Genomic DNA, 91,489 nt, shown 5'->3' with positions numbered 1-91,489 from the left:
ACCGCACAGCGCCTTGAACTACAGACCACCAGCGCCCGAGGCCTTCATGCCTGCCAACGCAAGTGCACATCCACGTTTAGCCGCTTAAACTAACTTTACTTCTGGACCAGTTAACGCAGGCCAGTCACGATGAGCTGCTTAACGGTGAGATCTTCTACACCCTACGCGAGGCCCAGGTCGTGATCGAACAATGGCGACGCCACTACAACACGGTGCGACCGCACAGCGCCTTGAACTACAGACCACCAGCGCCCGAGGCCTTCATGCCTGCCAACGCAAGTGCACATCCACGTTTAGCCGCTTAAACTAACTTTACTTCTGGACCAGTTAACGCAGGCCAGTCAGTATTCATGTAACCACCGCCATACGCCATTACGCCGCATTGATCGTAGTACGCCATCTCTACCTTGCAGTTCGCGCCGCCTTTGGACTGGCATTGGGCTATAGCCGCCCTTTCCGCTTTTCGTTTGCTTGGCATCCCGCCGGCAAGTCCTATCTTGCCTGAAGCGCTGTCTCCGGCGAATGCCCCCCAACGTCTCGCGTATTTAGGTCCACCAGACGAGCCGCTTCCGCCCCAATTTTGGTGATTCGCTCCGGGAACACACTGCGGCTGGCCGCCCGCACCGATAGGGTTGGTAATCGTGCCGTCAGGGCAGCCATCAGCATAGGCGGCGCCAACGACGAGCAGGCCAAGTAGTGGGAGCCATCTAAGCATTTTCATTCCATATCTCCTGACCCCTAACGGCACAATTCAGAATCAACTCACTCCGCTATATTTTTTACTATCAGAATCTTGTCTTGTCTGATTCGCAACCGGCGGCGGCGTATACCCCGCCGAACCCGGACGGTAGGTATTGGCCGGCGCATTACCACCGCCACCACCGCCACCACCCGCAGACTGACCCGGGAAGTTATTGGTGCCGTAGTACGAACCCATCACGCCGCTGAAGAACATGCCTGCCATCGGCGGCGCGGTGATGATCAATGCCGACAGGATCATACCCAGACCGCCCTGCTGCAGGGCCATGCTCATCAAGCTTTCTGCCCCAAGTCCAAACCTGTTCGTGACCCAGAACGCACCGCCCACCGCCAAGGTCATGTCGATCGCGATGGTCGTCATGGTTATCAGCACCGCCATCGTCATCATGGTCGCGATACCGAAGAACAACCATTTTTGGAACAAGGCCTTGGTCTGATCGAACAGCAGACACAGGATGAAGAATGGCCCGGTGCCTATGAACAGAGCCATAGCGATCTTATTCAGCATCATCGCGATCATGGCCATGATGACCGGAGCCCCCAGGCCTACGCCGATCATGTCCATGGACTTCTGTTTGGTTTCGTTGGTCATCAGGCTGTCGCCGACGTCCACGGAGTCCACCGTCTCCAGGCCGACCTGCAGCACGCCCAGGATCTTGTCCATGTCCTTGTACGGGCCACCGTCATCGCGCCCGGTCATGACCTGACGCACCACGCTGGGTCAGCGCGCTGTAGCTCCTGTTGGCGGTCACCGCGGCCGACAGAGCGATACCGACGATCAGCTAAGCAAGGGCATTACTTCTTTGATAATAGGTCGACGTATACCACGGCACCAAAACTATAAGAACGTAACTAGCGTGCCATCGCCCACTAAAATCGCACACAATTCCGCTCAAAAAAAAACGCCCCGACGGGGCGTTTTTTACTGACCCATTATCTATTGGACGCGCTCTGGATAGCTACAGCCAGAATAGAAAATCTTACAGCTAGTCGTCCCAGCCTTCTTACAATCTTCCATCGCATAGGTTGACGCCTGACCCTCCTCAGCCGCGCTGGCAGATGTAAAGACAAATCCACCACTTGTCCCAGGCCCCGTAGCAGAAGCAACGCATTGATCGAAATACTCAATATTCTTTGCGCATGCAGCTCCACCCTTGGATTTGCAGTGCGCTAAAGCAGCATTGAGGGCCTTTCGCTTGCTCTTCTCTTCACTTGAGACACCTACTGCGCCAGTTACTGGGTCATAAGCTACCGCGCCAAACCGTCTGGCCCATTTAGCATTAGGGGCAGAGTTTGAAGACCCTCCTCCCCAGTTTTGATGGTTAGCTCCGGGAACACACTGTGGCTGACCACCAGCACCAACGGGATTGGTTATGGTGCCCTGAGGACATGCGTCAGCTTTAGCGCTCGGAGTAAAAAGCACGAGGACCATCAAAGAAAGGGCAGTACAAAAGAAAAATAAAGTCTTCATATCAGCGCCCTCAAATTAGGCATCGTTAAAAGCCAATCCAAACTGCCACTACCACCGCGCAACTCCGCCCTACTCTGGCCATGCCACTAAAACCTCAATTTGGCGCAGGAGCAACACATGAGACTCAATCGTTACTAGCGCGATTGCGTGCCTAATTCGGGTTGTCAACTAATGCGCCCCGCCTTGGCCACGGCTTGTTTGTTCTCTGGTTACCTGCTCCCTCACCGGTGCCACCGGCGGTGGCTGATATCCCGGCGATCCCGGACGATAGCTATTGGCCGGCGCATTACCGCCACCACCACCGCCACCACCCGCGGACTGACCCGGGAAGTTATTGGTGCCGTAGTACGAACCCATCACACCGTTGAAGAACATGCCTGCCATCGGCGGCGCGGTGATGATCAATGCCGACAGGATCATACCCAGACCGCCCTGCTGCAGGGCCATGCTCATCAAGCTTTCTGACCCAAGTCCAAACCTGTTCGTGACCCAGAACGCACCGCCCACCGCCAAGGTCATGTCGATCGCGATGGTCGTCATGGTTATCAGCACCGCCATCGTCATCATGGTCGCGATACCGAAGAACAACCATTTTTGGAACAAGGCCTTGGTCTGATCGAACAGCAGACACAGGATGAAGAATGGCCCGGTGCCTATGAACAGAGCCATAGCGATCTTATTCAGCATCATCGCGATCATGGCCATGATGACCGGAGCCCCCAGGCCTACGCCGATCATGTCCATGGACTTCTGTTTGGTTTCGTTGGTCATCAGGCTGTCGCCGACGTCCACGGAGTCCACCGTCTCCAGGCCGACCTGCAGCACGCCCAGGATCTTGTCCATGTCCTCGTACGGGCCTTCGTCGTCGCGTCCGGTCATGACCTGACGCACCACGCTGGACAGACCGTCGGTCAGCGCGCTGTAGCTCCTGTCGGCGGTCACCGCGGCAGACAGCGCGATCCCCACGATCAGCACCGACTTCAGCGAGTTCACCACCAGGCCCATCATCGGCTCGCGCGACTGGCCCGTGGCGATGCGGAAGCCTTGCACGACGATCCACAGGGTCACCGCCGTCGCCGCGAATGCGCCGATGATCTTGCCCACGCGATCGAGCAAGCGATCCTGGTAAGCCGCGATTACCGTGTCCAGATGATTCTTGATCAGGGCGAAGAACGCCATGGCCGGCAGATCTCCTGCCTGCATATGCATCCAGTCCAACAAGGAACCGGCCCCCAACGACACCATGTGACTGTCCATACGCCTTCCGTCTCCGTCGATCCGGGCCTACCCGGCCGCTCTGCTTCTATTTGCCGTTGCACTACTGGCCGCCGCGCGTCTCACGCGGCGGTGCGTATCAAAGATCGCGCTGCCTAGCCAACAGGAGACCCGCCTCCAAAGCCGCGCCTTGAACCACGGTCGAAGCGATGTTGCCCAGGATGTCGCCCTTGTCCTTCTTGTTCTTCAGCGCCTTCTCGGCCTGCGCGATCATGTCGTCGTTCAGCGCCTCCAGCACTGCCGTGTATGCATCGAGCATGTACTTGCCGTTCTGGAAGTCGGCAGACATCTGCGCCGACAGCTGGCCGGCCTGATTGGTATTGGTGAGCACCTTGCCGTTATCTTGCGAACCAGTGATGCCGTCGCGATTGCTGACCAGATCCTGGACCTGCTTATCGCGCTTTTCGACGTCCTTGAGCATCTTGACCATCACGTTGAAACGCAGGTTGCGCACCTGGACGATGCGCTGGCAGATCTTGTACTGCTCTGTGGCGACGCCGGTCTTGCCCATCTGGCAAAGCACATCCATGTCCTGATTGACGCCGCGCTCCTGCAGCTCTTCGATCTTCTGCTCGCGGAAACCCGCGGCGGCTTTGAGATTGAAGTTGCCGATATTCAACGAATTGTAGGTATCGGTCAGCGTCTGCACCTGCTGCTTCAGCTCGGTGAGCTGCTGGACCAGCTTGGCTTTCTGGATACCGAGCTGGATCTTGTTGGCGATCTGAGTGATTTCCGATGCCAGGTAGGCATGCGCCGGCGCCGGCGTCAGCGCGGCGACACCGAGAGCCACGGACAGCGCCAGGCTCAGGCCGGTAGCGGAGAAGCGGGACGAAGATTCATGGTTCATGGTCGTTGGTCCTTGAAAGTTTGAAGACGATCGGGAGGGTCTGTGAGGCTTAAAGGTCGCGCGACTTCGCTGCTTGCAAACCCGCAGCCAATGCCACACCTTGCACGGCCGACCCGATCGCGTCCTTGCCGGTCTTCTTGTTGATCAATGCCTTGCTGGCAAGCAAGGACATTTCGCCGTCCACAGCCTCCAACATCGATTCGTAGGCTTTCATCAATGCGACGTTGTTCTGCATGTCGACTTCCAACTGCGCTTTCAATCCCGCAACAGCCGCGTCGTTCTTCATCAGCTTGCCGATATCGCTGGCGGGAATGCTCTTTCGATTCTCCTGAAGCTTGCGAATATCGGCATCGCGCGCATCGATGTCCTTGAACATCTGCACCATCGCGTTAAAACGGCGATTGGTGATTTCCACGCCCTTCCTGCACCACTTGAGCTGGTCCTCGGCGACGCTGCTCTTGCCCTTCTGGCAAGTCTCGATGCCGTAGCTGAGATCGCGCTGCTTGAGTTCGCTGATCTTGATGCGCTCGCCGGCGTTGAGGTCGAGGCCGAAGCTGCCAATACTCATTGCAGCGAGCTTGTCTTTCTCCGCCTGCAGCTGCTTCTGCATCTGAGTGTACTTGCCGAACTCCTGCTCCACGTTCTTGAGCAGGACACCCTGATTGGCCCACTGGGTGGGCTCGCTGGCGCACAAGCCGACCGGGTAGCCATACACGAGGTAGCACAGCTGCGCCTGCGCGGGGCGAGGCAGCAACAGTGCGCCCACGCCGATCAGCAGCGCGGGCAGCATTGACCAAACGGAAGATTTGACGTGCATCGGTCGATTCTCCTTAGGTATCCGCCCCATCCTGCGGCGGACGACGTTACTGCGTTTGCTTACCGGTAAAACGGGCATCTGCCCCGACAGGGGTCAGGCCCGCGCCGTCCGCCCTTCGGCAGCCGGCTTGCCCTTGCCCGAACCCTTGCGGTTGGCATAGAAATCGGCCAGCCACTGCTCCGGGGTCAGGTCGTCCTGGCTTATGCCGGCCTTGGCGGCGGCTTTTTCCAGAACGTCGTGCATGATTTCGATGTTGTCGGTCGACGCCGAGATCACCGCCAGGGCGTCGTCCATGCCGCGCAGGTTGAGCTGGCAGACCGTCGCCGCGTGGCCCTGCTTGACCAGAAAGCAGCGCGAACGCTCGTCCAGGCTGCGCACCACTTCGTACTCGGCATCGGTGAGCTTGAGGCCCTCGATGTAGTCCTCACGGTTGGCGTTCGGATTGGGCAACAGGATCAGCGTGGCGGTCTGTTCGATCAGCGAGGCGGAGATGTCGCTGGCCAGCGCATCTTCCGGGCTCTGCGTGGCGAAAATGCCCAGGCCGTTCTGCTTACGGATGGTCTTCTGCTTGTTCTTGGCGAAATCCTTGAGGGCGCCGCCGCCGTCGAGAATCTTCCAGAACTCGTCCATGACGTAGATTAGCGGGCGTCCGTCGATCAATTGCTCCAGACGGTGCAGCAAATAGTTGATGACCGGGACCCGGACCTCGGCGTTTTCGAGCACCTCGGTGTAGTCGAAGCCGATGATGTTGGCCTTCTCGAGGTTGATCGTGTCGACCGGGTTGTCGAACACCCAGCCCAGCGAATTGCCCGCGGTCCACTTGCGCAGGCGCGCATACAGGCCGTCGTCGCCCATGTTGGGCAGGCTCTTCTGCAGGTTGGTCATGCTGCGCAGGTGCATCGGCGTGTCGAGGATGTTCTCGACCGCGCGGTAGATATCCTCGTCCTCGCGCGCCGAGTACTGGCTCTTGTTGGCCAGCACCTTGATCAGGTCCGAGAGGAACTGGGTGTTCTCCTCGTTGTTCTCGCACTGGAACGGGTTGAAGCCGGTCGGCTGGCCGTTGTCGAGCGCGAGGTAGTTGCCGCCGCAGGCGCGCACGAAGATCTCCGCGCCGCGATCCTTATCGAAGAAGAAGATGGTCGGCGTCGGCTTGAGCTTCTGCACCTGGCTGAGCAGGAAGTTGATCAGCGCGGTCTTACCGGTACCGGACTTTCCGATCACCATGGTGTTGGCGATCGCCTTCTCGCCGAGCGAATTCTCGGCAGGATGGGTGGCGTGGAAATTGAAGTAATACGGCTGACCGTTGGTGGTCTGCAGCGTGGTAACCGAATCGCCCCAGGGATTGTTGTGCTGTTTGCCGGTGGCGAAGTTATGCAGCGGCGACAGGCCGAGGAAGTTCAGCGAGCTGACGTTGGCCAGGCGCGTGCGGTACTTCCAGTTGCCCGGGAACTGCGAATAGAAGGACGAGGTGACCGCCAAGTCTTCCTTGGCCGAAACGAAACCGGCGTTGGACAGTTCGGCGCGCGCGGCGGCGACCTGCGCGGCCAGCTTTTCCTGGCTGTCGGCGTAGACGGCGAAGGTGAAGTGATACTCGCCGAGCACGAAGTTGCCCGAAGCGAGCTGGTCCATCGCGTAGTCGAGCTCGATGATCTGACTGACCGCCTTGTCGCCGGAGGACACCATCATGCCCTTGGTGCGGTCGAGCGCCTTGAGCGCGTCCTGACGGCCCATGGGGCTGAAGGAATGGGTGATGACGTATTCGAAATCGAGATACTTCAACCCGTTGAGAATGCCGGGATAGGTGCCCTCGGCATACTCCTTGATATTCAAGATAGCGCCGAAATGGTTGGCGCCGGTCGGCGTGGTGACGACGAAATCGCCGGACTTGGCCGAGAAGGTCAGACGGCTCACCGGCAGGTAGTTATAGACCGGCGCGTTGAGCACCGGCACCGGCTCATCCAGGCGGTTGAGCAGGTAACCGAAGAATTCCAGCGCCTCGGAGAACACGACGCCGTTCTTGGCCTCGTACATGCTCAGGCGGATGGGTGCGTAGTCCTTGATCACCGCTTCGACGTTGCCGGCCAGTTCAAGGGTCTTGTTGATGGCTTCGTCCTGCAGATCCTGCAGACGCTGCGTGTCGGTCGCCTTTTCGGAGAATCGCTTGCTGCCGACGATGGGGCGATAAATCATCGTCAGGTACAACTCGTTCTGCATCAGCTTCTGCGCGGACAACGAGGCGAAGTAGCCGTCGGACAGGTCCTGATTGAAGATCTGGCCGAACTTGTTGTCGGTGCTGATGCGGCGGCGGCGGCGCATATCGTGCACCCAGAACGCCACGTTGGTGAAATCCGGCGCGCGCAGGGTCTGCAGCAGGCGGTTGAAGGTGTTATGACGATGTTCGAGCTCCCACTCCTCGCGGCCGACGAACGGCAAGCCGCCCAGGCGCCACACCAACAGGAAATCGCCACCGGTGGTCTTGAGCACGGTGGGCGCCACATGCGTGGACAGCGGTATGAACTCGCTGACGGGGGTATCGGGCGTGAACATGAAGTCGGTGGCGTATCCGTAGGGATGGGAACGAATCGGGTATCGCTACCGGCGATGAGGCGTCAACGCGACGCCCCAAGCCGGTTGCAGCCACCATGCGCGGGGCGCATGGCGGCTGCGGTCAGCATCAGCCTTTCTTGTCGCCCGGATTGCGATAGTAGTTGGGCGTAAACACCCACATACCCTGGTGTTGCTGCAGGTTCCGCATCTTCATGCGGAACTGCAGGCGCAAGCCGAGCAGGCGGAAGATCATTTCATCGCGACGTGCCATCTGACGCATGATGAAGATCACGACCGGCAACAAAAGAATGCAGAACATGTCGATGTAGAACGTCAGCAGCAGGCAGGCGCCCGCTCCGAACGTGAACGGGACGTACGGCACGCCCAAAAACATGGGCGGGCGCGTACAGCCCCGGAACAGCACGTTCTTATGCATAGTTCTGCAGCAGCGACATCGCCATCATCGCGCCGGACTTGACTTCCGAGCCGACGTTGTCCGGAATGACCATCTTGGCCAGCTGCGCGGCCGCGCCGATCAGGAAGCCGCCGATCAGAACCGGAGCGACGTCGGCGATGCGCTTGTGAGCGAAGGCGATCTGGTAACCGGCGAAGATCACCGCGATGGTGACGATCGCGACCGAGGCAATGTTCAGCAGGCCGTTCAATTTGGTCAGGAAGCCGCCGACGCGCGTCTCAGCCGTCTGCGCGAAGCTGACTTCCGGCAGCATCAACATGACGACGAAAACGGTGGCCATGGCGAAAGCCGACAGGAAGTTCTTGAAGTAAACGTTGGAGTTCATGAGATATCCCTTCTGTTCGTTGTGGGCGAAGTCGAGCTAGGTACGTGGGTGACGCGTCGGTGGAGGGGAAACGCTTGGATCGATACGGGTACAAATGAGGACACGGATGCAACTGAAGCGGCCGACTAGAAAACGAAGGCCTGGTCGCCTTGCGAAGGCGGTTGCGCGGGTGGGCGCGCGGGCGCATTGGCCGCCGGCCCGCGCATCAGCGAGACGCTGACCGGTTGCTGCAACTGCGGTACGGCCGCGGCCATGCTGGGCGCCATCGGCGCCGGCTGAGCGGCGGCGGCCATCGGCAGGTTCGCGATAAGGTTGGCTGAGGGCTGAGCGACCGCGGCGAGCATCGCCGCCGAGGCGGCGGCCTGGGTCGCGGCGGTATCGGGCTCGCGCACGCGCGAGGCGATCAGGGCCTCGGTGCGGGAGGACGCGCTGCGGCGAGCAGGCGCATAGACCGCCGGAGCCATCGCCGCGATCTTGGGAGCGCCGGTGGACGGCTGCTTGGGATCGCCGATCACCGCGATGGCCTCGACGCCGGAAGCGCCGGCCTGGCTGCCGCGCATCGACGCATAGATCTTCTGCACGTAACCGTGGCGGAAACCGGTGGTGAAGTTACCGGAGTAATAGCAACTGAAAGATTTGCCCCAGTCCTGCGAGCGCGTGTAGCACTCGGCCAGGATGCGCGAGCCGGCCTGCAGGTTCGGACAGACGTCGAAGGCCTTCTCGTAGGAGTCCAGGCCGTACTTGCCGAGGTTGTAGCGATTGACCTGGGCGACGCCGAGGGAAAAGTTGTAACCGCGGCGCTCAAGCATGCGCACGGTGGCGACGGCTTCGGGAAGGTTCTTGGGCTGGCGCACCAGACGGCCACCCACTACGCCGATGGCATAGGGATTGAAAGACGATTCCACGCGCACGACGTGATGCATCACTTCGTGCGGAACCGCCAAGCCCGTGCAATTTGTCAGTTCAATACCGGGCAACATTCCCTAGTCCCCCCCTGCGCCAGCCTTGGCGTTGTGTCCTTCCCATTATAAAACGGATAGCGACAAGGCTGCGAACCCAAATCGCCGACATAATCATTCACGTTCCAGCCAGCTTTGTCAACGACACCCCGCCCGCCGCCGTCAGTTCGCGGCCAGCTGGCGCTCCGGACTGAAGTCGATGCCGGTGATGTAGCGCTGCCCCGCATGGGCCTTGATGTGGACGACGATATCGATCGTCAGCTGCAACAAGCGCTTGATCACCGCGAACTCCAGGCCGGACCCCTCGGCCGAGGCCTTCACCATCAGCGAAAGCTGGTCCCAGGTCTGGGCCGTGCTGCCAGCGTGGCAGCTGGTGATGGACCCCGGATGACCGGACGCGCAATTGCGAATGAAGTAGAAGGATTCGTCGCCGCGCAACTCGGCCAGGATGATCCGGTCCGGCTTCATGCGCAGGCAGGCTTCCATACAACTCTTGGCCGTCACGTTGCTCGTGCTTTGTCCACCTTTCGAGTAGAGCAAGTGCACGACATTGGGCTGGGTGATGAAGAGCTCACGGGCGTCTTCGATGGTCACCAGGCGCTCGTAGTCGGGAATGTGACCGACCAGCGATTTCATGAAGGTGGTCTTGCCGCTGCCGGTGGCGCCGGCGACGACGATGTTCTTCTTGTATTGCACCGCTTTCTTGAAGAACTCGGCGTAGTTGCGCTGGGCACGGATCTCCAGCAGCTCGCGGTCGTGCTCGCTGACCGACGCGGTCGTCTCCAGGATCTGCTCGAAGAATCCGTCTTCCTGATACTGCTGCAGGGTCTTGTTGTGCTTGGACGGCAGACGGATGGTGATCGAGACCTTGCCCGCGTCGCAGGCCGGCGGAATCACGAACTGCGCGCGCTGCCCGGTCGGAAAGGTCAACGAGACCACCGGATCGGCATCGGTGATGCGCTGCCCGGTGTTGCTCTCGTTGACCACCGCGGTGCAGAACTGCCGGGCCCGCTCGAAATTCAGGCTCGGCACTTCCAGGCGCTGCCAACCGGCACGGGTTTCCAGGTACAGCTCACCCGGCCGGTTGATGCAGATTTCCGTGACATCCGGGGAGCTCATGTACTCCAGGATGCCGAGTACCTGGTACTGATACTCCAGGAAGTCGTTGGAAACCTGTGCTATCGGTGAATTGTCTGAATCCATTGCCAGTGCTTGCCTTGTTCCGCTCAGCGCAGGACCGAGGAGAAGTCCACGTCCTTGGCGACGTAGATGTTCACGATCGAACCCTGATTGACGGTGATCGTCGCCGGACGGTTCACGCTCTTGTCGACCGCCTGGTTGGCCAGACGCTCCATCGCACGCGCGGTGTTGCTTTCATACGGCTGGGTGATCACGGTGCCACCGTTGGTCACCGTGGTGCTTTCCGGGCCGTTGTCGGCCGCGGCGTACTTGAAGGCGTCGCTGATCAGGCTGATCAACAGCGCCGAGGCGATGCGGCTGCCCCAATGCGCGTCGTATTGGCCCGGAACACCCGCGCCGCCGAGGTTGTCGACACCCGGGCTTGCCATGTTCACGTCCAGACCGGTCGGCGTGGTGATGCGATCCCACAACACGGCGACACGCTTGAGGTCGCCAGCATTGCCCTGGTAACGGCCGGAGACCTTCGAGCCCTTCGGCAACAGCAGGCGGCGGCCGTTGACCGAGTAAATCGGCTCGGTGACCACGCAGGACGAGAAGCCCGGGATGTCGGTGACGATTCGGGTTTCCATCACGCAGCGGATGTAGGTACCGCGCAGCAACAGCGTATCGGGGTTGTACAGCGGCTGCGCCGAAGCGATCTCTCGGTCGGGCTTGGCCGCCGCTGCCTGTCCTCCGCCCTGCTGCTGGGCGATCAGCGACGCCATGTACTGCTGATCGGCCGACACACCTGCGTCCTCGGGGTTGCCCTGGTTCGAGCCACCCTCGCCCAGCATGCGGCGTTCCAGCAGAGACGGGCCGCGGTCGCGCTGCTCGCCTTGAGCCGCGGCGATATCCTGCGACGAAGCCGGCGGGGGTGCGGACGGCGACTGCACCACATCGATCGGGTCCGGCGGAGTCGGCGGCAACGGCGGCAACGGCGGCGGCTGGGTGCCTACCGGCGCCTCGGGCACATTGACGACTTCTTCGTCGACCTTCTTCGGCTCATCGTCACCGGAAGTGGCGCTCTTGAGCAGGAAGAATGCGCCGACCAGCAACAGCAGCACGATTCCGCCGAGGAACAACAACGCCTTTCGATTCAGGCGCTGCACGTCGGTGCTTTTGAGCATCGGCGCGTTGGCGTCCAGATCCGGCGAACCGGCCGCGCCACCACCGCCTTGCTGGCCGTAATAGGGATTGGAGCCGGCGTAGCCGTAGCTGCCGCCTTCCTGCGGAGTGCCGTTGTCGGGCTGACCCGGCTGATTGGGAGGCATGTTCTGGCTCATTTCTGCTTCTTCCTGCGCAGACCGACGACGTTATTGCCGTGACGGATGATCAAGTAGGGGTATGTGCCGTGAATCACGATCGTGTTGCCCTCGACCGTGGTGTTGACGACGAAATCTTCGCTGCCTTCGCGCTCGCGTCCGAACACCGCCGGGAAATTGCCGGTCGGCAAGTTCTTGAGGCCGCTGATCTTGACGTAGGTAAACTGGCCGTCGTCGTACACGTTGCTGGGCACCAGCCAGGATTGCTTCTTGCGGCTGGAAAATTGGTAATCGAAGTTGTAGACGCGGTTCTTGTCCAGCGTCGTGTTCAACTCCGTGCTCACCTGTGCGGTGCTTTCCTGCGCCTTGGAGAACTCGGTGCCGTTGGGATACACGAACTTGATCTTGTACTGCACGCCGGCCTGCTTGGCCTGCTCGAGCACGCGCCAGTCGGTCGCCACCACCTTCAGTTCCAGGATGTACGAGTGCGTCGTAGTCCGGATCATCATGTTGGTGTCGACGTCGGTGTTCTTCGGCTTCAGATAGAAGATGTTGTCGCGACGGCTCAGATCCCAGCCGCTGCTGAAACCGGTGCTGTAGTCGAGGATGTTTTCGCTGGGGCTCAATTCGATCTGAGTGGTGATACCCAAGCCGGTACGCACCTGATAGATGCGGTTGGCCTCGTACTCATACTCCTGTACCACCTGCGCCGAGGCAGGCAAGGCCAGACCGGAGACCGCCAACAAAAATAGGGCGATCAGACTGTGTTTACGCAAGCAGTTCATCGGGTGCTGACTCCATTCGCAGTACCGGTCGGTGCGGGTGCAGGTGCCGCCGGCGTGCCAGCCGGCTGGGCGGGATTCGGGACCGGCGCGACGCCGGGTTGCGGGGCGACGCCGGGTTGCGGCGGCACGGTGCCCGGCGGATACGCGGCCGGAGCCGGAGCCGCGCCGGGAATCGGCTGGCCGGTGGCCGGGTCGATCGCGGGCGCCGTGGGCGCGGGGGGCGTCGCGCTTGGAACCGGCAGGCCGGTCGCCGGATCGATTGACGGTACCGGAGGCGTGGCGCCCGCGGTGGCCGGCGCCGAACCCACCGGGTACTCCGGCGCAATCGGCGGCGACGGCGCGTAATCGTTGTCGACGCGGTAGCTGGTGACCTGGAAGCCCATCGGATTGAGGACGCGGTTGGCGTCGTCCATCTTCAGATTCGACTTGTAGGTGTACTCGATCGCGGCGATCTTGCTGTCGATCGGTGTCTGTCCGCCGGTTTCCTTGCTGAACAGGCTACGCTGGAAACGCACCGAGGCGGTCTTGGTAGCGCCGTCGCCGGCGTGCAGTTGGATGCTCAGGATGCGTACGCGAACCGTCTTGTTCTTGCCGAACAGGGTGATCGGGTTGTTCGGATTGAGTTTCGAAAAGACGTTTTCGTAGGACCTGCTCACTGACGGCGTAGCCATCGCGAACACCGTCGCCCAATCGCGGTCGCCGATCTGCGAGTAATCGAAGGATTCGCGAGCCATCACGAAGTGCGAGATGTTGCTCTTATTGATCGCCTCGCTGGAGGTGATGCTGTTCTGGCTGAAGTCGTCGCGCAGCCGCGCGACCGTGGCCGTGCCGGTGTAGGCGTCGGCCATGACCAGGTACGGCACCTTCTCCTTCAGCGGCAGGAAGTAGAAATAACCGCCGGCAAGGATCAGCGACATGATGATGGACGCGAAGGCCACCATCCACGCGCGCTTCTCGCTGCGCCGCGCCAGATCGGCGACGGTGACCTCGAAATTCACCGCCTTGGCGACGGCGTTTTCCACCTGCGGAGTTACGTTCTTTTTTCCGAACATCTATGTTGCATCCATAACGATGGAAGTTCGCGGCGCGCCGATCGGATCCGGACCCGATCAGCGCGATGTCTCCGCCGGCGCGGACGATCGGACGATCAGGGAGAAGGCGCCGCCGCGGCCGGTGCCGAAACCGCCGAACGCACCACGATCTGGTCGCCCTCGCGCGCGATGACCACACCGTGGCCGCCGTACGCGGTGTTCAGCTGCGCGACCGCGTCGGGCAGGCTGGTGGTGTTGATCTGGGATACGCCCTGGTGCAGGGTGAAATCCGAATAGTGCTGGTAATCCAGCTTCATGTTCGAATCCTTGGCCCAGCGCGTGAGCATGTTCTTGAGCGTGCCGTCCATCGGCGACGGGTAGAACACGTACGACTTGTGCAGCGGAATCTCGTCGGGAATTTCGGCGTAACGGTTCACCGGCTTCCAACGGCCGCCGAAGTCCGCCGCGGGGCGAGTACCGCAGCCCGTCAGCGCCACCGCCAGCAGAATCGCGGTCAACAGACGCGGGCTGATTGCAATTGAATTTCTCACGCTTTCCCCTGCCATAGGTTGATCTTGTACCCGCAGTCGTCCGGACGGTGCCTGGGCGCGGGCGTATTCGGCCACGTGCGCATGGCACCGTGTTTGCGGTGTTATCGGAATTGAGGCGGCCAAGCAAAGGCCGACCAAACTGAGACAAAGGACACGCTTTGCGCGCGCGGGTGCGTAACGTCAGCCCGCTTTGTGCCGGGTCGCGACGACATGGCCACGCCGGATGCACGGCTCACGATGTTCGTTCTGTCCATGAACTCCCCCTACTATCGACTAACTCTTCCGAGCGCTAGTGACACTCGTACCCAAAGAGTAGTCCGAACCTGAAGCTTACGACAAGTGGGTATGAGATATCCATCGCAAGAATGCAATTAAAGTGAGACCAACCTCTTGATAGCGGCATCTAACGTGGCCCGATTCTTGGCGAAGCACAGTCTCGCCAGGCGCTGCCCTTCCGGTGGCGACTCGTAGAACGGCGACAGCGGGATCGCCGCGACGCCCTTTTCCACGGTGAGCCAACGGCAGAAGTCGGCGTCGTTCATATCGCTGACTTGCGAGTAGTCGACCAGTTGGAAATAGCCCCCCGGGACCGGCAAGGGCTTGAGCCGCGTGGTCAATAGTTGCTCGCGGAAACTATCTCGCTTGTCCTGATAGAAGTATCCCAGCTGTTGATAGTGCTCAGGCTCAGCTTCGATCATCTCCGCGAACGCCCACTGTGCTGGAGCGAAGCTGCAAAAACTATTGTACTGATGGACTTTACGCAGTTCGGCGGACAAACCGGCCGGCGCGATGCAATAGCCGATCTTCCAGCCGGTGCAATGGTAGGTCTTGCCGAAGCTGGACACCACGAAGGCGCGCTCGCGCAGCTGCGGGTAGCGCAGCACCGATTCGTGGCGGCGGCCGTCGAAGACGATGTGTTCGTAGACCTCGTCCGACAGCAGCCACAGGCCGGTGTCGTCGAGCAGTTCGCCCAGGCGGGCGATGTCGTCGGCATCGAACATGGCGCCGGACGGGTTGTGCGGCGAATTGATCATCAGCAGACGGGTCTTCGGCGTGACCGCCGCGCGCACCCGGTCCCAGTCCACGGCGAAGGTCCGAGGGTCCAGCGGCACATGCACGGCGCGGCCGCCGGCCAGGTCGATCGCCGGCTCGTAGCTGTCGTAGCACGGGTCGAGCACGATCACTTCCTCGCCCGGCCGGACCACCGCCTGGACCGCGTCGAAGATCGCTTCGCTGGCGCCGGAGACCACGGTGACTTCGCTGTCGGCGTCGGGGAGATAGCCGTAGCACAGCTCGGTCTTGGCGGCGATGGCCCGGCGCAGGGCCGGGATGCCGGTCATCGGCGCGTACTGATTCTTGCCTTCGCGCATGGCGCGGCCGAGGGCTTCGACCAGGCGCTGCGGCACGTCGAAATCCGGGAAGCCCTGCCCCAGGTTGACCGCTTGGTGCTCCAGCGCCAGTTGCGACATCACGGTGAAAATGGTGGTGCCGACTTTCGGCAGCTTGGTGGCTAGCGTCATGGCTTGGAAACGGAAGGCCTGCGGGGATGCAGAGTGTACGGAATGTCAGTTGCGCCCAGTGAGACCGCACGCGGCCGTGGCCGGATGATGCGAAGACATATGAATATGACGGCGCCGCGCTGGACAGCGCGACATCGGGCCGGTCCACTGCGGTGGCCGGCCCCGCCCGTCGGCGCGATTTGCACCGCCGCGACCGCCCCAGGACACTGCCCTCATGCGCGAACTGCAGGTCGTCAATGCCGCCGAGCTGGCCCTGGCCTACGCCGCCGCGGAGTATGCGGTGGCCCTGGACGGCGATGCGCTGCCATTGCGGGTCGGCCGTCCCGCGCGCGACCTGGAAGCCTACTGGCCGGCCGCCCGCTATCTGTTCGTGAGCGCCTGGAACCCGGCTTCGCAACCGCATTCGGACAGCGCCAATCAGGCCGCCGACGAGCGCCTGGTCGCGCGCCTGGACGCAGCCAGAGTGCAACGCCACGCCGCCTGGGCCCAGGACGAAGCCGGCCAGTGGCGCGAGCCGGGCTGGCTGCTGGCCGATCTGGACGACGCGATCGCCAACGCCTTGGCCCGCGATTTCGGCCAGGCCGGCGTGCTGGCGTGGCGCCGCGGCGAGCCGGTGCGGCTGCGGATGCTGATCGCGCGGCCGGCGGATGCCGAACCGGGCGAACACACCGACTGGGTGGCGGATTCGGGCTGACCGAAGGCGGCCGGGGCGGCTTTCGGCTTGATCCGGGCTGCCGTTGCCGCACACCACCGCCGATACCGATGCCGGTACGAGACCTTTTGTGGGAGGGGCTTCAGCCCCGACGCTTTTCGATCGGTGACCGCAACCGCAACGAAAGGCGTCGGGGCTGAAGCCCCTCCCACAAGAGATCTCCCCACCGCGCTGCAGGCTCGAGCCGATCGGGCTCGCTACGACTGAGGAGAAGCATCGGCCCTCCTTCACCGAGCCCAGCACCGAGCCCAACGCTCACGACCCCGGCGACTCGCATAAAATGCCGGTCCCGCGGCCCCGTCGGTCGTCCGTCCAAGCCTGATGCCGCCTTCCGAACCCTCCGCTCCCCCGCTGCTCCTGGCGCGCGGTCTGCGCTTTACCCGCAACGACGAGCCGGTGTTCGGTCCGCTGGACTTCGCCGTCGACGCAGGCGAAGCCTTGCTGGTACAGGGCGATAACGGCGCCGGCAAGACCACGTTGCTGCGGGTGCTGGCCGGGCTGCTGAGCGCCGAGGACGGCGAGGTCGAACTCGACGGCCACCGCTCCGATCCGGCCCGGCGCGCCCGCGCGATCGCCTACCTGGGCCATTTGCCTGGGCTCAAGGCCGACTTGAGCGCGTTGGAGAACCTGGATTTCCTGTGCGGCCTGCAAGGCCGGCGGCGCAGCCAGTTGCCGTCCGATGCGCTGGCCATCGTCGGCCTGGCCGGTTACGAAGACGCCTTGGCCCGGCAATTGTCGGCCGGCCAGAAGAAGCGGCTGTCGCTGGCCCGCCTGTGGATGTCGCCGGCACCGCTGTGGCTGCTCGACGAACCCTACGCCAACCTGGATCTGGAAGGCATCGAGCTGGTCAACCGGATGGTCCAGGCGCATCTGCGCGAGGGCGGCGCGGCGTTGGTGACCACCCATGGCGCATATGCGGCACCGCCGGTACGTACGCGGCTGCTGGTGATGGAGAAGGTGGTATGAACGCGTCGGCGGGATCGCACCCAAAGTCGCCCGGCGACGGCGCGGCCATGCCTGGGCTGATCGGCTCGGCGCGTGCATTGCTCGCGCGCGACCTGCGCCTGCTCTGGCGCCGCCGCGGCGATGCGCTGCAGCCGGCCCTGTTCGCGCTGCTGGTGGTGATGCTGTTCGCGCTGGCCCTGGGCGGCGACCGGACCGCGCTGGCCAAAGTCGCCGCCGGCGTGCTGTGGCTGGCTTCGCTGCTGGCCGGGCTGCTGGCGCTGGACACCTTGTTCCGCGGCGATGCCGAGGACGGTTCGCTGGAGCAATGGATGCTCGCGCCGGTGCCGCTGGGCTGGCTGGTGGCGGTCCGCACGTTCATGCATTGGGCCACGACTTCATTGCCGCTGTTGATCGCCACCCCGTTCCTGGGCGAGCTGTTGTACCTGCCGCGCGAACAGTTGCCGGTGCTGCTGATGTCGCTCGCGTTGGGCACGCCGTTGCTGAGCCTGCTCGGCGCGGTGGTCGCCGCGCTGACGGTCGGGATGCGGCGCTCTGGTATCCTGGTGGCCTTGTTGGCGCTTCCGTTGTACGTTCCAGTGCTGGTATTCGGCGCGGGCAGCGTGGCCCGCTCGGCCCAGGGATTGGACCCGGTAGGCGCTTTGCTGTTGCTGGCCGCCGGTCTGGTGGTGGCGCTGCTGCTGGCGCCGTTGGCGGCGGCCGCGGCGATCCGCATCGCGCTGAACTGACGGCGCGGCCGCATAGTCGGAACTCAAGGTACTGACCCATGCGGCAGCCCGGCTGCCGCGCCCCTACCGTCCAGGCCGCTCGCGACCCAGACGCCAAGACCTTCGAACGAACCACTGAATGAATCCACTCGTCCGCTGGTTTCACAAACTCGGTTCGCCGCCCTACTTCGACCGCTTCGCCGCGCGCTGGGCGGTCTGGGGCTACGGGCTGGGTTTGCTGGTGATGGCCTGGGGCCTGTACGGGGCCTTGTTCCAGGTGCCGGCCGACTATCAACAAAAAGACAGCTTCCGCATTCTTTACATCCACGTGCCCAGCGCATGGATGAGCATGGCGGTGTACGGCCTGATGGGCTTGTACGCGGCGATCGCGCTGATCTGGCGGATCAAGCTGTGCGAGATCCTGGCCATGGCCTGCGCGCCGATCGGCGCAGGCTTCACCCTGATCACCCTGGCCACCGGTTCGATCTGGGGCAAGCCGATGTGGGGCACCTGGTGGGATTGGGATCCGCGCCTGACCACCGAGTTGATTCTGTTGTTCCTGTACCTGGGCGTGATCGGCCTGTACCACGCGATCGACGACCGCCGCGCCGCCGCGCGCGCGGCCGGCCTGCTGGCCATCGTCGGCGTCGCCTTGCTGCCGGTGATCCGTTATTCGGTGGTGTGGTGGAACTCGCTGCACCAGGGCCAGACCATCAGCCTGCTGGGCAAATCGGCCATGGACCCAAGCATGCTGGCGCCGCTGATCTGGATGGTGATCGGCACCAAGCTGTGGTTCGTCGGCGCGCTGCTGACGCGTGCGCGCGCCGACAATCTGCGCCGCGAACAGGGCAAGGCCTGGGTCGCCGATCTGGCCGGCACCGCGACCGGATCCGGCAAAGCCGCGGAGGATGCGCGCTGATGGAATACCGCAACTATGTCATTGCCGCCTACGCGGTCTTCGTCCTCGTGCTGGGCTGGGATTTCATCGCCAGCCGGCTGCAGATCCGCCGCGAGCTGCGCAATGCGCGCATGCGCGCGACGCGCGGTGCGGCGCGCCGTCCCAACAGTGAATTGAGCCGATGAACCCTACCCGCCGCCGCCGTCTGCTCTGGGTGCTCGGCCTGGTCGCCGCCGCGGGCGTGGCCACCGCGCTGGTCGCCACCGCCCTGCAGCGCAACGTCGCCTACCTCTACACCCCCAGCGAAATATTGCGCGGCGAAGCCGGCGAACACGCGCGCTTCCGCCTCGGCGGCATGGTCGCGGCCGGCTCGTTCCAACGCGCGCCCGGTTCGATGGATGCCAGCTTCCGGGTCACCGACGGCGACGCGGAGATGCCGGTGAAGTACAGCGGCATCCTGCCCGATCTGTTCCGCGAGAAGCAGGCGGTGGTGGCGACCGGCCGCATGCAGGGCGATGTCTTCCTCGCCGAGGAAATCCTCGCCAAGCACGACGAGACCTACATGCCCAAGGAAGTCGCCGACAAGATGGGGCAGGCGCATAAGAAGCACGATGTCGCCGCGCCGGGCGGGGCGGAGGCTCCGCGTTGATCTATTTCGCTGTTGGAGCAAAAGCGAATCCCCCCTGCCTCCCTTTTTCAAAGGGACGGGACGAGGTGACACACGAAGGTCTGTGTCGCCATGCCGAAGGCGGAAACTTGCGCGCTGCCAATACTCACGCCGTGACTGCCGCACGAATGATCTCTACGCATCAGGAGGGTCCAGGCCGACTCCCTCTTTCGTCGGTTATCGGAACCGCCGCCAACCACCGCAAGCCCCGCAACAAGGCGACACCCCATGCTGCCTGAACTCGGCCAGATCGCCCTGATCCTCGCCTTGCTGATCTCGATCGTGCAGACGGCATTGCCGCTGCTCGGCGCGCACCGCGGCATCGACTCGTGGATGGCGATCGCGCGTCCGGCCGCGTATTCGCAATTGCTGTTGATCGGCTTCGCGTTCGTGATCCTGACCCAGGCCTTCGTCGCGCAGGATTTCTCGCTGCGCTACGTCGCCGAAAACAGCAACTCGCTGTTGCCGATGGCGTATCGCTATTCGGCCGTGTGGGGCGCGCACGAAGGCTCGCTGCTGCTGTGGGCCCTGGTGCTGGCGCTGTGGACCGGCGCGGTCGCGAAGTTTTCCAAGGCCCTGCCCGCGCCGGTGATCGCGCGGGTGCTCGGGGTGATGGGCGTGATCAGCATCGGTTTCCTCGCGTTCCTGATCTTCACCAGCAATCCGTTCGCGCGGCTGCTGCCGGCGGTGAACGAGGGCCGCGATCTGAATCCGTTGCTGCAGGACCCGGGCCTGATCATCCATCCGCCGATGCTGTACGTCGGCTACGTCGGCTTCAGCGTGCCGTTCGCCTTCGCCATCGCCGCGCTGCTCGACGGCAAGGTCGATGCGCGCTGGCTGCGCTGGACGCGGCCGTGGACGAATGTCGCCTGGGCGTTTCTGACCCTGGGCATCGCGTTGGGTTCGTGGTGGGCGTATTACGAACTCGGCTGGGGCGGCTGGTGGTTCTGGGATCCGGTGGAAAACGCCAGCTTCATGCCGTGGCTGGCCGGCGCGGCACTGCTGCATTCGCAAGCGGTCACGGAAAAACGCGGCAGTTTCCGCGGCTGGACTTTGTTGCTGGCCATCGCCGCGTTCTCGCTGTCGCTGCTGGGCACCTTCCTGGTCCGCTCGGGCGTGCTGACCAGCGTGCACGCCTTCGCCGCCGATCCCTCGCGCGGTTTGTTCGTGCTGATCTTCCTGGGCATCGTCATCGGCGGCTCCTTGCTGCTGTATGCGCTGCGCGTGCCGTCGAGCGAAGCCGACCCGGGCAAGCCGTTCGAACTGTCTTCGCGCGAGACCCTGCTGCTGGCCAACAACCTGCTGCTGACCACGGCCTGCGCGATGGTGCTGCTGGGCACTTTGTATCCCCTGCTCGCCGATGCGCTGAACCTGGGCAAGATTTCGGTCGGCCCGCCGTACTTCGCGCTGATGTTCGTGTTGCTGATGACGCCGCTGGTGTTGCTGCTGCCGTTCGGGCCGTTGTTCCGCTGGCAGCGCGAGCAAGCGTCCAAGCCGCTGGCGATGTTGATTCCGTGGGCCGGGCTTGCGCTGGGCTCGGCGATCGCCGCGTATTTCCTGGCCCCGCAGGGCCCGTGGAAGGTCGCCGCCGGCGTCGGCGGCGCGGTCTGGGTCGCGGCCGGAACCTTGCGCTTCGTGTGGACGCGACTGCGCGGCAACGGCAGCCGCTTCACCGCCGAGATGCTCGGCATGACGCTCGCGCACCTGGGCGTGGCGGTGTTCCTGATCGGCGCGTTGTTGGTCGAGGGCCTGAGCGTGCAGCGCGAAGTGGCGCTCGCGCCGGGCAAGAGCCTGGACCTGGGTCGCTATTCGTTCCGCTTCGATCACGTCAAGCACAGCGTCGGGCCCAATTACGAAGCCGACTACGGCACGGTCACGGTGTTCGACGGCGACGAGGTGCTGACCGTGCTGCATCCGGAGAAACGCGCCTACGTCAGCGGCGGCCAGGTGTTGACCGAAGCGGCGATCGCGCGCGGCATTACCCGCGACTTGTACGTCGCCCTCGGCGAACCGCTCGGCGACGGCGCCTGGGCGGTTCGCGTGCATATCAAGCCGTTCGTGCGCTGGATATGGCTCGGCGCGCTGTTGATGATGCTGGGCGGGTTCGTCGCGGCGACGGATCGGCGGTTCCGGCCGAAACTCGCGCACGATGCGCACGCACCCAAGCCCGATCCGTTCGCAGCGACGATGGCCGATGGCCCGACGGCGTTCTGGGAAGAAAAGCGTTACCGCGACAACGACAGTTCATCGCCTGGCGATGGGCTCGTCGATGCGCTCGATGGAGACCGCACATGAACAACAGTCGCTGGCTGCCGTTGGCCGTTTTCGCCGTACTCGCGGTGCTGCTGGGCGCCGGCGTCTGGCTCAGCCGCAATCCCGATCGCGAGAAACTGCCTTCGCCGCTGATCGGCAAGCCGGCGCCGCAGTTCTCGCTGCCGGTGCTGCACGAAGCCGGCCGCCTGATGTCGACCCAGGATCTGCGCGGTGCGCCGTACTTGCTCAACGTCTGGGGCAGCTGGTGCCCGGCCTGCCGCGACGAACATCCGGTACTGACCCGTTTCGCCGAAACCAAGCGCCTGCGCGTGATCGGTTTCAACTGGAAGGACGAACACGCCGACGCGATGCGCTGGCTGGAGCAGTACGGCAATCCTTATTTCGTCGTGGTCGCCGATTACGAAGGCAAGGCGGCGATCGATTGGGGCATCTACGGCGCGCCGGAAACCTTCCTGGTCGACGGCCGCGGCATCGTACGCTGGAAGTTCGTCGGGCCGCTGACGGATAAGGTCATCGCCAACGAACTGCTGCCGATCTTGTCCGATATCGAGAAATCGCGATGAAGCTGGGCGGGAAAAACAAATCCCCCCTGTCGCCCCTTTTGCAAAGGGGGGAACCCGTTGTGCGAGTACGCATCACCCCGGACGCTCTTGCTGTTCCCTCCTTTAAAAAAGGGAGGCAGGGAGGATTTGCTTTTTCGCAGTTCGCCCGGCGCCTGATCGCTGGCGCCGCCTTGACCATCGCATTGAGCCTGAGCGTCAGCGCCCCGCTGACCGCGCAACCCGCCAACGACCCCGCTCCGCTGAGCTTCACCAGCGACGCGGAAGAACGCCGCTTCCACGCGATGGTCGCCGAACTGCGTTGCGTGATGTGCCAGAACCAGTCGCTGGCCGATTCCAACGCCCAGATCGCCCACGATCTGCGCCGCGAAGTGCTCGATCTGATGCGCCAGGGCAAGACCGACGCGCAGATCAAGGACTTCCTGGTCGCACGTTATGGCGAGTTCGTGCTGTACCGTCCGCAGGTCGAATCCAAGACTTGGCTGTTGTGGTTCGGTCCCGCGCTGGTGCTGTTGGCCGGCGGTTTCGTGCTGGCGCGGGTGATCCGCGCGCGCGGCACGCCCGCGCAGGCCCAGGCCGCGCCCAACGACGAGGATCAAGAGTGGTGATGGCGGTAACGATGACTCAAACCCCCACGGTGGTATTTGTGGCGGTCGGCGCGGCGCTGGTGGTGTTCGTGCTCGGCTACGCGCTGGCGCCGTTGTGGCGCTCGCGACCCGCGCTGGGCGTGGGTCTGGGCTTGGCGTTGACCATCGCCACGGTCGGGCTGTACCTGATCGTCGGCACGCCCAACGCACTCAAGCCCGAGCAACTCCGCGCGCCGCAGACGCTGGCCGAAGCGGTGAGCCAGCTGGAAGCCGAACTCGAACGCGACCCCAATCAGATCGAAGGCTGGCGCCTGCTCGCCAGCGCCTATACCGCCGAGGGCCTGGGCGCCAAGGCGCGCGACGCCTATGCGCGCGCGGTCAAGCTCGCGCCCGACAATCCCGATCTGTTGGCCGAGGCCGCCGAAGCGCGCGCGCTGGCCACCCGCGAGCGTCGCTTCGACGCGCAGGCAGTGAGCATGCTCGAGCACGCGCTGCAGCAGCAGCCGATGCATCAGCGCGCACGTTGGTTCCTCGGCATCGCCCAGCGTCAGGCCGAACAGCCGGCCGAGGCCGCCAAGACCTGGGAACCGTTGCTCAACGTGGTCGACGCAGACACCGCGACCAGTCTGCTCGAACAGATCAACGGCGCGCGCCAGGAAGCCGGATTGGAAGCGCTGTCCGCGCCGGCCGCAGGCGTCGCCGCGACCGCTTCGGCCGCTGGCGGCGGCCTCAAGATCAAGGTCGAGTTGGCGCCCGCGCTGAAGGCGCGCTTGCCGGCCAACGCCAGCGTATTCGTGCTGGCGCGCCAGGTGGCCGGCCCGCCGATGCCGGTCGCGGTCGAAAAACATCCCGCCGCGGCGTTGCCGCTGCAGGTGACCCTCGACGACGGCGACAGCCCGATGCCGACGATGAAGCTTTCGCAGCTCCAGCAAGTGCAAGTGCTGGCGCGCGTGTCCGCGTCGGGCAACGCGATACCGCAAAGCGGCGATCTGACTTCGCAGCCGGTCACGGTACGCACCGACGGCAAGGATGTGGTGACCGTAGTGATCGATCGCGTGGTCGAGTAAGCCAGCGTTCCTGCGCGTGCGGCGGATGCCACACCACTTTTGTGGGAGGGCTTCAGCCCCGACGGCCTCCGATCGCCGCGCGCTACCTGAAAGTTGCACCGCTCCGATCGTCGGGGCTGAAGCCCCTCCCACAAGAGACTTCGCGACAACACTGCGGTCGGCAGCCCGATCTGCCGCATGCAAACGCAAGTCCGATCCCGATCACGGTGCGCAACGATGGTTTAGGCTGGATCGCCGCACCATCACTTCAACCCGAGGACGCCGGCAACGCCGGCCACACGAGCAAGGCATGACCGAATTCATTCCGCCCGGCACCCGTCACATCGACCTGCCCTCGCCGTTTGCGATGAAGCGAGGCGGCGCGCTGCACGGCGCGCGCATCGCCTTCGAGACCTGGGGCGAACTCAACGCGCAACGCGACAACGCCATCCTCATCGTCACCGGCCTGTCGCCGGACGCGCATGCCGCGGCCAACGCCGGCAACCCCGAGCCGGGCTGGTGGGAGGCCATGCTCGGCCCGGGCAAGCCGATCGACAGCGACCACTGGTTCGTGATCTGCGTCAATTCGCTGGGCAGTTGCAAGGGGTCGACCGGCCCAGCCTCGATCGATGCGGCCAGCGGCGAGTTGTACCGGTTGGAATTTCCGGAACTGTCGATCGAAGACGGCGCCGATGCCGCCGCGCACGTGGTGCGCGCCCTCGGCATCGAACGCCTGGCCTGCGTGATCGGCAACTCGATGGGCGGCATGACCGCGCTGGCGCTGCTGGTGCGCCATCCCGGCCTGGCGCGCACGCACATCAACATTTCCGGCGCGGCGCGCGCGTTGCCGTTCTCGATCGCGATCCGCTCGCTGCAGCGCGAAGCCATCCGCCTGGACCCGCAATGGAACCAGGGCCATTACGACGACGCCCACTACCCCGAGTCGGGCATGCGCATGGCGCGCAAGCTCGGCGTGATCACCTACCGTTCGGCGCTGGAATGGGATGGGCGTTTCGGCCGGGTGCGGCTGGATTCGGACCGCGCCGACGAGGAGCCCTTCGGCCTGGAGTTCGAGGTCGAAAGCTACCTGGAGGGCCATGCCCGCCGTTTCGTGCGCCGTTTCGACCCTAACTGTTATCTGTATCTCAGTCGTTCTATGGACTGGTTCGACCTGGGCGACTACTGCGGCGACGCCGACGGCCTCGACAATGATGAACAGGTGCGGCGCGGGCTGGCCTCGATCCGGCTCGAAAAGGCCATGGCGATCGGCGTCCACACCGACATCCTGTTCCCGCTGCAACAGCAGCAGGAAATCGCCGAGGGCCTGCGCGCCGGCGGCGTGGACGCAAGCTTCGTGCCGCTGGAATCGCCGCAGGGGCACGATGCGTTCCTGGTCGATATCGCCCGCTTCGGCCCCGCGGTCGGCGGATTTCTCGCGCAGCTGCGGACAGGCGTAGAATCTGTGGCATGAACGCCACCGACGCCCTGCCCGACCTGGACTTCCCCGGCCACGACAAACTGGTCGCCGCGATCGATGCCGCCGTCGTCGCCGGCGACGAACACGTGGTCACCGCGGCCTTGCGCAACACCTTGTGCAAGATGATCCGCGACCGCGACGTCAACCTGCCCGACTGCGTGTTCGATCCGATCCAGGATCACTACGCGCGCCGCGAGCTCTACCGCAGCCCGCGATTGGGCTACAGCGTGGTGGCGATGACCTGGGGCCCGGGCCAAGGCACGCCGATGCACGATCACAGCGGTTTGTGGTGCGTGGAAGGCGTGTGGGACGGCGAGTTGGAAATCACCCAGTACGAGTTGCTCGAGCGCAACGGCGAGAACTTCCGCTTCCGCGCCGCTGGCGGCATGCACGCCGGACCCGGCAGCGCCGGCAGCCTGATTCCGCCGCACGAGTACCACACCATCCGCAATGCCAGTAACGACTCCGTCGCGGTGTCGCTGCACATCTACAAGGCGCCGATGGAGTGCTGCTCGATGTTCGTCCCGCGCGAAGGCGAATGGTTCCGCCGGGTCGACAAGGCCCTGGAAACCGACGAAGCGGCCTGACCGCATCGCGCCGGGCCTTCGCCCGGTGCGTCAAGCCGTCGGCACTGACATCGGTCAGTACGCAACTACGCACGAATCCGGATAATCCCGATCGCAGTTAGCTCGTTCGCGGGCGACCAGCGCGTTGGCGCGCGCGTGGCCAAGCGCGGTGTTTCGCGCCACTGCAGTTCCCTCCCAGCCGCCGCCCGGAGTTCGCCGATGCTGACCGACCTGCTGCTCGCCGCCGTCCACCACCTGCTGGTGTTCGCCCTGATCGCGATGCTGGTGGCCGAATCGGTGCTGCTGCGCGGGCCGATCGACGCGGCCGTGCTGCGCCGCCTGGCCGGGCTGGACGCCGGATACGGCATCAGCGCGCTGATGCTGTTGGGCGTGGGTGTCGCGCGGGTGATGTACGGCATCAAAGGCCTCGACTTCTACGATCACAACCCGTGGTTCCACGCCAAGTTCGGCGCCTTCATCCTGGTCGGCCTGCTGTCGATCCTGCCGACCGTGCGCTTCCTGCGCTGGCGCAAAGCGCTCAAGGCCGACCCAAATTTCCTGCCGCCCACGCACGAGGTCGGCACCTTGCGCCTGCTTATCCGCTTCGAACTGATCCTGGTCGCGGTGATCCTGGTCTGCGCCGCAGCGATGGCGCGTTACGGCGGGTTCTGAAGCCGGACCACGCCGCTGTTCCCATCAGCCTCAGCTCACCAAGTACGCGCTGAGGTGAAAAGCCAGATTGGCCACCGAATGGGCCAGGAACGGAAACAGCAGACTGCCGCTCTTGAACCGCAGCCAGCCGCCGGCAATGCTGCCGATGAAAGGAAACAAGGCCGACATGGCGTCGAACGAGAACTTGCCGGCCGAATACCCCAGCCCATGCCAAAGGCCGAACACGACGGCGGTTATGCCGATCACCGCCCAGGGCATGCCCTGCTCGCCCGATCGGCCTCGGATCAATCCCAGCAGCAGCGCCGGCGCCACGCCGCGATAAACCAGCTCTTCCGACAATCCGGGCATCGTCGCCTGGAACGCGAGCGTCTCCGCCGACGGCATTCCAGGCCGGAACAGCAACCCCAGCCCCAAGCCCCACAGCACGAACAACCCCAGCGCGATCAGGCACGGCTGGAGATTTCTTTGCGCCAGCGTCAATCCCACCGCTTCGGGTTTGATCCTGAGCGCCAGCACGGCCGCGACGGCCAGAATCAGGCTGTAGAGCTTTCCGGCCCAGTTCCACTGGCCGCCGAAGGGATCCAAGGCCGCCGAACTGGAAGCCAGCCCAGTCACCAGATCGTCGAGCCCGAGATACACGGCGAAGGCGATGCCGACGCCGAAACTCAGGCGTTTGTCGAAAGGCTTGAACAGCGCGAAGACGACGAACGCCGCGATGGCGAAAGCGAGCGAAAAGATGGCTGCGTCCATGTGCCTCTATCGTAAGGTCGCCCGACCGGGCGCGAGCGCTCCGGCTCAGGGCTGTGGTCGGATGTTCGGCACGGAAACAGTGGCGGTCAAGCAGTAGTCGGTCATCGATCCGCGACTCGGGAGCGTCGCTGCCCGGCATCGCCCATACCGCGTCCATCCCGCACCCGGGACGCTCAGACGTCGCGCGTGGGCGCCGCGATCTCCTGCGCGAACACCAGTCGGTGCCCGTCGGGCGTCTGCACGAACATCTCGCGCATGCCCCAGGGCTGGTCGTGCGGCGGCGCCAACGAACCCAAGCCGCGCGCGCGGGCTTGTTCGAACAAGGCATCGATGGCATCGACCACGACGTAACCGAAGTAGTTGTGATCGCCGATCTCGCGCGGCGACAGGGCACCCGGGCAACTGCCCAGGCGCAGATCGCAGGCGCCGCGGCGCAGGAACACCCAGCCCGGCGGCTCCAGCCAGCGTTCGAAGCCGAATCGGGTTTCCCACCACGTCGCGGTGACTTCGGCATCGGGCACCGCGAGCACATAGGCGCTGTGCAAAGGTCGGGCGATATCGGTCATGGGCACGCTCTTCTTGCGGGACGCCGCACTGTACCAATTACCGCCGGCCAGGCGGGAACTGCTCGGGACGATCGGTTCCCTGTGGACGTCTAAACATCGGAAAAGTGCGCGACTCATCGCGCCGAGCAGGTACGGCAGCCCTTCCCGGCTGGTAGGACACCAACGTATCCCCGCAAGGATGCGGCGGCCCTGGGACGCGACGCGACGATCCGTCCACCGACGGCCTGTCGAACCGGCGGTCTCACCTGCAACGAGCGGATCGGGTAAAAATAAGAGCGCCGCAGGACCTCCTTGAGGTACGCGTATGGTTCTGGCCCGAGACCGAAGATTCAGGTAACAACCGCAAGGGAGCGCCGCGATGAAATCCTGTGTTCACTACGCTGTTTGCGCGGCACTTTGTCTCGCATCGGCATCATCCATTGCCGGGATGGAAAAGGAGAGCCAAAGCACGCGTCCGGATCTGTTCTTTGCATGGCTTTCGCCCGCGGACCAAGCCGAACCGGTTTCCGTCTATTTCGACAAGCGCGCGAACTCCCACCGACTGACCGAGCATTGCAAGAGCGGCCTTCCCGTCTACAAGTTTCAACAGAACACCCGGTACACCTGCAAGGCGGACTGGTACCCGCTCGATAGTTCGGATCCCTTTCATGCCGTCGGCGTCACGGTAAAAGGCCCGATTCCAAAATCGGATACGCATCAGTTCGGGATGTTTTCGTTGAAGCCCACGCGGACCACTCGCTGGAACACGAGGGCGATCATGCCCGATGAGCAGGCGGCACTGAAGGCCGTGATCGACACCGACAAGCCTCGCCTGCGTCTGCCCCGGAAGCAGTTGAAGCTCGCCTCCGCAACAGCGGTGTCTGTCTCGGATAAAGGGCGAACGACCATCGTTGTGCCGGGCAACGTGGTGCAGGATGTCGCCGGCTACTACCACGCGCAACGGCACTACGTTTTTGTCAATGAAAATGGGAGGTATGCATACCAGGGGATGATTCCAGCCAAGCCCACGAAGTACTTCGATCTCGACGGCGACGACTTGCCTGACATGCTCGTCGAAGAAAGCTGCGACGGCTTGTGCATCTCCTTGTGGAGTATTTCCAAAGGCGTTCGCAAGGTCGCGGAGTTTGGCGGCCACTGACGCAGGCAGCGCAGACCGCCCGAGCAGGTTTTCTACCGCGGCGAGTGTCGCGCATGGGGACCTATGCGCCGGGCTGTACGTCGAGCGCGATGAAGGCTACCGATGCAAAGTCGGGACTTCGGCCGCCTTCAGCCCAACTGCGTTGCGACCGTCCGCGCGCCACCGGTGCACCACGGTCGCGTTCAGTTGTACAGCCTCGCGGTCGCCGGCCCCCCCGTAGGGCGGGTTGCAACGGGACGATGCGGACAGCCAGAAACGACAAAGCCCACATTTCTGCAGGCTTTGGCCTTGCTCCGGAAGCCCCGGGGCTACTGTGGAATCCCGTTGTGGTGCCGGAGGTGGGACTCGAACCCACACGCTTTTAAGGGCGGCGGATTTTGAGTCCGCTGCGTCTACCGATTCCGCCACTCCGGCAGCGGGTCGCGCATTGTACCCGACCATCGGCCACGAGTCTGCCCCCTGGAGGCAATCGGCGAAGATTTTTGCCCGCCTCGCACCGGCACCCGCCCGCCCTCGCGGCTCCGCCCTGCGACGGGTTCAATGCGGCTCATCGGCCTGCGCGGCCGGACGCGGTGGCGGCACCGACAAGGCCGCTTCGTCGCGGTCGAACACCGGGCGTTCGTCGATACTGCGTATCGGCGCCGCACCGTGCGACGGCCGCCCCGCCGCCGCAACCGGCCATGCGGCGACAGTGCATCGGATAGCGGCGGCAGTAGCGAGCATGATTCAGTTCTCCGGGTGATCCCGCCTGCAACCCAGGCAACGGCGGCTGCGACCATCGCGACCAGCACTGGGCCGCGACAACAAGCCGCCGCAGGGGCATTGCGGTTCCATGCCGCGTTCCCATCGCCACAAACGCCAGAACGAGTGCATCGTCATCAGCGCACCGACACCGGCGCTGCCCAATTGCAGCGAACGCGCGATCAGCGCGTAGTCGTCGCTCGCGGCCGCCGCATCGGCGAAGGCCGCGCCGGACTCCAGCAACAGCGTTCCGGCCATCACGCCGCCCACGGCCACGACCAAGGCCGGCGCGAACAACTGCAGCAACATCCTGGCACCACGATTCATCGGTTGCGTCTCCCCGTCTGAGCCAGGTAGCAGACAGCGGAGCGATCTCATCTGTTGAGACGATGGCCAGATTATGTCCACGCCGCGCGCATCACACCTGCCATTGGTCCTGCGGCATTTGCGCCGCCTGCCGGTTGCGCGCGGCGCCGGCTTGTGAGCAACGCAGCGCGTGCGCCGCTCATTCGGTGCTCGACGATCCAGGTTCAGCCGCCGCAGGTCCGTCCGGCTTGGTTAGAATCCAGGCATGTGTCTGATCGCCCTCGCCTGGCAACACCATCCGCGTTATCGGCTGGCGCTGATCGCCAATCGAGACGAAGCCCATGAACGGCCGACCGCGCCGGCCGCCGCCGATCCCGACGATGCGCACGCCTTCGGCGGCCGCGATCTGTTGCAGGGCGGCAGTTGGCTGATGCTGTCCGACCGCGGCCGCTTGGCCGCGGTGACCAACGTACGCGACGGCCGCAATCTGGAAACCGCGCCGCGCTCGCGCGGTGCGCTGGTGCGAGATTTCATCCATGGCGCGATGTCCGCGGCCGACTATCTGCAAAGCCTGCGCGCCGATGCGATGCAGTTCGGACGTTTCAATCTGATGCTGTGGGACGGCCGCGAACTGATGTTCGGCAGCAATCATCCGCAGTTTCAGGCGCGAGCGGTCGAACCCGGCGTGCATGCCATGTCCAACGGCGCCTTCGATGCGCCCTGGCCCAAGAGCGGCCTGGCCACGCGCGCCTTGTCGGCGTGGCTGGATTCGCCGGCCTCGTTGCAAACGCCCGCGCACGCTGGCGCGGACGCCAACGCTGCGCCCAGCAGCAACGATCCGGGCCTGGCGATGCTGCTTGCGGCGATGGCTGACACCACGCTCGCGCCCGACGACGCGCTGCCCGATACCGGCGTGGGCCTGGAACTGGAACGCATGCTGTCGCCGCCGTTCGTGCTCGGCGAACGTTACGGAACGCGTTGCAGCAGCATCGTGCTGATCGGCGAGGATTCGATCGACTTCATCGAGCGCCGCTACGGCCCCAACGGCATCGCCGCAGGCGAAACCGCCGCCCGGTTGCGCCTCGTGCGGGAATGAAGCGCGCCGTCTGAGCCGCCGATGCGCAGCGGTGCGCACAAGCCTGCGGCTACATTCAGTCAAGCCATCGGCGTGACAGGGACTTCAAGGAACTCGCAGGATCGGGACCGAACGGCTCATGGCCACGAGAAAGCCCGGAGACCGCGATTCGATCTCCGGGCCCGGTTCACGCTTTCGACGCGAAACTCGATGCCGCACGACTGCGATAAGCGCAGCGAGAAACTCGCCGTCCGCGCCCGCTGGGTGTTACATCACCGGATAACAGTGGCCCAAGTACGCCGGATTGAACGTCGGCGTCCATCCACGCACGCGGTAGTACGTGTTGCCGGCCGGTTCGAGGATGCTGGCATCGCCCTTGCAGGTCATCAGGTAGTACTTCTTATCCGGCGGCACCGGACCGGGAACGGTCAGCGGCCGCACCAACACGTTATCCAGGTAGATGTCGCTGTCGGCGAGCGCCGGGCGAGCACCGTTGATGGTGTCGATGCGATCGACCACCGCATCGGAGGTGGTGAAGGCGTCCAGCGAATGGCCGCAGAGGGTGCGTACATCGTTGGTCTGATTGCACTGGTAGTACTTGACGATGATCGGCGGATTGAAGCCTTCCAGGCGCTGATAGATCTTCTTTCCGTTGTAGAAGACCTGGGTCTTGACGCTGCTGGAATTGTTCGCGTTCCACCACGCCGCCACCGCCTGCGAGTTCGCGAACGGACCGTGGGGAATGGAAAACTGCGCCTGCGCGGGTTGCAGCGCGGCCAGACCCATCAGGCCGGCCAATGCGATTGCGATACCTTTCATTGAAACTCCTTGAAGAAGATTGAATTCGATGCGAACCACCGCGCGTCACCGCCGCGCGATGTACCCGAGCGACTTGCAATCGCGTTCGTGCTCGCGCGGCGATGCGCCTGCATCGCCGATCGATCGCAAACGATTGCGTCGTCGGGTTCGCTTATTTGATCAAATCCATATCGCTGCAAATGCGACAGATCGCCGCAGAGGAGTCCGAATAGTGCGCGAGTGCGAAGCTCATCGACGCAATAGTCGGGTGCGTTCGCAGGTCCGTAAGTAACGAATACGCAACGGTTACTTACTTGATACGAATTTTGTCATCACCCGATATGCAATCCCACTTCGATTGACGTGAAATCCGCACAAGCTGCGTGTTCTCAGAACACACAATGAGAAGGCCCAGGCCTCGAAGATGTTCTTCGGGTGTCCGGGCCTTCCGTTGTCGGAGCGATTGCATCGGGCTCGCGCCTGTTGGTTTTTCTCCGACGCGAGCAGGCTAGCGCCGGCGGCGTTAGCCGAGGATCAAATTTTCGTGATCGGTTGCGAAGCCGCGCGCCTGAATCCGCGCCGGCGGCGTATTCAGCCGACGCGGCCGGCCGGGTTCATTTCGACCAGGGCCACCAACCGCGTCCGGTCTGCGCGTAACGATCGGCCGCGCGCTCGAAACGGTTGCGCACGCTGATGCCGCCGCAAGCCAGGTACAAGGGCAGAAACAACGGTCCCAGCACCATGTACTGATAGACGTGAGCGCGTTCGTGATCGGCGAGCTTGATCGGCGGCTCTTCGCAGTGGCCGGCGTCGTGCGCATAGGTGCGGCACAGCGAGTCCAGATCGGCGCCGGTGTGCAGGATCACGTTGCCCAAGGTGATCGCCCCGCCCGGCCCCCACGGCCAGTGATGGAAGACCAGGGCCAGATCGTCGCCGCGCCAACGCGGACGCGCGCCGAACGGCATCGCCAGGACACCGGCGAGCAGCCCCAGCGCGGTCACCGGCGAGGTCCAGACCGCGCCGAGAGCGGCACCGGCGATTCGCAGCCACGCAGTCAGTCAGCAGCCCTCTTCCGGTAACAGCAGCCACAAGATCAGATATGCCAGCGCCACCGGCAGGACGAAGGTCGCCAGGGCCAACACCACCAAGCCCGCGCGCACCAACACCGGATTCCAACGCAGGCGGTAAGCGATGCCGCCAGCGACCCCGGCGAGCATGCGGTCGTGGCGCGAACGGCAGAGCGTTCGAGTGGCGCTGGTCATGCGTGCGCTCTCCGGGCGGCGTCGAGAGACCTAGACCAGTCTATCGCGTCACGGTGACGGCGGCGTCGCCCGGGCGCCGCGCAGCTGAACGAGTTTGGCCTGCAGCCAGGAGGCCGAACTCACCGCCGGACGGTCGCCGCAGCGCACCCGGTACGGCTTGCCGCTGAGGCTGCTCTGGCTGCCGGCGCGCTCGATGAACAGCTCGGCGCTATCGGCCAGGCCGCGCTTGCGCAGGTACGCCAGTTTCTTGCGCAGATGGCCCTGGGCCTGGACGGCATCGTGCCAGCCGCCGTTGCGCTCGAACTGGCAGCCGGACTGGCCCAGCGCCTGGATCAATTGTTCGGTCTCGCGCTCGGCCTGCGCCGACGGCGCGGCCGCGGCGACGGCGCACGCCAGCAGCAACGCCGCGGCGGCCAGCGAGCGCAACGGGGGCCGGATGGCGAAGCAAGACATCGGATTCATCGCGACATTAAAGCTTGCCCAGCCACGCGCCGACCACGCGCACCCAGATCGCGTAGCCCTCGCGGTTCATATGCAACCGGTCCTCGACGAACAGCTCCGGACGCGGCGCGCCGGAGTCGTCGACCATCGGCGTGAATACGTCGAGATAGTCGACGCCGCGGGCGCCGCGGATGTAGTCGCGGATCAGCGAATTGGCCTCGCGCACTTGCGGCAGGATGGGATCGCGCAAGGGGCTGGGCTTGATCGAAACGAAGGCGATTCGCGCGTTCGGCGTGCCGGCCTGGACGCGGCGCACGAAGGCGACGAAATCGTCGCGCACCTGGCGCGGCGTGCGACCTTCGTTGAGATCGTTCTCGCCGGCGTAGAACACCACCGCGCGCGGCTGGTAGGCGTTGACGATGCGGTCGGCGTAGTAGACCGAATCGTAGACGCGCGAGGCGCCGTAGCCGCGATTGATCGTCGCGGTGCCCGGGAAATCCTCGCTCAGCGTGGACCACAGGCGGATCGAGGAACTGCCGACGAAGACCACGCTGCCAGGCATGCGCCTTACCCGTGCGTCCTCTTGCTCCCAGGCCTGGACGGTCGGCTCCCACTCGCGCGAATCGCGCGGCGCGGTGCCTGCCGGCGTGGGCGCGGTGGCGTTCGCCGCGGAATCTCTGCCGGGCGCCGCAGCGCAGGCGGTCAATGCAACGATCAGCAACAGCGTCAGAATTCGGCGCATGCGGCGGCTCCGGCGATCAAGGGAAATCCAGACTACTTGGCGGGAACCGGCGGGTCGAGACGCGATCGGGCGATTCGCACCGTTATTGCGCCCCTACCCGCATTTCTCTTGAGCCCCACTCCCGCTTTGCGGGAGAGGGGTTGGGGTGAGCGCCTGAGGGTTCGCGCACGGCAACAAGGAACCGCGACAACGCAAGCGCGAGGAAGAAACCGCTCAGCGCGAGCGCTGGGTCAACCAGTCGTGAATCGCACTGGGCACCTCGCGCTGGGCGCGGCCGGAAACATAGATGCCGATATGCCCGCCCTTGAACGACAACTCGCTGTAGTCCTTGCTGCCGACCAGATCCGCCAACGCCTTGGATGCGGCCGGCGGCACCAGGTGGTCCTGCTCGGCGTAGATGTTGAGCACCGGCATGTCGAGGTAGCCCAGATCCACCGCGCGTCCGCCGATGTCGATGCCGCCGTTGACGAAGCCGTTGCCCTGGTAGAACTGCTTGATGAACTGACGGAACGCCTCGCCGGCCTGGTCGGGCGAATCGAAGATCCACTTCTCCATGCGCAGGAAATCCTCCAGCGCGCGCTTGTCGTCGAGGATGTCGATCAGGCCCACGTACTTCTGCACGAACAAACGCCAGGGCTTGAGCGTGAGGTAGCACCAGTTCATGACATCGGCCGGCACGTTGCCGAGCGTGTCGACGAACTGGTCGATGTCCAGGCCGCGGGTCCAGTTCGACAGCATGTTGTCGCTGGTGTGGAAATCCACCGGCGTGACCATGGTGATGAGGTTGCGCACCTTGGCCGGGTTCAGCGCGCAATAGCACAGCGAGAACGCCCCGCCCTGGCAGATGCCGAGCAGGTTGATCGCATCCACCCGGTATTCGCGGCGCAGGTGATCGACCGCGCCGCCGAGAAAGCGCTGGATATAGTCCTCCAGTTCCAGATAGCGATCGGAACGGTCCGGATATCCCCAGTCGAGGATGTAGACGTCCTGGCCGCGTTCGAGCAGGCCGCGGACGATGGATTTGTCCGCCTGCAGATCGACCATGTACGGCCGGTTGACCAACGCGTAGGCGATCAGCAACGGCACTTTCGCGGTCGGCGCTTTGTCGCCGCGGAAGCGGTACAGCACGACCTTGCCGTCGCGCCAGACTTCCTCGCGTTGGGTCGCGCCGTAATCGATGTCGCCGACCTCGCGCAACGAATCAAGGCCCGCGCGCAGTTTCTGTTGCGCGGCCATCGCTTCTTGCGCCAGCGATTCGGCGCTGAAATTGATCGGTGCGGTCATCTCAGCGCGCTCCGGGCTTGGCGGTCTTGCGCGGCTTTACGGCCGCGGCGGCGACGGGTTTGGACGGCGGTTGCGGGCGCGCGATCGCGGTTTTCGTCGTGGATTTTTTCGCGGCGTTCGTGCGCGATACCACGGCGACCGGTTTGGACCGGCTCGGCGCGGCAGCGGCGGCCTGGGCCGGGCGCGGCTTGGCGGTCTTGTCCGCGGCCTTCTTCGTCACCTTCTTCGTCACTTTCTTCGCCGCCGGTTTCGCGCGCGGTTCGGGCGCCGACTCAGGCGTGGATTCGGGCGTGGATTCGGGCGTGACCTGAGGCTGCGCGCTGCGCGTGGTCGGATGCGGATTGTGCAACTCATCGCGCAGCCGGCGCAGTTCGCGCTCGAGTTGGACGATCTTGCGATGCGCAGCATCGATCTCGGTGCGGGTCGGAATGCCGAACTGGCCGCTGGCCTGTTCGATCTCCTTCTGCACGCCGGCGCGCAAACGCATCTGCGAATTCACCAGCGCCGCGTAGGCGTCGCGGAAACGCGGCGACAGCGCGATTTGCGCATAGGCTTCCTCGGCCGCGTCGATCCACAGATCGAACAAGGCGCGCGCGCTGCCGATCTGGCGTCCGGGCTCGCTGCGTTCGGCGAGCTTGTCTTCGAAGCGCGAAAACGCTTCCTGGCCGGCTTCGGCCATCAACGCGTTATAGGCCTGACTTTGTTTCTGGTAATCCATATGCGCCTGGGCCAGCTGTTGCACGCGCTCTTGGTGCTCGCGCGCGAAACCGAACGTAGGCAATCCCAGCAGCGATTGCCCGCCGTTCTGCAATCGCTCCAGGAATGGGCCGATCTGTTCGGCCCAGCGGCTGAAATCCTGTTGGCCGGGACCGCGCATCGCGCCCAACACGTCGGCGAAGGGATTGGCCGCGCCGCCGCCGAGGGCTTGTTTCCAGGCGCCGGCGATATCGCCGGCCGAAGCGCCGCTGCCGGCGAACTGCGCGGCAAGTTTCTGGATTTCGCCGAACCAGCCGCGGGCCTGGCTGTTGAAACGGTCCAGCGTGTCCTCGACCTGCGGGCTGCCGCCCTTGGCCAGTTGCGACCACCAGTTCAGCGCTTCATTCCAACCCGGAACCGACGACTGCGCGGGTTGCTGCACGCCGCCGCCGTTGCGCATCATTTCGCCCCATGCGCCCCAGTACTGTCGCGCGAGCCGGTCGAAGTCCTGCGCATTGAAACCGGCGCCGAAATCGCCGGGGTTGTTCGAGCCGAAACCGAAATTCGCCATCGCCGCCTCCAGGGTTTGCCCCGATCATAGCAACGGCGCGTTGCGCGGCGATGTTGATCGCCTCGCGAGCCCGCCGCGGCGTGCCTGCGCAAGATGCGGCGGTCACATCGCGCGGGCTTGCGGGTTCAGGGCTTGGGAATCCGCAAGGTCTTGCTGATCATCAGCGAGCCCGACAGGGCGAACATCAGCACCAGCGGATGGAACAGCCACGGCCCGATGCGCACGCCGCCGAGCCACAGATCCGGACCGATCGCGCCCTGCCAGGCCGCGATCGACAGCACGATCACCAGCAACAGGCTGGTCGGGATCGGCGTGCCTTCGAAGTATTTGACCTTGCCCTCATCGCCGGCCAGCGCCTCGGCGGTGACGTTGTAGCGCGCCAGACGGCTGACGCCGCAGCCGACGAAGTAGCTCAGCACCACCCAATCCCAACCGCCCTGCAGGCCGCAGGCGTAAGCCAATGCAGCCGGGGCGACGCCGAAAGAGATCACGTCGGCCAGCGAATCGAGCTCGCGGCCCAGGGTGGAGGACGACTTGCGCCAACGCGCCACGCGCCCGTCGAGTGCATCGAAGATGAAGGCCAGCGGGATCAGCGCCATGCCGATCATCAGATCGCGCACGCCGCCTTCCTGCAGAAAACGCATCGCGGCGAAGATCGCGCCGGTGCCGCAGAAGGCGTTTGCGAGGGTGAACCAGTCCGCGAGGTGGAATTCGCGGAGCATCGAGAAATGACGCGGCATGCGGCGCTGCTCCGTGGTGAGCGGCTTGCAAGCCGCTCATGTCCGTGGCGAGCGGCCAGCGGGCCGCTTCAGGACCTTCAGCCTGCCAAAGCAGGTGCTGTGGCCGCAAGGGGCCGAGGTCGCAAAGCCGCGGATATCCAGCGCAGTCGTTCAGAAGCGTCGGGGCTGAAGCCCCTCCCACAAAAGACTTCGAGGCTTCGAGATCTTTTGTGGGAGGGGCTTCAGCCCCGACTGGGCTATCCGATCTCGACGAAAAATCGAAAAGCCCGCCTCTGCCGATTCACTTCGGAATCGCGAGATTCTCCGCCTTCAAGCCCTGCCCCTGCGCGCGCGGCGCGGTTTCGATCAAGGTATCGCCCGGCAGCGGCTTGCCGCGATCCAGATGCGCGTTGACCTGGTCCAGCGCCGCGTACACATACGGCAACAGCGGCAGATAACGCGTGCTCAACGCCGGCAAGCCGAGGAACGCATCGAAGTGCTGCACGTTGCGCACTTGCCAGTAACTGACCTGCGCGCCGGCCTTGCGCGCCATCGCGACATAGGGCGCGCTGCTGAACGCCGGCGGGATCAGGCCGTCGTCGAGTCCGTGCACGACCACGATCGGCACGCGCTTGTCCGGCACCGACGCGCGGGTCTGCTCGATGCCCTGGCGCACGCGTTGCTGCGCGAGCTTGAGCGCGTATGCCTTATCCATCGAAGGGACCGGATAGGTGAACTGACCGGTCCAAAGTTCGCGCAATCTCGCCAATACATCCAACGACGAGTCGGCGGGCTTGAGCGGACCGAACAACTGAACGCCGGCGCCCGGCGGAATTCCGCTGGCGTCGGACCACCATGCCGCGCGTTCGGCTTCGCTGGCCGCGCGCGGTACGGCGGGCGCAGCGACGCTGGCCTGCGTGGCGGCCGAATAAGCGAAACGTATCCACGGCTCGTCGGGGCCGCCGACGGCACCGTCGCGCACGCCCGGGAGGTAGCGGCCGTAAGCGGAAACGTAAGTCGCCGCGACCGCGCGCCACAGATCGAAGTTGACCGACAGAGCACCGGCGCGCAACACCGCATCGCTCCAACCGTCGGCGCGCATGCGCTCGTAAGCAGCCTGTGCGCGCGCCGCGGTGTCGCCCTTGCGAGCCGCATCACCGAGCATGCCGGCGTCGGTGACGCTGTCGCAGAACGACTGCGCGCTGTCTCCGCTCGGCGGCGCCACCGGCATCGCTCCCAGCGGCTTGTGTAGCAACGCGCACGGCATCAACAGCGCCGCTTGGGTGGTGTAGTCGTACAGCGGCCGCGCACCTTCGACATAAACGTTGGGCTCACCGGCGACCACAGCGTCGAGCCACGGTTCATCGGCGAGTTCGGCCGCGCGCAATACCGCGCCTCCGCCGTTGGAGATGCCGACCGCGATCACCCGGGTATTGGCCCAGGTGAAAGGCGCCTGCTCGGGAAATGCTCTGTCGAGCGTGTTCAACGCGAACTGCGCGGCCTGGTGTACATGGCGCCCCCAATCGGCCTCCGGATTGTCCTGCGAATGCGCGTGCTTGAACGCGATGCCGCCAGCCTTGCGCGCCGCCGCGTCGGGCAGGAACGCCAGATCGCCATCCTCCGGCTTGCCCACAGTACCGTCGGCGCGCACGCCCAGGCCCGCGTCGAGATCGAAATAATCGGTGCCCGCGCCTTTGTCGGTATAGGCCACCGCACAGCCCTTGGGCAGCCCCCAGGCGCCGGCGACCGCGATCGAACCGTAGACGCCGCGCGAACCCGACGATGCGGTCACCACCACGCAACGCTGTTTCGGATCGAACCCATCGGGCACCTGCACCAGCACGCGATGCGGCTGCTTGGCGCCGGGCACGGTCGCGAACGCGCTGAACTCGCGGCCCGGCACTTTAGCCAGGCTGCCGTAGATCTCTCCGTAGCCGCCGCCGGGAGCGAGATCGGCGATGCCGCGCCAGTTGCTCCACAACGCGCGTCGGCGCAATTCGGCCGGGGTGGGATGGGCGGCATCGGCGAACGCTGGCGGCGTCGGTACGCGCAGTCCTTCCAGGCCCAGGCCGGCGGTCAGCAGATCGTCGCCTTCGCCGCGGTGTTCGGTCTGGCGAAGTTGGCTGAACATGGAATCGGGATCCTTGGCGGAGTTCGCTGCAGCTGGCTTGGCGCCGCGAGCGGACGCTTGCGGCGAGGCCGCGCAAGCCAACAGGAGGACGGCGGCGCAAGCCGCGGCGATGCGTAAGGGTTGGGCGCTCATTGCAGCAGGCTAACAAGTCGGCGGCCGGCGCTCATCGTACTTTCGTACAGCCGCGGCTGTCGCGGCGGGGAGCGGCCGCCCGCGCCTGCTAGGCTTGGCCGATGCCCACCTTGTTGATCGCCGACGACCATCCGCTGTTCCGCGCCGCGCTGCGTCAGGCCGCGGCCGACGCCGTGCCCGAGACCGTGGTGCGCGAAGCCGGCACGCTCGACGACGCGCTGGCGGCGCTGGAGGCCGAACCCGGCATCGACCTGGTCCTGCTCGACCTGCACATGCCCGGCAATCACGGCCTGGCCGGACTGGCGGCGATCCGCGCCCAGTACCCGGGCACCGCGGTCGCGGTGGTGTCGGCCAACGACGATCCGCGGGTGGTGCGGCGCGCGCTGGATCACGGCGCCGCGGGCTATCTGCCCAAGAGTTCGGGCCTGGACGAGTTGCGCGACGCGATCCGCGCGGTGCTGGCCTGCGAGCAATGGCTTCCGGCTTCGCTGCGCGCGGCGGTGGCGCGCACGCACAGCGATCGCGGCGATGCCGATCTGGCCTCGCGCCTGGCCAGTCTGTCGCCGCAACAGTTCCGGGTGCTGAGCCTGGTCGCGCAAGGCTTGCTCAACAAGCAGATCGCCGACCGTCTTGACGTGCAGGAGCGGACGGTCAAGGCGCATCTGTCGGCGATCTTCGATCGACTCGGCGTGCGTAATCGCACTCAGGCCGGCGTGGTGCTGCGCGAGTTGGAATTGGCCGATCCGGCGCGCCGGATCGAGGACTGAGTTCGCACTGAAGCGCTCGTCGCCACTTCGGAACGGTCGAGCTCGCCAGCCAGGACGACGATGTTCAGCTGCTTCAGATCCGGCTGCTTCGAATCCGAACGCCGTGAAATTCTCGTCACATCCACGCGATACGCGACGACGCTGGCACATGCCGCACCGCTCCGCTCACCTTCCCTCACTGCGATGCCTATCCGAGTCATCTTCGGCGGCACCGCGCGGGCGCCATGTTGTCCACACAGCCTGTGGACAAACCTGCGGACAGTGAGCTCGCAACCGGCCGCAACGCTTTGTGACATAAGCATTGCAATAGGTTTGGCTAAATTTTGACCACGAAATTTTCTTGACATTTTCTCCACCCCGACACGCCACCTCGGGCGTGGCGCCGGTCCGGCTTTCACCGCCACCAGCCTGCCCTGACGCCGGCATCGCGAGCGCCGGCCGATTCAACCTCCTCGCTTGCTCGACGGCGCCGCGCCGCGGGCCGCCGCCCGAGCCGCCGCCCGAGTCAGCGGGCCGCCACGCCCGCGGCGAGCAAGCGATCCAGCACCGATTTCAGGGCCAAGGGCTTGACCGGTTTGGCCAACAACGACAGTCCGGCCTCGTGCACCGCCTGACGCACCTGCGCGCCGTTGTCGGCGCTGAGCAGCAGGCAAGGCCGCGCGCCGAACTCCCCGCTCAGGCGCTGAGCCAGGGCCAGGCCGGTGTCGTCGCGGTCGAGATGGAAATCGAACAGCCACAGCGCAGCCGGCCGGGCGCGCAGGACCGCGCGCGCGGCTTCTCCGTCGGCGACCGCCTCGACCACGCAGCCCCAGCGCCGCAGCACCTCGCCCAAGGCCGCCAGAGCCTGTGCGTCGTTATCGACGGTCAGCACCCGCAAACCGTCCAGGCCGCGTTGCGCGGGCGCCGCAGTCATCGGCGAGACCACGGCCTGCGGCGCGCGCAACGCGGGCAAGCGAACGCCGAACGCGGTGCCATGTCCGACCCGGCTGTGCAGGGTCAAGGGCGCGTCCAACAATTGCGCGATCCGATCGGCGATCGACAAACCCAGTCCCAGGCCCTGCCCCGGTGCGTCCGGACCGCGGCGGAATTCTTCGAAGATCGCGCGACGCTGCGCGGGTTCGATGCCCGGGCCGGAATCGTGCACTTGCACCGACAAGGTCGCGCCGCCGCGGCGCACGCCCAACAGCACCCAACCCTGCGCGGTGTAGCGCACCGCGTTGGCGAGAAAGTTCTGCAGCACGCGCCGCAGCAGTTGCGGATCGCTGCGGGTCCACGCGCGCGTGGCGACGTAACGGAAACTCAGGCCGCGCGCGGCGGCGATCGCGGCGAACTGCGCGGCCAACGGGTCCAGCACTTCGCTGAGCGGAAACTCGCGCGGTTGCGGCACCAGGCCGCCGGCCTGCAGACGCGACATATCCAGCAGGCCGGTCAGCAGATCGCCGGTGGCGTCCAGCGCGCCGCCGATCTGCGCGGCGGTGGCGCGCTGGGCGGGCTCGGCCAATTGCAGGCTCAAGGCATCGGTGAACAGTTGCGCCGCGTGCAAGGGCTGCATCAGATCGTGGCCGACCGCGGCGAGAAAGCGGCTCTTGGCTTCGTTGGCGCGCTCGGCTTCGCGGGTCGCCACTTCCAGATCGACGGTGCGTTCGGCTACCCGCTGCTCCAGCGTTTCGTTGGCCTGAATCAGGCCGGCCTCGGCACGGCGGAACGCGGTGACATCGGTGAAGGTGGCGACGAAACCGCCGCCGGGCATCGGGTTGCCGCGAATCTCGACGATGCTGCCGTCGGCGAGCACGCGCTCGGACAAATGCGCGGTGCCTGCGCGCATGAATGCCAGGCGCCGCTCCAAGGCCGCTTCCACATCGTCCTGCATCGGCAGGCGTTGCATCGCCCAACGCGCCAGTTCGGCGATCGGACGGCCTACCTGCAGCAGTTCGGGCGGATAACCGAACAGTTCGGCGTAACGCCGGTTCCACGCGACCAACCGAAGCTGCGCATCCACCACGCTGATGCCCTGGCTCATGTTCTGCAACGCCGCTTCGAGCACGCGCTGGTTGAAGCGCAGATCGGCCGAAGCCTCGCCGACGATCGCCGCGACCGTGTCCAGATCGCGGCCGGCCTCGCGCCGCGCCGCGTCCAGCAACACTCGCGCCGAGGACGAGCCCAGTACCGCGGCCAGTTCGCGCTCGACCCCGGCTTCCACCGCCGCCGCGACCGGCGCGCCGAGCGCCACGCCATCGAGCAATTGCGCCACCCGTTCGCGCGGCAGAAAGCGCAGGCCGGCGTCGCGCAAGGTCTGCGCATCCAGGCCGCGTTGCGCGCTGCGCGGCGACTCGCGCCGGCGCATCGCCACCAACACCGTGGTCAGCGCGCCGAGGAACAGGCTGGCGCCGACCGCGCGGCCGAGTCGGCTCCACCCGGTCAAACCGAACAAACGTTCCGGCGCGAGCCAATGCAGGCCGAAGGGACCGTCGTGCAACCACGTCGGCGCCGCGCCGCGCGCTTCGAACAGCATCGGCACCAGCAGCACCCAGGCCCAGGCGGCGAAGCCCGCGGCAATGCCCGCGATCGCCGCGCGCGGCGGCGTTTGCGGGCGCCACACCGCGAACGCCAAGGCCGGCGTCAGGGTGGCCAAGGCCGAGAACGACACCGCGCCGACATCGGCCAGCGCTTCGCTGCCGGCGATCAGACGGCTGTAGCCCCAGGCCAACAACATGATCGCGACGATGCCGGCGCGGCGCAGCGCCAACACCCGGCCGCGCAGATCGCGATTGCGCGACCACGCGCCGCGCAACAGGTTCGGCGCGAACCAGTGATTGCCGATCATCAGGCTCAAGGTCAGCGTGCTCACCACGACCATGCCGGTGGCCGCGCTGAGCCCGCCCAGGAACGCGAACAAGGCCAAGCCCTGGTTGCCCTGCGCCAACGGCAAGGCCAGCACGTACAGATCCGACGGCACCTGCGCGCCGAGCAGGGACTGGCCGACCTTGGCCAGCGGCAGCACCGGCAAGGCGATCAGCAGCAGGTACAACGGAAACTGCCAACGCGCCGTGCGCACATCGCGTTCGTCGCGGCATTCGACCACCGCGACATGGAACTGATGCGGCAGGATGAACATCGCCAGCGCGCCCAGCAGCACCAGCGGTGCGAAACCGCCCGCCGCCGGCGCGGGCGGTGGCGCGATCGCGGGTTCGGGCAACTCGCCCAGGCCGAACCAGACGAAGACGCCCAGCGCCAACATCGCCGCCAGCTTGAACACCGATTCGAACGCCATCGCCAGCACCAGCCCGCGATTGTGTTCGGCCGCGCTGGCGCGACGCGTACCGAACAGCATGGCGAACACGGCCATCGCCAGCGCCACGTACAGCGCGCTGTCGCGCCAGGCCGGCAACAACGCGCCGTCGCTGGCGCGCGTGGTCAGCACCGCGAAACTCATCGCCACCGCTTTGAGCTGCAGGGCGATGTAGGGAATCAGACCGAGCGCGGCGATCAGGGTTACCGTCGCCGCCAACCACGCGTCCTTGCCCAGGCGGGTCGCGATCAAGTCGGCCAGCGAGGTCGCATTGGTTTCGCGCGCGAGCTTGACCAGCCGGACCATGAAGCTCATCGCCAGTGCGTAAAACAGAATCGAGCCCAGAAACGTCGGCGGCAGCGGCCAACCGTAACGCGCGGCCTGGGTGACCGTGCCGTAGAACGTCCACGAGGTGCAATGCACCGCCAGCGACAGCGCGTAGATATGCCGCCAATGTTTGGCCAGCACATTGGGGCGGCGTTCGGCGAACAGCGCGGTGCCGAACATCAGCGCGAGCCAGGCCAGGCTGGCCAGGGCGACGACGCTCAGGCTCAACATGGACGACGGCGATGGCGCGCGGGACCGGGCATCGGCGCGAGCATAGCCCAGCGCCCGCCGCTTGCGATGGCCGCCTTGGACGCAATGATCGGATGCCCCCTGTAGGAGCGGCGCAAGCCGCGACCGCGACATCCGGCTGGCGTCGTTGGTGTGATGTCGCGGTCGCGGCTTGCGCCGCTCCTACAGGGGGCCGCCTGTTGTCAACGCGGCGCCACCGGCAGGTAATCGCCATAGGGCTTGGCCTTGGGATCGATGCGCGCGCACAGACGGCCCTCGCACAAGGTCACATCGGCCTTGTTGTAAGCACGCAGCAGCTCGACGCTGATCTGATTGCGGCGGATTTCCTGCTTCATCTGCCACAGCACCACCGTGGTCGCGGCGATCGCGAGCGCGATCGCCAAGGCACTGAAACCCGCAGCCAACAGCAGACGACGTTGCAGCGCGTCCAGCCGCCCGGCTGCCTTGGAGAACTCGTTGGTGGCCGCGGCGATGCGCTTGTCGTTGTCGAGCATGCGTCGCTCGAACGTTTCCAACGGCGCCTGCACGCCGTCGCGCACGGCCCGGGTGGCATTGCCGGAGACCTGCGCGAATGCCTCGTCCGCCGCCTGCCGCAACAGACGCGGACCCAGTTCGGCCGCCTGCGCCAGGCGTTCGGCGGCCTCGCGGCTGGTCTGTCCGGAGGCCTCGGCTTCGCGCTTGAAATACTCGAGCAGGCCGGCGGCCTGGACGATGACTTCCTTCAGCTCCTGGCTTTGCATCGGCGCTTCATCCGATGCGGGGACCACGGCTGCGCTCCTCGGTCTGGCTCTGGTCGCCGCGCTGCTGCGCGTCCACCGCGGCCTGTTGCTTGGCATCGACTGAAGCCACCGCCTGTTCGCGCACGTCGCGGTTGATTTCGGCACTGGCGGCCTGGTTCAGCGCGCGGTCCATCGTCACCGGGTCGCCGGACTTTTGCGCCGCGACCAGGCGATCGAACAACTGGTCCGGACCCGCGCTGGCCAATGCGGTAGAATGATCGCCCAGCGGCGAAGCGTCCGCGCGCGGGCCATCGACAGGGCGATAGCCGCCGGGATTGATGTTGAAGTGACGGTACAGATCGTGCAGTTCATCCGAACGCGCGTTGCGGAACGACTCGACCGCATCCTGGCTGACCCCGACCGCGCGCCGCTCGAACGTGTCCTTGACCGCATCGCCCAGACGCAGGTCGGGTTGCGGAGGCGGATCGACCATGAATTCGTACAAGGCCTTCAAGCCCGGATCGGTGCCGGCCTTGACCGCGCCTCCGACCGCCTTGCCACCCGGCACCGGCACCGCGCCGATGACCGTGCCCAAGGTCTTGGCGAACGCATCGCGGTCCTTCTCATGCGCGGTGATCTTGTCGGTGTACTCCTTCAGCGCCAGGGTGATTCCGCCTTCGACGCCGGCGGTCATGAATCCCAACTTGCCCATTTCGGCTTTCTGGGTATCGCTGCCCTTGGGCGCCGCCTTGGCCGCGTCCAGATACCCATTGGACACGCCCTGGACCGCGCTCGCGACCGTATCGGCGAGCGGCTTGCCGCCGGGCAGCTTCGACTCGTGGGTATCGGGGTTGAACATCGATTGCTTGTAGAACTTGGCCAGCGTATCGGTCTGCAGGAGTTCGCCGGTGTAACGGTCGGTCAGCTGTTTGCTGTGGGAGACGTACAACTGCCCGTTCGCGATCGCCGCCTCGCGCCCCATTTCGCGAAATTGACTCTCGCTCACGAACACGCCGTCTTTCGCCTTGGCGAGCATTTCGCCGTGGCTGCTCAGGGTTTCGAACAACAGCCGGCGATTCTCGGACTGGGTCGGATTGACGGCGGTATTGGGTTCGGGCTTTCCGAGTCGGGCCGCCTGCAGGTCCGGATCGGACAAATAGCCGATCGCGGCCACGGCGCGATCGCGCTGGATCTGCTCGGGTTTTGCGCCAGGCATGGCGCTGAGGATTTCCGCGCGCTTCCACATCACATCCGACAAAGCCGCGACCGTACCGTCGGTTCCGCCGCCGCCGTTGCGCAACACGGTCATGAACCTCTGCTCGCTGTGGAAGCCCGACTTGACAGTGGCGATGCGCACCAAGTCGTCGGTGCCGATCACCTTGTCCTTGAACGCCTGTTGCAAGGCTTCGCCGATCACCCGTTGATCTTCGCGCAGCGAGGCGATTTCCTTGGGATTATCGTTGATGGTGCGGGGGTAATCGTTAGCGTAGAACAGCAACGTAGCCCGCGGGTCGTTGGCCAGGACGCGCACCACTTCGTTGCGCTCCTCGCGATTGAAGTGCGGCGAGCGCAGCAGATCGGCAAGCGGCGCTTCGCCCGAAGCCGGCGCTCCATTGGTGAGGCGGGGCAGAATTTCGTTGAGTTTCGCGCGGTCTATGGCCATGGCAGCGAGTCCTTCGCCTCGGGGGAAGCTCGGACGGTATTAAGCTGTTTTGGCAAAGTCAATCGAAAGCCAACTAACGCAGCGCAAACACGCGAAAAAACCAGGATCCGGCGGACCCCGGCCTATTCAGTTACCGGTGAAAACGCCAAAAAAAAACCCAAACAGCGTGCGCCGGTGGCAAGGCTCGATCCGGACCCCTCCCCGCCCAAATCAAAAGTCGTACTTGACCGACAAGGTGTACTGACGCGGCGGCCCATAGAAGCCGGTGTAGACGCCCAGCGCCGAATTCAGACTGTAACCGGTGGTGCGGTATTCCTTGTCGGCCAGATTGCTGCCCTGCAGCGACACCGTCCACGGCCCGCCGCTTTTCCAGGTCACGCCCGCGTTGACCAGGCCGTAACCGTCCTGGGTGATCGGCAAGGCGCCGGTACGGACGATCTCGGTGGTAGCCACCACATCGCTCTGGTAGCTGTAACCCACCCGCGCCGACAGATTGCCGCCGCCCGACAGGTCGGTGCGGTATTCCACGTTCAACGCACCGGAGAACTCCGGAGCGTTGGTGAACTCCTGTTCGTCGGCGATGTTGATCCCGGCGTACATGAATTCGTCGTACTTGGCATCCAGCCAGGCCAGGTTCCCGGAGATCAGCCAGTGCTCGCTCGGCAGCCACTGGTACTCGACCTCCAGGCCCTGCACGGTGCCGGAACCGGCATTGGTGAAATCGCCGAAGAACGCATCGTTGCTGCCGTCGCCGTTGCTGTCGTAGGCGGTGAACACCGACAGCTGGATGTCCTTGTAGTCGTTGTAGAAGTACGACAGGTTCAAGAACAGGCGCTGATCGAAGAACGCCATCTTGCTGCCGACCTCGAAGCTGTCGACGACCTCGTCATCGAACGGCTCGGCCGAGCGCGGCACCGCCGCGGCCTGGGCGCGGATGTTGTAGCCGCCGGACTTGAAGCCGCGCGTGGCCAGGCCGTACAGCAGAACATCGGGCGTGAGCTGGTAATCGAGCGAGATCTTCGGCGAGGTGTTCTTGAAATTGATCTTGCGATCGAAGTTGGCCGCCACCGCGCCGTTGGGCACGGTGAAACTGGCATCGCGATAACCCCGGTTGAGCACTTTGGCGCGCTTGTCCTCGTCGGTGTAGCGCACGCCCGCGTCGAGCTTGAGCTTGTCGGTCAGATCGAAGGTCCAGTCGCCGTAGAAGGCGATCGAATCGGTGTAGACCGTACCCTGGGTGTCGCCGAAGCTGGCGTTGAAGAAGTTGTTGAGCACCTGGCCGCCGGCTTCGCCGTCGAAGGCGTACACGCCCATCACCCCGCGCGCGCGGCCGCCGCCGTCGTAATTGACCTGCAGCTCGTGGCTGACCTGCTGATCGCTGTAGAACGCCTTCACGTCGGCGATCTTGTTCTGCAGGGTGTCGAAATCGATGTTGGTTTCGGTATCGGACTCGCGCTTGGCCAGCACGTACTTGAAGCTCCAGTCCTCGTTGGCGCGCCAGTTGACCGTCGCCGACGCGCCCTTGATGGTGGTGTCGTTGACGTTGGGCATGCCGCTGCGGATGTCGTAGCGGTCGTTCAACGGCGCGGTGCCCGGCGCGAACCGGTTCGCAGCGAGCATCCTGGCGCCGCGCACGCCGGACTGGTCGTCCATCCAGTCGAAGGCGAACTGGATATCGAGCGCATCGCTGACGTAGGCGCCGAGGCTGCCGCGCAAGGCGAGGATCTCTTTGTCGCTGACGTCCTGTCCGGTGACGATGTTCTTGCCGTAACCGTCGCGGTTGAGGCTGGCGACCGACAAGCGACCGCGCAAGGTGGCATCGCCGCCCTGGGTCGCGCCGCCGATCGGTCCGGCCACCGCGGCCTTGACGTCGAGCTGGCCGTAGTTGCCCACCGACACCTGGGCGAAGCCGTCGAACTGGGTCGGCAGGCCGCGCGAGATGTACTTGATCGCGCCGCCGATGGTGTTCTTGCCGTACAGCGTGCCCTGCGGGCCGCGCAAGACTTCGATCCGCTCCACGTCGAACACGTCGAGCAAGGCGCCTTGCGGACGGGCGATGTAGACATCGTCCATGTAGATGCCCACGCCGGGATCCACGCCCCACAGCGGATCGGACTGGCCCACGCCGCGAATGTAGGCGGTGATGGTGCTGCTGGAACCGCGCGCGGCATAGATGGTCAGGTTGGGCACCTGCGCGTCGAGATCGCTGAGGTCCTCGATGTTGAGCCGGTCCAGCGCATCGGGGGTGAAGGCGGTGATCGCCACCGGCACTTCCTGCAAGGTCTCCTCGCGCTTGCGCGCGGTCACGGTGACCCCGCCCAGGGTCTTGGCTTGCGCATCCGGCGCGGCCTCTTGCGCCCACGCGGCCGGCGCGACCAGGGCCGCGGCGATCGCCAGGCTCAAGCCCTGGCGTCGAATCTGCTTGCTCAACTTCACTCGGTTCTCCTCCCCAATCCCGTCTGGCGCAGCGCGCATGCAGTCGCATCGCCACCACCGCCGCTGTCGTCGCATCCCTGCCCCGTCCGCCGCGAACCTCGCGGCGTGGCCGCGCGAGTCGTCGGTCGCGGCGCAAGCCGCACGGGCCGTCAGCGACGGTGGAGGCGAGCTCCCCCGTCATGGCGCACAGCCTATGAGGCGCCGGTCACGCCCGGCAGCTGTACCTTCGGACAATGCCCCGCCGGCCCGCGCATTGCCGACACTGCGCGCAACCGGGCGATGCCGCCCGCGTCGTCCGCTAGGGAATCGAACCGATGGCGTTTGTGATCGTGCTGGCCGCGTTGTGCTTTCTGATGTATGTCGCCTACCGCGGCCACAGCGTGATCCTGTTCGCGCCGGTGGCGGCGCTGGGCGCGGTGCTGCTGACCGATCCCAGCCTGGTCGCGCCGATGTTCACCGGCCTGTTCATGGACAAGATGGTCGGCTTTCTCAAGCTGTATTTCCCGGTGTTTCTGCTCGGCGCAGTCTTCGGAAAACTGATCGAGACCTCGGGGTTCTCCAAGTCGATCGTGGCCGCCACCATTCGTTTGGTCGGCCGCGAGCGCGCGATGCTGGCGATCGTCGCGGTGTGCGCGCTGCTGACCTACGGCGGGGTTTCGCTGTTCGTGGTGGTGTTCGCGGTGTATCCCTTCGCCGCCGAGTTGTTCCGCCAAAGCGACATCCCCAAGCGGCTGATTCCCGGCACCATCGCCTTGGGCGCGTTCACCTTCACCATGGATGCGCTGCCGGGCACGCCGCAGATTCAGAACATCATCCCCACCGCGTTCTTCGGCACCGATACCTGGGCCGCGCCAGTGCTGGGCAGCCTGGGCGGCGTGTTCATCCTGATCGTCGGCCTGATCTATCTGAACTGGCGCCGCCGAGTCGCGCTCAAGGCCGGCGAAGGCTACGGCCAGAATCTGCTCAACGAACCGGCGCCGTTCGTCGGCGGAAAACTCGCCCATCCCTTGCTGGCGATCGCGCCGCTGCTGTTGGTCGGGGTATCCAACAAACTCCTCAGCGTCTGGCTGCCGCAGGCCTACGGAAAGCAGCACAGCTTCGATCCGGCGGTGATCGGCGACGCCGCGCCGGTGGTGCAGGAGGTGTCCAAGATCGCCGCGATCTGGGCGGTCGAAGGCGCGTTGCTGATCGGCATCGCCGCGGTGCTGGCCCTGGCCTGGAAACCGGTGATGGCCAGCTTCGCCGAAGGCAGCAAGGCGGCCATCGGCGGCGCGCTGCTGGCGGCGATGAACACCGCCAGCGAGTACGGCTTCGGCGCGGTGATCGCGGCGCTGCCGGGTTTTCTGGTGGTCGCCAACGTGCTGGGGGCGATTCCCGACCCGCTGGTCAACGAAGCCATCACCGTGACCGCGTTGGCCGGCATCACCGGCTCGGCCTCCGGCGGCATGAGCATCGCCCTGGCGGCGATGGCCGATACCTTCATCGCCAACGCCCAGGCCGCCGGCATTCCGATGGAGGTGCTGCACCGCGTGGCCTCGATGGCCTCCGGCGGCATGGACACGCTGCCGCACAACGGCGCGGTGATCACTCTGCTGGCGGTGACCGGGCTGAGCCATCGCCAGGCCTACAAGGACGTGTTCGCGATCACCCTGATCAAGACCGCCGCGGTATTCGTGGTGATCGCGATCTTCTACGCCACCGGCCTGGTCTGAACCCGGCCTGCCCCTGTAGGAGCGGCGCAAGCCGCGACCGCGAAGCCATGCTTGCGGCGTATTTGAGGTGCCGCGGTCGCGGCTCGCGCCGCTCCTACAGTCGGACCTCCAGCGGTTACAACCATCGTCCGTCCTTGGGTATGCTGCGCGCTACCCAAACGCAGGCAAGGAGCCCCACGTGACCATCGGCGAGTACTCGCAGATCTACCGCGGCAAACGCGTCGTCAACTTCGCCATGGGCGACACGCCCGCCGGCGGCGACGTGGTGTACCGCCTGACCCAGGATTACGACAGCGCCGAAAGCCAGCGCGATTTGCTGGAAAGCTTCTTGTCGCAGGTCGATCCGGCCACGCTGGAAGCGCTCATCATCGGCCCGTGGAGCGAAGCTCACGACGAAGGCCCGCAGGGCTATCTCGACACCCTGATCGAGCGCCGCGCGCAACTGCCCGCGCTCCAGGCCTTGTTCGTCGGCGACATGACCTATGAGGACTGCGAGATCTCCTGGATCATCCAGACCTCCTACAACCCGCTGCTGGCCGCGTTCCCGCAATTGCAGTCGCTGCGCGTCCGCGGTTCCAGCAATCTGGAACTGCAGGCGTTCCAGCACGAGGCATTGGAAGAACTGGCGATCGAATGCGGCGGTCTGCCGTCGAAGATCGTCGACGCCATCGCCGGCTCGACCCTGCCGGCGCTCAACCATCTGGAACTGTGGCTGGGCACCGACGACTACGGTTTCGACGGCGGCCTGGCGCCGTATCAGAACCTGCTCGGCGAAATCGACCCGACCCGGCTGCGCTATCTGGGACTGCGCGATTCCCAGATCAGCGATGAGGTCGCGGCCTGGGTGGCGCAACAGCCGTGGCTGGGCTCGCTGCGCACGCTGGATCTGTCGCTGGGCACGATCGGCGACGCCGGCGCGCAGGCGTTGGCGGAAAGCCCGCACCTGGGCGCGATCGAGCGCATCGATCTGAGCCATCACTACATCTCGCCGCAATGGCAGGAAAAGCTGCGCGCCCTGCCGTGCGAAGTCGTCCTCGACGATCATGAAGACGAGGACGACGGCGAACGTTACGTCGCCGTAGCCGAGTAGCCCGTGCCCGCCGACGGTTGGCTGCTGATCGGACCACGCGGCAGCCGCCGGATCCGGGGGCTGCAACAGGCCCTGCATGAGCGCGGCTTGCCCGCGGCCGAGGAATTGCATTACGAGCGCGTGCTGGAGGCGCCGGCGCTGGCGGCGGACGCGATCGCGCGACGGCCGCGCGCGCTGGTCAAGATCGAATCGCCCGGCGAAGCGCCGGCCTTACACACCGCGCTGATCGATCGCGGCTGGCGCTCGCTCGGCGAATCCGGACCGCGTCCTCGCCCGCTCGAACACGGCCAGCTGGCCTACCAGCACTACTGGTACGCGGGATTCCGCGCCCTGCTCGATGCGCTGCCGCGCGAAGCGAACTATCTCAACCCGCCGGCCGACATCGCCTGCATGAGCGACAAGTGGGCCTGCCAGCAACGGCTGCAAGCGCGGGACATCGCGATTCCGCCGCTGCTGGGCCGCATCGACGGTTACGCCCAACTGCGCGAGCATCTGCGCGAACACGCCTGCGGCCAAGTCTTCATCAAGGCCCGTTACGGTTCCTCCGGTGCCGGCGTGCTGGCCTACCGTTGCGACCGTCAAGGCCGCGAGGCGCTGTACGGCTCGGCCGAACTGACTGGCGACGATGGCGAAGACGGCAGCGCGCGGATCTACAACTCGCTGCGTCCGCGCCGCTACACCGACCCGCGGCAAATCGCCCGGGTGATCGATGCCGTCGCCGCCCAGCACGCGTATCTGGAACGCTGGATCGCCAAACCGCGCGCGCCGGACGGGCACGGCCACTACGACATCCGCGCGGTCGCGCTCGACGGTCGCGCGCGCCATCGTCTGGCCCGGATCGGCCGCACGCCGCTGACCAACCTGCATCTGGGCAACCGTCGTGGCGCGCTCGCCGATTGGCTCGACGACGATGCCATGCGTGCGCTGGAAGACGCGACCGAACGCGCCGCGGCGGCGTTCCCGGACAGCCGCATGATCGGCTTCGACCTGATCCTGCGCGACGGCCGCAGTTGGATTCTCGAAGCCAACGCCTTCGGCGATCTGCTGCTGAATCTGTCTTGGCAGGGCCGCAGCACCTATCAAGATCAGGTCGCGCAGGATCGGGCCGCGTCGTCGGCGTGCACGCTCGCGGAGCTGGCCCATGCATGAGCCGGGCGCTCGATTCGCCAATCCGGACATGCACGCGATCGTCGGTCATCGCGACTTGCTGCTGATCACCTTGGACACCTTGCGCTACGACGCCGCCCAGCAATGCTTCCAGCGCGGCGAACTGCCGGTACTGGCCGAGCATCTGCCGGCGCAGGGCTGGGAGCGCCGGCACACGCCCGGCAACTTCACCTATGCCGCGCATGCCGCGTTCTTCGCCGGTTTTCTGCCGACGCCGGCCCGGCCCGGTCCGCATCCGCGTCTGTTCGCGCTGGATTTCGAAGGCAGCGAAACCACCGCGCGCGATACCTTCGTCTTTCGCGATCGCGCCGACATCGTTTCCGGCTTGCGCGACCTGGGCTACCACAGCCTATGCATCGGCGGCGTGGGTTTCTTCAACAAGCGCAATCCGCTGGGCTCGCAGTTCCCCGATCTGTTCGACGAAAGCCACTGGAACCCCGGGCTCGGCGTCACCGCGATCGATTCCACCGAACGTCAGGTCGCCCTGGCCTGCGAGCGCTTGGCAAGCGACGAGTTGCGCGGGCGTCGCTGCTTCGTGTTCATCAACGTCTCCGCCCTGCACCAGCCCAACCGGCACTACCTGCCCGACGCACAGCACGACGGCTACGACAGCCATTGCGCCGCGCTGCGTTACGTCGACGGCGCGCTGGCGCCCTTGTTCGCCGCCTTGCGCACGCGCGGCGGCGCCTTCGCCATCGTGTGTTCCGACCACGGCACCGCCTACGGCGAGGATGGTTATCACGGCCATCGCCTCGCCCACGAAACGGTGATGACCGTGCCCTACGCGCACTTCCTGGTCGATCCATGAACGCCATCGCCCACACCCCGACGCCGACGCGCCTGTCCGAGCTGCTGCGCCTGCCGCCGTATCAGGCGTATTCGTATTCGTATCCGCACAAGACCGCCTACCGCCCGCTGCAGCCGGCGCAATCGCTGGCCGATCTGTGGGCCGCGGAGCGCCGCGACGCGCTGTTCTTATACCTGCACATCCCGTTTTGTTCCTACCGCTGCGGCTTTTGCAATCTGTTCGCGCTGGCGCGACCGGACGCGGCCAAGGTCGAGGCCTACCTGGATCAGTTGGAACACCAGTTGCGCGCGACCGCGCGGGCGTTGGGTGAACACCGCTTCGTGCGCTTCGCGCTCGGCGGCGGCACACCGACCTATCTCGATGCAGGGCAGTTGCAACGAGTCTTCGATCTGGTCGAGCGCCACGCCACGATCGATCTGCGCGCGGTGCCCGCCGGCATCGAAGTCTCGCCGGAGACCGTCGACATCGAAAAGCTGCGCCTGTGCCGCGAGCGCGGCATCGACCGGGTCAGCATGGGCATCCAGAGTTTCAGCGACGCCGAGGTGCGCACCCTGGTGCGGCCGCAACAGCGCGCGGTGGTCGAACAGGCGATCGGCGCGATCCGCGATGCGGGAATCGCCACGATGAACCTGGACCTGATCTATGGGATCGCCGGACAGACCCGCGCCAGTTTCCTGGCCTCCATCGACAGCGCGCTGACCCACGCGCCGGAGGAAATTTATCTCTATCCGCTGTACGTGCGGCCGCTGACCGGGCTGGGCCGCATCGAAGCCAAGAAAGGCGAGCGCGCCGGCTTCGCCCTGCAGCCCGAATCGCTCGACGACCGCTTGGCGCTGTACCAGGCCGGACGCGAACGCCTGCTCGCCGCCGGCTACCAGCAAGTGTCTATGCGCATGTTCCGCGCGCCGCACGCACCCGACATAGCCGCGCCGGTGTATTGCTGCCAGAGCGACGGCATGGTCGGCATCGGCTGCGGCGCGCGCTCGTACGCCTCCGGCCTGCACTACTCCAGCGAATATGGCGTGGCCCGGCGCAGCGTCGCGGAAATCCTCGATCACTACCTCGCCCGCGAACCGGCCACCTTCGCCTATGCCGACTACGGCATCCGCCTGAGCGTCGAAGAACAGCGCCGCCGTCATGCCATCCAGTCATTGCTGATCCGTCCCGGCCTGGACCGCGCCAGCTACCGCGATCGCTTCGGCGCCGACTGCCTGGACGATCTGCCGCAACTGCGCGAGCTGTTCGAACTCGGCCTGGCCGTGGCCGACGACGACCTGATCGAACTGACTGACGCAGGCCTGGCACGCGCCGACACCATCGGCCCTTGGCTGACCTCGGCGCAGATCGCCGAGCGTATGCACGACTACCGGCTTGACTGAGCGGACTCGACCCAGCATGCATCTGTCCTTGCTCTATCGCGGCCGGCTCAGCAGTTGCAACTACGACTGCGGCTATTGCCCGTTCGCCAAGACCTACGACACCCGCGCGCAACTGCGGCGCGACGCCGAGGATCTGGCGCGCTTCGTCGATTGGGCTTCGCTGCAGGAGATGGAACTGTCGATCCTGTTCACGCCCTGGGGCGAAGGCCTGGTGCGCCGCCACTACCGCGAAGCGATGGTGCGCTTGAGCCATCTGCCGCGGCTGCGCCGGGTCGCGATCCAGACCAATCTATGCATCGGCATGCGCTGGCTCGATCAGGCCGATCTGGGCAAGCTCGCGCTGTGGTGCACCTACCATCCCAGCCAGGTCAGCCGCGCGGCGTTCCTGGCGCGCTGCCGCGAACTGAGCCGCCGCGGCGTCCGTCACAGCGTCGGCATGGTCGCCATGCGCGAGCACCTCGACGAAATCGAAGCCCTGCGCGCGGAGCTGCCGGCAACCACGCCGCTGTGGCTCAACGCCTACGACGAACGCCCGCCGGGCTACTACGACCAAACCCAGATCGCGCGCCTGCACGCCATCGACCCGCATTTCCGCTACAACCTCGAGCCCGCGCCCAGTCTCGGCGCGCCCTGCCTGACCGGCGAGGACGTGGTCTCGGTCGACGGCGACGGCAACGTGCGCCGCTGTCATTTCGTCGCCGCGCCACTCGGCAACCTGTACGACGGCAGCTTCGCCGCGCAGCTGCGCGCACGCGCCTGCCCGAACGCACGCTGCGACTGCTATATCGGCTACGCCCATCGCAAGGACCTGCCGTTCCAGCGCGATTACGCCGGCGGCGTACTGGAACGGGTGCCGTCGTTCGTCTTATGACTTCGGCGGCCGCATGCGCGGCCCGCTTCAACCCCGTCAGCCGGCCGCATCGAACCGGCGGACAGCCCTCTTACCACGCAAAGGATCGCAGCATGTCCCGCACCCCTCTCCCTAACTCAGTGTTGGCCGCGCTGTTGGCCGCGCTGTTGATTCCGGCCGTGCTCACGCCGGCCTTCAACCCGGCCTTCGCCGCCAAGCCGACCAAGGCCGCCAAAGCCTCCAAAGCCTCCAAGACCCGTGCGCCCAAGATCGTGATGAAGCCCGAGCAGGTCGCCGAACTCTACGCACGCGTCGCGCTGAAGCAGGACGTCGAAGCGGCGACCCAACTCAACGCCTACTCCAAGCCGCTGTACGCCAACAACGAGGACGCGTTCGATCTCAAGGATCTGGCCGACACGACCAGCATCGAACAGCAGTACCAGGGCTTCGCCGATGCCATCCTCGCGGACATGCCGAAGGTCGACACGGCCAAGGCCAAGCCCGCCGTCATCGCCGCGATCAAGCGGGTGAATCAACTCGCGGCCGGCGCGCAATGCCGCGGCCTGTCGAACACCGAACGCGCCAATGAATACGTCAAGAACGGGCGGATCAGCGACGTCGAGCTCGAATGCACCGTACCGGCGCTGAGCGCGCGCATGCAGGACGTGCTGGCCAAGAAAGGCGACCCGGCCAAGCTCAAGACCAAGAAACTGCACGAAGGGCTGACCGAGTTCGATCGCCTGCTCGATCAGGCCGGCAGCCGCGTGATTCCGGCCAAGATGACCTTGTACGCGCCGAAGGGGCAACCGTGGTCCACCGGCGGTTACAACGAAATCATCGAGGTCGTGCACAACGGCATGTACGGCGAGGTCTCGGCCGATTGAGGCCGATGTCGCGACTATCCGCGGCGGACAACGACAGCATCGGCAACACGCACGCAGCGGCGTACATCCACATCCGCCCACGCGATCTCATCCGTGCGCTCGTCGATCGTTCCCCGTCGTCGGCATAGTCGCGGCCTGACGTCACGCGCGGCGGGCGCCGCGCGTCGCTGCGCATTACAAGTCTTACGAATCAGCCTATCGAGTTTCCCTCTTTGACAGAGGGAAAACAAAGCGCAGGCAAGATTTAGTGAGCATGTCGCCGGCTTTCGCCCATCGCGCGCACGAAAACACAGAAGGCCGCCTTTCGGCGGCCTTCTGTGATGTTTGGCGTCCCCACGGGGACACCTGCTTAACCCCCGGATTACCCTGCAGCACAAAAAGCCATTTCGGGTACTGCTCGGACGGCGTAAAGCCTACCCAAAAGTTGCATGATATTTCGCAAATCATTGAATTAATTGGGGCGTACGCAGTACATCGTCGCGCTAGCCCGAAATAAGGCGATCACGTTGCCGTGCGAGCGAATCGGTCCCTAGGATCTTTCGCAGCTCCTCCACCACAGTGGTGTGAGTGACCTCGGCAGATTTTGACGAGTCGAGGCCCAGGATCTGCGCGTATGCGTCGTGTGCCTTGTTGAACAGGCGATCTTTTTCTTCGTGCTCGGTCGCCGCTTCCAGCAACCGCATCGTTAGGCCGATGTCGGTTAACGCCTTCTGAAATCTATCCAGGTACTCATTCGTATCCGTCGTAATCCACAGACGGTACTTTCGGCGCCACTCGTTGAGGTTACTCAGGTCTCGTCCCGTCTTTATTGTGGGTCCTTCCTGAAACACCTCGGCCAAAACGAAATTCGCTTCCGCGTAGTAACCCTCGGCGAACTCGACGTACTTGTCGAAGGATACTTTCGCCATGTGAGACATTGCCGCGAGCTGGAAAAGCTGCCCATTCTCCTGCAACGACGCAGCTCGATCGTGAGCGCTCTGGTCTCTGACAAGTTGGAACAGAGCTGCGAGCAACGCTGCTACAGCTGGGATGGCGGCTATCTCGCTAAACGCTTGACTATTTCCAGTCCGAAGGAACCAGGTCATGGCCACCGAAACTAGACAAAGTGCGCCAAGCCCCCCATAGAACTTAAGGTGCTTTCCTGAGCTTTTTTTCACGCTTTCCGCTCCATCGTTTGAGTCATAGATCTTCGTTTCTAATGCGTGGCCACTCGTCGATTTCGCTCGAAATTTCATCCCAGACAGCAGCGAGGGCTTCGCCATCACCCTCGTACATCGGCTGATCAAGAAACTCAAACTGATCGTATTGCGGTGTTGGCAAAACTATCCCAGCGCCCGATCCGCAGAACCATCGACCGACAAGCTCCGCCGTTTGCGTCAACAACTTTAACGCCTCCAATGCTTCACGCAGGCCCCACTTTTCGAGCACGTTACCGTCCCTGCTGGCTTCGTTGGCGGCGTGAGCGAAGTATTTGGTGGCGTGGACTGCAACGCTATCCAATCGGTCCAGTCTTGCATCGAGGCGTTGAAAAACACGGTTTCTGATCAAGTCATCGGGACGACGCGATTCTGGTGAGGTCCCGCTGAGCCAATCAAATTCTGCGTGGCGAGCGATTGACAACTCATAATTAAACTCTCGCGGAACCCAATATGATGACTCCGTCTGAGCGCGCGCAAACTCCTTGCTCTTTTCCATGACCGCGGCGAAGTCGTACTCGAAGCCAGCAATATCTTCCACGAACACTCTGCGATTCAATTCGTTGCGACAGCGTCGTACATCTTGGATGATGGCGCGGAGCGAATTTACGCCATCTGGACCGCGCAACTTCCCCGGCTCTACAAGGCGTCGGATCGCTAAAAAAGATGAACTCCAGTAACCCGCAACCACCAGGTCCATGACCATGGCATTTAGGCGCTTGCCACCGCTTTCAGTCTCTGGCGCCCGCCGCACTACTTCCGCGATCGAGCTAAACGCAGCGTAGTTCCATGCAAAGGTATTAAGCGTGGGAAGAACGGCCTGTTCGTCCGTTTCAAAAGCCGCCTTCCAATCTGAAATTCGCGTCTTCATTCGCGATCTCCTTTAGCCTGCCCGCAGGGTACTGCGTCCAGCTTGGTGCTGCTGAATTGTCCCTGTGCAGGTAACCAGCGGAGCGATCGACGCCGACATCGCTGCCACTCTCGGCGCCGGCGCTGGCCACCGCGGCCACGCTGCGGCCGCTAATGGCAACACCCGCGCGAAGACCCACCCCCTGCGCGCCTGCAGCGCGATCGACACCGCCACCGCGGCAAACCTTCCACGACGCTGGCGCTGGCCAGCGCAGCCACGTTGCGGCCGCTCCATGCGCCAACCGCGCCCCGGATCCACGCCGGCGGCGCTGCGCGCCTGCAGCGCGGCCGTCACCTTCGCGGCGGCCAGCCACCTCCCCGGCCTCGGCCGACGTCCGCGATCGAACGCGGCCAGCTGCGCCGCGTGACCGAGGGCTGGCGCCGAGCCGGGCCGGCCTGCTGAAAATTAGCGGCCCCATCGGAAAGGGGTAACTTTGGTAACAAGTCCACGAAATGCAAGATTAATCCATATTGTTCAATGACTTATAAGGATTTAGGACGGTAACAATTAGAGTAACTTAGTAGTAACTCGTTACCTTTCTCTATAGTCACAACCTCGACCCTTTACACCCTTACAAATCAGTACGTTACGTTCACGTTACTGAAAAGTTCCGCCGTGTCACCTCGGAGAGGTAACAGAAAAAACACCGTCGCTTCAGACACTTAACCGTGATCGATCGCCGGTCGTTACTCCGTTACCCTTTTCCGACGCGCAACTCGTTACTCCGTTACCCTTTTCCGACGCGCAACCGTCAGGACCAGTCGAAGCCCGGTGCCCCTCCAGAAACGCATCCCAAACCCCCGGAGCGTGCGTCTATCCGCGTCGCGGTTTCCAGGCATTCCAACCGCACGCGCGCCCTGACGGTGCTGGCGTTTCGCGGGCTTGGCTGTTTGAGTCGAATGCGACCCATGAAGGGTCAAGGCGTGGCGGGGTCTCGACCGCGCGCCCAGACCGCTCACGCCACGACCCGTACGCTTTACGTCCAATTCGTACGCTTCGGCGGGTTCGCCGGCCGAGGGAGCCACCAATCGCGGCGCCTGCGCCGCCCGGCGCGACAATGGCCCATGGATCCATATGACCCTCGGCTCGTCCCTCCCGACGTCCCCAACCTGCCGACGTTGCCGGACCGGTTCTCCTGGCAGTTGCCGCACATCAAGCAGCACCGGCGGGAAACTCCTGCCGTGCGCCAGATCGTTGTGGATGGTCAGGGGCCGGCGGTCGCTTCGGTGCAACCGGGCCTGAGCAAATCGTCAACGCTGCTCGGCATCCATCGCGCGCTACACAGCCAACGCCACTATCGCGAATTCGCTGGGCCGGACAGCAGGGTCATCGCGCTTCGCTACATCGCGCGGTGGGTGGAGAAGTACGCAGCGCAAATAATCGAAGAGGTCGAGGCGCGGCCGTACAGGTAACGCAAAAAAAGCCGCCCGAAGGCGGCTCGATCGCAATCGAAAGCTTACAGCCCATCGTCCAAAGCGTAAGGCGCGAAGCGAACGACTTCCTCACCGATCCACTCGTTCACTTCTTTCAGTCTGTTCTGCAGCGGCTCCAGTTCGTTCTTGGCGAACACGCGAGCGGCCTTGCTCATATCACCGAAACCGCCGGTGTTGTTGGGCACGATGCCAAGGATCTGCGGTGGCACGCGGTGCGCCGAAAGAATGTCGTCGCGAGTCGCGTTCTTTATGCCCAGGAATTCGTCTTTCGCCGCGACCTCGCTGATCGGAATGACCTGGACGCCATCTTTCTTTCCGTTCGGCGAGTACATAAACAGGTTTTTGAAGTTACCCGGCCCCTTTGAATCGCGCAGCGCTTGACGCATGGCATTGATATCGTCCTCGCTTTGCGACGAATCGTTGACGTACAGGATGTAGCCGGCGTGACTCCCATTGATGTAGTACTTTCGCCGGAACAACGTCGCCGACTCGTTGAGCAACGCAGACTGCAATGCGCTCAGATATTCCGGCACACCGTAGATTTCCTGATTCACGTCGGGCTCGATCAAATGAAACACGCTACCGAACTTGAATTCATGCTCTTCCTTCCAGCCGCGACAGAAGAAAAAAGCGCCGTCCTCAATGCCGCGCCGTGTATACCGCGCGAGCGAAGACTGCAAACGAATGGCCTTTCCGCTCAGAGCATCACGGCGTTCCAGGTAGCTGTTTCCGAACACGAGATAGTCCAGCGCATAGCGCGAAAATTCGCCGCGCGAAAGCAACCGATGCGGCAGGAACGTCGATTGCAGGATGTTTCGCTTGACCAGCAGCGCCGAAGCGTGATGTGTGCTGCTGCGGAATGCTCGCGCGAGCCCGTCGAGCGAAATCGGCGGCTCGTACCATTTCCCGTTGATCGTGCATTCGATGCAGTCGAGAAGCTCCCGGCGATCGAGCACCGGCGTCGGTTCTCCGAAGGTAAATGCCTGGATCCCGGCGGGATTCTTGCCGGCTTGCACGACGGGTTGTTGATTGTTCATCAGTACATCTCCATGAGACCGCTATTACGCCCGCCGCTGCCTTCCAGCGGTTCGTTGTCGAGCGCGTGAAGAGTCGCCCACGCCAGATCGGCGTGGCCTATTTCGTCGCTGCGGCCGGCCTCGTAGGTTGCCTGTCGGCCGCTGGCGGTCAAAGTTTTTCGAATGGACATAAAGGACCGCGCGACATCGACCAAACCCGCGTCGAATTCGAGTCTTCCGCTGCAAATAACGTCCTTGCCTTTGAGCACAAGCCGGTTCTTCACGTCAACCGAGTAGGTAATGCTGCGAACAGCTGGGAAGAATTGCTTAACCAGCTGGTACACGCCGGCGCCAACGCCGCTCGCGTCGATGCCGATGTATGTGACTCGATAGCGCGCGGTGATGTTACGGATATGCTCCGCCTGAGCAGAGAAATCCATGCCGCGCCACTGATGCTTTTCGAGTATTCGGAACTTCCCGCCACGAACGTTCGGTGGTGCGACGACAACGCAACCAGCACTGTCACCTGTCAATGCGGGGTCGTAACCAATCCACACTTCGCCGTTTGCAAAGGGGCGAAGATGGAACGGCCGAAAGTCCGTCCAGGTCTCCCACGAATCCACCATGCACCGCTGCATCTCGGCGAGCGGAAATACCGATTCCGCGTCGTCGATAAACTCACACATGAGCAGGTTGGACCACTCGTCCGCGCTGTACTCCAGTCTCAGCTGGTCAAGATCGAATAGATCGCACCCTTCGCGAACGGCATCTTCTACGGTGACGATGTGCCGCCACTGGCCATCGCCGCAGCGCCTACCGTTCGCCAGCGCAGCGTGAGAAATATCAAACGACACTCGGTCGTCCTTCTTGCGCCCCTTGTTGTAGCGCTCGCCGGTCCAGAATGGATAAGCGTCGTGCGTCACGCTGGACGGCGTCGAGAAATACGTCTGCCGCCACTTCTTATGGATCGCCATGCCGCTGGCGACCTTGCGCAATTTCTCAAACTGATGAACCCAGAAATATTCGTCAAAGTACAAATTTCCGTGATAGCTCTGGGCTGTCCGGAAGTTGGTTCCGAGGAAGTGCAGCTCAGCCTGATTCGGCAGCACGATCTTTTCGCCCTTTAGGTCAACATCTACCTCCTGGGCGAAATTGATGATGTACTGCCGGAACACATGGGCCTGGGCCTTGCTCGCGGACAAGAAGATTTGATTTCTTCCCGTTTCAAGCGCATCCACCAGCGCCTCTCTCGCAAAGTAGAACGTCGCACCAATCTGCCGCGACTTGAGAATGTTTCGGATACGCTGCGAAAGCGCCTGTTCGCGCCACTTGCGTTGGTATCCGAACAGAGATTCATCGAACTTATCGATCAGCGCGGCTTGTTGCGTTTCGCTGAAGGAATTCCTCACAGGACGCCGTTTCGGTCCGGCGTTGCGATTGGCGACCTTCTCGTTCAGGTCGCCTTCGTGGCCATCGGCTGCGCTGTATCGCCGAATCCGGGCGGCGCGCTCGGCCATTCGCATGAGCAGATCCAGCTCCTTGAAATCTCCGCCCGTTTTTGGCTCTTTATGCACCAGCTGCACAACGCGAGCCTCGATCGATGATTCAATCCGATCCATCGGCGGCGCTTCGTCCCACTGATCGCGATCCTTCCAGGCCTGCACGGTTGTCCGCGCAAGTCCGAAATGGTCGGCAATGTCGCTGATACGCCAGCGCATCCAGTAGAGCGCGCGGGACGCCCGGCGCTGGTCAAGTTGGGGCGGCAAAGGAAGCATGTGCGAAGCCTAGTGGCCCGCCACAGCACGTTTGAGGCACCCCGGCTGTGTAAGCCAGTTCTACAGTTCTGACGGGTTGCTGGTCTCGCGCGACCCCACGGAGCATGCCCTTGTCGAATCACCACCGATCCAGGGGCAGCCGCAATGGCAAGCAAGACCCAGAAATCTAAGTTCTTCCGCGTCGCTGTCGAAGGCGCGACCACCGATGGCCGCAAAATCGAGCGCAACTGGCTGCTCGAAATCGCGAAGAACTACAACCGCGAAAAGTACGCCGCTCGCGTTTTCATCGAGCACATCCGCGGCTACAACCCGGAGATGGGCTTCCGTTGCCAGGGCGACGTGATCGCCGTCAAGACGGAGACCGTTGAGATCGCCGGCGAGAAGAAGCTCGCACTGTTCGCGCAGATCGAGCCGACCGAAGAGTTCGTCGCGTGGACGAAGAAAAAGCAGAAGATCTACAGCTCGATCGAAGTCAATCCGGACTTTGCCGGCAGCGGCGAAGCCTATCTCGTGGGCATGGGCTGCACGGACAGCCCCGCCAGCCTCGGGACCGAGATCCTCGAATTCGCCGCGAGCAAGCCGGAAGCCAATCCCTTCACCGCGCGAAAGCAGCATGCGGCCAACCTTTTCACCGCCGGCGAGCTGAGCGAGTACAACGACTTCGCTTTCGACGAAGAACGGGCCGATGACCAGCCGTCGTTGCTGGATCGCGTCATGGGCATGTTCAAGTCCAAGAGCACCACGGACGATGCTCGCTACTCCGACGTCCGCGGCGCCGTGGAAGTCGTCGCCAAGGAAGCCAGCACGCTGAGCGATCGCGTCGCCGAATTAGCCTCCAAGCACAGCGCCAACGAAGACGCGCTGAAGGCCGCGAAAACTGCGATCGACGACCTGAGCAAGAAGCTGGACCACACCCCGAACGGCGATCCCAAGCGGCCCGTCGCCATCGGCGGCAGCGGCAATCAAGCCACCGACTGCTGACCTCCGCCCTTCGCCCCACGACGCCACCTCGAAACGCCGCCATCGGAGCACCGCACATGCGCAATCCCACCCGCCAGCTCTACAACGCCCTGCTGCAGCAGATCGCCACGCTTAACGGCATCGAGCAAGCTACCGCCAAATTCTCCGTGGCGCCGAACGTCCAGCAGACGCTGGAATCGCGGATCCAGGAAAGTTCGGATTTCCTCAAGCGCATCAACATCATCGGCGTCAACGATCAGGGCGGCGCCAAGATCGGCCTCGGTGTCGGCGGCCCGATCGCCAGCACCACCGACACCACCCAGGCAGCGCGAGCGACGAAGGATCCGACCGAGTTCGACGAAAGCGGTTACTTCTGCACGCAGACCAACTACGACACGCACCTGACCTACGCCAAGCTCGACGCCTGGGCCAAGTTCCCGGACTTCCAGATCCGCGTCCGCGACGCCATCCTGCGCCGGCAAGCCTTGGACCGCATCATGATCGGCTTCAACGGCCGCAGCCGCGCCGCCACTTCCAACGCGACGACGAACCCGCTGCTGCAGGACGTCAATAAGGGTTGGCTGCAGAAGTATCGCGATTTCGCCCCCGCTCGCGTCTTGAAGCAAGGCGCGACCGCGAACGTGATCAAGGTTGGTGCCGGCGCCGGCACCGATTACAAGAACCTCGACGCACTTGTAATGGATGCGGTCGCCGGCTTGGTCGCGCCGTGGCATCAGCGCGATACCCAGTTGGTGGCGATCCTCGGCGCCGACCTGCTGCACGACAAGTATTTCCCGATCGTCAATCAGAACAATCCGCCGACCGAGCAGCTCGCCGCGGATCTCATCATCAGCCAGTCCCGCGTCGGAAATCGCACGGCCGTGCAGGCTCCGTACGTTCCGGACGGCACGATTCTGATCACCCGTCTGGACAATCTCTCGCTCTACTTCCAGGAGGGTGGCCGTCGCCGCCACATCACCGAGAACCCGTCGCGCGATCGCGTGGAGAACTTCGAGTCGTCGAACGACGCCTATGTCGTGGAGGATTACTCCGCCGGCTGCCTGATCGAAAACATCCAGATCGTTCAGCCGTAAGGACCACCGCGACCATGAGCCTCGCACGCAAGCATTACCAGCAGGCAACGGCCGCCGCGGCATCTGCCGCGGCCGAGCCCGGCCAGCTGATGAACGCCAACGCCTACGAACTGCAGCTGGCCAGCCTCATCGAGCACCGGCGCCGGCTGAAGGAGCTGCAATCCATCGAGCGCAAGATCGAGTTCAAGCGCCGTGTTTTGCCGGAGTACGAACCGTGGGTCGAGGGCGCTTTGGCCAGCGGCCGCGGTGCGCAAGACGACGTGCTCATGACCGTGATGCTGTGGCGCATCGACGCGGGCGATCTCGACGGCGCACTGCGCATCGCTGAGTACGCACTGGCCCATGGCCTGTCGATGCCGGATCAGTACAAGCGCGATCTCGCCACGACGGTGGTCGAGGAAATCTCGGATCAAGCGCTGAAGGAGCTAGCCGAGGGTAAGGCGGCGCCCTGGCAGGCGCTCTCGCGGGCAAACGAGCTGACCCACGAACGCGACATGCCGGATCAGGTTCGAGCGAAGCTGTACAAAGCATGCGGCCTGGAGATGCTCAGAATCGTCGACGAGCCTTCCGACGACCCCACAGCAGGTCGCATGCGTGCAGAGGCGGCGCTGGATTTCCTGCGTCGTGCCGTTCGGCTCTTCGAAAAGGTCGGGGTCAAGAAAGAGATCGAACGCCTCGAACGCTATATCAAAAACCTTCCGGACTCCGCTTCGCCCGCCGCCACCCTCGGGGCGGGCAGCGAGTCCACACCCGAACAAGCTCAAAGCGCCGCGGAGCCCGGCGCGCCTGGGGACGTCGATTCGACTCCGCCCGGCGCGCCGGCCCCGGAATCCTGAGCTGCACTCGTCGCCCAGCGCGCCACGGCGGCGGGGCGGGAATGAGGAATCTCTCTCCCAAAATTCCCGCCCCCCACCGCCGTATTAGGAGCACCGATGTCCGGTTTCGTCGCCACACCTTCGACCGCTGGCGTCCCAGGATCCGGCGACACCATCCGCAACGATGGGTGGTTCCCGGATCTTTCCATGTCACTGGCTCGGGAGACGATTCGACTCGACGGAACCGTTACCGACCAGCGTCTGCGTGATGCGGCGCGGAACGCCATGTCGTCAATCAACATTCAGCTCGCAGCTTACAAAGCCAAATTCATCGCGCTCGACGCCAACGAGTTCAGCGATACGTCAAGCGACACGATCGACGACGAAAAGCGAGTCGTAATGCTGTACCGGCGCGCCGTTTTCTCGACTATCAAAGCTGACCTGATCGAGAAGTATCCCGATTACGACAGCACCGACAGCGGCCTACGGCGTGCCGAAGATCTGCGCCTCAGCGTGGATGAGCAAAGACGCAATGCGAACTGGGCGGTTCGAGACATTCTCGGCAAGCCGCGCACCGTCGTGGAGCTGATCTGATGCGCGTGCATGCGCTGCAGGGCGACACCCTGGACGTTCTTTGCTGGAGACACCTCGGCCGGACCGCAGGCGTGGTGGAAGCCGCGCTCGACGCCAATCCGGGTATCGCCTCGCTCGGCGCAGTACTGCCGCATGGCACGCCGATCGAGCTTCCTGACCCTATCACCACAGCACCAGCGCGCCGCGCTCTGCTGCAGCTTTGGGATTGACGCAACGATGACCGCAACTTCGCTCGGCCTTCCTTCGATCCAAGCATTGGCCGGAACCACCGTGGCATCTACGAGCCTGGGCATGGTCGCCTGGTCCTCGCCGCTCGCCGAAGTTGGAGTTCCGGCAGCGGTACTGTTCATGGCGTTGACGGGCGTCGCGGCCGGCCTCTTGTGCAACCCGCCGGGCGGAACGCGAAAGCGATTGTTCGGTCTCGCGTTCGCGTACATGACGGTGGCCGCCGCGGCCGCCGTCGTCCTGCCTGAGTTTCCCCTGCTGGCTTGGCTGAAGCCGGTGGCCCCCGCCACCGCCCTGCTGCTGGCTTTCTTCGCGCAGACCCTGATCCCTGTCGTCGGGGCTGCGCTCGCGGAGCGCGCGAGGCGCTCGATCGGAGGTGGCTCGTGATGATGTTCGCTGCATGGATCGCATCCTTGGTGGCTTTGCTCACCGGCTTGGCGATGCTGAAAGACACCTACCTGGGGCAGTCCCAGCGGGCAGAAATCCGCGCCATCCTCAGCGCGACGGGACGAACCTTGCGTACCGGTGGGCCTGCCGCGATCGACCGGCGCCAACTGCGCCGCGTGATCCGGTTCTTTCTCCTGGCCATCGTCCTGGTCGTGGTTGTGGCCAGCAGCGGCGTGTGCGTGTTCCTGCCGGGCGCGGGCTCCCGTGGGGTGGACGTGTACGACGTGGCGCTGCGTAGCGCCCTGGCGGCCTTCCTGGCAATGCAGACGCCATGCCCCTGGTGGCGCTACATCCTGCACGGTCAACGCCGTAGCGAACCCACGGGAGACCGTCATGTTCACTGACGCACAACTCGCCGCGGCCATGCGCTGCCAGATCGGGCGGGCCACCCAATGGCAGCCGCATTTGGTTCGCGCGATGACGCGCTTTGGCATCACCACGCGCCTGCGCGCCGTCCACTTCCTCGCACAGCTCGGACACGAAAGCCTGGGCCTGTCGCTGTTGGAGGAAAACCTCAACTACTCGGCCACCGGCTTGTTGGACACCTTCGACAAGTACTTCACTCCCTCGACCGCGGCGCAGTACGCTCGACGTCCCGAACGCATCGCGAATCGTGTCTACGCCAGCAGGAACGGAAACGGCGATGAGGCTTCCGGGGATGGGTGGAAGTATCGCGGCCGTTCCCCGATCCAACTCACGGGCCGGGGAAACTACCTCGCGATCGGCGCCGCCATCAACCGGCCGCTGGTAGATCAGCCCGATCTGGCGGTCAACATCGCTGTCGGATCGGAGATCGCAGCAGCCTACTGGCAGACCAACGGCCTGAACACGCTGGCGGATGGCGATGACGTCCTGCAGGTGAGTCGGCGCATCAATCTGGGCAACGCCCAAAGTAAGCGGACTCCGAATGGCCTGAACGATCGAATCGAACGCACCAAACGGGCGCGTGCCGCGCTTGGGATTCGCTGAAATGACCCGACAACTGGCCCTGCTGCTCGCATTGATCTGCACGATTGGCGGATACATCGTCATCCAGAAACACCGACAAGACGCAGTCGAAGATCGCGCCCTCTCCGCCGAGGCCGACGCGGCTAGGCTCGCCGGGGAGTTGAGCATTGCGCGTTTGTCGGAGCGCGTAGTGACTCAGTACGTCGATCGTGTCCAGGTCGTCCGAGAACGCGGTAAGACCATCACCCAGGAGATTCCCGTTTATGTCACCGCTGAAGCTGATGCTCGTTGCGATGTGCCTGTTGGCTTCGTGCGGCTGCACGACGCAGCCGCGCAAAGTCTGCCCATCGATCGTCCCGCCGGAGATCCTGATGCGCCGGCCCCCGGCGTTACGCTCTCTGCCGTCGCCGGCACCGTTGCAGGCAACTACGGCACCTGCCACGAAGTCCGCGAGCAGTTGATCTCCCTGCAGGATTTCGTGTCGGGCCTGGAACAGATGCCGCCGAGATGATCAAACCAGCCAGCCTGCGAGAACACCTCGTATCGGCGCTGCCCGACTTGGCGCGCGACCCCGACCGCCTGCTGGTTTTCATCGACCAGGGAACACTGGCCGCAACTTTCGCGCCCGGCTTGTCCTTCGAATATCGGTACACCCTGAACCTCATCCTGACCGATTTTGCTGGTCACCCGGACGCCGTCATGGTGCCGTTGCTCTCCTGGATCCGACGCCACCAGCCTGACCTGATGGCTAATCGCGATCGACGCGACCAGATCGCATTTCAGGCGGACATACTCGGGAACGACAAGGTCGATCTCGATATCAAACTGCCCTTGACTGAAAGCGTCGGGGTACACCGAAGCAAAGACGGCACCTTCGCAATCGAACATTACCCGGAGCCTGAACTTGAGGCGGCGTTCGAGGCGGAGCGTTGGAGGGTCTACCTCAAGGGAGTACTGATCGCGGACTTTCAGAGTCCACCGGCTTAGCTGTGGATGACCTCGAACAGCTTGAGCAGTGGGCGGGCGAGTTGCTTGCCAAATTGGAGCCTGCCCGCCGGCGCACGATAATCCGAGCGATAGGCATCGATCTTCGCAGATCGCAGCAGCAACGCATCGCTCAGCAACGCAATCCGGATGGCAGCACGTACGCGCCTCGGAAGCGGGAGAACACGCTGCGGGCGAAGTCCGGTCGGGTCAAGCGAGGTGCGATGTTCGCGAAGATCAAACAGGCCAAACATTTGCGCTTGAATACCACCGGTGACCTGGTCGAAGTCGGATTCGTAGGCCGAGTGGCTCGCATAGCTCGGGTCCACCAGGATGGCTTGGCGGACGATGTTTCTCCCGGTGGTCCCCGCATCCGGTATGAACGAAGGCAACTGCTGGGGTTCACCGCGGAGGATCGGGAGAGAATCGTTGCCGCGCTACTCGATCATCTGGCGAAATAGCCGCGGCGAGGGCTTCGCCGCGGCCATGGTCGTCACCAGTTCCGCAAGAGCAGCTCCCCGGCCGGCTTCGGCTTTCCGCCGCCAACCGTGTACGTCGTGCGCATCCGTTTCGACTTGAACCCACCGTAGATTTTTCTCATGTCGGGATGGTCATTGATCGTCAGGATGCTTCGGCCCTTCATGCTCGCCATCTTTTCGGCCAACGCGGCGTGGTCATCGAGACCGAACTCACCGCCGTACCCGCTTGTCTGCCAGTAAGGCGGGTCAAGGAAAAACAGGGTTTCCGCCTTATCGTAGCGCTCGACGCATTCGCGCCAAGGTAAGTTTTCCACGGTGACGCGGGACAAGCGCAGGTGCGCCTGACTGAGATCCTCTTCCAAGCGCAACAGATTGATGCGCGGGCCGCTGCTGGCCGACGCGCCGAACGTCTGCCCTGTTACCTTCCCGCCGAACGCCAGCTTCTGTAGGTAGAAGAATCGCGCCGCCCGCTGGATATCCGTGAGCGTGTCTACGTGCTGGACCTGCGCCCAGCGAAACATCTCGCGGCTGACGAGTGCCCATTTGAACTGGCGCATCAGCTCCTCCAGGTGGTGCTGGACGCATCGGTAAAGCCGGACGAGTTCGCCGTTGATATCGTTGATCACCTCGACCGGCGCCGGCGTGCGCAGGAACAGGATCGCGGCGCCGCCGGCGAAGGGCTCGACGTAGGTGCGGTGGGGAGTCTCGATCAGAGGGAGAATTTCGGAAGCGAGCCGGCGCTTTCCGCCCGGCCAGGGGATGATGGGTTTTTGCACTGTTTTGTCCAGTCTTTTACTGTTGTGGAGTCGCTGATAGGCTCCCCTAGCTTCGTCGACGAAGCGGGGAACCCGAGGGCGGGTCGGCAGGCTGGACCTGTGGACTCGTCGGCCGTTGTTGTGCGCTAACACGACAGCGGTCGTTCCCTTCTATTTCGCATCGCGATCACACATTCGCTTGCGCCTTCGCATGTAGAAATCGCAATCACAGCGAGACGTCGTTGCGACACATCCTCGCGCGAGGCGAGCCTGTCGCTACTCCGCGCACGGTCTCGCCATGTCCACGTTTACCGCTGTCGATCTATCGCGCCTGCCTGCGCCGAATCTCATCGATCCTTTGAGCTTCGAGACAATCTTTTCCCAAGCGCTAGCCGATCTGCGCGCCCGGCATCCCGAATTCACCGCGACGACCGAAGCCGATCCGGCGTACAAGATCATTCAGACTTTCGCGTGGCGCGAGCTGCTTGTTCGCCAACGAGTGAACGAGGCGGCAAAGGCGGTAATGCCGGCGTACGCACTCGGTGGTGACCTGGACAATATCGCCGCGCGAAATGGCGTGGTTCGCTACATCCTCGACCCTGGCGATCCATCGCGCGGCATTCCCCCAACGATGGAAAGCGACACCGATTTCCGGCGCCGCATGCTCTTGGCGCCCGAGGGATACTCCGTCGCTGGACCGGAAGGTGCCTACATTTTTCATGCGCTTAGCGCGCATGCCGACGTGCGCGATGCGAGCGCCACCAGCCCAAGTCCCGGAGATGTTGTCGTTACGGTGCTCTCTCGCCGCGGCGACGGCACCGCATCGGCCGCGCTGGTGGAGGCAGTGGCCCGCGCGCTCACCGCTGATGACGTCAGGCCGCTTACGGATAGGGTCTCCGTCCAAAGCGCGCAAATCGTTTCATATCGGGTGCGCGCGACTGTCTACACCTACGCCGGTCCGGACTCCACTGTCGTGCTGGCTGAGTCGATGAGGCGCCTGAATCGCTACATCGAAGAATCGCACCACTTAGGCCGCGATGTGCCTCGCTCTGGCCTCTTTTCCGTCCTGCATTCGGAAGGAGTGCAACGCGTCGAACTGCATGAACCGGCTACGGATCTCGTGATCAACAGGGCGCAGGCCTCGTTCTGCACGGAAATCAATGTCACCGCCGGCGGCGTCGATGAGTAGCCTGCTCCCGCCTAACGCGACCAGGGCCGAACGAGCCATTGAAGGCGCGACGGCTCGCATCGGGGAAGTGCCCACGCCCCTGCGCGATCTCTGGGATGAGGATCGTTGCCCTGCTGATCTCCTTCCGTGGCTGGCGTACGCGCACTCGCTCGACTCCTGGGGTCCGACTTGGCCGGAACACATCAAGCGCTCGCGCATCAAAGCTGCGCCCGAAGTGCATCGCCGCAAAGGCACTGCGGCGAGCGTGCGCCAAGTCATCGCCGCGTTCGGCGGCGCGGTCCAATTGCGGGAATGGTGGCAGCTGGACCCTCCCGGTCCGCCGCACACCTTCGACATGGTTCTGACACTCGCGGGCGAAGGTGGCGCAACCGCCACCGCTCAGTACGTCGATGACGTCATCGCCGAGGTGCAGCGGACTAAGCCCGTTCGATCGCATTTCACTTTCGCCCAAGGCCTGCAGGGCATCGGTGGCGTCGGAATCGGCGCCGGCGGGCGCGGGGCCGTCTATCGACGCCTGCAGCTGCAGGCCGTTGAAGCCCAGGAGATCCCGTGAGCGGATTGCAGATCAATGTCACCGCGGCAGGCCGAGCTGCGCTCGTCAACGAGCCCAATACGGGAACGCAGCCCCGTCGCATTAGTCAGATCGGCGTTACATCGTCTGGCGTGGGCGCGGCAACCGGCGTGCTGGTGGGCGAACTCAAGCGGCTAACAACCTTTGCAGGCGCAGCAGTCGCTGACGACACAGTGCATGTCACAATTCGCGACGACAGCGATGCCGTTTACACGCTTCGCGGATTCGCCCTGTACCTGGACGATGGGACGTTGTTTGCGTGGTACGCGCAGAACGACGTGATCCTTGAAAAATCGGCGCAGGCGATGATGCTGCTGGCTGCCGATGTTCGATTCGTCCAGGTCGAGGCTACGAGCCTGACTTTCGGCGATACCAACTGGATCAATCCGCCTGCTACGACAACCGTGCAAGGCGTCGTCGAGATAGCGACGGATCAAGAGTCTATTGCAGGCGAAGATGTGCATCGGGCAGTGCCGCCGGCGGGATTGAAGGCTGCTATGGACGCGAGACTCGGTGCTGATGCGCCAAGTCCACTCATTAAGACCATTCTCGCGATGGCTGCGGCTGTAAGCATCCGCGCAGCGCTTGAGCTCAAGGGCGCAGCGTTGAAGGATGAAGGCAGCGGCAAAGGCCTGGATGCCGATCTGCTCGATGGCCAACACGGCGCCCACTACCTCGCTTGGAGCAATCTCACCGGTAAACCGGCTGTGTTTCCGCCAGCGACACACACGCACCAATGGTCAGATCTAGTTGGTGTTCCCGCTACGGCTCTGCGGTGGGCGAGCTGGGACGAAATCACCGGAAAGCCACAGGCATTCCCACCAAGCGCGCATACACACGCAGCTGCGGACGTCACTGCTGGGATGTTCGCGGATGCGCGAATCGCGCAAACCAACGTCACTCAGCATCAGGCGTCACTCGCGATTGGGTGGGGTCAAATCACTGGAAAGCCCTCTACATATCCCCACGCGGGGCATACGCACGACGGCGCCGATGTAACTGGTCGACTTGGGCCGATGGCCAAGACCATAAATGATTGGAATGCCGCGATCGAAAACGGATGGTTCATGGCTGTGGGAGCGGCAAATGCTCCAGGCGCCGGCTGGTGGATCGGCACCGTAGTGCAGCACAATTCGGCGTGGGTCACGCAAACCCTTTGGGACTTTGCCGGCAATCACCGAAACATCTGGCAAAGGCAACGATCGCAGGATGTTTGGGGGAATTGGGAGCGGCTGCGGATCCATGAGTCCACGCTGGACGAGCGCTACCTTAAGAACACAGGCGGTACACTATCCGGCGATCTCACCGTATATCGCGCCCAGGCGCCAGGAACCGGCGCCATCTGGATCGGCAATACTGGGGCGCGCTATCTGCACTGGGACGGCAACAACTACTACCTCGGCGGGTTGGGCGTTATCTGGAGTAGCGGAAATTTCGATCCAAATTCGAAAGCCAACCTCAGCGGGGCCAATTTCTGGGGCGCTGTTACCGCGCCGACCATCGGCGCCACTTCGTCTGACGCGAGGCTTAAAACCGATATCGAGGATTTGCGCGATTGCTTGGCGACAGTGCGGCGCCTTCGACCGCGACGCTATCGGCTTATTGCTGACGGGTCGGAAGACTTTGGTTGGATTGCTCAAGAACAGAGGGAGGTCTGGCCTCAATCCGTGCACGAGGACGACGCCGGAAACTTGTATGTCAGGTACGGCAAAGGTGAGCCGTTTCTTGCGGGCGCAATCGTCGAACTAGATGACAAAGTCAATGACGCCCTGGCGCGCCTTGAGCAACGAATCGAAGCCCTTGAAGAGGGTCGATGACGATGCCAACTGGGCTGCAATGCAACGTAAACGGGCTCGTCGTCGCTGGAACCACGTACTACGGGTACGTCGATCTTGAGGCGATCTTCCATGCTCGCGGAACCGTGGCGCCGGCGACCTCAGTTTCTTTGACGGGGGCCGGACGAAACCTATCGGACTGGTTCTACCCGCGCTCTGCGGGCGGAACTACGTTGGAGGTCGATACCGGCTTCAATCACAACGGAACAGACATTCGGCAACTGTACGCGAAGCGCGGCACCGTTGGTTCCGGCGGCGGCGGTGGCGGTGGCTGCCTCCCCTTCGAAACTCCCGTTATGCTCTGGGACAACGGGACTAAGGCGATCGGCGAACTTCGGCCAGGAGACACCGTAATCGGAATCTATGTGGATGGCATGCTTGATGCCTCTACCGCGGGCTGGGAGCAATGGACCGCGCCCACCGGAACGCTTACTGACGCGGTGCTGATTCCCGTGGATGTAGTAACAGTTATGTTATCGAGCTACACCTCCTACTATCTGATCAACGGGACGATGCGAGCGACCTTCGAGCATCCATTCCTTGTCGATCGCGCGGGCACGATGCGCTGGGTTACCGCTGCCGATCTGCAAGTCGGCGACGGGCTGATCACGGACACGCTCGAAACGGCTAGCGTCGAGTCCGTCCGGCTCATCAACCAACCAATGCGCGTCGCGAACATCAACGTCGAGCAGGTGGACAATTACCTCGCCCAGCTCCTGCCGGGATGCTCGGTCCTCACCCATAACAACGACCAACAGAAGAACTGACCCGGCACTGTATTTCTCTCGAATACAGTCTCATCGCGGTGCGCTCGCGCGAGGGCTTCCGCAAGATCAGCGACATGGATCCGGTCTCCGAAATTCAACGCCAACTCGGGAACGTGGTCCGCTTCGGAACCATCTTCGAAGTGGACTGCGCTCTCGCCCGTTGCCGAGTCCGCAGCGGCGAAAATGAATCGGACTTCGTCCCATGGGTCACGACTCGCGCCGGCGAAACCAGCGACTGGTCGCCGCCGAAGCCCGGCGAGCAGGTAGTGCTGCTGTGCCCCACCGGGGACATGCTCGGCGCCGTTGCGCTGCGCGGGATCTACTCTGACCAGCGACCACCCCCCGCGAATAGCGCCACCCTCCACGTCGTTCGCTACGCCGATGGCGCGCAGATCGAATACGACCATGGATCGCACGCGCTCAAGGCCACGCTGCCGCAGGGTGGAACTGCAGAGATTACAGCGGACGGTGGAATCACGATCAACGGTCCGCTAACGGTAAACGGCGAAACCAAGATCAACGGGAACACCAGCGTAGATGGCGACATCGGCGTCTCGGGCAAAGCAGAAGCCCAGGCGGACGTCATAGGCGGCGGAATCAGCTTGAAAGATCACAAGCACCCCGGCGTTATGGCCGGCGGCGCGATCACCGGGAAGCCGCAATGAAAGGCATGGACGCCGTCTCGGGTCGCGCCATGTCTGGCGATGAGCACTTGCGGCAGTCGATCGCCGACATTCTCACCACGCCGCTGGGTTCGCGAGTCATGCGCCGCGATTACGGATCGCTGCTACCTGAGCTGATCGATCAACCGTTCAACGGCGCGTCGCAGGTACGCCTGTACGGCGCGACGGCAACGGCGCTGATGCGTTGGGAACCCCGAATCAGCTTGTCCCGCATCCAACTCACCGCCGGCGACGCGCCCGGCGTGTTCGTGCTCGATCTGGAGGTGCGCCGAAGAGATATCGGCCCTTCGAACGAGCACACCCGCCTCAGCATCCCATTGCGCGTCAACGGCAAATAACCCGGAGCCCATCATGGCCGAATATCACCACGGCGTACGAGTCATCGAAATCACCAGCGGCGCACGAAAGATTCGCGTCGTCTCGACCGCAGTCATCGGCATGGTCTGCACCGGTCCGGATGCGGATGCCAGCCAGTTCCCGCTCAACAAGCCCGTACTCCTGACCGATCTGCAGGCGGCTATCGGTAAAGCGGGAGCGACCGGAACCCTGCGCGCCAGCCTGCAGGCGATCGCCGACCAAGGCGACCCGATCACCATCGTCGTTCGTGTCGAGGCCGGCGCCGACGACGCCACCACCACGACCAACGTCATTGGCACGGTGACCGGTGCGACGTTCACCGGACTGCAGGCATTGCTGGCTGCGCAGTCGCAGCTCGGCGTCAAGCCGCGCATCCTGGGAGCACCGGGCCTGGATACGCAACCTGTGGCGACCGCCTTAGTGGTGCTGGCAAAGAAGCTGCGCGCCATGGTTTACGTCAGTGCTGGCACGAGCGCGAACGTGGCGGACGCCGTTCTCTACAGGAACAATTTCGACGCCCGCGAGCTGATGATCATCTGGCCCGACTTCGTCGCCTGGAACGCGAGTGCTACGCCGCCGGCAGCTGCACCGGCCTTCGCCGTGGCTCGCGCCCTGGGGTTGCGTGCCGCGATCGACGAGAGCCAAGGCTGGCATAAGACACTGTCGAACGTGCCCGTTGGCGGCGTTACCGGCTTGTCGCGCGACGTCCATTGGGATCTGCAGGACGCATCCACCGACGCCGGCCTGCTGAACGCTGGCGACGTGACGACCCTCATCAACCACAACGGCTATCGTTTCTGGGGCTCGCGCACCTGCAGCGACGATCCGGCGTTCGCGTTCGAGTCGGCAGCGCGCACCGCTCAGATCCTGGCCGACACCATCGCCGACGGCTTGCTCTGGGCGGTCGATAAGCCGATGACGCCGTCGCTCGTGCGCGACATTGTCGAGACCATCAACGCCGAGTTCCGCTCGCTGGTGGCAAACGGTTACGTGCTCGGCGCGAGCGCGTGGTACGACGATACCACCAATACCGCGGCGACCCTCAAGGATGGCCAGCTGCACATCGACTACGACTACACGCCGGTTCCGCCGCTCGAAAACCTCAATCTCAAGCAGCGAATCTCCGATCGCTACTACGAGGACTTCGGCACCCGCGTCAACGGCTGATCGAACACCAAATCTCAACTGACCACCGGAGAAGCAAATGGCACTCCCGCGTAAATGTAAGCACTTCAACCTGTTCGGAGACGGCGAAAGCTGGATCGGTCAGGTGCTGGAGGTAAAACTGCCGACGCTCAGCCGCGCCATGGAGGATTACCGCGGCGGAGGCATGGGCGGCCCGGTCAAGATCGACCTCGGCCAGGAAGCCCTGGAGCTGGAGGCGAAGTTCGGCGGCATGATGCGCTCCGTTCTGCGCCAGTACGCGAGCAGCCGCCACGATGGCCTGCTGTACCGCTTCGCCGGCTCTTACCAACGCGACGACAGCGGCGCCGTGGACGCCGTCGAAATCGTCGTTCGAGGCCGTCATTCCGAAATCGACATGGGCTCGGCCAAGTCCGGCGACGACACCGAGTTCACCGTCAAGATGGCCCTGAGCTATTACAAGCTCTCCATCAACGGAGTGACCGAAATCGAAATCGATCTCGTACACATGATCGAGGTCGTCGGTGGAGTCGATCGCATGATCGACCATCGCCGCGCAATCGGTATCTGATCCGTCAGGGCCGGCGTGCAGCCGGCCCTCCTACTGAGAGAGAGAAATCATGACCAAAGCCAGCATTCCCTCCGCCGCGCCGATCGACGACGGCGACGGCGAACTCAATCCGAACGCCATCACGCTTAACGCTCCGATCTTGCGCGGCGATACGAAGATCACGGCCGTAACCATTCGGAAACCCGATGCCGGCGAATGCCGGGGCATCGCCCTGGTGGATCTCCTGCAGATGGACGTTGTCGCGCTGCAGACCTTGCTGCCGCGTATCACATCACCTTCGCTTTCTCAGCACGAAGCCAACCGCCTGGATATCGCGGATCTTCTGCAGTTCGGGGGCAAGGTGGCCAGTTTTTTGCTTCCGAAGGGGGCGTAGGCGGCTTGATACCGCGTCGGGTCGAAGACGCGATGGCCGATATCGCTGCAGTGTTCCACTGGCCGCCAGCTACGTTGGACGGCATGAGCATTTCGGAATTGATGGAATGGCGCGAGCGCGCTCGGATACGTAGCGGAGCCGATGGATGAGCAGCAACAATCTGAAACTGCAGGTTCTTCTGGCGGCTATCGACCGCGTCACCGGTCCGCTCCGCAAGATAACCGGCGGCACCAACACCACCGCCCGCGCGCTCAAAGCCGCGAAAGATCGTCTGCGCGAACTCGATCGCGCGCAGACACAGATGCAAGGCTTCCGTCGCCTGAGTGCTCAGGCGACGGATAGCGGCAACGCGATGAAGGCGGCGCACCAGCGCGCCGCCCAGCTTCGAGCATCGATGGCTGGCGTGGAGAATCCCTCCCAGCGTGCTGCACGGGCGCTGGCCAAAGCCGAGCGCGAATCCACCAAGCTCAAGAACGCGCACATCGGCAACCTTCGCGCCTTGAAAAGCGCCAAGGCCGAACTTGTCGCAGCCGGTATCGAAATTAAGAAACTCGGGGAAAACGAGCGTCGCGTGCGGTTGGAGATGACGCAGACAAATGCCGTCATCGACAAGCAGCGACAGAAACTGGCCCGGCTGGCCACGCAGAATCAGCGGCTCCACGCAGCGCAGGCCAAGATGCAGAAAGCGCGGCGGGCCGCCGGCGCGGCCGCCGGCGCCGGCGCTGCGCTTGGCGGAGCTGCAGCAGTCATCGGCGCGCCGATCATCGCCCAAGTCAAGGCATACGCGAGCTGGGAGGATGCAATGCTCGGCGTTGCGCGCCAAGTCCAGGGCGCGCGCGACGGCGCCGGCAATCTGACTCCCCTTTACTACTCGCTTGGCGACGCTATCAAGGCGATGGCCGAACGCGTGCCGATGGCGACGACAGAAATTGCGGCGCTGGTCGAGGCCGGCGCCAGAATGGGCATTCAAGGCCGCGAGAACCTTCTCGCTTTTGCCGAAACGACCGCGGTCACGGCAAACGCTTTCGATCTGCCAGTCGACGAAGTCGGCGAAAACATGGGCAAGCTCGCCCAGCTGTACAAAATTCCGATCCGGAATATCAGCGAACTCGGCGATGCAATCAACTGGCTCGACGACAATGCGCTGGCCAAGGGCGGCGATATCATCGACGTCATGCAACGCCTTGGCAGCGTGGCCGACAAACTGGACTTTCGCAAGGCCGCGGCCCTCGGCAGTACGTTTTTGTCGTTGGGCGCAGCACCCGAGATCGCCGCCAGCGCATCAAACGCGATGGTCCGCGAACTATCAATTGCGACGATGCAGTCCAAGCGATTCAAGGCCGGCCTGGAGACGCTTGGACTCGACGCGCGGGCGCTGCAGCAGGGAATGGTCAAGGACGCAACGGGCACGATCCTAGGCGTACTGGACGCAATCAAGAAGCTGCCCAGCGATGACCAGATGACTGTCGCGACGCAGTTGTTCGGAAAGGAGTTCGGCGACGATGCGGCGAAGCTGGCGAACAATCTCAGCGAGTATCGCCGGCAGCTCGATCTCGTGAACCAGTCCCAGGCGCGCGGGTCGATGCAGCGCGAGGCCTCCGCTCGGCTGAAGAATCTCTCGACCGGGTACACCCTGCTCAAGAACACCCTGTTCAATACCCTGGCCGAGAGCGGCGCCGTTCTGGCCCCTACCTTGCTCGCGATGATGAAATCGGCCCGCGACCTGCTGGGCCAGTTCCGCGGATGGGTCAAAGAGAACCCCGCGCTCGCCGGCGGACTCGTCAAAACAGCGGCATCCGTCGCCGTCTTGCTGGCCGGCGTAAGCGGACTGGCGCTCGGTATCGCCGGCGTGCTCGGCCCGCTGGCCATGGTCAGGTACTCGGCGACAGCTCTCGGCATCCGGCTCCAGCCGCTGCTTGCGAGCCTACGCGGCCTGGGCGCGCGCGTGCTGCCCGTGCTGGCAAACGGTGCGCGATTGCTGCTGCCGGTCCTGGGCGGCCTTAGCGCGCCCGTCCTGGCCGTTATAGCGGCGGTGGCCGCCGCCGGCTTCCTGCTCTGGAAGTACTGGCAGCCGATCAAGGCGTTCATGGTCGGAATGTGGGAGGGCATTTCGGCCGCGGTCGCCCCCGTCGCCGCCGAGATCCGGACCGCCCTGGCGCCGCTCGCCCCTCTGTGGGATCTGATCAGTGGTGCGATGGGCCGAGCGTGGAACTGGCTCAAAGAGCTGCTGACGCCCTTCCAGGCCACCAACGAGCAGCTTCAGAACGCCACCGGCTACGGACGTAGCTTCGGCCAGGTCATCGGTCAAGTTTTGGCGATGCAGATCCGCATGCTGGTCCGAGCCGTTTCCTGGATGGTCGGCGCTTTTTCCGCCGCACATGGTGCAATCGTTCGCGTGCTCGGGGGAATCTGGTCCTACGTGCAAGGCGCATGGGCCATGATCACCGGCATATTCAGCGGCGACGGCGGCCGAATCCGAGCGGGCCTGTCGCAAATGTGGTCAGGCATCAACGCCGTATTGTCAGGCTGGCCAGCGAAAATGATGCAGGCCGGCATCGATATGCTTGCCGGTTTGGTGCGCGGCATACGGTCGAGTCTGGGCGCGGTCAATGACGCGATCTCCGGCGTCGGCGCAGGCGTTGTGGGGCGGTTCAAATCCCTTCTGGGAATACACAGCCCGTCGAGGGTCTTCGCCGAACTCGGCGGTTACACCATGCAGGGATACGCGGGTGGCCTGATACGCGGACAGCGAGCGCCGTTGCAAGCGATGCAGGGTTTCGGGAAGCGCATTCGCCAGATCGGCGCCGGCGTCGCGATCACTGCGGCCGCGACTCCTGCGTTCGCGATCGACAACCGACCACCCATCGCCTCTCAAGGCATCGGCGGCGGCACCAGTCGAGTCTACGAGATCACCATCAATTTCACTGGCGCAGCGCCTTCTGTGCCCGATATCGAGCAAGCCGTCCGCACTGCAATCGACAACGTCGAGCGTGCGAAATCCGCGCGCCAGCGGTCTCGCTTGAATGACAACGGCAACTGAGGAACCGCGCGATGATGATGGCCCTCGGAACATTCGTGTTTTCGCTTCCCACCCTGGTCTACCAGCAGCTGCAGCGATCGACGAGCTGGAACCATGCCAGCAGCAAACGCGTGGGCGCGAGAGACGCGCACCAATTCGTTGGCCCTGGTGATGACACCGTCGAACTGAGCGGGCTGATCGCGCCAGAGTTGACTGGCGATCCCGCATCGCTGGACACGTTGCGCAAGATGGCGGACGAAGGCCGCCCTCTGCCGTTGGTGGACGGCACCGGCTACGTATTCGGCTCGTTCGTCGTTACAAGCCTTAGCGAAACACGGTCGGTGCTGTTCCAAGACGGTGCGGCCCGGCGCATCGAATTTCAGCTGTCCCTTACACGGACCGATGATGAAGGCGAGTCAGATGGCGCGGGGAGCGCGGGCTCAGTATGACGCCGGCGGACTATCCCATTCCGGCATGGCGCGTCGTTCTCGACGGCAAGGATTTGACGACGCGCATCAAGCCGAGACTGCTGGAACTCACGCTTTGCGAAGCGAGGGGCGGTGAAGCGGATCAGCTTGACCTGGTCATCCAGGATCACGACGGGCGCATGGCCCTACCCCGCCGCGGCGCCGATTTGAGCGTCTCGATCGGCTGGATCGATGCCGGCCTGATCGATAAGGGCTCGTTCCGCGTTGACGAAGTCGAGCACCGCGGCGCGCCCGATCTGATCACGATTCGAGCCAGGAGCGCCGATCTTACGCATCAAATGCGTACTCGACGGGAGCGCAGCTGGCACGGAGTCACCCTCGGCGCGATTGTGAGGGCGCTCGCCGGCGAACACGGACTGCAGGCTCGCATCGCATCTGCTCTGGCCAGCATCAACGTCGCACACCTCGATCAAACCGGTGAGAGCGACGTGCATCTGTTGACTCGTCTCGGACAGCAGTACGACGCCGTGGCGACGGTCAAGTCCAAGACATTGCTGTTCCTGCCCATCGGTAGCGGCAGCACGTCAAGCGGTGCGGCTCTTCCAAGCACCCTTATCACTCGCGCGAGCGGGGACCAGCACTGCTACTCGCTGACCGACCGCGATACCTACAGCGGCGTTCGCGCTTACTGGAATCACAAAGCCGGCGCGAACCGAAAGTCGGTTCTCGTTGGCGAAAGCGGAAACGCAAAGCGATTGCGCGATACGTTCAACAGCGAAGCCGATGCGCGTTCTGCGGCTGGCTCCGAATGGAACCGAATCAAACGCGGTGCCGCAACACTGACTTACACGCTCGCGCTCGGCCGGGCCGACATATACCCAGAGCAAAAGCTGCGCCTGCGTGGATTCAAACAAGAAATCGACGAAACCCAGTGGCTGGTGGCCAAGACGACCCACACGATCACCGGTTCTGGTGGCTTCACCACGTCCCTGGAACTGGAAACCGCCGACAGCGGCTAGCCTGCGGCATCGACCACCTGTCGGGTTCGACTCAGTACACGCGCTCGCGTTGGTGTACCGTGAACTGGCCCAGCCAGGAGGCCGGACGGGGTATCAGCTAGCGACCCACCCGATCACCCTACAAACGATCGGTAACGCTTTTTTAACGAATTGGCAAACGAAGGAGATAGGTATGCCGAATCAGAGAATTCCTTGCATTGCGCTGGCCCTGGTGGGCGCCGCGTTGATCGCGAGCCCATTGGTAGCCGCTGCGTGCTGTCCTTCGGACGGCAACAAGCCGGCGGCAATGTCCGGCCTGGGCGAGCAGTACCCGCTCGCGGTCGACTTGGCCGCAGATTCGAGCTGGCGCGTGTACGAGTTCGAACGCGAGGGGATTCGCTACGTGCAGATCAACGATCAGCGCGGCGCCGTGCGTGCGGCGGTAGGCCGCATCGGTGCGACCTTCTTCGTTCTGCCGGTAGGAAGCGACGTCGATCGCGTGTCAACGCCGGGAAGCCCGTCGCCGGCACCTGCAACCTCGCTCGGCCGAATTGTTTATCGGTCCGGCGAGGTCGAGGTGCGGTTCTATCAGAGCGCGAACGGCGACGCTTGGGCGGTATCTGCGCCGAACACCGATCGCTGATCACCTTCGGTCGCGCCCACGGGCTCGGCCAAAAGGTAGCTCACACTATTGCCATGGCGGCGTCTCAGGGCGCCGCCATGTGCTTTTATGCGGCCCTCAAGCTCCAGCGCCGCGAGCGTCGATGCCGCAGTTGCATCGGCAGCAGTTCCGCCGGCGGCGACGATCGAAACGAGCACACCCTGGCGTCCACAGAAGCGCCATACACGCGACCGCACTGTGTAGCACTTGGGATCACGCGCGGACAGCAGAGAGACCGCGTTGCAAGCGCTGCGGTACGCGGCCAACTGCAGATCTACCGACAACGACTTAGCACGCCCATGCAACAGGTAGCGGATCGGCGCGCCGTTGGCCCAAATGCTTGAGAAAGCCTCAGCCTGCAGGACGTCAAACAAGCCCTGGCGCTCAATCCGGATCGGATAGAGCGCAGACGCATGTTCGTCGAACAGTTGGGAGTGAATGACGCCGTGCCGCGTTAGATCCATCGCTGCGGCGAAGTGACCACGCTCTTTCAACACCTGGATCAGTTGCTTTCGCGAGTCGTCCAGGTGCGCCTGGATTTGCGCCATCGCGATGACTCGATCGCGCATGTGCCGCTCAGTCGAAAGAAAGCTAGTTTGCGCGATCTTGAGGGCGTGCTGCTCGGCCATGCCCAGCTGTCGGGCCTTCGTGTAATGGTCCGAAATGATCGTGCCCAGAACGAACAGAGCGCTCGCCGCCACCGCAAGAGCCAACTGCGCAACGAAAGCCGTTGCATCGTGTGCGCCCGCATAGCCTTGAAAGCCGACGTGCGGAAGCGTCATGCCTACAGCCACACACATGATCGATAGGCCGAGCACTGCGCCGCGCCAACCGTGCATGAATGTCAGAGCGACGGGCGGCCCGATCATGAGCATCAGCAGCACTTGCCGCAGCGCGGGCTCGAATGGCCCAGACTGCACGGCGAGGTAGATCCCGGCCGTAAGCCCGATCGCAACCGCTATATCACGGCCAAGGTGCTGCGGCGTCGAAATGTGCTCGCCACGGCGCAGCCAGACGGCAACTGGCAGACCGAGCATCAGAATGCCGAGGTATTGCCCGACAGTCAGCACGATGAACTTTTGAAGCGTGTCGCCGACTGCAGGCCCGTTGAGAGCACTATTCACGATCATCGCACTGAGCGCAGACCACACCGCGGTGACGATTGCAATTAGAGGTAACCAGCGCACTTTGTGCTGCAGTTCTCCGAGCACCTTGCGAAATATCGCGGGCACTACCGAGATTAAAGGGAGCAGCAAAAACGGGCTCAAGAACGCCCACAGCTCACCATACTGATCCGCCTTCGGTACCCGTTGCACCAGCAACGCCGCAGTGTCGCCGGCGAACACAAATGGCCAGTACCGATAGGGAATAAACAGCAACGCGGCGGCGCGAAGGCCTGCCGGTAAATACCACTGATCGACTGATAAGCGCCACGTCAGTAGGAACGAAGCGCAATACAAAACGGCGAAAATTAAACCCTTTGCCCTGGTGTTCAGTGTGGCTACTTCCATGCGGCTCCCCTGTTCCTTGTTTTTCTTGTAGCTGAACGCTAACCGAGTACTCCGATGGTTGGCTTAAAGAACACCAACGACGCTACCGTAGATCTCGAATCCGTCCGCGTCGTCTTTGTAAACGTCAACGGTGTCGGCCCCTTTTCCGTAGCCAACCACGGTCCAGTGATCACGCCGGTGCAGCACCCGCCGTATGCCAGGACGGTCCCACAGCGAGTACGCATAGGTTGCACCGTCAACCAGTTCCTTGAGATTCGACTGCGTCACATCTATCAACACGAGCGCGTTGTACTCCAGCTGTGGCTCCATCGCGGCAGAGGGGTTGAACGCCCAGCGCAAATTCTCGATCGCGACGCCCGGCGCCTTTCGCTGAACGAGCACTTCCGGCAGCACGAACACGGTCTGACCGTCCGCCGGCCCGAATTCAGGTAACCGCTGCAGGGAAACGTGGCCCGGCGGCATGCCCGGCTCGTGCTGGCCGCTGAGCAGGTAGTACACGTCCACGCCGCGGCTCGCGATGCCGTGTAGGTAGGCCATATCAGGCGTGGATTTGCCCGCTTCGTAGGCACGTTGGGTGCGCCCAGTCACCCCGACCAAATCGCCAAATTCGTCCTGGTTATGGCCTAAGCGCTCCCGCTCCTCCCTCAGCCGGAGGAAAATTCCTTCCATGTTCGTCATCGCTTTTCCTATTTTCCTGTTGACACCGGAAGAATTCTTCCTAATCATGGTCGCCACCTACACGAATCTTCCTCTTTTTTAACTTATGTCGAACGCGAAAGCTATCGCCAACACGGCCAAGCTCAAATCGCCCGATCAGGCCAAGGCCGATCTGGAGGCGCGGGGAATCTCCATCGCCGAATTCGCCAGGGGCCACGGCCTGCGCTACGGGACCGTCTACCAGGTGCTCACCGGCAAGAAGAAAGGCCGGCGGGGCGAGGCGCACCGTGCGGCCGTCCTGCTCGGCCTGAAGAAAGGCATCGCCTGAAGGCGCCGGGGACTGACCGATGAGCAAGGCACCCTCCATGCGCTGCCCCCACTGCAAAGGCAAGGCTTCGGCCCGCACCAGCGTGGAGTTGTCGCTGCTGTACCGCGAGGTGACCTACGTCTGTCTTTACAGCCTGTGCGGCCATGTGTTCGTCGCCGGCCTTGAAGCCATCCGAACCCTATCGCCGAGTGCGATGCCGGACCCCGAAGTAGACCTCCCCCTATCGCCCCACGTCCGCCAGCACCAGCTGGCGCGGCAGTTGAGCTTCGCACTGGAGCAGGACAGCTATGACCCAGCTTGATGATCTGATCGAGGCGGCGGCGCTGCGCTACGTCTCGACCCACCACGGCGAACACCTGCCGCACGATCGGCACCTGCTGATTCAGCGCTGCGCACAGCAACTGATCGAAGGCTTCACGATCACCCGGCGGGCTGCTGAGGATGCCGCGATGCGCGCATGCAGCGAGATCCACAACCGCGGCGCTGACGCCTTCATCGACCTGGAGCGCAGCAGTTCGCGCATGGTTGTCCTGCGCAATGTCGGCTCGCGAACCGAACACCTGATCACCGTGGCGGACATGCTCGATTTCGTTCGTAGCCGAACGGCCGCGGCGCCCGCCGCCTAACCGCCTCACCCCGCTCGCCTTTGCAACACCCGGCCGTGATTGGCCGGGACGGTTTCCCTTTGCCTGGAGTTTCGATGATGACCACCCCAACCGAACGCATGCTGTTGTCCGAGCGCGAACGGGAAGCCTGGAAGGCCTACACCGCTGCGCATGAGCGGTCGCAGGGCTTGTGCCGCACCGGCGCATCGGTCAAGACCATCCTCCACGCGATGCAACACACCCAGGCGATGCGAGACGCCTGGAACCGCGTGTCGATGGATCTTCTGCAAACGTATCGGCCGCTGATCCTGGGGCTCGACACCGCACACGCTGGTCAAGCGGAGGCGTGATGCGTCAGGAACTGCACAGTGAGGTTTCCCGGCGCCTGTTGGGAGACTACGGGTTCAAGGCGCAGAAAGACTGGCTCCGCGAGGGGAAGTGCCCCGAATGCGGCAAGCGCGAGCTGTACACCCGAGCCGACAGTCCGTGGATTCTTCGCTGCGGCCGGCTGGCGAAGTGCGGCGCCGAAATCGCGATCAAAGATATTTACCGCGACCTGTTCGAATCGTGGTCGGACCGCTACGCGCGAACCGAAACGAACCCCAACGCCGCGGCCGACGCCTACCTGCAGTTTTCCCGTGGCTTCGACGTAAAGCGCCTGCGAGGCCTTTATACCCAGGAGACGTACCACAGCCGCGAAGTGAACCAGACCAGCGCAACCGTCAGGTTCGCGCTTACCTGCGGCAGCTGGTGGGAACGCATCATCGATCGGCCAGAACGATTCGGGAAGCGCAAAGCGAACTTCGCCTACGGCAAGCCCTATCACGGCCATTGGTGGGAACTGCCCGATACCGCACCCGACGCCGAAGAAATCTGGTTGACCGAGGGCGTGTTCGATGCCTACGCCCTCGAATTGAATGGGCTGTCTGCGCGAGGCCTTCTTTCGTCCAACAACTACCCGGAGCATGCGCTCGCCGCACTGCTGGAACAGCGCAAGGCCGCAGGTCTGTCGCGACCGACATTGATCTGGGCGCTCGACGGCGATGCGTCCGGCCGTTCGTTTACAAAAAAGTGGATCGAACGCGCTCGGTCCGAGGCCTGGGACTGCAAGGCGGCCCAGATTCCGCAACACGGTAGCGGCAAGATCGACTGGAACGACCTGCACCAGCGCGCAAAGCTCACCGACAAAGATCGCGAAACATATCTTTACGAAGGCGCGCTCCTGGTAGCCGAGTCCCCGGTAGCTAAGGCGTTGCTGATGTACCAGCGTCTGGAGCGCAAGGAATTTCATTTCGGGTTCGAGAATCGCCTGTTCTGGTTCAAGCTCGACCTGGATCGTTACGAAAAGGCGCGCCGCGCGCTCGAAGATGCCGACAAGGGTCTCAGCGAGCAAGAAATGCGCGAGCAGGCGCTGCGCGAATCGGGCGGCGTGATCGAGATCGCGAACTGCTATCCATCCGCGCTGTACTACCAAGCCAACGCGCTGACCGACGAAAGTTGGTACTACTACCGCGTGAGTTTCCCGCACAAGGGAAAGCCATTGAAGAACACCTTCACGGCTGGGCAACTGTCGTCGGCAAGCGAGTTCAAAAAACGCCTGCTTGCCATCGCGCCCGGCGCCGTGTTCACCGGCAGCACGCAACAGCTCGACCGAATTTTCAAAGAGAGCCTGTTCTCGATCAAAACGGTCGAGACCATCGATTACATCGGTTACAGCCGCGAGCATGGCTGTTACGTTCTGTCGGACCTCGCCGTCAAAGACGGAAACATCTACGAGTTGAACGAAGAAGACTTCTTCGAGTTCGGACGGCTATCGGTCAAAACACTGAACCAGAGCGTTTCCCTCTCGATCAATCGCGATCGCAGCGACTATCGATCCGATTGGGTGGACATGATATGGAAGTGCTACGGCGCGAAAGGTCTGGTTGCGCTCGCATTCTGGTTCGGATCGTTGTTCGCCGAGCAGATCCGCGCGGCGCAGAAAAGCTATCCATTTCTCGAAATCATCGGCGAAGCCGGATCGGGTAAATCAACCCTGGTCGAGTTTCTATGGAAACTCGTCGGCAGGCGCGACTACGAAGGCTTCGACCCATCCAAATCGACCATCGCGGCGCGGGCGCGCAACTTCGCGCAGGTATCCGGACTGCCCGTCGTCTTGATTGAGGGCGACCGCGACAGCGACACAGCCAAGCAAAAGGCGTTCGACTGGAACGAGCTGAAAACGGCATACAACGGCCGCAGCGTCCGCGCCACCGGCGTCAAGAACAGCGGCAACGAAACGCGGGAGCCTCCCTTTCGCGGCTCAATCGTCATTGCCCAGAACGCGGAGGTCATGGCAAGCGACGCGATCCTGCAGCGTTTGGTGCATCTTAAATTCGACAAGGGCGCACACACGCCTGAGACAAAAAAGCTAGCAGAAGAGCTGGAACGGATGCCGGTTGAGAACGTGTCCGGCTTCATCCTCGCCGCGACCAAGCGAGAGCAGAAGGTCATGGATATCCTGACCGAACGCGCCGGCGAGTACGCCGACCAGGTCTTAGGACTCAAGGAAGTCAGTTCGGTCCGTATCGCGAAGAACCACGGTCAGATGATGGCGTTGGTCGATGCTTTGCGCGTGGTGGTGCAACTGACGAACGAACACCACTCCGCCGCACACGACGCCCTCAAGTCGATGGCGGCCGAGCGGCAGCGCGCCATCAATGCCGACCATCCGTTCGTTACCGCGTTCTGGGAGCTGTTCGAGCATATCGACGGCAATCTCAACGCCGAATCGATCAACCACAGCAACGACGCGACCCTGGTCGCAATAAACCTTATCGAGTTCGCGGAGCGCGTCGCCAAGCGAGGCCTACACCTGCCCGTTGATCTCACCGAACTGAAAAAACACCTGCGCACGTCGCGGCTACGACGCTTCGTCGATGTCAAGACCGTGCGTTCCAAGGTGGATCAGAAAACCCGCAAGTGCTGGGTGTTCCAGCACGAACGGTAACAGGCGGCCCCGGTGGGGAGTTGCAGCTCCCCCTAGGCCCGAATCCACGAAGGAGCAACCATGCAACCGCACACCGACCAATCGCCGGTAACGGCACAAACCCCTGCAGTCCCGAGCGCCGGGGCCGTCGCGCAGGCTACCACAGGGCCAGCGACGCCCGAACAGCTGCAGGCCTACGCGCTGGCCTGCGTTGAGCACTTCGAGGCGAACGCGGCGCGGCATAGGGCCGAGGAGATCGAATACCGCGCGCTCGCGAAGGCCCACCGCGCCGACGTCCACATGGTTCCGGCAGACCGACTGCTGCTGAGCCTGCAGGCCGAGCAACGCGGCGACCGCGCCGGCGAGTTGGCCAACGATGCGCTCGGCCGCGCTGACGCGTTGCGGCAGTCGTTTCCGGGCCTCCCGCAAACGCCGCAGCCGATGGCGGTCATCGTTACGACGATCCAGCGCGATCGAATCCAACAGACCGCCCGCTTGATCATGGGGCGAGCGACGTCGGCGTCGCGCACGTTCACGCGGCTGGGAAACTTGTGGAAGTGCCGCGACCGGGACTGGCCCGCGCACGAGGAGGCGATCGGCGTCGAGCTGGTCGAACACATGGAAGCATTTCCTCTGCCGGACCGCGTTGCAGAAATGTTGCCGAGGCCGTCCGCGCCGGAAGCCGCCGCGAAAGCAGCTTCGGAGGTGCGTCATGGTTGATGCCCTCCTGATTCTCATCGCGCCTGCAGTGGGCGGCGCCCTTCTGTATCGGCTTTGGAGTACGCGGGCACCTCGCGCTGACCACGTAGGTCTCGCGGTAGGTCAGATTCCCGTCACCCGGCGCCGCCGCGCTATGGCTGTCCGCCGCGAGGTGGTCGCATGAAGATCGAAGCGCTGATGCATCTGTGGAACATGACCCAGCAACACCGCGGAACCAGCGGCGGGCGCGTCGCGACCGGCGTGCTGCTCGGGCTCTACAACTCTATGCGCTTCCCGTTTCCTCTCGATGAGCTGCGCGTGCTGGATAGCGAAGGCCTAGTGCATGCAATCGAGGTGATCCGCTGCGATGCCGCTCATTGCCAGATGGAAGTGCATGCATGGCTCAACCTCGCAAGCGGTCGCTCTGACTTCGGCGATCGCTTCGAGCACCTTGCGCATGAGTACAACGTGTTCAAACGCGGCCGCTGCAAAACCACCGCCCTGCAACCGCTAAATCCGAGTCGGCTAGTGCTGCGCGCACCAGATGGAGGTGGCCATGATTGATTTCACCATCAACCACGCGCACCTGTTCTGCGGCCTCGCCGGCGGCGCCAAGGGTTTCAACCAAGCGCGTCCCGATATCGGCTCTGCGCGTGGTCGATTCGTTTGTATTGGCGGGATCGACAATGACCCGGCCGCGATCGCCGACTTCACGCGGATTGCCGGCGTGCGCGGCACAGTTCTGGATCTATTCGACCGCGACCAGTATCGCGATTTTCACGGCAACGAGCCGCCGAGAGAATGGCGCGAAGCCCTCACTACGGATATTCATTCCGCCTTCCACGGCAAGCGACCGAACGTCGTTTTCTTG

At 63.9% G+C, this 91,489-nt stretch carries 96 protein-coding genes, 1 tRNA gene and 2 pseudogenes (1 of these 99 running past the window's edge); 58 read left to right on the top strand and 41 right to left on the bottom strand.

What is annotated here, in order from left to right; all coding sequences use genetic code 11:
• Positions 1-128 precede the first annotated feature (128 nt).
• Positions 129-305, top strand: a pseudogene (locus ACTOWJ_RS23755) (integrase core domain-containing protein); the annotation flags it as partial.
• On the opposite strand, the gene ACTOWJ_RS23750 reads toward ACTOWJ_RS23755, so the two are convergent.
• The 16 genes from ACTOWJ_RS23750 to ACTOWJ_RS23675 form a co-directional block, all read right to left on the bottom strand.
• Positions 302-715, bottom strand: a complete 414-nt coding sequence (locus tag ACTOWJ_RS23750; RefSeq protein WP_441337100.1) for a DUF4189 domain-containing protein — start codon at positions 713-715, stop codon at positions 302-304. The pseudogene ACTOWJ_RS23755 and the gene ACTOWJ_RS23750 overlap by 4 nt on opposite strands.
• A 42-nt stretch (positions 716-757) precedes the next feature.
• Entirely contained in the window at positions 758-1,423 is a 666-nt protein-coding gene (locus ACTOWJ_RS23745; RefSeq protein ID WP_441337083.1) for a type IV secretion system protein, read from the bottom strand.
• A gap of 273 nt (positions 1,424-1,696) precedes the next feature.
• Positions 1,697-2,191, bottom strand: a complete 495-nt coding sequence (locus tag ACTOWJ_RS23740) for a DUF4189 domain-containing protein (RefSeq protein WP_441337099.1) — start codon at positions 2,189-2,191, stop codon at positions 1,697-1,699.
• 207 nt (positions 2,192-2,398) lie between these two features.
• Positions 2,399-3,487: a type IV secretion system protein gene (locus ACTOWJ_RS23735; protein ID WP_441337082.1), complete on the bottom strand. Its 1,089-nt coding sequence runs from the start codon at positions 3,485-3,487 to the stop codon at positions 2,399-2,401.
• A gap of 97 nt (positions 3,488-3,584) precedes the next feature.
• On the bottom strand, positions 3,585-4,352 hold the full coding sequence (locus ACTOWJ_RS23730) for a hypothetical protein (RefSeq protein WP_441337081.1): 768 nt from the start codon (positions 4,350-4,352) through the stop codon (positions 3,585-3,587).
• Positions 4,353-4,401: 49 nt separating this feature from the next.
• Positions 4,402-5,169 carry a hypothetical protein gene (locus ACTOWJ_RS23725; protein ID WP_441337080.1) on the bottom strand — a complete coding sequence of 256 codons (768 nt, stop codon included), beginning with the start codon at positions 5,167-5,169 and terminating at the stop codon, positions 4,402-4,404.
• A gap of 93 nt (positions 5,170-5,262) precedes the next feature.
• Positions 5,263-7,716, bottom strand: coding sequence for a VirB4 family type IV secretion/conjugal transfer ATPase (locus tag ACTOWJ_RS23720; protein ID WP_441337079.1), 2,454 nt, complete (start codon positions 7,714-7,716; stop codon positions 5,263-5,265).
• A gap of 127 nt (positions 7,717-7,843) precedes the next feature.
• Positions 7,844-8,152 (bottom strand): type IV secretion system protein VirB3, encoded by a 309-nt coding sequence (locus ACTOWJ_RS23715; protein ID WP_441337078.1) that lies wholly within the window; start codon positions 8,150-8,152, stop codon positions 7,844-7,846.
• Positions 8,145-8,516, bottom strand: coding sequence for a TrbC/VirB2 family protein (locus ACTOWJ_RS23710; protein WP_441337077.1), 372 nt, complete (start codon positions 8,514-8,516; stop codon positions 8,145-8,147). The genes ACTOWJ_RS23715 and ACTOWJ_RS23710 overlap by 8 nt, the downstream gene beginning before the upstream one ends.
• 125 nt (positions 8,517-8,641) lie before the next feature.
• Positions 8,642-9,484 (bottom strand): lytic transglycosylase domain-containing protein, encoded by an 843-nt coding sequence (locus tag ACTOWJ_RS23705; protein WP_441337098.1) that lies wholly within the window; start codon positions 9,482-9,484, stop codon positions 8,642-8,644.
• Positions 9,485-9,637: 153 nt separating this feature from the next.
• Complete coding sequence (gene virB11, locus ACTOWJ_RS23700) at positions 9,638-10,678, bottom strand: P-type DNA transfer ATPase VirB11 (protein ID WP_441337076.1); 1,041 nt, start codon at positions 10,676-10,678, stop codon at positions 9,638-9,640.
• A 23-nt stretch (positions 10,679-10,701) separates the two neighbouring features.
• Complete coding sequence (locus ACTOWJ_RS23695) at positions 10,702-11,937, bottom strand: TrbI/VirB10 family protein (RefSeq protein WP_441337075.1); 1,236 nt, start codon at positions 11,935-11,937, stop codon at positions 10,702-10,704.
• The gene (locus ACTOWJ_RS23690) at positions 11,934-12,701 is read right to left on the bottom strand and encodes a TrbG/VirB9 family P-type conjugative transfer protein (protein WP_441337074.1); all 768 of its coding nucleotides are present in this window, start codon (positions 12,699-12,701) and stop codon (positions 11,934-11,936) included. Before ACTOWJ_RS23690 ends, ACTOWJ_RS23695 begins: the two co-directional genes overlap by 4 nt.
• The gene (locus tag ACTOWJ_RS23685) at positions 12,698-13,753 is read right to left on the bottom strand and encodes a virB8 family protein (protein WP_441337073.1); all 1,056 of its coding nucleotides are present in this window, start codon (positions 13,751-13,753) and stop codon (positions 12,698-12,700) included. The genes ACTOWJ_RS23690 and ACTOWJ_RS23685 overlap by 4 nt, the downstream gene beginning before the upstream one ends.
• 95 nt (positions 13,754-13,848) lie before the next feature.
• Positions 13,849-14,283: a hypothetical protein gene (locus ACTOWJ_RS23680; RefSeq protein ID WP_441337072.1), complete on the bottom strand. Its 435-nt coding sequence runs from the start codon at positions 14,281-14,283 to the stop codon at positions 13,849-13,851.
• 371 nt (positions 14,284-14,654) lie between these two features.
• Positions 14,655-15,803, bottom strand: a complete 1,149-nt coding sequence (locus tag ACTOWJ_RS23675) for a pyridoxal phosphate-dependent aminotransferase (protein WP_441337071.1) — start codon at positions 15,801-15,803, stop codon at positions 14,655-14,657.
• Between the two features lie 214 nt (positions 15,804-16,017).
• On the opposite strand from ACTOWJ_RS23675, the gene ACTOWJ_RS23670 reads away from it, so the two are divergent.
• The 13 genes and pseudogenes from ACTOWJ_RS23670 to ACTOWJ_RS23610 all read left to right on the top strand — a co-directional run bounded on the left by ACTOWJ_RS23670 (position 16,018) and on the right by ACTOWJ_RS23610 (position 26,932).
• Positions 16,018-16,497, top strand: coding sequence for a DUF3293 domain-containing protein (locus ACTOWJ_RS23670; protein ID WP_441337070.1), 480 nt, complete (start codon positions 16,018-16,020; stop codon positions 16,495-16,497).
• 339 nt (positions 16,498-16,836) lie between these two features.
• Positions 16,837-17,481, top strand: a complete 645-nt coding sequence (ccmA, locus tag ACTOWJ_RS23665) for a heme ABC exporter ATP-binding protein CcmA (protein ID WP_441337069.1) — start codon at positions 16,837-16,839, stop codon at positions 17,479-17,481.
• A gap of 47 nt (positions 17,482-17,528) precedes the next feature.
• Entirely contained in the window at positions 17,529-18,206 is a 678-nt protein-coding gene (gene ccmB / locus ACTOWJ_RS23660; protein WP_441337097.1) for a heme exporter protein CcmB, read from the top strand.
• Positions 18,207-18,324: 118 nt separating this feature from the next.
• Complete coding sequence (ccmC, locus tag ACTOWJ_RS23655; protein ID WP_441337068.1) at positions 18,325-19,104, top strand: heme ABC transporter permease CcmC; 780 nt, start codon at positions 18,325-18,327, stop codon at positions 19,102-19,104.
• A complete protein-coding gene (locus ACTOWJ_RS23650; RefSeq protein WP_441337067.1) occupies positions 19,104-19,268 on the top strand; it encodes a heme exporter protein CcmD in 165 nt (54 codons plus the stop codon). The genes ccmC and ACTOWJ_RS23650 overlap by 1 nt, the downstream gene beginning before the upstream one ends.
• Positions 19,265-19,732 (top strand): cytochrome c maturation protein CcmE, encoded by a 468-nt coding sequence (gene ccmE / locus ACTOWJ_RS23645; protein WP_441337066.1) that lies wholly within the window; start codon positions 19,265-19,267, stop codon positions 19,730-19,732. Before ACTOWJ_RS23650 ends, ccmE begins: the two co-directional genes overlap by 4 nt.
• Positions 19,733-19,978: 246 nt before the next feature.
• Positions 19,979-21,883: pseudogene (locus tag ACTOWJ_RS23640) on the top strand (heme lyase CcmF/NrfE family subunit); the annotation flags it as partial.
• 158 nt (positions 21,884-22,041) lie between these two features.
• Positions 22,042-22,587 (top strand): DsbE family thiol:disulfide interchange protein, encoded by a 546-nt coding sequence (locus tag ACTOWJ_RS23635; RefSeq protein ID WP_441337065.1) that lies wholly within the window; start codon positions 22,042-22,044, stop codon positions 22,585-22,587.
• Positions 22,588-22,757: 170 nt separating this feature from the next.
• The gene (locus ACTOWJ_RS23630) at positions 22,758-23,192 is read left to right on the top strand and encodes a cytochrome c-type biogenesis protein (protein ID WP_441337064.1); all 435 of its coding nucleotides are present in this window, start codon (positions 22,758-22,760) and stop codon (positions 23,190-23,192) included.
• A gap of 11 nt (positions 23,193-23,203) precedes the next feature.
• Complete coding sequence (locus ACTOWJ_RS23625; protein WP_441337063.1) at positions 23,204-24,238, top strand: tetratricopeptide repeat protein; 1,035 nt, start codon at positions 23,204-23,206, stop codon at positions 24,236-24,238.
• Positions 24,239-24,527: 289 nt separating this feature from the next.
• Positions 24,528-25,688, top strand: a complete 1,161-nt coding sequence (gene metX / locus ACTOWJ_RS23620; RefSeq protein ID WP_441337062.1) for a homoserine O-acetyltransferase MetX — start codon at positions 24,528-24,530, stop codon at positions 25,686-25,688.
• Positions 25,685-26,281: a cysteine dioxygenase gene (locus ACTOWJ_RS23615; protein WP_441337061.1), complete on the top strand. Its 597-nt coding sequence runs from the start codon at positions 25,685-25,687 to the stop codon at positions 26,279-26,281. The genes metX and ACTOWJ_RS23615 overlap by 4 nt, the downstream gene beginning before the upstream one ends.
• A 198-nt stretch (positions 26,282-26,479) precedes the next feature.
• Complete coding sequence (locus ACTOWJ_RS23610; protein ID WP_441337060.1) at positions 26,480-26,932, top strand: DUF2214 family protein; 453 nt, start codon at positions 26,480-26,482, stop codon at positions 26,930-26,932.
• A gap of 30 nt (positions 26,933-26,962) precedes the next feature.
• Here ACTOWJ_RS23610 and ACTOWJ_RS23605 read toward each other — a convergent pair whose 3' ends face one another.
• On the bottom strand, positions 26,963-27,682 hold the full coding sequence (locus tag ACTOWJ_RS23605; protein WP_441337059.1) for a CPBP family intramembrane glutamic endopeptidase: 720 nt from the start codon (positions 27,680-27,682) through the stop codon (positions 26,963-26,965).
• 173 nt (positions 27,683-27,855) lie between these two features.
• Positions 27,856-28,248 carry a VOC family protein gene (locus ACTOWJ_RS23600; RefSeq protein WP_441337058.1) on the bottom strand — a complete coding sequence of 131 codons (393 nt, stop codon included), beginning with the start codon at positions 28,246-28,248 and terminating at the stop codon, positions 27,856-27,858.
• Positions 28,249-28,606: 358 nt separating this feature from the next.
• Between ACTOWJ_RS23600 and ACTOWJ_RS23595 the strand changes: the two genes are divergently transcribed.
• A complete protein-coding gene (locus tag ACTOWJ_RS23595) occupies positions 28,607-29,386 on the top strand; it encodes a hypothetical protein (protein ID WP_441337057.1) in 780 nt (259 codons plus the stop codon).
• A 327-nt stretch (positions 29,387-29,713) separates the two neighbouring features.
• On the opposite strand, the gene ACTOWJ_RS23590 is transcribed toward ACTOWJ_RS23595, so the two are convergent.
• The 3 genes from ACTOWJ_RS23590 to ACTOWJ_RS23580 form a co-directional block, all read right to left on the bottom strand.
• Positions 29,714-29,800: transfer RNA gene (locus tag ACTOWJ_RS23590), tRNA-Leu, on the bottom strand.
• A 123-nt stretch (positions 29,801-29,923) separates the two neighbouring features.
• Positions 29,924-30,109 (bottom strand): hypothetical protein, encoded by a 186-nt coding sequence (locus ACTOWJ_RS23585; RefSeq protein WP_441337056.1) that lies wholly within the window; start codon positions 30,107-30,109, stop codon positions 29,924-29,926.
• 3 nt (positions 30,110-30,112) lie between these two features.
• A complete protein-coding gene (locus tag ACTOWJ_RS23580) occupies positions 30,113-30,454 on the bottom strand; it encodes a hypothetical protein (protein WP_441337055.1) in 342 nt (113 codons plus the stop codon).
• A 244-nt stretch (positions 30,455-30,698) separates the two neighbouring features.
• Between ACTOWJ_RS23580 and ACTOWJ_RS23575 the strand changes: the two genes are divergently transcribed.
• The gene (locus ACTOWJ_RS23575; RefSeq protein ID WP_441337054.1) at positions 30,699-31,529 is read left to right on the top strand and encodes an NRDE family protein; all 831 of its coding nucleotides are present in this window, start codon (positions 30,699-30,701) and stop codon (positions 31,527-31,529) included.
• Positions 31,530-31,775: 246 nt separating this feature from the next.
• Here the strand turns inward: ACTOWJ_RS23575 and ACTOWJ_RS23570 are convergent, their stop codons facing one another.
• The 9 genes from ACTOWJ_RS23570 to ACTOWJ_RS23530 form a co-directional block, all read right to left on the bottom strand.
• Positions 31,776-32,327 carry a hypothetical protein gene (locus ACTOWJ_RS23570; RefSeq protein WP_441337053.1) on the bottom strand — a complete coding sequence of 184 codons (552 nt, stop codon included), beginning with the start codon at positions 32,325-32,327 and terminating at the stop codon, positions 31,776-31,778.
• A gap of 593 nt (positions 32,328-32,920) precedes the next feature.
• Positions 32,921-33,271 (bottom strand): hypothetical protein, encoded by a 351-nt coding sequence (locus ACTOWJ_RS23565; RefSeq protein ID WP_441337096.1) that lies wholly within the window; start codon positions 33,269-33,271, stop codon positions 32,921-32,923.
• 93 nt (positions 33,272-33,364) lie between these two features.
• The gene (locus ACTOWJ_RS23560) at positions 33,365-33,568 is read right to left on the bottom strand and encodes a PspC domain-containing protein (RefSeq protein WP_441337052.1); all 204 of its coding nucleotides are present in this window, start codon (positions 33,566-33,568) and stop codon (positions 33,365-33,367) included.
• 48 nt (positions 33,569-33,616) lie between these two features.
• Positions 33,617-34,021 (bottom strand): DUF5329 domain-containing protein, encoded by a 405-nt coding sequence (locus ACTOWJ_RS23555; protein ID WP_441337051.1) that lies wholly within the window; start codon positions 34,019-34,021, stop codon positions 33,617-33,619.
• 16 nt (positions 34,022-34,037) lie between these two features.
• A complete protein-coding gene (locus tag ACTOWJ_RS23550) occupies positions 34,038-34,751 on the bottom strand; it encodes an SGNH/GDSL hydrolase family protein (RefSeq protein WP_441337050.1) in 714 nt (237 codons plus the stop codon).
• A 213-nt stretch (positions 34,752-34,964) separates the two neighbouring features.
• A complete protein-coding gene (locus ACTOWJ_RS23545; protein WP_441337049.1) occupies positions 34,965-36,035 on the bottom strand; it encodes a class III poly(R)-hydroxyalkanoic acid synthase subunit PhaC in 1,071 nt (356 codons plus the stop codon).
• 1 nt (position 36,036) lies between these two features.
• On the bottom strand, positions 36,037-37,302 hold the full coding sequence (phaE, locus tag ACTOWJ_RS23540; protein WP_441337048.1) for a class III poly(R)-hydroxyalkanoic acid synthase subunit PhaE: 1,266 nt from the start codon (positions 37,300-37,302) through the stop codon (positions 36,037-36,039).
• Positions 37,303-37,427: 125 nt separating this feature from the next.
• Complete coding sequence (locus tag ACTOWJ_RS23535; protein WP_441337047.1) at positions 37,428-38,042, bottom strand: CDP-alcohol phosphatidyltransferase family protein; 615 nt, start codon at positions 38,040-38,042, stop codon at positions 37,428-37,430.
• 280 nt (positions 38,043-38,322) lie between these two features.
• On the bottom strand, positions 38,323-40,284 hold the full coding sequence (locus tag ACTOWJ_RS23530) for a 3-hydroxybutyrate oligomer hydrolase family protein (protein WP_441337046.1): 1,962 nt from the start codon (positions 40,282-40,284) through the stop codon (positions 38,323-38,325).
• Positions 40,285-40,385: 101 nt separating this feature from the next.
• On the opposite strand from ACTOWJ_RS23530, the gene ACTOWJ_RS23525 reads away from it, so the two are divergent.
• Entirely contained in the window at positions 40,386-41,051 is a 666-nt protein-coding gene (locus tag ACTOWJ_RS23525) for a response regulator transcription factor (protein WP_441337045.1), read from the top strand.
• Positions 41,052-41,556: 505 nt separating this feature from the next.
• Here ACTOWJ_RS23525 and ACTOWJ_RS23520 read toward each other — a convergent pair.
• The 4 genes from ACTOWJ_RS23520 to ACTOWJ_RS23505 all read right to left on the bottom strand — a co-directional run bounded on the left by ACTOWJ_RS23520 (position 41,557) and on the right by ACTOWJ_RS23505 (position 49,716).
• Complete coding sequence (locus ACTOWJ_RS23520) at positions 41,557-44,898, bottom strand: PAS-domain containing protein (RefSeq protein ID WP_441337044.1); 3,342 nt, start codon at positions 44,896-44,898, stop codon at positions 41,557-41,559.
• Positions 44,899-45,098: 200 nt separating this feature from the next.
• Positions 45,099-45,683, bottom strand: a complete 585-nt coding sequence (locus ACTOWJ_RS23515; protein ID WP_441337043.1) for a hypothetical protein — start codon at positions 45,681-45,683, stop codon at positions 45,099-45,101.
• Positions 45,664-47,298: a hypothetical protein gene (locus tag ACTOWJ_RS23510; protein ID WP_441337042.1), complete on the bottom strand. Its 1,635-nt coding sequence runs from the start codon at positions 47,296-47,298 to the stop codon at positions 45,664-45,666. Before ACTOWJ_RS23510 ends, ACTOWJ_RS23515 begins: the two co-directional genes overlap by 20 nt.
• Positions 47,299-47,508: 210 nt before the next feature.
• Entirely contained in the window at positions 47,509-49,716 is a 2,208-nt protein-coding gene (locus tag ACTOWJ_RS23505; protein WP_441337095.1) for a TonB-dependent receptor, read from the bottom strand.
• Between the two features lie 332 nt (positions 49,717-50,048).
• Here ACTOWJ_RS23505 and ACTOWJ_RS23500 point away from each other — a divergent pair, with 332 nt between their 5' ends.
• The 7 genes from ACTOWJ_RS23500 (at position 50,049) to ACTOWJ_RS23470 (ending at position 57,624) form a co-directional block, all read left to right on the top strand.
• Positions 50,049-51,446 carry a GntP family permease gene (locus ACTOWJ_RS23500; RefSeq protein ID WP_441337041.1) on the top strand — a complete coding sequence of 466 codons (1,398 nt, stop codon included), beginning with the start codon at positions 50,049-50,051 and terminating at the stop codon, positions 51,444-51,446.
• 178 nt (positions 51,447-51,624) lie between these two features.
• Complete coding sequence (locus ACTOWJ_RS23495; RefSeq protein WP_441337040.1) at positions 51,625-52,536, top strand: STM4015 family protein; 912 nt, start codon at positions 51,625-51,627, stop codon at positions 52,534-52,536.
• A gap of 3 nt (positions 52,537-52,539) precedes the next feature.
• A complete protein-coding gene (locus ACTOWJ_RS23490; RefSeq protein WP_441337039.1) occupies positions 52,540-53,685 on the top strand; it encodes an STM4014 family protein in 1,146 nt (381 codons plus the stop codon).
• Positions 53,678-54,511 (top strand): STM4013/SEN3800 family hydrolase, encoded by an 834-nt coding sequence (locus ACTOWJ_RS23485; protein ID WP_441337038.1) that lies wholly within the window; start codon positions 53,678-53,680, stop codon positions 54,509-54,511. Before ACTOWJ_RS23490 ends, ACTOWJ_RS23485 begins: the two co-directional genes overlap by 8 nt.
• Positions 54,508-55,890 (top strand): STM4012 family radical SAM protein, encoded by a 1,383-nt coding sequence (locus ACTOWJ_RS23480; protein WP_441337037.1) that lies wholly within the window; start codon positions 54,508-54,510, stop codon positions 55,888-55,890. Before ACTOWJ_RS23485 ends, ACTOWJ_RS23480 begins: the two co-directional genes overlap by 4 nt.
• 16 nt (positions 55,891-55,906) lie before the next feature.
• Positions 55,907-56,761 (top strand): STM4011 family radical SAM protein, encoded by an 855-nt coding sequence (locus tag ACTOWJ_RS23475; RefSeq protein WP_441337036.1) that lies wholly within the window; start codon positions 55,907-55,909, stop codon positions 56,759-56,761.
• Between the two features lie 92 nt (positions 56,762-56,853).
• Entirely contained in the window at positions 56,854-57,624 is a 771-nt protein-coding gene (locus ACTOWJ_RS23470) for a hypothetical protein (RefSeq protein ID WP_441337035.1), read from the top strand.
• 482 nt (positions 57,625-58,106) lie between these two features.
• On the opposite strand, the gene ACTOWJ_RS23465 is transcribed toward ACTOWJ_RS23470, so the two are convergent.
• Positions 58,107-58,781, bottom strand: a complete 675-nt coding sequence (locus ACTOWJ_RS23465) for a hypothetical protein (protein ID WP_441337034.1) — start codon at positions 58,779-58,781, stop codon at positions 58,107-58,109.
• A gap of 22 nt (positions 58,782-58,803) precedes the next feature.
• The gene (locus tag ACTOWJ_RS23460) at positions 58,804-59,691 is read right to left on the bottom strand and encodes a hypothetical protein (protein WP_441337033.1); all 888 of its coding nucleotides are present in this window, start codon (positions 59,689-59,691) and stop codon (positions 58,804-58,806) included.
• A gap of 1,103 nt (positions 59,692-60,794) precedes the next feature.
• Here ACTOWJ_RS23460 and ACTOWJ_RS23455 point away from each other — a divergent pair.
• Positions 60,795-61,142 (top strand): hypothetical protein, encoded by a 348-nt coding sequence (locus ACTOWJ_RS23455; RefSeq protein WP_441337032.1) that lies wholly within the window; start codon positions 60,795-60,797, stop codon positions 61,140-61,142.
• A gap of 44 nt (positions 61,143-61,186) precedes the next feature.
• On the opposite strand, the gene ACTOWJ_RS23450 is transcribed toward ACTOWJ_RS23455, so the two are convergent.
• Positions 61,187-62,203 carry a phage portal protein gene (locus ACTOWJ_RS23450; RefSeq protein WP_441337094.1) on the bottom strand — a complete coding sequence of 339 codons (1,017 nt, stop codon included), beginning with the start codon at positions 62,201-62,203 and terminating at the stop codon, positions 61,187-61,189.
• Complete coding sequence (locus ACTOWJ_RS23445; protein ID WP_441337031.1) at positions 62,200-63,954, bottom strand: terminase ATPase subunit family protein; 1,755 nt, start codon at positions 63,952-63,954, stop codon at positions 62,200-62,202. Before ACTOWJ_RS23445 ends, ACTOWJ_RS23450 begins: the two co-directional genes overlap by 4 nt.
• 144 nt (positions 63,955-64,098) lie before the next feature.
• Between ACTOWJ_RS23445 and ACTOWJ_RS23440 the strand changes: the two genes are divergently transcribed.
• The 11 genes from ACTOWJ_RS23440 (at position 64,099) to ACTOWJ_RS23390 (ending at position 70,482) form a co-directional block, all read left to right on the top strand.
• Entirely contained in the window at positions 64,099-64,935 is an 837-nt protein-coding gene (locus tag ACTOWJ_RS23440) for a GPO family capsid scaffolding protein (RefSeq protein WP_441337030.1), read from the top strand.
• Positions 64,936-64,991: 56 nt separating this feature from the next.
• Positions 64,992-66,008 carry a phage major capsid protein, P2 family gene (locus ACTOWJ_RS23435; RefSeq protein ID WP_441337029.1) on the top strand — a complete coding sequence of 339 codons (1,017 nt, stop codon included), beginning with the start codon at positions 64,992-64,994 and terminating at the stop codon, positions 66,006-66,008.
• Positions 66,009-66,022: 14 nt separating this feature from the next.
• Positions 66,023-66,844: a phage terminase small subunit gene (gene gpM / locus ACTOWJ_RS23430; RefSeq protein WP_441337028.1), complete on the top strand. Its 822-nt coding sequence runs from the start codon at positions 66,023-66,025 to the stop codon at positions 66,842-66,844.
• A gap of 96 nt (positions 66,845-66,940) precedes the next feature.
• Positions 66,941-67,417 carry a head completion/stabilization protein gene (locus tag ACTOWJ_RS23425; protein ID WP_441337027.1) on the top strand — a complete coding sequence of 159 codons (477 nt, stop codon included), beginning with the start codon at positions 66,941-66,943 and terminating at the stop codon, positions 67,415-67,417.
• Positions 67,417-67,626: a tail protein X gene (locus ACTOWJ_RS23420; RefSeq protein ID WP_441337026.1), complete on the top strand. Its 210-nt coding sequence runs from the start codon at positions 67,417-67,419 to the stop codon at positions 67,624-67,626. The genes ACTOWJ_RS23425 and ACTOWJ_RS23420 overlap by 1 nt, the downstream gene beginning before the upstream one ends.
• A gap of 82 nt (positions 67,627-67,708) precedes the next feature.
• A complete protein-coding gene (locus ACTOWJ_RS23415; RefSeq protein WP_441337025.1) occupies positions 67,709-68,029 on the top strand; it encodes a hypothetical protein in 321 nt (106 codons plus the stop codon).
• Positions 68,026-68,433 carry a hypothetical protein gene (locus ACTOWJ_RS23410; protein ID WP_441337024.1) on the top strand — a complete coding sequence of 136 codons (408 nt, stop codon included), beginning with the start codon at positions 68,026-68,028 and terminating at the stop codon, positions 68,431-68,433. The genes ACTOWJ_RS23415 and ACTOWJ_RS23410 overlap by 4 nt, the downstream gene beginning before the upstream one ends.
• Positions 68,423-69,058 carry a glycoside hydrolase family 19 protein gene (locus ACTOWJ_RS23405; RefSeq protein ID WP_441337023.1) on the top strand — a complete coding sequence of 212 codons (636 nt, stop codon included), beginning with the start codon at positions 68,423-68,425 and terminating at the stop codon, positions 69,056-69,058. The genes ACTOWJ_RS23410 and ACTOWJ_RS23405 overlap by 11 nt, the downstream gene beginning before the upstream one ends.
• A 1-nt stretch (position 69,059) precedes the next feature.
• Positions 69,060-69,548 (top strand): hypothetical protein, encoded by a 489-nt coding sequence (locus tag ACTOWJ_RS23400; protein WP_441337022.1) that lies wholly within the window; start codon positions 69,060-69,062, stop codon positions 69,546-69,548.
• Positions 69,545-70,024 carry a phage tail protein gene (locus ACTOWJ_RS23395; protein WP_441337021.1) on the top strand — a complete coding sequence of 160 codons (480 nt, stop codon included), beginning with the start codon at positions 69,545-69,547 and terminating at the stop codon, positions 70,022-70,024. Before ACTOWJ_RS23400 ends, ACTOWJ_RS23395 begins: the two co-directional genes overlap by 4 nt.
• 2 nt (positions 70,025-70,026) lie before the next feature.
• Entirely contained in the window at positions 70,027-70,482 is a 456-nt protein-coding gene (locus ACTOWJ_RS23390) for a phage virion morphogenesis protein (RefSeq protein WP_441337020.1), read from the top strand.
• 32 nt (positions 70,483-70,514) lie between these two features.
• Here the strand turns inward: ACTOWJ_RS23390 and ACTOWJ_RS23385 are convergent, their stop codons facing one another.
• Positions 70,515-71,276, bottom strand: coding sequence for a DNA adenine methylase (locus tag ACTOWJ_RS23385; RefSeq protein ID WP_441337019.1), 762 nt, complete (start codon positions 71,274-71,276; stop codon positions 70,515-70,517).
• 277 nt (positions 71,277-71,553) lie between these two features.
• Between ACTOWJ_RS23385 and ACTOWJ_RS23380 the strand changes: the two genes are divergently transcribed.
• The 14 genes from ACTOWJ_RS23380 to ACTOWJ_RS23315 all read left to right on the top strand — a co-directional run bounded on the left by ACTOWJ_RS23380 (position 71,554) and on the right by ACTOWJ_RS23315 (position 83,832).
• Positions 71,554-72,444: a baseplate assembly protein gene (locus ACTOWJ_RS23380; RefSeq protein ID WP_441337018.1), complete on the top strand. Its 891-nt coding sequence runs from the start codon at positions 71,554-71,556 to the stop codon at positions 72,442-72,444.
• A complete protein-coding gene (locus ACTOWJ_RS23375; RefSeq protein ID WP_441337017.1) occupies positions 72,437-72,997 on the top strand; it encodes a phage tail protein I in 561 nt (186 codons plus the stop codon). Before ACTOWJ_RS23380 ends, ACTOWJ_RS23375 begins: the two co-directional genes overlap by 8 nt.
• A complete protein-coding gene (locus ACTOWJ_RS23370) occupies positions 72,994-74,832 on the top strand; it encodes a pyocin knob domain-containing S74 family peptidase (protein ID WP_441337016.1) in 1,839 nt (612 codons plus the stop codon). The genes ACTOWJ_RS23375 and ACTOWJ_RS23370 overlap by 4 nt, the downstream gene beginning before the upstream one ends.
• Positions 74,829-75,617, top strand: coding sequence for a Hint domain-containing protein (locus ACTOWJ_RS23365; RefSeq protein WP_441337015.1), 789 nt, complete (start codon positions 74,829-74,831; stop codon positions 75,615-75,617). The genes ACTOWJ_RS23370 and ACTOWJ_RS23365 overlap by 4 nt, the downstream gene beginning before the upstream one ends.
• Positions 75,618-75,691: 74 nt before the next feature.
• Positions 75,692-76,282, top strand: a complete 591-nt coding sequence (locus tag ACTOWJ_RS23360) for a phage baseplate assembly protein V (RefSeq protein ID WP_441337014.1) — start codon at positions 75,692-75,694, stop codon at positions 76,280-76,282.
• Positions 76,279-76,638 (top strand): GPW/gp25 family protein, encoded by a 360-nt coding sequence (locus tag ACTOWJ_RS23355; protein ID WP_441337013.1) that lies wholly within the window; start codon positions 76,279-76,281, stop codon positions 76,636-76,638. The genes ACTOWJ_RS23360 and ACTOWJ_RS23355 overlap by 4 nt, the downstream gene beginning before the upstream one ends.
• Positions 76,639-76,648: 10 nt before the next feature.
• Positions 76,649-77,824 (top strand): phage tail sheath protein, encoded by a 1,176-nt coding sequence (locus ACTOWJ_RS23350; RefSeq protein WP_441337093.1) that lies wholly within the window; start codon positions 76,649-76,651, stop codon positions 77,822-77,824.
• Between the two features lie 37 nt (positions 77,825-77,861).
• Positions 77,862-78,371 (top strand): phage major tail tube protein, encoded by a 510-nt coding sequence (locus ACTOWJ_RS23345; protein ID WP_441337012.1) that lies wholly within the window; start codon positions 77,862-77,864, stop codon positions 78,369-78,371.
• 49 nt (positions 78,372-78,420) lie between these two features.
• Positions 78,421-78,744, top strand: a complete 324-nt coding sequence (locus tag ACTOWJ_RS23340; RefSeq protein ID WP_441337011.1) for a phage tail assembly protein — start codon at positions 78,421-78,423, stop codon at positions 78,742-78,744.
• 32 nt (positions 78,745-78,776) lie between these two features.
• Complete coding sequence (locus ACTOWJ_RS23335) at positions 78,777-78,893, top strand: GpE family phage tail protein (protein ID WP_441337010.1); 117 nt, start codon at positions 78,777-78,779, stop codon at positions 78,891-78,893.
• The gene (locus tag ACTOWJ_RS23330; RefSeq protein WP_441337009.1) at positions 78,890-81,784 is read left to right on the top strand and encodes a phage tail tape measure protein; all 2,895 of its coding nucleotides are present in this window, start codon (positions 78,890-78,892) and stop codon (positions 81,782-81,784) included. The genes ACTOWJ_RS23335 and ACTOWJ_RS23330 overlap by 4 nt, the downstream gene beginning before the upstream one ends.
• 11 nt (positions 81,785-81,795) lie before the next feature.
• Positions 81,796-82,212 (top strand): phage tail protein, encoded by a 417-nt coding sequence (locus tag ACTOWJ_RS23325; RefSeq protein ID WP_441337008.1) that lies wholly within the window; start codon positions 81,796-81,798, stop codon positions 82,210-82,212.
• On the top strand, positions 82,209-83,210 hold the full coding sequence (locus ACTOWJ_RS23320; RefSeq protein WP_441337007.1) for a phage late control D family protein: 1,002 nt from the start codon (positions 82,209-82,211) through the stop codon (positions 83,208-83,210). The genes ACTOWJ_RS23325 and ACTOWJ_RS23320 overlap by 4 nt, the downstream gene beginning before the upstream one ends.
• Before the next feature lie 52 nt (positions 83,211-83,262).
• A complete protein-coding gene (locus ACTOWJ_RS23315; protein ID WP_441337006.1) occupies positions 83,263-83,832 on the top strand; it encodes a hypothetical protein in 570 nt (189 codons plus the stop codon).
• Here ACTOWJ_RS23315 and ACTOWJ_RS23310 read toward each other — a convergent pair.
• Both ACTOWJ_RS23310 and ACTOWJ_RS23305 read right to left on the bottom strand, forming a co-directional pair.
• A complete protein-coding gene (locus ACTOWJ_RS23310; RefSeq protein ID WP_441337005.1) occupies positions 83,778-85,361 on the bottom strand; it encodes an MASE1 domain-containing protein in 1,584 nt (527 codons plus the stop codon). The two genes, ACTOWJ_RS23315 and ACTOWJ_RS23310, sit on opposite strands and share 55 nt — an antisense overlap.
• Positions 85,362-85,424: 63 nt before the next feature.
• On the bottom strand, positions 85,425-86,039 hold the full coding sequence (locus tag ACTOWJ_RS23305; RefSeq protein WP_441337004.1) for a hypothetical protein: 615 nt from the start codon (positions 86,037-86,039) through the stop codon (positions 85,425-85,427).
• Positions 86,040-86,124: 85 nt separating this feature from the next.
• On the opposite strand from ACTOWJ_RS23305, the gene ACTOWJ_RS23300 reads away from it, so the two are divergent.
• The 8 genes from ACTOWJ_RS23300 to ACTOWJ_RS23265 form a co-directional block, all read left to right on the top strand.
• Positions 86,125-86,346 carry a DNA-binding protein gene (locus tag ACTOWJ_RS23300; RefSeq protein WP_441337003.1) on the top strand — a complete coding sequence of 74 codons (222 nt, stop codon included), beginning with the start codon at positions 86,125-86,127 and terminating at the stop codon, positions 86,344-86,346.
• A gap of 19 nt (positions 86,347-86,365) precedes the next feature.
• Positions 86,366-86,647 carry an ogr/Delta-like zinc finger family protein gene (locus tag ACTOWJ_RS23295; RefSeq protein ID WP_441337002.1) on the top strand — a complete coding sequence of 94 codons (282 nt, stop codon included), beginning with the start codon at positions 86,366-86,368 and terminating at the stop codon, positions 86,645-86,647.
• Positions 86,634-86,972: a hypothetical protein gene (locus tag ACTOWJ_RS23290; RefSeq protein WP_441337001.1), complete on the top strand. Its 339-nt coding sequence runs from the start codon at positions 86,634-86,636 to the stop codon at positions 86,970-86,972. The genes ACTOWJ_RS23295 and ACTOWJ_RS23290 overlap by 14 nt, the downstream gene beginning before the upstream one ends.
• A gap of 77 nt (positions 86,973-87,049) precedes the next feature.
• Positions 87,050-87,301 (top strand): hypothetical protein, encoded by a 252-nt coding sequence (locus ACTOWJ_RS23285; RefSeq protein ID WP_441337000.1) that lies wholly within the window; start codon positions 87,050-87,052, stop codon positions 87,299-87,301.
• Positions 87,301-89,940 (top strand): toprim domain-containing protein, encoded by a 2,640-nt coding sequence (locus ACTOWJ_RS23280; RefSeq protein ID WP_441336999.1) that lies wholly within the window; start codon positions 87,301-87,303, stop codon positions 89,938-89,940. The genes ACTOWJ_RS23285 and ACTOWJ_RS23280 overlap by 1 nt, the downstream gene beginning before the upstream one ends.
• A 60-nt stretch (positions 89,941-90,000) precedes the next feature.
• On the top strand, positions 90,001-90,639 hold the full coding sequence (locus ACTOWJ_RS23275; protein WP_441336998.1) for a hypothetical protein: 639 nt from the start codon (positions 90,001-90,003) through the stop codon (positions 90,637-90,639).
• Positions 90,640-90,798: 159 nt separating this feature from the next.
• Entirely contained in the window at positions 90,799-91,182 is a 384-nt protein-coding gene (locus ACTOWJ_RS23270; protein ID WP_441336997.1) for a DUF7673 family protein, read from the top strand.
• Positions 91,175-91,489 carry the 5' portion of a DNA cytosine methyltransferase gene (locus ACTOWJ_RS23265; RefSeq protein WP_441336996.1) on the top strand. 1,476 nt of this gene lie beyond the right edge of the window, so the window shows 315 of its 1,791 coding nt (coding positions 1-315); the start codon lies at positions 91,175-91,177; its stop codon lies beyond the right edge, outside the window. Before ACTOWJ_RS23270 ends, ACTOWJ_RS23265 begins: the two co-directional genes overlap by 8 nt.

This window comes from Lysobacter sp. CA199 (genome assembly GCF_052078715.1).
In the GTDB taxonomy this organism is placed as follows: domain Bacteria; phylum Pseudomonadota; class Gammaproteobacteria; order Xanthomonadales; family Xanthomonadaceae; genus Lysobacter.
Note: the sequence above shows the minus strand (reverse complement) of the source record. Positions and strands in the feature narration are given on the sequence as shown.

Excerpts from the sequence above, each read along its gene's own strand:
- ACTOWJ_RS23725 (WP_441337080.1), bottom strand. The coding sequence starts at position 5,169 with ATGCACGTCAAATCTTCCGTTTGGTCAATGCTGCCCGCGCTGCTGATC.
- ACTOWJ_RS23405 (WP_441337023.1), top strand. The coding sequence starts at position 68,423 with ATGTTCACTGACGCACAACTCGCCGCGGCCATGCGCTGCCAGATCGGG.
- ccmB (WP_441337097.1), top strand. The coding sequence starts at position 17,529 with ATGCCTGGGCTGATCGGCTCGGCGCGTGCATTGCTCGCGCGCGACCTG.
- ccmC (WP_441337068.1), top strand. The coding sequence starts at position 18,325 with ATGAATCCACTCGTCCGCTGGTTTCACAAACTCGGTTCGCCGCCCTAC.
- ACTOWJ_RS23580 (WP_441337055.1), bottom strand. The coding sequence starts at position 30,454 with ATGAATCGTGGTGCCAGGATGTTGCTGCAGTTGTTCGCGCCGGCCTTG.
- ACTOWJ_RS23595 (WP_441337057.1), top strand. The coding sequence starts at position 28,607 with ATGAAATCCTGTGTTCACTACGCTGTTTGCGCGGCACTTTGTCTCGCA.
- ACTOWJ_RS23310 (WP_441337005.1), bottom strand. The coding sequence starts at position 85,361 with ATGGAAGTAGCCACACTGAACACCAGGGCAAAGGGTTTAATTTTCGCC.
- ACTOWJ_RS23345 (WP_441337012.1), top strand. The coding sequence starts at position 77,862 with ATGGCACTCCCGCGTAAATGTAAGCACTTCAACCTGTTCGGAGACGGC.
- ACTOWJ_RS23520 (WP_441337044.1), bottom strand. The coding sequence starts at position 44,898 with ATGTTGAGCCTGAGCGTCGTCGCCCTGGCCAGCCTGGCCTGGCTCGCG.
- ACTOWJ_RS23510 (WP_441337042.1), bottom strand. The coding sequence starts at position 47,298 with ATGGCCATAGACCGCGCGAAACTCAACGAAATTCTGCCCCGCCTCACC.
- ACTOWJ_RS23280 (WP_441336999.1), top strand. The coding sequence starts at position 87,301 with ATGCGTCAGGAACTGCACAGTGAGGTTTCCCGGCGCCTGTTGGGAGAC.
- ACTOWJ_RS23460 (WP_441337033.1), bottom strand. The coding sequence starts at position 59,691 with ATGAAGACGCGAATTTCAGATTGGAAGGCGGCTTTTGAAACGGACGAA.
- ACTOWJ_RS23560 (WP_441337052.1), bottom strand. The coding sequence starts at position 33,568 with ATGACCAGCGCCACTCGAACGCTCTGCCGTTCGCGCCACGACCGCATG.
- ACTOWJ_RS23325 (WP_441337008.1), top strand. The coding sequence starts at position 81,796 with ATGATGATGGCCCTCGGAACATTCGTGTTTTCGCTTCCCACCCTGGTC.
- ACTOWJ_RS23720 (WP_441337079.1), bottom strand. The coding sequence starts at position 7,716 with ATGTTCACGCCCGATACCCCCGTCAGCGAGTTCATACCGCTGTCCACG.
- ACTOWJ_RS23695 (WP_441337075.1), bottom strand. The coding sequence starts at position 11,937 with ATGAGCCAGAACATGCCTCCCAATCAGCCGGGTCAGCCCGACAACGGC.
- ccmE (WP_441337066.1), top strand. The coding sequence starts at position 19,265 with ATGAACCCTACCCGCCGCCGCCGTCTGCTCTGGGTGCTCGGCCTGGTC.
- ACTOWJ_RS23585 (WP_441337056.1), bottom strand. The coding sequence starts at position 30,109 with ATGCTCGCTACTGCCGCCGCTATCCGATGCACTGTCGCCGCATGGCCG.
- ACTOWJ_RS23610 (WP_441337060.1), top strand. The coding sequence starts at position 26,480 with ATGCTGACCGACCTGCTGCTCGCCGCCGTCCACCACCTGCTGGTGTTC.
- ACTOWJ_RS23285 (WP_441337000.1), top strand. The coding sequence starts at position 87,050 with ATGACCACCCCAACCGAACGCATGCTGTTGTCCGAGCGCGAACGGGAA.
- ACTOWJ_RS23360 (WP_441337014.1), top strand. The coding sequence starts at position 75,692 with ATGGATCCGGTCTCCGAAATTCAACGCCAACTCGGGAACGTGGTCCGC.
- ACTOWJ_RS23440 (WP_441337030.1), top strand. The coding sequence starts at position 64,099 with ATGGCAAGCAAGACCCAGAAATCTAAGTTCTTCCGCGTCGCTGTCGAA.
- ACTOWJ_RS23545 (WP_441337049.1), bottom strand. The coding sequence starts at position 36,035 with ATGACCGCACCGATCAATTTCAGCGCCGAATCGCTGGCGCAAGAAGCG.
- ccmA (WP_441337069.1), top strand. The coding sequence starts at position 16,837 with ATGCCGCCTTCCGAACCCTCCGCTCCCCCGCTGCTCCTGGCGCGCGGT.
- ACTOWJ_RS23670 (WP_441337070.1), top strand. The coding sequence starts at position 16,018 with ATGCGCGAACTGCAGGTCGTCAATGCCGCCGAGCTGGCCCTGGCCTAC.
- ACTOWJ_RS23735 (WP_441337082.1), bottom strand. The coding sequence starts at position 3,487 with ATGGACAGTCACATGGTGTCGTTGGGGGCCGGTTCCTTGTTGGACTGG.
- ACTOWJ_RS23625 (WP_441337063.1), top strand. The coding sequence starts at position 23,204 with ATGACTCAAACCCCCACGGTGGTATTTGTGGCGGTCGGCGCGGCGCTG.
- ACTOWJ_RS23270 (WP_441336997.1), top strand. The coding sequence starts at position 90,799 with ATGAAGATCGAAGCGCTGATGCATCTGTGGAACATGACCCAGCAACAC.
- ACTOWJ_RS23340 (WP_441337011.1), top strand. The coding sequence starts at position 78,421 with ATGACCAAAGCCAGCATTCCCTCCGCCGCGCCGATCGACGACGGCGAC.
- ACTOWJ_RS23300 (WP_441337003.1), top strand. The coding sequence starts at position 86,125 with ATGTCGAACGCGAAAGCTATCGCCAACACGGCCAAGCTCAAATCGCCC.
- gpM (WP_441337028.1), top strand. The coding sequence starts at position 66,023 with ATGAGCCTCGCACGCAAGCATTACCAGCAGGCAACGGCCGCCGCGGCA.
- ACTOWJ_RS23715 (WP_441337078.1), bottom strand. The coding sequence starts at position 8,152 with ATGCATAAGAACGTGCTGTTCCGGGGCTGTACGCGCCCGCCCATGTTT.
- ACTOWJ_RS23455 (WP_441337032.1), top strand. The coding sequence starts at position 60,795 with ATGGATCCATATGACCCTCGGCTCGTCCCTCCCGACGTCCCCAACCTG.
- ACTOWJ_RS23570 (WP_441337053.1), bottom strand. The coding sequence starts at position 32,327 with ATGAAAGGTATCGCAATCGCATTGGCCGGCCTGATGGGTCTGGCCGCG.
- ACTOWJ_RS23365 (WP_441337015.1), top strand. The coding sequence starts at position 74,829 with ATGACGATGCCAACTGGGCTGCAATGCAACGTAAACGGGCTCGTCGTC.
- ACTOWJ_RS23575 (WP_441337054.1), top strand. The coding sequence starts at position 30,699 with ATGTGTCTGATCGCCCTCGCCTGGCAACACCATCCGCGTTATCGGCTG.
- ACTOWJ_RS23675 (WP_441337071.1), bottom strand. The coding sequence starts at position 15,803 with ATGACGCTAGCCACCAAGCTGCCGAAAGTCGGCACCACCATTTTCACC.
- ACTOWJ_RS23710 (WP_441337077.1), bottom strand. The coding sequence starts at position 8,516 with ATGAACTCCAACGTTTACTTCAAGAACTTCCTGTCGGCTTTCGCCATG.
- ACTOWJ_RS23605 (WP_441337059.1), bottom strand. The coding sequence starts at position 27,682 with ATGGACGCAGCCATCTTTTCGCTCGCTTTCGCCATCGCGGCGTTCGTC.
- ACTOWJ_RS23635 (WP_441337065.1), top strand. The coding sequence starts at position 22,042 with ATGAACAACAGTCGCTGGCTGCCGTTGGCCGTTTTCGCCGTACTCGCG.
- ACTOWJ_RS23475 (WP_441337036.1), top strand. The coding sequence starts at position 55,907 with ATGCATCTGTCCTTGCTCTATCGCGGCCGGCTCAGCAGTTGCAACTAC.
- ACTOWJ_RS23320 (WP_441337007.1), top strand. The coding sequence starts at position 82,209 with ATGACGCCGGCGGACTATCCCATTCCGGCATGGCGCGTCGTTCTCGAC.
- ACTOWJ_RS23480 (WP_441337037.1), top strand. The coding sequence starts at position 54,508 with ATGAACGCCATCGCCCACACCCCGACGCCGACGCGCCTGTCCGAGCTG.
- ACTOWJ_RS23355 (WP_441337013.1), top strand. The coding sequence starts at position 76,279 with ATGAAAGGCATGGACGCCGTCTCGGGTCGCGCCATGTCTGGCGATGAG.
- ACTOWJ_RS23470 (WP_441337035.1), top strand. The coding sequence starts at position 56,854 with ATGTCCCGCACCCCTCTCCCTAACTCAGTGTTGGCCGCGCTGTTGGCC.
- ACTOWJ_RS23650 (WP_441337067.1), top strand. The coding sequence starts at position 19,104 with ATGGAATACCGCAACTATGTCATTGCCGCCTACGCGGTCTTCGTCCTC.
- ACTOWJ_RS23295 (WP_441337002.1), top strand. The coding sequence starts at position 86,366 with ATGAGCAAGGCACCCTCCATGCGCTGCCCCCACTGCAAAGGCAAGGCT.
- ACTOWJ_RS23415 (WP_441337025.1), top strand. The coding sequence starts at position 67,709 with ATGGTCGCCTGGTCCTCGCCGCTCGCCGAAGTTGGAGTTCCGGCAGCG.
- ACTOWJ_RS23395 (WP_441337021.1), top strand. The coding sequence starts at position 69,545 with ATGATCAAACCAGCCAGCCTGCGAGAACACCTCGTATCGGCGCTGCCC.
- ACTOWJ_RS23420 (WP_441337026.1), top strand. The coding sequence starts at position 67,417 with ATGCGCGTGCATGCGCTGCAGGGCGACACCCTGGACGTTCTTTGCTGG.
- ACTOWJ_RS23550 (WP_441337050.1), bottom strand. The coding sequence starts at position 34,751 with ATGCGCCGAATTCTGACGCTGTTGCTGATCGTTGCATTGACCGCCTGC.
- ACTOWJ_RS23615 (WP_441337061.1), top strand. The coding sequence starts at position 25,685 with ATGAACGCCACCGACGCCCTGCCCGACCTGGACTTCCCCGGCCACGAC.
- ACTOWJ_RS23425 (WP_441337027.1), top strand. The coding sequence starts at position 66,941 with ATGTCCGGTTTCGTCGCCACACCTTCGACCGCTGGCGTCCCAGGATCC.
- ACTOWJ_RS23555 (WP_441337051.1), bottom strand. The coding sequence starts at position 34,021 with ATGTCTTGCTTCGCCATCCGGCCCCCGTTGCGCTCGCTGGCCGCCGCG.
- ACTOWJ_RS23290 (WP_441337001.1), top strand. The coding sequence starts at position 86,634 with ATGACCCAGCTTGATGATCTGATCGAGGCGGCGGCGCTGCGCTACGTC.
- ACTOWJ_RS23565 (WP_441337096.1), bottom strand. The coding sequence starts at position 33,271 with ATGCCGTTCGGCGCGCGTCCGCGTTGGCGCGGCGACGATCTGGCCCTG.
- ACTOWJ_RS23275 (WP_441336998.1), top strand. The coding sequence starts at position 90,001 with ATGCAACCGCACACCGACCAATCGCCGGTAACGGCACAAACCCCTGCA.
- ACTOWJ_RS23535 (WP_441337047.1), bottom strand. The coding sequence starts at position 38,042 with ATGCCGCGTCATTTCTCGATGCTCCGCGAATTCCACCTCGCGGACTGG.
- ACTOWJ_RS23500 (WP_441337041.1), top strand. The coding sequence starts at position 50,049 with ATGGCGTTTGTGATCGTGCTGGCCGCGTTGTGCTTTCTGATGTATGTC.
- ACTOWJ_RS23530 (WP_441337046.1), bottom strand. The coding sequence starts at position 40,284 with ATGAGCGCCCAACCCTTACGCATCGCCGCGGCTTGCGCCGCCGTCCTC.
- ACTOWJ_RS23685 (WP_441337073.1), bottom strand. The coding sequence starts at position 13,753 with ATGTTCGGAAAAAAGAACGTAACTCCGCAGGTGGAAAACGCCGTCGCC.
- ACTOWJ_RS23485 (WP_441337038.1), top strand. The coding sequence starts at position 53,678 with ATGCATGAGCCGGGCGCTCGATTCGCCAATCCGGACATGCACGCGATC.
- ACTOWJ_RS23400 (WP_441337022.1), top strand. The coding sequence starts at position 69,060 with ATGACCCGACAACTGGCCCTGCTGCTCGCATTGATCTGCACGATTGGC.
- ACTOWJ_RS23445 (WP_441337031.1), bottom strand. The coding sequence starts at position 63,954 with ATGCTTCCTTTGCCGCCCCAACTTGACCAGCGCCGGGCGTCCCGCGCG.
- ACTOWJ_RS23335 (WP_441337010.1), top strand. The coding sequence starts at position 78,777 with ATGGCCGATATCGCTGCAGTGTTCCACTGGCCGCCAGCTACGTTGGAC.
- metX (WP_441337062.1), top strand. The coding sequence starts at position 24,528 with ATGACCGAATTCATTCCGCCCGGCACCCGTCACATCGACCTGCCCTCG.
- phaE (WP_441337048.1), bottom strand. The coding sequence starts at position 37,302 with ATGGCGAATTTCGGTTTCGGCTCGAACAACCCCGGCGATTTCGGCGCC.
- ACTOWJ_RS23330 (WP_441337009.1), top strand. The coding sequence starts at position 78,890 with ATGAGCAGCAACAATCTGAAACTGCAGGTTCTTCTGGCGGCTATCGAC.
- virB11 (WP_441337076.1), bottom strand. The coding sequence starts at position 10,678 with ATGGATTCAGACAATTCACCGATAGCACAGGTTTCCAACGACTTCCTG.
- ACTOWJ_RS23750 (WP_441337100.1), bottom strand. The coding sequence starts at position 715 with ATGCTTAGATGGCTCCCACTACTTGGCCTGCTCGTCGTTGGCGCCGCC.
- ACTOWJ_RS23435 (WP_441337029.1), top strand. The coding sequence starts at position 64,992 with ATGCGCAATCCCACCCGCCAGCTCTACAACGCCCTGCTGCAGCAGATC.
- ACTOWJ_RS23600 (WP_441337058.1), bottom strand. The coding sequence starts at position 28,248 with ATGACCGATATCGCCCGACCTTTGCACAGCGCCTATGTGCTCGCGGTG.
- ACTOWJ_RS23380 (WP_441337018.1), top strand. The coding sequence starts at position 71,554 with ATGTCCACGTTTACCGCTGTCGATCTATCGCGCCTGCCTGCGCCGAAT.
- ACTOWJ_RS23375 (WP_441337017.1), top strand. The coding sequence starts at position 72,437 with ATGAGTAGCCTGCTCCCGCCTAACGCGACCAGGGCCGAACGAGCCATT.
- ACTOWJ_RS23745 (WP_441337083.1), bottom strand. The coding sequence starts at position 1,423 with ATGGACAAGATCCTGGGCGTGCTGCAGGTCGGCCTGGAGACGGTGGAC.
- ACTOWJ_RS23690 (WP_441337074.1), bottom strand. The coding sequence starts at position 12,701 with ATGAACTGCTTGCGTAAACACAGTCTGATCGCCCTATTTTTGTTGGCG.
- ACTOWJ_RS23525 (WP_441337045.1), top strand. The coding sequence starts at position 40,386 with ATGCCCACCTTGTTGATCGCCGACGACCATCCGCTGTTCCGCGCCGCG.
- ACTOWJ_RS23740 (WP_441337099.1), bottom strand. The coding sequence starts at position 2,191 with ATGGTCCTCGTGCTTTTTACTCCGAGCGCTAAAGCTGACGCATGTCCT.
- ACTOWJ_RS23730 (WP_441337081.1), bottom strand. The coding sequence starts at position 4,352 with ATGAACCATGAATCTTCGTCCCGCTTCTCCGCTACCGGCCTGAGCCTG.
- ACTOWJ_RS23305 (WP_441337004.1), bottom strand. The coding sequence starts at position 86,039 with ATGACGAACATGGAAGGAATTTTCCTCCGGCTGAGGGAGGAGCGGGAG.